Annotated in this window: 98 protein-coding genes and 2 pseudogenes (2 of these 100 only partly in view); 46 read left to right on the forward strand and 54 right to left on the reverse strand. The window is 74.6% G+C overall.

Going from position 1 to position 114,260, the window contains the following annotated elements:
• Positions 1 to 138 carry the beginning of a beta-glucosidase gene (locus tag ACWIX3_RS12285; RefSeq protein WP_448612347.1) on the reverse strand. 2,331 nt of this gene lie to the left of the window's left edge, so 138 of the gene's 2,469 nt are visible here — the first part of the coding sequence; its start codon is at positions 136 to 138; its stop codon lies beyond the left edge, outside the window.
• A 153-nt stretch (positions 139 to 291) separates the two neighbouring features.
• Here ACWIX3_RS12285 and ACWIX3_RS12290 point away from each other — a divergent pair, with 153 nt between their 5' ends.
• The 6 genes from ACWIX3_RS12290 (at position 292) to ACWIX3_RS12315 (ending at position 6,675) form a co-directional block, all read left to right on the forward strand.
• Positions 292 to 1,233 (forward strand): phosphoglycerate dehydrogenase, encoded by a 942-nt coding sequence (locus tag ACWIX3_RS12290; protein ID WP_448612348.1) that lies wholly within the window; start codon positions 292 to 294, stop codon positions 1,231 to 1,233.
• A gap of 85 nt (positions 1,234 to 1,318) precedes the next feature.
• Positions 1,319 to 1,978 (forward strand): GntR family transcriptional regulator, encoded by a 660-nt coding sequence (locus ACWIX3_RS12295; RefSeq protein ID WP_448612349.1) that lies wholly within the window; start codon positions 1,319 to 1,321, stop codon positions 1,976 to 1,978.
• Between the two features lie 481 nt (positions 1,979 to 2,459).
• On the forward strand, positions 2,460 to 3,926 hold the full coding sequence (locus ACWIX3_RS12300) for a GntP family permease (RefSeq protein WP_448612350.1): 1,467 nt from the start codon (positions 2,460 to 2,462) through the stop codon (positions 3,924 to 3,926).
• Positions 3,927 to 3,953: 27 nt separating this feature from the next.
• Positions 3,954 to 4,829: a transketolase gene (locus tag ACWIX3_RS12305; RefSeq protein WP_448612351.1), complete on the forward strand. Its 876-nt coding sequence runs from the start codon at positions 3,954 to 3,956 to the stop codon at positions 4,827 to 4,829.
• On the forward strand, positions 4,826 to 5,869 hold the full coding sequence (locus ACWIX3_RS12310; protein WP_448612352.1) for a transketolase family protein: 1,044 nt from the start codon (positions 4,826 to 4,828) through the stop codon (positions 5,867 to 5,869). The genes ACWIX3_RS12305 and ACWIX3_RS12310 overlap by 4 nt, the downstream gene beginning before the upstream one ends.
• 44 nt (positions 5,870 to 5,913) lie before the next feature.
• Positions 5,914 to 6,675, forward strand: coding sequence for an SDR family NAD(P)-dependent oxidoreductase (locus ACWIX3_RS12315; protein ID WP_448612353.1), 762 nt, complete (start codon positions 5,914 to 5,916; stop codon positions 6,673 to 6,675).
• A gap of 110 nt (positions 6,676 to 6,785) precedes the next feature.
• Here the strand turns inward: ACWIX3_RS12315 and ACWIX3_RS12320 are convergent, their stop codons facing one another.
• Positions 6,786 to 8,252 (reverse strand): sodium:solute symporter, encoded by a 1,467-nt coding sequence (locus ACWIX3_RS12320; RefSeq protein WP_448612354.1) that lies wholly within the window; start codon positions 8,250 to 8,252, stop codon positions 6,786 to 6,788.
• Positions 8,253 to 8,277: 25 nt separating this feature from the next.
• A complete protein-coding gene (locus tag ACWIX3_RS12325; protein WP_448612355.1) occupies positions 8,278 to 9,864 on the reverse strand; it encodes a thiamine pyrophosphate-binding protein in 1,587 nt (528 codons plus the stop codon).
• Between the two features lie 251 nt (positions 9,865 to 10,115).
• Between ACWIX3_RS12325 and ACWIX3_RS12330 the strand changes: the two genes are divergently transcribed.
• Positions 10,116 to 10,862 (forward strand): SDR family oxidoreductase, encoded by a 747-nt coding sequence (locus ACWIX3_RS12330; RefSeq protein ID WP_448612356.1) that lies wholly within the window; start codon positions 10,116 to 10,118, stop codon positions 10,860 to 10,862.
• Positions 10,863 to 11,000: 138 nt separating this feature from the next.
• Entirely contained in the window at positions 11,001 to 11,381 is a 381-nt protein-coding gene (locus ACWIX3_RS12335; protein ID WP_448612466.1) for a TIM barrel protein, read from the forward strand.
• Positions 11,382 to 11,412: 31 nt separating this feature from the next.
• Here ACWIX3_RS12335 and ACWIX3_RS12340 read toward each other — a convergent pair whose 3' ends face one another.
• Entirely contained in the window at positions 11,413 to 11,991 is a 579-nt protein-coding gene (locus ACWIX3_RS12340; protein ID WP_448612357.1) for an MBL fold metallo-hydrolase, read from the reverse strand.
• A gap of 247 nt (positions 11,992 to 12,238) precedes the next feature.
• Here ACWIX3_RS12340 and ACWIX3_RS12345 point away from each other — a divergent pair, with 247 nt between their 5' ends.
• Positions 12,239 to 13,672 carry an aldehyde dehydrogenase family protein gene (locus ACWIX3_RS12345; protein ID WP_448612358.1) on the forward strand — a complete coding sequence of 478 codons (1,434 nt, stop codon included), beginning with the start codon at positions 12,239 to 12,241 and terminating at the stop codon, positions 13,670 to 13,672.
• 199 nt (positions 13,673 to 13,871) lie between these two features.
• Here ACWIX3_RS12345 and ACWIX3_RS12350 read toward each other — a convergent pair whose 3' ends face one another.
• On the reverse strand, positions 13,872 to 15,317 hold the full coding sequence (locus ACWIX3_RS12350) for a gamma-aminobutyraldehyde dehydrogenase (protein ID WP_448612359.1): 1,446 nt from the start codon (positions 15,315 to 15,317) through the stop codon (positions 13,872 to 13,874).
• A 112-nt stretch (positions 15,318 to 15,429) separates the two neighbouring features.
• Positions 15,430 to 16,938, reverse strand: coding sequence for a PucR family transcriptional regulator ligand-binding domain-containing protein (locus tag ACWIX3_RS12355; protein ID WP_448612360.1), 1,509 nt, complete (start codon positions 16,936 to 16,938; stop codon positions 15,430 to 15,432).
• 139 nt (positions 16,939 to 17,077) lie between these two features.
• On the opposite strand from ACWIX3_RS12355, the gene gabT reads away from it, so the two are divergent.
• The 3 genes and pseudogenes from gabT (at position 17,078) to ACWIX3_RS12370 (ending at position 19,942) form a co-directional block, all read left to right on the forward strand.
• A complete protein-coding gene (gene gabT / locus ACWIX3_RS12360) occupies positions 17,078 to 18,433 on the forward strand; it encodes a 4-aminobutyrate--2-oxoglutarate transaminase (protein WP_448612361.1) in 1,356 nt (451 codons plus the stop codon).
• Between the two features lie 145 nt (positions 18,434 to 18,578).
• Positions 18,579 to 18,854: pseudogene (locus tag ACWIX3_RS12365) on the forward strand (hypothetical protein); the annotation flags it as partial.
• A 203-nt stretch (positions 18,855 to 19,057) separates the two neighbouring features.
• Positions 19,058 to 19,942, forward strand: coding sequence for a hypothetical protein (locus ACWIX3_RS12370; protein WP_448612362.1), 885 nt, complete (start codon positions 19,058 to 19,060; stop codon positions 19,940 to 19,942).
• A 124-nt stretch (positions 19,943 to 20,066) separates the two neighbouring features.
• On the opposite strand, the gene ACWIX3_RS12375 is transcribed toward ACWIX3_RS12370, so the two are convergent.
• Entirely contained in the window at positions 20,067 to 21,275 is a 1,209-nt protein-coding gene (locus tag ACWIX3_RS12375; RefSeq protein ID WP_448612363.1) for a saccharopine dehydrogenase family protein, read from the reverse strand.
• A 108-nt stretch (positions 21,276 to 21,383) separates the two neighbouring features.
• Between ACWIX3_RS12375 and ACWIX3_RS12380 the strand changes: the two genes are divergently transcribed.
• Both ACWIX3_RS12380 and ACWIX3_RS12385 read left to right on the forward strand, forming a co-directional pair.
• Complete coding sequence (locus tag ACWIX3_RS12380) at positions 21,384 to 22,892, forward strand: APC family permease (protein WP_448612364.1); 1,509 nt, start codon at positions 21,384 to 21,386, stop codon at positions 22,890 to 22,892.
• A complete protein-coding gene (locus ACWIX3_RS12385; protein ID WP_448612365.1) occupies positions 22,889 to 23,311 on the forward strand; it encodes a universal stress protein in 423 nt (140 codons plus the stop codon). Before ACWIX3_RS12380 ends, ACWIX3_RS12385 begins: the two co-directional genes overlap by 4 nt.
• A 405-nt stretch (positions 23,312 to 23,716) precedes the next feature.
• On the opposite strand, the gene ACWIX3_RS12390 is transcribed toward ACWIX3_RS12385, so the two are convergent.
• On the reverse strand, positions 23,717 to 24,430 hold the full coding sequence (locus ACWIX3_RS12390) for a dihydrofolate reductase family protein (protein ID WP_448612366.1): 714 nt from the start codon (positions 24,428 to 24,430) through the stop codon (positions 23,717 to 23,719).
• A 370-nt stretch (positions 24,431 to 24,800) separates the two neighbouring features.
• Between ACWIX3_RS12390 and ACWIX3_RS12395 the strand changes: the two genes are divergently transcribed.
• Positions 24,801 to 25,298, forward strand: a complete 498-nt coding sequence (locus tag ACWIX3_RS12395; RefSeq protein ID WP_448612367.1) for an Lrp/AsnC family transcriptional regulator — start codon at positions 24,801 to 24,803, stop codon at positions 25,296 to 25,298.
• Positions 25,299 to 25,301: 3 nt separating this feature from the next.
• Here ACWIX3_RS12395 and speB (ACWIX3_RS12400) read toward each other — a convergent pair whose 3' ends face one another.
• A complete protein-coding gene (gene speB / locus ACWIX3_RS12400; RefSeq protein ID WP_448612368.1) occupies positions 25,302 to 26,258 on the reverse strand; it encodes an agmatinase in 957 nt (318 codons plus the stop codon).
• Positions 26,259 to 26,386: 128 nt separating this feature from the next.
• Here speB (ACWIX3_RS12400) and ACWIX3_RS12405 point away from each other — a divergent pair, with 128 nt between their 5' ends.
• The 4 genes from ACWIX3_RS12405 to ACWIX3_RS12420 all read left to right on the forward strand — a co-directional run bounded on the left by ACWIX3_RS12405 (position 26,387) and on the right by ACWIX3_RS12420 (position 31,088).
• Positions 26,387 to 26,992: a helix-turn-helix domain-containing protein gene (locus tag ACWIX3_RS12405; RefSeq protein WP_448612369.1), complete on the forward strand. Its 606-nt coding sequence runs from the start codon at positions 26,387 to 26,389 to the stop codon at positions 26,990 to 26,992.
• A gap of 132 nt (positions 26,993 to 27,124) precedes the next feature.
• Complete coding sequence (locus ACWIX3_RS12410) at positions 27,125 to 28,591, forward strand: amino acid permease (RefSeq protein WP_448612370.1); 1,467 nt, start codon at positions 27,125 to 27,127, stop codon at positions 28,589 to 28,591.
• Between the two features lie 2 nt (positions 28,592 to 28,593).
• Complete coding sequence (locus tag ACWIX3_RS12415) at positions 28,594 to 29,391, forward strand: carbon-nitrogen hydrolase family protein (protein WP_448612371.1); 798 nt, start codon at positions 28,594 to 28,596, stop codon at positions 29,389 to 29,391.
• The gene (locus ACWIX3_RS12420; protein ID WP_448612372.1) at positions 29,388 to 31,088 is read left to right on the forward strand and encodes a flavin monoamine oxidase family protein; all 1,701 of its coding nucleotides are present in this window, start codon (positions 29,388 to 29,390) and stop codon (positions 31,086 to 31,088) included. The genes ACWIX3_RS12415 and ACWIX3_RS12420 overlap by 4 nt, the downstream gene beginning before the upstream one ends.
• Before the next feature lie 477 nt (positions 31,089 to 31,565).
• Here ACWIX3_RS12420 and ACWIX3_RS12425 read toward each other — a convergent pair whose 3' ends face one another.
• Entirely contained in the window at positions 31,566 to 32,561 is a 996-nt protein-coding gene (locus ACWIX3_RS12425) for an endonuclease/exonuclease/phosphatase family protein (RefSeq protein WP_448612373.1), read from the reverse strand.
• Positions 32,562 to 32,855: 294 nt separating this feature from the next.
• On the opposite strand from ACWIX3_RS12425, the gene ACWIX3_RS12430 reads away from it, so the two are divergent.
• Positions 32,856 to 33,755: a DMT family transporter gene (locus ACWIX3_RS12430; RefSeq protein ID WP_448612374.1), complete on the forward strand. Its 900-nt coding sequence runs from the start codon at positions 32,856 to 32,858 to the stop codon at positions 33,753 to 33,755.
• 41 nt (positions 33,756 to 33,796) lie between these two features.
• Here ACWIX3_RS12430 and ACWIX3_RS12435 read toward each other — a convergent pair whose 3' ends face one another.
• The 3 genes from ACWIX3_RS12435 to speB (ACWIX3_RS12445) form a co-directional block, all read right to left on the reverse strand.
• Positions 33,797 to 34,318 (reverse strand): hypothetical protein, encoded by a 522-nt coding sequence (locus tag ACWIX3_RS12435; RefSeq protein ID WP_448612375.1) that lies wholly within the window; start codon positions 34,316 to 34,318, stop codon positions 33,797 to 33,799.
• Positions 34,319 to 34,436: 118 nt separating this feature from the next.
• Positions 34,437 to 36,374, reverse strand: a complete 1,938-nt coding sequence (locus tag ACWIX3_RS12440) for a primary-amine oxidase (protein ID WP_448612376.1) — start codon at positions 36,372 to 36,374, stop codon at positions 34,437 to 34,439.
• Positions 36,371 to 37,411, reverse strand: a complete 1,041-nt coding sequence (gene speB / locus ACWIX3_RS12445; RefSeq protein WP_448612377.1) for an agmatinase — start codon at positions 37,409 to 37,411, stop codon at positions 36,371 to 36,373. Before speB (ACWIX3_RS12445) ends, ACWIX3_RS12440 begins: the two co-directional genes overlap by 4 nt.
• 438 nt (positions 37,412 to 37,849) lie before the next feature.
• Here speB (ACWIX3_RS12445) and ACWIX3_RS12450 point away from each other — a divergent pair, with 438 nt between their 5' ends.
• A complete protein-coding gene (locus tag ACWIX3_RS12450; RefSeq protein ID WP_448612378.1) occupies positions 37,850 to 39,382 on the forward strand; it encodes an APC family permease in 1,533 nt (510 codons plus the stop codon).
• A gap of 70 nt (positions 39,383 to 39,452) precedes the next feature.
• Here ACWIX3_RS12450 and ACWIX3_RS12455 read toward each other — a convergent pair whose 3' ends face one another.
• The 3 genes from ACWIX3_RS12455 to ACWIX3_RS12465 form a co-directional block, all read right to left on the reverse strand.
• Entirely contained in the window at positions 39,453 to 41,633 is a 2,181-nt protein-coding gene (locus tag ACWIX3_RS12455; protein ID WP_448612379.1) for an MMPL family transporter, read from the reverse strand.
• A 6-nt stretch (positions 41,634 to 41,639) separates the two neighbouring features.
• Positions 41,640 to 42,227 (reverse strand): TetR/AcrR family transcriptional regulator, encoded by a 588-nt coding sequence (locus ACWIX3_RS12460; RefSeq protein WP_448612380.1) that lies wholly within the window; start codon positions 42,225 to 42,227, stop codon positions 41,640 to 41,642.
• 89 nt (positions 42,228 to 42,316) lie between these two features.
• On the reverse strand, positions 42,317 to 43,648 hold the full coding sequence (locus tag ACWIX3_RS12465) for a cytochrome P450 (RefSeq protein WP_448612381.1): 1,332 nt from the start codon (positions 43,646 to 43,648) through the stop codon (positions 42,317 to 42,319).
• A gap of 199 nt (positions 43,649 to 43,847) precedes the next feature.
• Between ACWIX3_RS12465 and ACWIX3_RS12470 the strand changes: the two genes are divergently transcribed.
• Positions 43,848 to 47,222 carry a pyruvate carboxylase gene (locus ACWIX3_RS12470; protein WP_448612382.1) on the forward strand — a complete coding sequence of 1,125 codons (3,375 nt, stop codon included), beginning with the start codon at positions 43,848 to 43,850 and terminating at the stop codon, positions 47,220 to 47,222.
• Positions 47,223 to 47,341: 119 nt separating this feature from the next.
• On the opposite strand, the gene ACWIX3_RS12475 is transcribed toward ACWIX3_RS12470, so the two are convergent.
• The 5 genes from ACWIX3_RS12475 to ACWIX3_RS12495 form a co-directional block, all read right to left on the reverse strand.
• A complete protein-coding gene (locus ACWIX3_RS12475; protein ID WP_448612383.1) occupies positions 47,342 to 47,968 on the reverse strand; it encodes a LutC/YkgG family protein in 627 nt (208 codons plus the stop codon).
• Positions 47,965 to 49,509 (reverse strand): LutB/LldF family L-lactate oxidation iron-sulfur protein, encoded by a 1,545-nt coding sequence (locus ACWIX3_RS12480; RefSeq protein ID WP_448612384.1) that lies wholly within the window; start codon positions 49,507 to 49,509, stop codon positions 47,965 to 47,967. The genes ACWIX3_RS12475 and ACWIX3_RS12480 overlap by 4 nt, the downstream gene beginning before the upstream one ends.
• Positions 49,506 to 50,300 (reverse strand): (Fe-S)-binding protein, encoded by a 795-nt coding sequence (locus ACWIX3_RS12485; RefSeq protein ID WP_448612385.1) that lies wholly within the window; start codon positions 50,298 to 50,300, stop codon positions 49,506 to 49,508. Before ACWIX3_RS12485 ends, ACWIX3_RS12480 begins: the two co-directional genes overlap by 4 nt.
• Before the next feature lie 192 nt (positions 50,301 to 50,492).
• Complete coding sequence (locus tag ACWIX3_RS12490; RefSeq protein WP_448612386.1) at positions 50,493 to 51,062, reverse strand: hypothetical protein; 570 nt, start codon at positions 51,060 to 51,062, stop codon at positions 50,493 to 50,495.
• Positions 51,063 to 51,437: 375 nt separating this feature from the next.
• Complete coding sequence (locus ACWIX3_RS12495; protein ID WP_448612387.1) at positions 51,438 to 51,761, reverse strand: hypothetical protein; 324 nt, start codon at positions 51,759 to 51,761, stop codon at positions 51,438 to 51,440.
• Between the two features lie 89 nt (positions 51,762 to 51,850).
• Here ACWIX3_RS12495 and ilvA point away from each other — a divergent pair, with 89 nt between their 5' ends.
• Both ilvA and ACWIX3_RS12505 read left to right on the forward strand, forming a co-directional pair.
• Positions 51,851 to 53,134, forward strand: coding sequence for a threonine ammonia-lyase IlvA (ilvA, locus tag ACWIX3_RS12500; protein WP_448612388.1), 1,284 nt, complete (start codon positions 51,851 to 51,853; stop codon positions 53,132 to 53,134).
• Between the two features lie 220 nt (positions 53,135 to 53,354).
• Positions 53,355 to 53,675, forward strand: coding sequence for an EthD family reductase (locus ACWIX3_RS12505; RefSeq protein ID WP_448612389.1), 321 nt, complete (start codon positions 53,355 to 53,357; stop codon positions 53,673 to 53,675).
• A gap of 768 nt (positions 53,676 to 54,443) precedes the next feature.
• On the opposite strand, the gene ACWIX3_RS12510 is transcribed toward ACWIX3_RS12505, so the two are convergent.
• Positions 54,444 to 56,015, reverse strand: a complete 1,572-nt coding sequence (locus tag ACWIX3_RS12510; protein ID WP_448612390.1) for an alkaline phosphatase D family protein — start codon at positions 56,013 to 56,015, stop codon at positions 54,444 to 54,446.
• Positions 56,016 to 56,302: 287 nt separating this feature from the next.
• On the opposite strand from ACWIX3_RS12510, the gene ACWIX3_RS12515 reads away from it, so the two are divergent.
• Together ACWIX3_RS12515 and ACWIX3_RS12520 are read left to right on the forward strand one after the other, a co-directional pair.
• Positions 56,303 to 56,863, forward strand: a complete 561-nt coding sequence (locus ACWIX3_RS12515) for a hypothetical protein (protein WP_448612391.1) — start codon at positions 56,303 to 56,305, stop codon at positions 56,861 to 56,863.
• 142 nt (positions 56,864 to 57,005) lie between these two features.
• The gene (locus ACWIX3_RS12520) at positions 57,006 to 57,434 is read left to right on the forward strand and encodes a hypothetical protein (RefSeq protein WP_448612392.1); all 429 of its coding nucleotides are present in this window, start codon (positions 57,006 to 57,008) and stop codon (positions 57,432 to 57,434) included.
• On the opposite strand, the gene ACWIX3_RS12525 is transcribed toward ACWIX3_RS12520, so the two are convergent.
• Positions 57,419 to 57,709 (reverse strand): DUF1540 domain-containing protein, encoded by a 291-nt coding sequence (locus ACWIX3_RS12525; protein WP_448612393.1) that lies wholly within the window; start codon positions 57,707 to 57,709, stop codon positions 57,419 to 57,421. The two genes, ACWIX3_RS12520 and ACWIX3_RS12525, sit on opposite strands and share 16 nt — an antisense overlap.
• A gap of 182 nt (positions 57,710 to 57,891) precedes the next feature.
• Here ACWIX3_RS12525 and ACWIX3_RS12530 point away from each other — a divergent pair, with 182 nt between their 5' ends.
• Positions 57,892 to 58,494 carry an AAA family ATPase gene (locus ACWIX3_RS12530; RefSeq protein ID WP_448612394.1) on the forward strand — a complete coding sequence of 201 codons (603 nt, stop codon included), beginning with the start codon at positions 57,892 to 57,894 and terminating at the stop codon, positions 58,492 to 58,494.
• 105 nt (positions 58,495 to 58,599) lie between these two features.
• Here ACWIX3_RS12530 and ACWIX3_RS12535 read toward each other — a convergent pair.
• Positions 58,600 to 59,742 (reverse strand): annotated as a pseudogene (locus ACWIX3_RS12535) (Brp/Blh family beta-carotene 15,15'-dioxygenase); the annotation flags it as partial.
• On the opposite strand from ACWIX3_RS12535, the gene ACWIX3_RS12540 reads away from it, so the two are divergent.
• The gene (locus ACWIX3_RS12540; protein WP_448612395.1) at positions 59,623 to 60,444 is read left to right on the forward strand and encodes a sulfurtransferase; all 822 of its coding nucleotides are present in this window, start codon (positions 59,623 to 59,625) and stop codon (positions 60,442 to 60,444) included. The pseudogene ACWIX3_RS12535 and the gene ACWIX3_RS12540 overlap by 120 nt on opposite strands.
• 10 nt (positions 60,445 to 60,454) lie before the next feature.
• On the opposite strand, the gene ACWIX3_RS12545 is transcribed toward ACWIX3_RS12540, so the two are convergent.
• Positions 60,455 to 62,371 (reverse strand): putative bifunctional diguanylate cyclase/phosphodiesterase, encoded by a 1,917-nt coding sequence (locus ACWIX3_RS12545; protein ID WP_448612396.1) that lies wholly within the window; start codon positions 62,369 to 62,371, stop codon positions 60,455 to 60,457.
• Positions 62,372 to 62,508: 137 nt separating this feature from the next.
• On the opposite strand from ACWIX3_RS12545, the gene ACWIX3_RS12550 reads away from it, so the two are divergent.
• The 5 genes from ACWIX3_RS12550 to ACWIX3_RS12570 all read left to right on the forward strand — a co-directional run bounded on the left by ACWIX3_RS12550 (position 62,509) and on the right by ACWIX3_RS12570 (position 67,368).
• On the forward strand, positions 62,509 to 63,657 hold the full coding sequence (locus ACWIX3_RS12550) for a zinc-dependent alcohol dehydrogenase (RefSeq protein ID WP_448612397.1): 1,149 nt from the start codon (positions 62,509 to 62,511) through the stop codon (positions 63,655 to 63,657).
• Between the two features lie 13 nt (positions 63,658 to 63,670).
• Entirely contained in the window at positions 63,671 to 64,258 is a 588-nt protein-coding gene (locus ACWIX3_RS12555; RefSeq protein WP_448612398.1) for a hypothetical protein, read from the forward strand.
• A gap of 148 nt (positions 64,259 to 64,406) precedes the next feature.
• Positions 64,407 to 65,222: a glycerophosphodiester phosphodiesterase gene (locus ACWIX3_RS12560; RefSeq protein ID WP_448612399.1), complete on the forward strand. Its 816-nt coding sequence runs from the start codon at positions 64,407 to 64,409 to the stop codon at positions 65,220 to 65,222.
• A gap of 147 nt (positions 65,223 to 65,369) precedes the next feature.
• The gene (locus tag ACWIX3_RS12565; RefSeq protein ID WP_448612400.1) at positions 65,370 to 66,350 is read left to right on the forward strand and encodes an intradiol ring-cleavage dioxygenase; all 981 of its coding nucleotides are present in this window, start codon (positions 65,370 to 65,372) and stop codon (positions 66,348 to 66,350) included.
• Positions 66,351 to 66,432: 82 nt separating this feature from the next.
• Positions 66,433 to 67,368, forward strand: a complete 936-nt coding sequence (locus ACWIX3_RS12570; RefSeq protein ID WP_448612401.1) for a patatin-like phospholipase family protein — start codon at positions 66,433 to 66,435, stop codon at positions 67,366 to 67,368.
• A 229-nt stretch (positions 67,369 to 67,597) separates the two neighbouring features.
• On the opposite strand, the gene ACWIX3_RS12575 is transcribed toward ACWIX3_RS12570, so the two are convergent.
• Together ACWIX3_RS12575 and ACWIX3_RS12580 are read right to left on the reverse strand one after the other, a co-directional pair.
• The gene (locus ACWIX3_RS12575) at positions 67,598 to 68,752 is read right to left on the reverse strand and encodes a MalY/PatB family protein (RefSeq protein WP_448612402.1); all 1,155 of its coding nucleotides are present in this window, start codon (positions 68,750 to 68,752) and stop codon (positions 67,598 to 67,600) included.
• 1 nt (position 68,753) lies between these two features.
• Positions 68,754 to 71,612 (reverse strand): FAD-binding and (Fe-S)-binding domain-containing protein, encoded by a 2,859-nt coding sequence (locus ACWIX3_RS12580; protein ID WP_448612403.1) that lies wholly within the window; start codon positions 71,610 to 71,612, stop codon positions 68,754 to 68,756.
• A gap of 106 nt (positions 71,613 to 71,718) precedes the next feature.
• On the opposite strand from ACWIX3_RS12580, the gene ACWIX3_RS12585 reads away from it, so the two are divergent.
• Positions 71,719 to 72,168 (forward strand): nuclear transport factor 2 family protein, encoded by a 450-nt coding sequence (locus ACWIX3_RS12585; RefSeq protein WP_448612404.1) that lies wholly within the window; start codon positions 71,719 to 71,721, stop codon positions 72,166 to 72,168.
• A gap of 74 nt (positions 72,169 to 72,242) precedes the next feature.
• Here the strand turns inward: ACWIX3_RS12585 and ACWIX3_RS12590 are convergent, their stop codons facing one another.
• The gene (locus ACWIX3_RS12590) at positions 72,243 to 73,151 is read right to left on the reverse strand and encodes an SDR family oxidoreductase (RefSeq protein WP_448612405.1); all 909 of its coding nucleotides are present in this window, start codon (positions 73,149 to 73,151) and stop codon (positions 72,243 to 72,245) included.
• Between the two features lie 334 nt (positions 73,152 to 73,485).
• Here ACWIX3_RS12590 and ACWIX3_RS12595 point away from each other — a divergent pair, with 334 nt between their 5' ends.
• Complete coding sequence (locus tag ACWIX3_RS12595; RefSeq protein ID WP_448612406.1) at positions 73,486 to 73,965, forward strand: hypothetical protein; 480 nt, start codon at positions 73,486 to 73,488, stop codon at positions 73,963 to 73,965.
• A gap of 147 nt (positions 73,966 to 74,112) precedes the next feature.
• On the opposite strand, the gene ACWIX3_RS12600 is transcribed toward ACWIX3_RS12595, so the two are convergent.
• Entirely contained in the window at positions 74,113 to 75,744 is a 1,632-nt protein-coding gene (locus ACWIX3_RS12600; protein WP_448612407.1) for a glycoside hydrolase family 13 protein, read from the reverse strand.
• Between the two features lie 205 nt (positions 75,745 to 75,949).
• Between ACWIX3_RS12600 and ACWIX3_RS12605 the strand changes: the two genes are divergently transcribed.
• The gene (locus tag ACWIX3_RS12605) at positions 75,950 to 76,471 is read left to right on the forward strand and encodes an anthrone oxygenase family protein (protein WP_448612408.1); all 522 of its coding nucleotides are present in this window, start codon (positions 75,950 to 75,952) and stop codon (positions 76,469 to 76,471) included.
• Positions 76,472 to 76,532: 61 nt separating this feature from the next.
• On the forward strand, positions 76,533 to 76,751 hold the full coding sequence (locus tag ACWIX3_RS12610) for a hypothetical protein (protein WP_448612409.1): 219 nt from the start codon (positions 76,533 to 76,535) through the stop codon (positions 76,749 to 76,751).
• A 119-nt stretch (positions 76,752 to 76,870) separates the two neighbouring features.
• Here ACWIX3_RS12610 and ACWIX3_RS12615 read toward each other — a convergent pair whose 3' ends face one another.
• The 4 genes from ACWIX3_RS12615 to ACWIX3_RS12630 all read right to left on the reverse strand — a co-directional run bounded on the left by ACWIX3_RS12615 (position 76,871) and on the right by ACWIX3_RS12630 (position 80,657).
• On the reverse strand, positions 76,871 to 77,686 hold the full coding sequence (locus tag ACWIX3_RS12615) for a succinate dehydrogenase/fumarate reductase iron-sulfur subunit (RefSeq protein ID WP_448612410.1): 816 nt from the start codon (positions 77,684 to 77,686) through the stop codon (positions 76,871 to 76,873).
• A 73-nt stretch (positions 77,687 to 77,759) separates the two neighbouring features.
• Positions 77,760 to 79,556, reverse strand: a complete 1,797-nt coding sequence (locus ACWIX3_RS12620; protein ID WP_448612411.1) for a fumarate reductase/succinate dehydrogenase flavoprotein subunit — start codon at positions 79,554 to 79,556, stop codon at positions 77,760 to 77,762.
• Between the two features lie 16 nt (positions 79,557 to 79,572).
• Positions 79,573 to 80,286, reverse strand: coding sequence for a hypothetical protein (locus tag ACWIX3_RS12625; RefSeq protein WP_448612412.1), 714 nt, complete (start codon positions 80,284 to 80,286; stop codon positions 79,573 to 79,575).
• A gap of 113 nt (positions 80,287 to 80,399) precedes the next feature.
• A complete protein-coding gene (locus tag ACWIX3_RS12630; protein ID WP_448612413.1) occupies positions 80,400 to 80,657 on the reverse strand; it encodes a hypothetical protein in 258 nt (85 codons plus the stop codon).
• Between the two features lie 152 nt (positions 80,658 to 80,809).
• On the opposite strand from ACWIX3_RS12630, the gene ACWIX3_RS12635 reads away from it, so the two are divergent.
• The 4 genes from ACWIX3_RS12635 (at position 80,810) to ACWIX3_RS12650 (ending at position 86,605) form a co-directional block, all read left to right on the forward strand.
• The gene (locus ACWIX3_RS12635) at positions 80,810 to 81,538 is read left to right on the forward strand and encodes a glutamine amidotransferase (protein WP_448612414.1); all 729 of its coding nucleotides are present in this window, start codon (positions 80,810 to 80,812) and stop codon (positions 81,536 to 81,538) included.
• Between the two features lie 4 nt (positions 81,539 to 81,542).
• Positions 81,543 to 83,057: an MFS transporter gene (locus tag ACWIX3_RS12640; protein WP_448612415.1), complete on the forward strand. Its 1,515-nt coding sequence runs from the start codon at positions 81,543 to 81,545 to the stop codon at positions 83,055 to 83,057.
• Positions 83,054 to 85,684 (forward strand): Na+/H+ antiporter NhaA, encoded by a 2,631-nt coding sequence (gene nhaA, locus ACWIX3_RS12645; protein ID WP_448612416.1) that lies wholly within the window; start codon positions 83,054 to 83,056, stop codon positions 85,682 to 85,684. Before ACWIX3_RS12640 ends, nhaA begins: the two co-directional genes overlap by 4 nt.
• A 150-nt stretch (positions 85,685 to 85,834) precedes the next feature.
• Complete coding sequence (locus ACWIX3_RS12650) at positions 85,835 to 86,605, forward strand: glycerophosphodiester phosphodiesterase (protein ID WP_448612417.1); 771 nt, start codon at positions 85,835 to 85,837, stop codon at positions 86,603 to 86,605.
• Here the strand turns inward: ACWIX3_RS12650 and ACWIX3_RS12655 are convergent.
• The 3 genes from ACWIX3_RS12655 to ACWIX3_RS12665 all read right to left on the reverse strand — a co-directional run bounded on the left by ACWIX3_RS12655 (position 86,553) and on the right by ACWIX3_RS12665 (position 88,487).
• Entirely contained in the window at positions 86,553 to 87,338 is a 786-nt protein-coding gene (locus ACWIX3_RS12655; protein WP_448612418.1) for an esterase/lipase family protein, read from the reverse strand. The genes ACWIX3_RS12650 and ACWIX3_RS12655 overlap by 53 nt on opposite strands.
• A gap of 192 nt (positions 87,339 to 87,530) precedes the next feature.
• On the reverse strand, positions 87,531 to 87,839 hold the full coding sequence (locus tag ACWIX3_RS12660; protein WP_448612419.1) for a hypothetical protein: 309 nt from the start codon (positions 87,837 to 87,839) through the stop codon (positions 87,531 to 87,533).
• Positions 87,840 to 87,902: 63 nt separating this feature from the next.
• Positions 87,903 to 88,487, reverse strand: a complete 585-nt coding sequence (locus ACWIX3_RS12665) for a hemerythrin domain-containing protein (protein WP_448612420.1) — start codon at positions 88,485 to 88,487, stop codon at positions 87,903 to 87,905.
• Positions 88,488 to 88,616: 129 nt separating this feature from the next.
• Here ACWIX3_RS12665 and ACWIX3_RS12670 point away from each other — a divergent pair, with 129 nt between their 5' ends.
• Positions 88,617 to 88,877 carry a hypothetical protein gene (locus ACWIX3_RS12670; RefSeq protein WP_448612421.1) on the forward strand — a complete coding sequence of 87 codons (261 nt, stop codon included), beginning with the start codon at positions 88,617 to 88,619 and terminating at the stop codon, positions 88,875 to 88,877.
• Positions 88,878 to 88,903: 26 nt separating this feature from the next.
• Here ACWIX3_RS12670 and ACWIX3_RS12675 read toward each other — a convergent pair whose 3' ends face one another.
• From ACWIX3_RS12675 to ACWIX3_RS12685, 3 genes are all read right to left on the reverse strand, one after another.
• A complete protein-coding gene (locus ACWIX3_RS12675; protein ID WP_448612422.1) occupies positions 88,904 to 90,091 on the reverse strand; it encodes an acyl-CoA dehydrogenase family protein in 1,188 nt (395 codons plus the stop codon).
• Positions 90,092 to 90,363: 272 nt separating this feature from the next.
• Positions 90,364 to 92,490 (reverse strand): DUF6777 domain-containing protein, encoded by a 2,127-nt coding sequence (locus ACWIX3_RS12680; RefSeq protein WP_448612423.1) that lies wholly within the window; start codon positions 92,488 to 92,490, stop codon positions 90,364 to 90,366.
• A 136-nt stretch (positions 92,491 to 92,626) separates the two neighbouring features.
• A complete protein-coding gene (locus ACWIX3_RS12685) occupies positions 92,627 to 94,936 on the reverse strand; it encodes an FHA domain-containing protein (protein ID WP_448612424.1) in 2,310 nt (769 codons plus the stop codon).
• A gap of 241 nt (positions 94,937 to 95,177) precedes the next feature.
• Here ACWIX3_RS12685 and ACWIX3_RS12690 point away from each other — a divergent pair, with 241 nt between their 5' ends.
• Entirely contained in the window at positions 95,178 to 96,215 is a 1,038-nt protein-coding gene (locus tag ACWIX3_RS12690; protein WP_448612425.1) for an NAD-binding protein, read from the forward strand.
• 134 nt (positions 96,216 to 96,349) lie between these two features.
• Here the strand turns inward: ACWIX3_RS12690 and ACWIX3_RS12695 are convergent, their stop codons facing one another.
• From ACWIX3_RS12695 to ACWIX3_RS12705, 3 genes are read right to left on the reverse strand one after another with little or no spacing between them, the layout of a single operon-like run.
• The gene (locus ACWIX3_RS12695; protein ID WP_448612426.1) at positions 96,350 to 96,859 is read right to left on the reverse strand and encodes a mycothiol transferase; all 510 of its coding nucleotides are present in this window, start codon (positions 96,857 to 96,859) and stop codon (positions 96,350 to 96,352) included.
• 28 nt (positions 96,860 to 96,887) lie between these two features.
• Entirely contained in the window at positions 96,888 to 97,010 is a 123-nt protein-coding gene (locus ACWIX3_RS12700; protein ID WP_448612427.1) for a hypothetical protein, read from the reverse strand.
• A gap of 35 nt (positions 97,011 to 97,045) precedes the next feature.
• Positions 97,046 to 98,278, reverse strand: coding sequence for a serine/threonine-protein kinase (locus tag ACWIX3_RS12705; RefSeq protein WP_448612428.1), 1,233 nt, complete (start codon positions 98,276 to 98,278; stop codon positions 97,046 to 97,048).
• A 154-nt stretch (positions 98,279 to 98,432) separates the two neighbouring features.
• Between ACWIX3_RS12705 and ACWIX3_RS12710 the strand changes: the two genes are divergently transcribed.
• On the forward strand, positions 98,433 to 99,011 hold the full coding sequence (locus tag ACWIX3_RS12710; RefSeq protein ID WP_448612429.1) for a universal stress protein: 579 nt from the start codon (positions 98,433 to 98,435) through the stop codon (positions 99,009 to 99,011).
• A 9-nt stretch (positions 99,012 to 99,020) separates the two neighbouring features.
• On the opposite strand, the gene ACWIX3_RS12715 is transcribed toward ACWIX3_RS12710, so the two are convergent.
• The 6 genes from ACWIX3_RS12715 to ACWIX3_RS12740 all read right to left on the reverse strand — a co-directional run bounded on the left by ACWIX3_RS12715 (position 99,021) and on the right by ACWIX3_RS12740 (position 105,227).
• Complete coding sequence (locus ACWIX3_RS12715; RefSeq protein ID WP_448612430.1) at positions 99,021 to 99,521, reverse strand: DUF2505 domain-containing protein; 501 nt, start codon at positions 99,519 to 99,521, stop codon at positions 99,021 to 99,023.
• A gap of 153 nt (positions 99,522 to 99,674) precedes the next feature.
• Positions 99,675 to 100,091, reverse strand: coding sequence for a DUF6069 family protein (locus ACWIX3_RS12720; protein WP_448612431.1), 417 nt, complete (start codon positions 100,089 to 100,091; stop codon positions 99,675 to 99,677).
• A gap of 197 nt (positions 100,092 to 100,288) precedes the next feature.
• Positions 100,289 to 101,080: a phosphotransferase gene (locus ACWIX3_RS12725; RefSeq protein WP_448612432.1), complete on the reverse strand. Its 792-nt coding sequence runs from the start codon at positions 101,078 to 101,080 to the stop codon at positions 100,289 to 100,291.
• A gap of 25 nt (positions 101,081 to 101,105) precedes the next feature.
• Entirely contained in the window at positions 101,106 to 102,566 is a 1,461-nt protein-coding gene (locus tag ACWIX3_RS12730; RefSeq protein ID WP_448612433.1) for an amino acid permease, read from the reverse strand.
• A gap of 36 nt (positions 102,567 to 102,602) precedes the next feature.
• Positions 102,603 to 104,255: an AMP-binding protein gene (locus ACWIX3_RS12735; RefSeq protein ID WP_448607726.1), complete on the reverse strand. Its 1,653-nt coding sequence runs from the start codon at positions 104,253 to 104,255 to the stop codon at positions 102,603 to 102,605.
• Between the two features lie 6 nt (positions 104,256 to 104,261).
• Positions 104,262 to 105,227 (reverse strand): cyclase family protein, encoded by a 966-nt coding sequence (locus ACWIX3_RS12740; RefSeq protein ID WP_448607727.1) that lies wholly within the window; start codon positions 105,225 to 105,227, stop codon positions 104,262 to 104,264.
• Positions 105,228 to 105,376: 149 nt separating this feature from the next.
• Here ACWIX3_RS12740 and ACWIX3_RS12745 point away from each other — a divergent pair, with 149 nt between their 5' ends.
• Positions 105,377 to 106,666, forward strand: coding sequence for a hydroxyacid-oxoacid transhydrogenase (locus ACWIX3_RS12745; protein WP_448607728.1), 1,290 nt, complete (start codon positions 105,377 to 105,379; stop codon positions 106,664 to 106,666).
• Here the strand turns inward: ACWIX3_RS12745 and ACWIX3_RS12750 are convergent, their stop codons facing one another.
• From ACWIX3_RS12750 to ACWIX3_RS12775, 6 genes are all read right to left on the reverse strand, one after another.
• A complete protein-coding gene (locus ACWIX3_RS12750) occupies positions 106,667 to 107,083 on the reverse strand; it encodes a PaaI family thioesterase (protein WP_448607729.1) in 417 nt (138 codons plus the stop codon).
• A 112-nt stretch (positions 107,084 to 107,195) separates the two neighbouring features.
• Positions 107,196 to 107,372, reverse strand: coding sequence for a hypothetical protein (locus tag ACWIX3_RS12755; RefSeq protein ID WP_448607730.1), 177 nt, complete (start codon positions 107,370 to 107,372; stop codon positions 107,196 to 107,198).
• 97 nt (positions 107,373 to 107,469) lie between these two features.
• Positions 107,470 to 109,797, reverse strand: a complete 2,328-nt coding sequence (locus tag ACWIX3_RS12760) for a M28 family peptidase (RefSeq protein WP_448607731.1) — start codon at positions 109,795 to 109,797, stop codon at positions 107,470 to 107,472.
• Positions 109,798 to 109,858: 61 nt separating this feature from the next.
• Positions 109,859 to 112,000, reverse strand: a complete 2,142-nt coding sequence (gene helR / locus ACWIX3_RS12765) for an RNA polymerase recycling motor ATPase HelR (protein WP_448607732.1) — start codon at positions 111,998 to 112,000, stop codon at positions 109,859 to 109,861.
• A 276-nt stretch (positions 112,001 to 112,276) separates the two neighbouring features.
• Positions 112,277 to 113,071: a phosphotransferase gene (locus tag ACWIX3_RS12770; RefSeq protein ID WP_448607733.1), complete on the reverse strand. Its 795-nt coding sequence runs from the start codon at positions 113,069 to 113,071 to the stop codon at positions 112,277 to 112,279.
• A gap of 41 nt (positions 113,072 to 113,112) precedes the next feature.
• Entirely contained in the window at positions 113,113 to 114,060 is a 948-nt protein-coding gene (locus ACWIX3_RS12775) for a sugar-binding transcriptional regulator (RefSeq protein WP_448607734.1), read from the reverse strand.
• 163 nt (positions 114,061 to 114,223) lie between these two features.
• Here ACWIX3_RS12775 and ACWIX3_RS12780 point away from each other — a divergent pair, with 163 nt between their 5' ends.
• Positions 114,224 to 114,260, forward strand: partial view of an ABC transporter substrate-binding protein gene (locus ACWIX3_RS12780; RefSeq protein WP_448607735.1) — the 5' portion only. 1,319 nt of this gene lie beyond the right edge of the window; the window shows 37 of its 1,356 coding nt (coding positions 1-37); it begins with the start codon at positions 114,224 to 114,226; its stop codon lies beyond the right edge, outside the window.

The following is a 114,260-nucleotide window of genomic DNA, read 5'->3' on the forward strand; positions in this document are numbered from 1 at the left end:
ACCGTCGGAGACCACCAGGCGGCGCAGTCCGACGGCCGGCTCGGGGTGCAGCGACCAGACGTCCGCGCCGGTCAGCAGGCGCACCTTCTGCTCGAGGTCGAGCTGGTCGAGCCGCTTCCGGAGGTCGTCGTCGTGCACGGCGGTTCGTCACCTTCTCAGCGGGGGTGGTCAGCGCGCCGGCCGGTGGGCGTGCTGCGGCGCGAGGCCTCCGCAAGGTGTAGTTCGGGCGGGCGGGCGCGGTCAAACCGAGCGCCGTGCGCGGGACGTCGTCCCTCGGGCAGGCTGGTCGCCGTGAAGCTGCTGCTCCCGGACTCCGTCCCGCTCGACCCCGCGCTGCCCGAGGAGGTCGAGGCGGTGCGCTACGACGCCGGGGCGCCGGTGCCCGACGAGCACCTGGACGCCGAGGCGCTGGTGGTGTGGGGCAACCGCCCGGGCGACCTGCGCGCCGTCGCGGGCCGGATGCCGCGGCTGCGCTGGGTGCAGACGCTGGCGGCCGGGCCGGACGTCGTCCTCGGCGCGGGCTTCCCGGACGACGTCGTCGTCACCTCCGGCGTGGGCCTGCACGACCGGCCGGTCACCGAGCACGCCCTCGCCCTGGTGCTCGCGCTGCTGCGCCGGCTGCCGCAGGCGATCGCCGCGCAGGCCGAGCACCGCTGGGCCGGCGAGCTCGGCGGCCTGCAGCCGCTGCACCCCGAGGGGGCGGTCACCACGCTGCTCGGCGCCCGCGTGCTCGTCTGGGGCTTCGGCAACATCGGGCAGAACCTCGCCCCGCTGCTGCAGGGCCTCGGCGCGCAGGTGCGGGGCGTGGCGCGCAGTGCGGGGGAGCGGGCGGGGTTCCCCGTCGTCCCCGAGGACCAGCTGGAGGCCGAGCTGCAGCAGACCGACGTCCTGGTGATGATCCTGCCCGCCACCGAGGCCACGACCCACGCGCTGGACGCCGCCCGGCTGGCCGCGCTGCCGCGGCGCGCGTTCGTCGTCAACGTCGGCCGCGGGACGACGGTCGACGAGCCCGCCCTCGTCGCCGCGCTCACCGGGGGGCGGATCGCCGGCGCCGCCCTCGACGTCACGGAGGTCGAGCCGCTCCCGGCCGACTCCCCGCTGTGGGACGCGCCGAACCTGCTGCTCACCCCGCACGCCGCCGGCGGCCGGCCGGTCGGTTCCGACGAGCTCGTCGGCGCCAACCTCGAGGCCCTGCTCGCCGGCGGCGAGCTGCGCAACGTCGTGGCACGCTGACCCCCCTGCGGGTGCTGCTGTCGACAGTCGGCACGGACGGCGGGGAGCGCGTCGGTACGATGACGGTCGACGAGGAGGCTGCTGCGTGAGCGTTGAGTCACTGTCGGCACTGGACCGGAGCACCCTGCGTGAGCGGTCCCTCGAGGCGCTCCGGTCGGCCATCCTGTCCGGCCGGTACCGGCCCGGCGACCACCTCGGTGAGGTGGAGTTGGCCGGATCGCTCGGGGTGAGCCGCGGCACGGTGCGCGAGGCGCTGCGCCACCTCCAGCAGGAGGGCCTGGTCACCGCCGGCAACCGCGGGATGCTGCGGGTCAACAGCCTGACCTCCGCCGAGGTGTACGAGCTGTTCCGCGTCCGGGCCGCCCTCGAGGGGCTCGCCGTCCGCGAGGTCATCGCCTCGCGCCGGCGCGAGGCCGCCGCGGAGACGCTACGGGCCGCCGTGGAGCGGCTCTCCGACGAGGGTGAGCCCGCCGCGCGGATGGAGGCCGACCTGGCCTTCCACCTGCTGCTCTGCCGGCTGTCGGGCAACTCCATGCTCGTCGAGGCCTGGCAGCGGCTCGAGGGCCGGATGCGGGTCGCCATCCTCAACGGCGCGGCCTGGCAGGCGCCGATGATGGCCCGCGACCGGCACGTGCCGATCGTCGAGGCCATCGAGCGCGGGGACGTCGAGGCGGCCGTACGGGTCGTCGACGAGCACATGGCCGGCGCCGCGGAGCACTTCGCCCAGGCGACCGAGTCCGCATAGGGGAGCACTCCCGCTCGCCCCCTCACGGGTTCGGGGCGGCGGGACCCGGGACGGGGCCGCCCTGAGCCCACCGCTCGCAGGCTCTCGGCTGGACCCTGCAGGGGCTGCCCCTCCTCACCGCTCGCGAGCTCGGGGCGGGACTCGCAGGGCTGGGCCGCTCTGCCCCTCGCCGGGCTGCCTCCGCACCGACCTGCGGCGATGCAGGCGCCCGGAAGTGAGCCTTGACACCGTGACCCGCACCACCCACTCTAGTCGGCAGTTGACTGTCAACAGTCAACCAACGGGGATCCGACGCCCACCGCCCACCGGAGACCACCATGACCGAGCGGCACCCAGCACTCCACGACCCACACCTCGAGGACGTCGCCGTCCGGCACCTGTTCGAGGGCTCCCCGACCGCGGGGGTCACCACCGGGTGCCCCGTCGGTGCGACGATCGGGACCCCGCAGCTCCACCGGCTCTCGCAGGTCGGGGGACTGACATGACCGACACCACGCTGCTCCTGCTGCACACGGCGATCACCGTGGCGATCGTCGTCGGCCTCATCGTCCTCGCGAAGATCAACCCCGTCATCTCGCTGGTGATCGGGGCCCTCTATCTCGGCATCGCCGCAGGGCTCGGCTACGAGGGGACGACGGCCGCCGTCGTCGAGGGCTTCGGCAACCTGATGGCCGAGGTGGGCCTCATCATCGGGTTCGGCGTGATGCTCGGGACCCTGTTGTCGGCCATGGGGACGCTCCACCGCGTCGTGGACGGGATGCTGCGCCTCGTGGGGGCCAAGCGCTCCCCGTACGTCATCGGCCTGACCTCGGGGATCGTCTTCCCGGCGATCTACTTCGACGTCGCGCTCGTGATCCTGGGGCCCATGGCCCGGTCGATCGCCCTGCGGACCGGGCTCAGCATCGCGCCGCTGGCCGGCGCACTGGCCATCGGCCTCGAGGTGGCGCTCCTGATGGTCCCGCCCGGTGCAGCCGCGCTCGCCATCGCGGCCGCCCTCGACATCCCGCTCGGCACCATGCTCCTGTGGGGGATCCCCTTCGGCGTCGTGGTGATCATCGCCAGCGTCGCGCTGCACACCCTGCTGATGCGCTTCACCTGGAACGAGCAGCGCGACGACGACCCGCTGACCGATCCGGAGCACACCGGTGAGATCGCCGGCTACGGCGGTCCGTCCGCCGCTGAGTCCACCGGTGGACAGCCGGTCGCCCCGGGTGGCCAGCCGGCCGGAGAGCCAGGGCGTGGCGGCAGCGCGACGGCCGTCGCACGCGACCCGCATCCCGTCGGCACCGGGACGCCGGGCAGGCAGCTGCCCCTGTTCGTCGCCCTGCTGCCGCTGCTGGTGCCGCTGGTGCTCATCGTGCTCGACACCACCACGAGCGCGTTCGGCGCGGAGGTGGGCCTGCTCGGGTTCCTCGGCAACCCCGTGGTGGCGCTGCTCATCGGCCTGCTCATCGGGTTCTTCATCGCCATCCCGGCCCTGGGCCGGGAAGGTGTCGAAGAGGTGGTGGTGCGGGCCGCCGGGACCAGCGGCGTCATCCTGCTCTTCACCGGCGTCGCGGGATCGCTCGGGCAGGTCATCGCGGAGACCGACGTCGGGAACCTCGTGGCCGGCCTCTTCAGCGCCAACGCGGCCTACCCGCTCGTGCTGGCCTGGCTGGTCGCGGCGCTGCTGCGCCTCGCCCAGGGCTCCGGGTCCGTGGCTGCCATCACCGCGGCGTCGCTGCTGGCACCGGTCGTCGGGAGCCTGGGGCTCAACCCGGTGCTGATCTGGCTGGCCGCCGCGTCCGGGGCCGCCTTCGGCGGGCACGTCACCGACAACACCTTCTGGATCTTCAAGACGCTGCTGGGCCTGTCCGTGCGCGGCGCCTTCCAGGTCTACACGGTCGCCCAGGCGGTGCTGTCGTTCGTCGGCCTGGGCGCGGTCCTCGTGCTCGGCATCTTCGCCTGACTGAATCGAACAAGGGAGGAACACGTCATGACCTCGCTGACCACACCACAGGCGGCACCCGCCGCCGGCGACCGCGCGGAACGGATCGAGCGCATCCGCCGGGCCGCCTACCGGATCCGCCGCAACGCCCTCGACATGGGGGAGGTGCAGGGGCAGGGCTACATCGGGCAGGCGCTCGGCGTGGCCGACGTCCTGGCCGCCGTCTACACCGACCAGCTCCGGTACCGCCCGGAGGACCCGCACTGGCCCGACCGGGACCGCTTCCTGCTCTCGATCGGCCACTACGCCATCGCCCTCTACGCGGCGCTGGCCGAGGCCGGGACGATCCCGGCCGACGAGCTGGAGACCTACGGCTCCGACGACTCGCGGCTGCCGATGTCGGCCATGGCCTCCTACACGCCGGGCGTGGAGATCTCCGGCGGGTCGCTGGGCCACGGGCTGGCCGTGGCCGCCGGGATGGCCCTCGGATTGCGCCACCAGGGCAACGGGGCGCGGGTGTTCAACCTGCTCTCCGACGGGGAGCTGGACGAGGGCTCGACCTGGGAGGCGGCGCTGGGCTGCGCCCACCACGGCCTGGACAACGTCACCGCGATCGTCGACGTCAACGCGCTTCAGGCCGACGGCCCCACCGCCGGCGTGCTGCGCACCGAGCCGGTGACCGACAAGTGGCGGGCCTTCGGCTGGCACGCCCTGCGCGTCGACGGCAACGACGTCGCCGCGCTCGTCGACGCCTTCGACGAGCTCCGCGCGCACCGCGGGTCGCCCGGGGTGCTCGTCTGCGACACCCGCATCGGACGCGGGGTGCCACTGCTCGAGGGCCGCGAGAAGGCCCACTTCATGCGGGTCGAGGCCCACGAGTGGCAGCTCGCCCGCACCCAGCTCGAGGAAGGACTGGCCCGATGACCAGCACCGCGCCGAAGAAGCGGCTCACCACCTCGGCGATGATCGCGTCGTTCGCCGACCCCGGTCAGCGCACGACCAGCGCACCGTTCGGGCACGCGCTCAACCGGCTGGCCGAGCAGCGGCCCGAGGTCGTCGGGCTGTCGGCCGACCTGGCGAAGTACACCGACATGCACGTCTTCCGCGACGCCCACCTGGACCGCTTCTTCCAGATGGGCATGGCCGAGCAGGCGCTCCTCGGGGCGGCGGCCGGGATGGCGGAGGTCGGGCTGGTGCCCTTCGCCTCCACCTACTCGGTGTTCGCCACCCGGCGGGCCTACGACTTCCTCTGCCTGGACATCGCCGAGCCCGCGCTCAACGTCAACGTGGTCGGGGCGCTGCCCGGTCTGACCACCGGGTACGGGCCGAGCCACCAGGCCACCGAGGACCTGGCGATCCTCCGCGGCTGCCCGGGCCTGACCATCGTCGATCCCTGCGACTCGGTCGACATCGAGCAGGCCGTGCCGGCGCTGGCGGACGCACCGGGCCCCACCTACCTCCGGCTGCTGCGGGGCGCGGTGCCGACGGTGCTCGACGAGTACGACTACCGCTTCGAACTCGGCAAGGCCGCCGAGCTGCGCACCGGCCGGGACGTCGTCCTCATCTCCACCGGGCTGATGACCATGCGTGCGCTGCAGGCCGCGACCCGCCTGGAGGCCGACTCCGTCGACGTCGCCGTCCTGCACGTGCCGACCATCAAGCCGCTGGACACCGAGGCGATCCTGCGGGCGGCCCGGACCGACCGGCTCGTCGTCACGCTGGAGAACCACACCGTCGTCGGTGGGCTGGCCGAGTCGGTCGCCTCGACGCTGGCCTTCGCCGGGGTGGGCACCCGCGTGGTGCCCATCGCCCTGCCCGACGAGTTCCTCGCCGCCGGGGCTCTGCCCACGCTGCACGACCGCTACGGCCTGTCGACCGACGCCGTCGTCGCCCGCGTCAAGGCCGAGCTGGGCGGCGGCGCACACGCGCCCTGGGCCGCCGACCCCGAGCCGGCCACGGCCTGACGCCGACAACCCGAACCCGACCACCCGATCACTGGAGGAGAAACATGTCCGTCTCCGACAAGACCGTCGTCGTCACCGGCGCCGGCTCCAAGCGCGGCATCGGCCGCGCCACCGCCCACGCCCTCGCCGCCGCCGGCTGGAACGTCGCGATCCTCGACCTGGACGAGGCCAGCGCCAAGGACGCCGCCCACGAGGTCGCTGAGCGGAACGGCGTCCAGGCCGTGGGCGTCGGCTGCGACATCACCGACGAGGCGTCCGTGGAGAACGCGCTCGGCGCCCTCGACGGCGCGCTGCCACCGGTCGGGGCCCTGGTGAACAACGCCGGGATCACCTCGCCGACGCCGTTCCTCGAGGTCGGCGGCGAGGAGTGGGACCGCATCTTCGCCGTCAACGTGCGGGGCGCGTTCAACGTGACCCGCCGCCTCGCGCCCGGCATGGCCGAGCGCGGCTTCGGCCGGATCGTGTTCCTCTCCTCGGTGTCGGCCGAGCGGGGTGGCGGGGTCTTCGGCGGGGTGGCCTACTCCGCCGCCAAGGCCGCCGAACTCGGCTTCACCCGGGCGCTGGCCCGGGAGCTCGGGCCGCACGGCATCACCGTGAACGCCGTCGCGCCGGGGCTGATCGACACCGACATCACCGGCGGTGCCCTGGAGGGGGAGCGCAAGCAGCAGCTGGTCGCCGGCATCCCCGTGGGCCGCAACGGCCGGCCTGCCGACGTCGCCGACCTCATCACGTACCTGTGCCGCGAGGAGACCGGCTACGTGACCGGCGCGACCTACGACGTCAACGGCGGGTCGCACATCCATTGAGGACCCCGTCCCCCGCACCGCTCGCAAGCTCGTGGCGAGCCTCTGGACGGGGCCGTTCCAGCACCTCACCAGCGCGGCCCGTCCCCTCGGGGACGGGCCGCGCTGCCGGGTCAGGAGGTGACGCCCGCCGTCGGCGTCCGCGGCGCGTCCTCCCCGGTGACGCGGCGGTCCCAGTCGGCGAGCACCTGCGGGTCCGTCGGCCCGGAGGTGAGGCTGCCGGCCACGTAGCCCACCAGGGCCGCGGCGAGCCCGAAGTAGATCGGCTCGTTGGCGTAGATGTCGCCGACGACGACCATCGTGGCGAGCGTGGCCAGCGTGCCGGCGGCCATCGAGACCAGGGCGCCGACGTTGGTACCGCGCCGCCAGACCAGCCCGCCCAGGATGGCCACGAGCAGGCCGCCGACCAGGATGTCGTAGGCGATGGTGAGCGCGGCGACGACGTCCTGCAGCGCGCAGGCGACGGCGATCATCACGACCCCGAAGCCGGCCACGTAGAGCCGGTTGCTGCGGACGTGCTCGTGCTCGCTGCCGGCTTCGGGGTCACGGCCCCGCAGCCGCGCGACGATGTCCTGGCTGAAGACGGTGGCGGTGGCGATGAGCGCGCCGCTGGAGGTCGACATCACCGCGGCGAGGGCGGCGGCGAGCACGAGCCCGGCCAGGAGCGCCGGCATCGTGGCCTCCACGACGGCGGCGAACGCGTCGTCGCGGGCGTCGAGGGCGGGCAGAACGACCCGGGCGGCCATGCCGATCACGGCGCCGGCCACGCCGTAGAGCAGGCAGTAGACGCCGGAGGCAGCGCCGGCCCACTTGGCGACGCCGGGGCTGCGCGCGGTGAACACCCGCTGCCAGATGTCCTGCCCGATCAGCAGGCCGAAGGTGTAGATCACGAAGTAGGTGACGATCGTGCCGCCGCCGATCGTGGTGAGCGAGAGGGCGTCCGCGGGCAGGGCGTCGGCCAGGCCGCCGAAGCCGCCGGCCTCGACCACCACGACGGGCAGCAGGATCAGGAAGATCCCGACGGTCTTGATGACGAACTGGACGAAGTCGGTCAGGGTGATCGACCACATGCCGCCGAGCGTCGAGTAGAGGACGACGACGCTGCCGCCGATGACGATCGACGGCACCCGCCCCAGGTCGAGCAGGGCACCGAAGATCGTCGCGTAGGCGATCGTCGAGGTGACCGAGAGCATCAGCGTGTAGCCGAACATCACCACGCCGGAGAGCACGCTGGAGCCGGGGCCGTAGCGCAGCTCGAGCATCTGGCTGACGGTGTAGACGCCCAGGCGCTGGATGCGGCCGGCGAACAGCAGCGAGAGCGCGAGGATCCCGGTGCCGATCGCGACGACCAGCCACATCCCGGACAGGCCGTACTCGTAGCCGAGCCCGACGCCGCCGATCGTGGAGGCGCCGCCGAGCACGATGGCGGCCATGGTCCCGGAGTACAGGAGCGGACCGAGCCGCCGTCCGGCGACCAGGAAGTCGGACTGGGTGGTGGCGCGGCGCTTCCCCCAGAAGCCGAAGGCGATCATGGCGGCCAGGTAGAGGCCGACGACGGCTGTGTCGAGGTGGCTGTCCACGTTCCTGCTCCTCCGGGTGTGCGGGTCACTGGCGGACGTCCAGGTGGACGAGGGTCGGGCGGTCGGCCGACAGGGCGCCGGAGACCAGGTCGGTGAGTGCGCCCGGGTCGGCGGTGCGCGCACCGTGCGCGCCCATCGCCGTGGCGATCGCCGCGAGGTCGGGGGTCGGCAGGTCCACCGCGGTGGGCGGGATCCCGCGGGCGGCCTGCTCGTCGCGGATCTCGCGGTAGCCGCCGTTGTCGACGACGACCACCGGGACGGGCAGCCCCAGCTCGGTGAGGGTGGCGAGCTCCTGCAGCGAGAACATCAGCGCGCCGTCGCCGAGCAGCACGGCGACCGGGTGTCCGGGCCGGGCGAGCGAGGCGCCGACCGCCGCGGGCAGGCCGTAGCCGAGCGTGGCGTAGCCGGGGGTGTAGCAGAACCGGCGCGGCGCGGGCAGGTCGAAGAAGTGCACCGAGCCGAAGTAGGTGACCTGGGAGCTGTCCCCGGCCAGCACCGCGTCGGCGGGCAGCGCGGCCCGGACGGCGGCGTTGACCGCCTCGTTGATCCCGGCGTCGGCGCGGGCTTCCGCACGGCAGGCCGCGCGCAGGTCCCCGGCGCGGCGGGCGCCGTCGCGGGTGCGGGCGGGCAGCGCGGCGCCGAGGGCCCGCACCGCCTGCGCCGCATCGGCGTGCACGGCGACCGTGGCCGGGCAGTTCTTGTGCAGCTGGCCGGCCTCGACGTCCACCCGCACGACGGCCCGCGCGCTGATCCGCCCCTCCCACAGGTCGGAGTCGCCGAGCTCGCTGCCGACGACGAGCAGGACGTCGCAGGCCGCGGCCTCCTGCTGCAGGGCGCGCAGGCGCACCGACGCTCCCACCGACAGCGGGTGGTCCTCGGCGACGACGCCCTTGCCGTTCACGGTCGTGGCGACCGGCGCGCCCAGCGCCTCGGCCAGGGCGGTCAGCCCGGCGGCGGCGTCCACGGCCCCACCCCCGGCCACCACGAGCGGGCGCTGGGCGGCGGCGAGCAGCTCGGCGGCGCGGCGGACGGCGTCCGGGTCCGGCGTGGGCGCGGGCGCCGGCTCGGCGGTGCGCGCGGTCCCGGTCCAGGCCTGCTCCAGCACGTCGACCGGGACCTCGACGTGGACCGGCCGTGGCCGTCCTCCGGAGAAGGAGGCGAGGGCATCGGTGACCGCCTCGGCGGCCTCGTCGGCGCTGCGGACCCGCCGGCTCCACCGCACCAGCCGCTGCATCGCGCCGCTGGCGCCCTTGACCTCGTGCAGCAGGCCGAGGTCCGCGCCCTCGGTGCCGGTGGGCACGCCGGGGGAGAGGAGGAGCACGGGCTGCGACTCGGCGTGTGCGGTGGCCGCGGCGGTCATCGCGTTGGTGAGTCCCGGGCCGCTGGTGGTCACCACGACGCCCGGCCGGCCCGAGACCCGGGCGTACGCCTCGGCGGCGTAGCCGGCGCCCTGCTCGTGGCGGGGGGTGACCGGGCGGATCCCGGCCGCGCCGAAGTGCCGGTACAGCTCCAGGTTGTGGGTGCCGGGGATGCCGAACACCGTGTCGACCCCGTGGGCGGCGAGCGTCTCGACGACGGCCGCGCCGCCGTTGCGGTGGGCTGCAGGGGTCACGACGGCGGCTCCTCGCGGCGGCGTCCTCCGGGTGCGCAGAGGGTCCCGTGCCGGACAGGGGAGCAGAAGGGGACGTTCCGGCGACCCGCACGGAGCCGGGTCGCCGGAACGTCGAGGAGCCGCGGTCGGCTCGGGGGTGCCCGGTCCGCGCCGGCGCGGTTGGTGTCGGCACGCATCGCGGACCACGATGGGCCCGTGGACGCCCTCGCCAGCCCCCGCTCCGCAGCCCGGGCCGCTGTGCGGTGCCGGTCGTGACCGCCGACCGCCGCACCGCGGTGGTGACCGGCGCCGGCTCCGGACTCGGCCGCGCCGTCGCCCGGGCGCTGCGGGCCGACGGCTGGTCCGTGGCGCTGCTGGGGCGCACCCGGCCGTCGCTGGAGGAGACGGCCGGGGGCGGGGACGGCGTCCTCGTGCTGCCCACCGACGTCGCCGACGAGTCGCAGGTGGACGCGGCCTTCGACGCCGTCCGGGACACCTGGGGCCGGCTGGACCTGCTGGTCAACAACGCCGGCACCTTCGGTCCAGCGGGCGAGGTGGACGAGATCGCGGTCGCCGACTGGCGGGCGACGGTCGACGTCAACGTCACCGGCGTCTTCCTCTGCGCCCGCGCCGCCGTCCGGCTGATGAAGGCGCAGGACCCACCGGGCGGGCGGATCGTCAACAACGGCTCGATCTCCGCCCACGTGCCCCGGCCGGGCAGCGTCGCCTACACCGCCACCAAGCACGCCGTCACCGGCCTGACCAAGGCGATCGCGCTCGACGGCCGCGTGCACCGGATCGTCTGCGGGCAGATCGACATCGGCAACGCCGCCACCGAGATGACCGCCGGGATCGCGCACGGGGCTCGGCAGGCCGACGGCTCCGTCCGGCCGGAGCCCACGTTCGACCCGGCGCACGTCGCCGACGCGGTGGTGCAGATGGCCCGGCTGCCGCTCGAGGTCAGCGTCCCGTTCACCACGATGCTGGCCACCGGCATGCCCTTCCTCGGGCGGGGCTGAGGGGAGCCCGGCGCTGGGCCGGTTGCCGTACAGCGCGTTGTACAGCCGCACGCCCAGCCGCTCGCCGATGCCGACCGTGGCGGCGACCGCGTCGCGCCACTCGGCCTCCCGGGCGCTCGCGGGCGGGCGACGGCGCGGATCGGCGGCACCGTGCTCCTCGAGCCGCTCAGCGCCGCCCCCCGGTATCCGCTGCGGACGGCGGAGGACGCGCTCGCCGTCGTCGACCGGGTGGCGGCGGGGACCGGGGTGGACGCGCTCGGCCTGCTGCTCGACCTCCACCACCTCGCGGTCAACGGCGAGGACCTCGACCGGGTGGTCGCCGTCCACGGCCCCCGGGCCGCGCACGTGCAGGTCGCCGACGCACCCGGTCGCGGTGCGCCGGGAAGCGGGGAGCTCGACCTCGTGCGGCGCCTGCGCCGGCTCGAGGACGCCGGCTACGCCGGCTGGACCGCCCTCGAGCACCTGCCGGGGGACGGCGACCCGTTCGCCTGGCTGCCGCGGGAGCGGCGCGCGGCCTGACCGCGTGCCACGGTCTCCCGCGGCGGGCGGTTCAGCGCGGGGTGGCCTCTCCGGGACGGAAGGGCGCGCCGTGGCCGGGGACGACGAGCGTGGCGAGCTCGAGCACCCGCTCCCGCTGGCGCCGCAACTCGTCGCGGTCGGGGGAGTAGGGGTCGTCGGCCGGGCCCTCGCCGGTCCACCACAGGTGGGTGAGCGCGACGACGTCGTCGGCCGTGCCCACCAGCGTCGTGACGTCCTGCGGGGTGTGCCCGGGGGTGGCCAGCAGCCGGACCGACGGCGTGAGCTCGACCCCGTCGGCGGGCCGCCGGGTGAACACGTCTCCCTCGATGACCGACTGGAAGTCGTGCACCGGCACCACCGGGAACAGCGCCACGTTCAGCGTGTGGTCGAGGTGGTGGTGGCTGAGCACGACGTCGGTGACGTCCTCGGGCGCGACGCCGAGCTCCCGCAGCGGCCGCAGGATCAACTCCCGGTCGGCCACCATGCCGGGGTCGACGAGCACCACCCGCCCGGCATCGCGCACCAGGCTCACCGTCCCCGCCACGTGCGGGAGGCGGGCGTAGCCCTCGACCAGGACGTCGACGCGGGCGGTGCGGGAGAGGTCGGCCACCCGCGGACCGTAACCCGGGGTCAGCCCGCCAGCGACCGGCGCAGCGCCCGACCGCGCTCGTCCCGGCGTCGGCCGTGGCTGTTCCGGACGACGTCCCTGCGAGTCCCCGCGGCTCACGGCGGAGAGGCGGCCGGCGTGCCAGGTCGGTGCGCCCGAACCCCTCCGGGTGGACGGACCGGCACTGGCCCGGGAGCCGCAGGATCTCGCAGATTCGGCGTCGACACCGCCCACGTCCCGAGGAGGACGCATGACCACCCCCTACTGGGTCGCCGGGGAGCCCCGGACCGGCTCCGACGTCGTCGAGGTGCGCTCGCCGTTCGACGGTGCCGAGGCCGGCCGGACGACGAACGCCACCGCCGAGGACGTCGAGGCCGCGGTGTCGGCCGCTTCCCGCGCGCGCGCCGCCTGCGCCGCGCTGCCCGCCCACGCGCGGGCGGCCGCTCTCGACCACGTGTCCCGCCGGCTGGCCGAGCGCAGCGAGGAGGTCGCCGCGCTGATCACGGCGGAGTCCGGCAAGCCGCTCAAGTGGGCCCGCCTGGAGGTCGCCCGCGCCGTGTCGACCTTCCGCTGGGGCGCGGAGGAGGCGCGGCGCTGGTCGGGCAGCCTGCAGCGGCTGGACACCGACCCGGCCGCCACCGGGCGGATGGCGCTGGTGCGGCGCGTGCCGCGCGGCCCGGTGCTGGGCATCGCGCCGTTCAACTTCCCGCTCAACCTGGTCGCCCACAAGGTGGCGCCCGCGATCGCGGCCGGGGCGCCGATCGTCGTCAAGCCCGCGCCCGCGACGCCGCTGACCGCGCTGCTGCTCGGTGAGGTCCTCGCCGGGACCGACCTGCCGGCCGGCGCCTGGTCGGTGCTGCCGGTGCCCAACGAGGTCGCAGCAGATCTGGTGCAGGACCCCCGGCTGCCGGTCGTCTCCTTCACCGGGTCGGTGCCGGTCGGCTGGTCGATCCGCGAGTCGGCGCCGCGCAAGCACGTCACCCTCGAGCTCGGCGGCAACGCGGCGGCCGTCGTCGCGCCCGACCAGGACGACGCGGCGCTGGACTGGGCGGCCTCCCGGATCGCGACCTTCGCGATGTACCAGGCCGGGCAGTCCTGCATCTCGGTGCAGCGGGTGTTCGCCCACCGCGCGGTCGCCGACGCGCTGACCGCCCGCGTGGTGGAGGCGGTGGAGAAGCTGGTGACCGGGGTCCCGACCGACCCGGCGACCGACGTCGGGCCGCTCATCGACGAGCAGGCCGCCCGGCGGGTGGAGAGCTGGGTCGCCGACGCGGTGGCCGCGGGCGCCCGCGTGCTCACCGGCGGCACCCGCGACGGGGCCACCTACGCGCCCACCGTCCTCGCCGACGTCCCGGCCGACGCGAAGGTGTCCCGCGAGGAGGTGTTCGGGCCGGTCGTCGTCCTGGACACCGTGGACTCCGTCGACGAGGCCTTCGCGCGGGTCAACGAGAGCCGCTTCGGCCTGCAGGCCGGCGTCTTCACCCGCGACCTGCAGGTGGCCTTCCGCGCGGCCTCCGTGCTCGACGTCGGGGGAGTGGTGGTCGGCGACGTCCCGAGCTTCCGCGCCGACCAGATGCCCTACGGCGGCGTGAAGGACTCCGGCACTGGTCGCGAGGGCGTGCACGCGGCGATGGAGGACCTCACCGAGGAACGCGTCCTCGTGCTCACCGGCATCGACGTCTGAGCACGCCGTCGTCCTACCGGGCGACACCGCGGCCAGGGGCAGTTGATCATGGGGTCGTCGCAGGATCGGGCGGTGTGCCAGCGCGTGTCGCCGGCAACGACCCCATGATCAACTCGCCGGGGTGCTGGGGGCGTCGAGGTGGACGCCGGGAGCGGCGCAGCCCCGGTGGGGACTCCCACCGGGGCCGCGCCGTGCCGGCTCAGCTGTCGAGGTTGGCCATGACGTGCTTGACGCGGGTGTAGTCCTCGAACCCGTACATCGACAGGTCCTTGCCGTAGCCGGAGTGCTTGAACCCGCCGTGCGGCATCTCGGCGACCAGCGGGATGTGCGTGTTGATCCAGACGCAGCCGAAGTCCAGTGCCCGGCTCATCCGCATGGCCCGGCCGAAGTCCCGCGTCCAGACGCTGGAGGCCAGCCCGTACTCCACCCCGTTCGCCCAGGCGAGGGCCTGCTCCTCGTCGGAGAACCGCTGCACGGTGATGACCGGGCCGAAGACCTCCCTCTGCACCAGTTCGTCGTCCTGCCGCAGCCCCGCCACGACGGTCGGCTCGACGAAGAAGCCGCGGTCGCCCAGCCGGCGGCCACCGGCGGTGATCTCGGCGTGGTCGGGCGCGCGGTCGAGGAAGCCGGTGACGTGCGCGAGCTGGTTGGCGTTGTTCACCGGCGGCACGAGCGCGTCCTCGTCCCCGGCGCCGCCCTGGTACGTCGTCCGGGTGTTCCTCGCCTGCTCGGTCAGCGCCGCGACGAAGTCGTCGTGGATGCCCGGACCGGCCAGCACGCGGGTGGCGGCGGTGCAGTCCTGCCCGGCGTTGAAGTAGCCGGCCACCGCGATCGCCTCGGCGGCGGCCTCGAGGTCGGCGTCGTCGAAGACGACGACCGGCGCCTTGCCGCCCAGCTCCAGGTGGACCCGCTTGACGTCGCGCGCGGCCGACTCGGCCACCGCCATGCCCGCGCGCACCGACCCGGTGATCGAGACCATCTGCGGCGTCCTGTGCTCCACCAGCGCCCGGCCGGTGTCCCGGTCGCCGCAGACGACGTTGAGGACACCCGGCGGGAGGAACTCCGCGGCGAGCTCGGCCATCCGCAGCGTCGTCGCCGGGGTGGTGTCGCTGGGCTTGAGGACGACGGTGTTGCCGGCCGCGATCGCGGGCGCGAACTTCCAGACCGCCATCATCATCGGGTAGTTCCACGGCGTGACCTGCCCGATCACCCCGATGGGCTCGCGCCGGATCCAGGACGTGTGCCCGGCCAGGTACTCCGCGGCCGCCCTGCCCTCGAGGTTGCGGGCGGCTCCGGCGAAGAACCGGATCTGGTCGACCATCGGCGGGATCTCCTCGCTCGCGGTCAGCCCGAGCGGCTTGCCGGTGTTGCGGCTCTCCAGCGCCACCAGCTCCTCGGCGTGCGCCTCGATGGCGTCGGCGATGCGCAACAGCGCCAGGGAGCGCTCCGCGGGGGTGGCGTCCCGCCAGCCCGGGAAGGCGCCGGCCGCCGCGGTGTAGGCGCGGTCGACGTCCTCGGCCGCCGACACCGGGGCCGAGGCGAACACCTGGCCGCTGGCCGGGTCCACCAGGTCCATCCGGCGGCCGTCGGTGGCGTCGACGTGCTCCCCGCCGACGAAGTTGCGCAGCTCGAGCTTCTCGCTCACCGGGGGTCCTCTCATCGGGTGTCTCGGCGTTCCCGAGACCGCTGATCCGGCGGCAATGGTCACCGGGGACGGTCGATCTGTCCAGCCTCGGAGCCGGACGACGACGGATTCCTCAGGACGAGGGCGGGTGCAGTGCCAACCAGAGCTCGGCCCGGGCACCGGGGGAGTCCAGGTCGCGGCCCAGCAGCTCGCCGGCCCGCCGGATCCGCTTGCGCAGCGTGTGACGGTGGACCCCCAGGCGCGCCGCGGCCGGCTCCCACTGCCCGTGGGCGGCCAGCCAGATCCGCAGCGACTCGACCAGGTCGCCGGGGCCGGCCCGGTCGGCGGCGACGAGCGGCGCGAGCGCGGCCTCGGCGAAGGCGGCGGTGGCCTCGCGGTCGAGCAGGGCGGACAGGCCCCGGCCGCCGAGGTCGGCGAAGGCGGTGACCGGCGCTCCGGCGACCCGGCCGTGCCCGGCCGCCTGCCGGGCCTGGCGCACTCCGTCGGCGAGCCGGTCCCACGTCACCGGTGGCGCGGTCCCGAGGACGGCGCCGGGCACCCGCTCGGGCAGGACGGCCAGCCGCCCGGCCAGCGGACCGTCGGCCGACACCAGGACGACGAGGGCGTCGTCGAGCTCGGCCGACAGCAGCGGCTCGCCGACGTGGGCGGCCTCGTCGGCGGCCACGTCCACGGCGGCGGCCCGCTGCTCGGCCGTTCCCAGCACGGCCAGCGCCAGCACCGGTTCGGCCGGCAGCCGCTCGCCCAGCGCGGCCACGACCGGCCCGGCCGCGGCGACCTGCCCGGCGAGCAGCAGCTGCAGGATCGCCGCCCGCAGCGCCGCGGTGCCGCTGTCGAGCGCGCGGGACTGCTCCAGCCGCAGGGTGAGCAGCAGCGCGGCGGCGTTGACCACGTGCCGGTCGCCCGCGGGGAACGGCCCCGGCCGCCCGACGGCGAGGAAGCCGCGGACCCGCGCGCCGGTGCCCAGCGACTGCAGCAGCACCGTCTCGCCGGGCTGGGTGAGCGCCGCGCCGGCCGGGGGCCGCGCCGTCCGCAGCCGGTCGACCGCCGCCGCCAGGCTGCCGGCACGTCCCCGTGCGGAGGGCGGCGCGGCCTCCAGTGGCGTCCCGGCGGCGTCGACGAGCAGCGCCCAGCCACCGAGGTGCCGGGCCAGCCGGTCGACGACCGCGCCCGGGGCGCCGGGGGCGACCGCGGCGCGGGTCAGCTCCCGCTGCACCGTCGACGTCCGGGTGACCGCCGCGTACTCCTCGGCGGCCAGCGCGCTGGAGACCGCCCGCGAGAGGGCGATGAACGGCGTCTGCCGGGGCACCTCCAGCACGGCGACCCCGTGCTCGTCGGCCGCGGCCACCAGCTCGGCGGGCACCTCCGCGTGGCTGAGGCCGGTGCCCAGGCCGAGGCCGACCACGCCGGCCGCGGCCAGCCGGCGGACGTACTCGCCGGTCGTCTCCGGGGCCAGTGCCAGGCCGGTGGTCAGCAGCAGCTCGCCGCCCTCGAGGAACGGCGTGGGGTCGGCGAGCTCGCTGACGTGCACCCAGGAGACGGCACGGTCGACCGGCGCGCTGCGGGTGTGCACCTCGAGCCCGAGCGACGCGGTGCCGAGCAGGGTCGCGACGGTGACCGGCACGGGCTGACCTCTCGACGAACTGGACACCCGGACGCCCCGGGAGTGCCGGTCCGGAAGGTACCGGCGGAGACGGGCGCCACGGACCCTGGGCACGAGGACCTCCCCCGTCGGGGGAGGCCGGCCCCACGAGGAGACAGTGATGACCGACGTGCTCACCGGCCCCCACTCCGTCGCCCAGGAGCGGCGCCTGGTCACCGAGCTGCCCGGCCCCCGCTCGCGCGAGCTGGCCGCCCGCCGGGCCGCCGCGGTCACCTCCGCCGTGGGCAGCGTGCTGCCGGTCTACGTCGAGCGCGCCGCGGGCGGTGTGGTGGTCGACGTCGACGGCAACTCCTTCATCGACCTGGGCTCGGGCATCGCCGTCACCAACATCGGCCACGCGGCGCCCGAGGTCGTGGCCGCCGTCCAGGCGCAGGTCGCCGCCTTCACCCACACCTGCTTCATGATCGGGCCCTACGAGGGCTACGTCGCCGTCGCCGAGGAGCTCGACCGGCTCACCCCCGGCGACCACGAGAAGCGCACGGCGCTGTTCAACTCCGGCGCCGAGGCCGTGGAGAACGCGGTCAAGGTGGCCCGGGTGGCCACCGGCCGCTCGGCCGTCGTCGTCTTCGACCACGCCTACCACGGCCGCACCAATCTCACGATGGCCCTGACGGCGAAGAACATGCCGTACAAGCACGGTTTCGGGCCGTTCGCCGGCGAGGTCTACCGGGTGCCGATGTCCTACCCCTACCGCGACGAGCCGGGGATGACCGGCGAGCAGGCCGCCGCGCGGGCGTTCGACCTGATCGAGACGCAGATCGGCGCCGCCAACGTGGCCGCGGTGCTCATCGAGCCGATCCAGGGCGAGGGCGGCTTCGTCGTCCCGGCGCCGGGCTTCCTGCCGGCCCTGGCCGACTGGTGCCGCCGCTCGGGCGCGGTATTCATCGCCGACGAGGTGCAGACCGGCTTCTGCCGCACCGGCGCGTGGTTCGCCTCGGAGCACGAGGGCGTCGTCCCCGACCTGGTCACCACCGCCAAGGGCATCGCCGGCGGCATGCCGCTGGCCGGGGTCACCGGCCGCGCCGAGCTGATGGACGCCGTCCACACCGGCGGCCTGGGCGGCACCTACGGCGGCAACCCGGTGTCGTGTGCCGCCGCGCTGGCCAGCATCCGCACGATGCGGGAGCTGGACCTCAACGCCGCCGCGCGCGGTATCGAGGCCACCATGCTGCCGCGGCTGCGCGCGCTGCAGCAGCGCACCGACGTGGTCGGCGACGTCCGCGGCCGCGGCGCCATGCTCGCCGTCGAGCTCGTCGAGCCGGGCACGGACGTCCCCGACCCGGCGCTGACCAACGCCATCTCCAAGGCCTGCCACGCCGAGGGCGTCATCACCCTGACCGCGGGCACGCACAGCAACGTGCTGCGCTTCCTGCCCCCGCTGGTCATCGGGCAGGACCTGCTCACCGAGGCGCTCGACGTCCTCGACGCCGTCTTCGACGCGCACGCCGGGAAGTGAGCGCCCCGGCAGCCGGTGCCCGTCGGCTGACCCTGCGTCCCGAGGGCCCCGCCCGGAGCGACCGGGTGGGCGGCCTGGTCACCTGGCCGGCCGCCCGGCCGCTGCTGGCCGACGTGGTGCCGGTCTTCGACCGGCTGGGGTACGGGTGGCCGACGCCGCTGCCGTCCCCGGGGACGACGGCGCGCCGGCCACCCGGCTGGAGCTGCTCCTGCCGCCGGGCACGGCGCCGGCGACGGCCCTGCCCCGCCTGGAGCAGGCCCTGGCCGCGGCCTGGGCCGGGGAGACCGAGCTCGACGGGCTCTCCCGCCTGACCGTCGGCGCCAGCCTGCCGGTCCGCGACGTCGCCGTCCTCCGCGCTGCCTGCCGCTACCTCGCCCAGGTCGGGCTGGGGCTCTCCCGCGGCTACGTGGAGGAGACGGTGCTCGCGGCGCCGGAGTTCGCCCGCGCGCTGCTGGAGCACTTCGCCGCCCGGCACGACCCGGACGCCGCCGACCCCACGGCCGCCGCCTCGGCGGCCGACCACCTCGCCGAGCTGCTCACCCGGACGACGAGCCTGGACCAGGACCGCAGCACAGCTCGCCGGCGGGGACCCGGACGCGGGGGCGCCCCGGCCGGCGCTGGGCGGTGCGCGAGCGCTGGCCCGACCGGGTGGCCGGTCACCCGCTGGCCCGGGAGATCACGGCCACCCAGCTGGCCAACGACCTGGTCAACCGGGTGGGCCCGGGCTTCCTGCTGCGCCTGGAGGAGCGCCACGGCGTCCCCACGCCGGTGGCGGTCCGTGCCTACACGGTGGCCACCCGGGTGCTCGACCTCGACCCGCTGTGGGCGCTGGTGGACGGCCTCGTCGGTGAGGGGGTGCCGCTGGCGGTGGAGCGGCTGGCGCTGCCCGAGCTGCAGGCGGCCACCGAGCGCGCGGCCGACCGGCTGCTGGCGGTGCACCGCGACCCCGCGGCGCTCACCGCGGCGGCGCCCGCCCTCGCCGCCGTCCTGACCGAGCTCGACCCGGCCACGTGGCTGGCCGGGCCCGGTGCTGCGGGTGACCGTGCCCGCGCGCTGCAGGTCGAGCTGACCGCCGCGGGCGCGGGTCCGGAGCCGGCCGCACGGGTGGCCGTCCTCGCGTGCCAGGCCGACCTCGTCGACCTGGCCGGCGTCGCCCGGACCGCGGGGGTCGCCGTCGGCCGGGTGGTCGAGGCCGACGCCGCCGTCGAGGGGCTGCTGGCGCTGCCGCGGGTGCACGCCTGGACCGCCGAGCAGGCCGGCACCTCGCACTGGGTCGTCGCCGCCCGCGCGGCCCTGCGGGACGAGGTCGACCAGCTGCGGTGGGCCCTCGTGGCGGCGCTGCTGCGCGACGCCGACGGTGACGCGGAGGTCTTCGCGGGCCGGCACGCGGCCGCGCTGGCCCGCTTCACCGCGGTTCGGGAGCAGGCGGCGTCCGCCCGCGACGACGTCCTGGGCCGGGCGTGCGTGGTGGTGGCGGAGCTGCGCCGGCTGGTCCGCACGGTCGGCTGAGCAGGATGGCCGGCCGGAAGTGGCCCCCGTGCCGGGCGGCCCGTCCAGGCACCGCCCCGGGCCTGCGAGGGGTGGGGGGACGGGATCCTCCTACTGCGAGCGGCGGGGGCGAGGGGGTCCTTCCTCAGCCGCCCTCGCGCATCCCCCAGGGGGAGCCGTAGGCGGTCAGCAGGTCGAGGAACGGCACGGCGTCGAAGGCCTCCGGACCCAGAACCCCGCTGCCCCGCCACTGTCCGGTCGCCAGGAGCTCCAGGGCCACCACGGGGTTGACCGCGGTCTGCCAGACCACCGCCTGGGACCCGTACTCGGCCATCGACCAGGCGTTGTCGACGACGTGGTAGAGGTACACCTGGCGCGGCCGGCCGTCGGTCCCCGTGCCGCTCACCCGGAGACCCGCGCACGTCCTCCCGGTCATCAGCTCGCCGAGCGAGGCCGGGTCGGGCAGTGCCGCGGCGACCAGGTCCCGCGGCGCGACCTCGACGTCGCCCACACGGACCGGCGTGGTGGAGTCCAGCCCCGTCTCGTGCAGCACCCGGAGCACCTGGACGACGTGCGAGCCGAGGCCGTACTTGAAGGTCACCCGCCGGGCGTCGACCCAGCGCGGCATGAGGAGCACCTCCTCGTGCTCCACGTTGACGCACTCGACCGGGCCGATGCCCTCGGGGAAGTCGAAGACCTCCGGCTCGCTGAACGGCTCGGTGGTGTACCAGCCCCGGTCCCGCTCCCACACGACCGGCGGGTTGAGGCACTCCTCGATCGTCGTCCAGACGTTGAAGGACGGCGCGAAGTCGTGGCCCCGCACGGTCAGGTCGGACCCGTCCCGGACACCGAGCTCGTCGATCGCGGAGAACAGGTGGTCGGCGGCGTAGCGGGCGAACACGTCGGAGAGGCCCGGTTCCACGCCGATGCCGACCAGGGCCAGCCGGCCGGCCGCCTCCCACTCGGGGGCCAGCGCGAACTGCTCGTCGCCGAGCTTGACCCCGGTCTCCTCGTACGGGCGCTCCGGGTGCGGACGCGACAGGGACATCGCCATGTCCAGGTAGTCGACGCCGGCTGCCAGCGACGCCCGGAACAGCGGCATCACGAACCGCGGATCGGTCGCGTTGAGCAGCACGTCGCAGCCGTGCTCGGCGAGCAGCGCCCGGACGCCGGCCTCGTCGGAGGCGTCGACGCGAGCGGCGACGAACCGGGGGTCGCCCGTCGCGGCGACGGCCTTCTCCGCGCGGGCGGGGTCGAAGTCGGCGACGACGAGTCGCTCCAGGAAGCCCCGGCGCGTCGCGATCGCCGTCACCGCGCTGCCGACACCGCCGGCGCCGACCAGCAGGATGCGCATGTCCACCTCCAGAGGTGCCGGACACCCTAGCGACGAGTTCCGCAGTTGAGGCCGGTCCGCGAACGCCGAACCCTTGTCGGACGGTGGTTCTGCTGCGATAACCGTCGGATGCAGACGGACCCTCCGGACTCCGCCGTCCGCCCGGGCGAGGAGACCACGCTCCGCCCGGGCGCCATCGGGTTCCTCGACGCCCTCGTGATCGGTCTGGCCTCGACCTCGCCGGCCTACTCACTGGCGGCGATCATCGGCGCACTGGTGGCGCTCACCGGGGTCAACGCCCCCGGCGTGCTGCTGGCCTCGTTCGTGCCGATGCTGCTCATCGCGTCGGCCTTCGCCGCGCTCAACCGGGTCGACCCCGACTGCGGGACGACGTTCTCCTGGGTCACCCGGGCGATGGGGCCGTGGGCCGGCTGGATCGGCGGCTGGGCCATCACGATGACCGGCGTCCTCATCATCGGGTCGCTGGCCAACGTCGGCGTCGTCTTCACGCTGCGCACGCTCGACCTCGACTCGCTGGCCGAGAACACCGCCGTCGTGCTCGTGCTGACCGTCGGGCTCGTCCTGCTCATGACGTGGATCTGCGTGCTCGGCACCGAGCTGTCGGCCCGGCTGCAGAACGCGCTGATCCTCGCCCAGACCGTGGCCCTGCTGGTGTTCGCCGCGGTCGCCATCTACCGGGGAGTGACCGGCGACAGCCCACTCGGCGGGCTGGATCCCGCCTGGAGCTGGCTCGACCCCTTCGGCGCCGGCGGCGCGGCGCTCACCGGCGGCCTGCTGCTCGGCGTCTTCGCGTACTGGGGGTGGGAGTCGGCGGTGAACCTCACCGAGGAGACCCGCGACTCCACCTCGACGTCCGGCCGCGCCGCGATCGCCTCGACCGTCGTCCTGCTGGTCACCTACGTCGCCGTCGCGATCGCCGTCCTGGCCTTCGCCGGCACCGACTACCTGGCCGACAACGCCGACGAGGAGGAGGCGATCTTCGCCCTGCTGTCCACCGAGGTGATGGGCGGCTGGGACTGGGTGGTCCTCCTGTCCGTGGCCACGGCGGCGATCGCGTCGACCCAGACGACGATCCTCCCGGCGTCGCGGACGGGCTTGTCGATGGCCCGGCGGCACGCGCTGCCACGCCGGTTCGGGCACATCTCGCCGCGCCACCGCACCCCCGACGTCTCCACCTGGTGGGTCGGCGTCATCGCCAGCGTCTGGTTCGTCGCGGTGAGCCTGCTCAGCGAGAACGCGCTGTTCGACTCGATCACCGCGCTGTCGCTGCTCATCGCCTTCTACTACGCGTTGACCGGCATCGCCTGCGCCGTGTACCACCGGCGGCAGCTGACCCGCAGCGTGTCGGCGTTCCTGCTCATCGGGGTCGGGCCGCTGATCGGGGCCGGGTTGCTCACCTGGCTGCTGGCGTTGTCGATCCGCGACCTCGCCGACCCGGAGAACTCCTACACCGGGCAGGCGTGGCTGGGCGTGGGCCCGCCGCTGGTGATCGGCGTCGGGATCTTCGTCGTCGGACTGGTGCTGATGGTCGTCTGGCGGGCGAAGGACAGCCGGTTCTGGCAGGAGCGACCCGGGGTCGCCGGCGACCGCGTCCACGTCGACGAGGACCTGCGGTGAGCATCGTCCTGGGCTACGACGAGTCGCCGGGGTCCCGGCCGGCCCTGGCCATGGCGATCTCGCTGGCCACCCGGTTCGACGAGCCCCTCGTCCTCGTGTACGGCGTCGAACCGCCCGGTGGGCTGGGTGAGGAGTTCCAGGCGCACCAGCGGGCGCTCACCGAGATGGGCCGCACGGCGGTGTCGCACGCGGTCGCGGAGGCGGAGGGGGCCGGCGTCCGCACGGTCGTCGAGGTGCTGCCCCAGAAGCCGGCCCAGGCGCTGATCGACGCGGCGCACCGGCACGACGGCCGGGTCATCGTCGTCGGCACCCGGGGTGAGAGCCCACTGCGCGGTGCCGTCCTCGGCTCGGTGTCGCACAAGCTGCTGCACCTGTCCGACCGCCCGGTGCTCTGCGTGCCGGCGGGGGAGGACACCTAGGGACACGCCTCCCTGGTCGACCGTCGACGGCGGGCTGCCGGACACACCAGCGGGGGTGACACGCCTCCCTGATCAGGGGACGGCGGTCCTGAGCGGCCCGCTGCGTGCGGCCTTCGCCGCCTGCGCTCGGCATCGGAGGTCGCGGTGTCCCGACGGGACCGGGGACGGCATCCCGCGGACCACCGTTGCTCCTCGCTGCGCACCCGCGTCGCCGCGCTCGCACGAGCGGCGTGGGCACCCGACGCTGGGGCAGGAGCCGGCCGACCACGGGACCACGCCAGCCGAGGCGGATCTGCCGGCTCGACCGCCGGGCGCGGCTGCACCGATCGCGATGCGGTCGGCATCGTGGCCTCGTGGATCCACGTGGACGGGCGCCGTGGCACCGAGCCGCTGCCGTTTCCCTCGTCACGGACTCCACGAGATCCCTCCACCGCCGACTGGTGGAGGATCGGCTGACCGCCGTGTCCCGCACGACGGACGAGTCCTGGGAGGACCTGTCGGTCGGTCGGCCCGGCCTCGACCGGCGGCACCGATCGAGGGCTGTGGGATGGGGTCGGCTGCAGGGACCGCGTAGCGCGCTCGGAGCGAGCCGCCGGGCCAGGTCTCGCTGTCCCGCAGCGTCAGGCGCACGGTGGGCCCGGCCGGATCGAGCAACGGCGTGCCTGCGCCGAGCAGCACCGGTGCGACGAACAGTTCGAGGTCGTCCACCAGCTCGGCGCGCAGCAGAGCGCGCATCACGGTGATGCTGCCCCAGACGATCGTGGTCCCGGTCGCGCCGGCCGTCCGGCGCGACCGGATGTGCCCGACGGCGTCGGGAACGATCCGTGCCGGTGGGTGCTCACCCCACGGCGCGGCGCCGAGCGTGGTCGACGCGACGGTCTTGGGCAGCGCGTTGACGAGTGGGGCGAGCGCTTCGCCCTCGGCCGTGGGCCAGTACTGGACGAACTCCTCGTAGGTGCGTCTGCCGAGCAGCACCTCGTCGACGGAGTCGAGCAGCGCCGTGTTGTGCCGGTCGGAAGCGGAGAAGTCGGTGACGGCGTCGAAGATGTCGGTCTCGCCGTTCCGGCCGGCGACCATACCGTCGACGGAGACCCACTGCTGGACCAGAACGCGGTGCATGCGACCTCGCTCAGCACGTTCCGCGGCCGGTCCGCGGACCCACTGCGGAGACCGTCCGAGGCCCGGGCACTCATCGCTCCCGTGGCGACGCATCGTCCTGCGTGCAGTCGGTGGCGCAGCGGGGTCCTCCCCTCGTCGTCGAACACCCGCTGGGCGGAGCGCAGGCAGAGGTCGGCGCCGACGGGCTGACCGGGCGCTGCGACATCCCGCTCGGTGGCGGTCGTGGCTGCGGATCCCGTCGTCGAGAGCGGCCCGGGATGCCAGAATCGAAGGGTTGGGCCAGCCCGACGGGCCACGTCGTCAGCGGCGGCGCCTGGCTACGATCCGGGGACCCGGGTCCGCCGGGACCACGTGCGGGGGAGGGGCTGGCATGAGCATCCGTCGGCGGTTCGTGCTGGACGACGTCTCACGGGCGATCATCGAGCAGCTGCAAGAGGACGGCCGCCGTCCCTATGCGCGCATCGCCGCGGCGGTGGGGCTGTCGGAGGCCGCCGTCCGGCAGCGGGTGCAGCGGCTGCTCGACGCCGGGGTCATGCAGATCGTCGGGGTCACCGACCCGCTGCAGGTCGGCTTCTCGAGGCAGGCGATGGTCGGCGTGCGCACCAGCGGCGACGCCCGCGCGGCCGCCGACCGCATCGCCGCCTTCGGCGAGGTGGACTACGTCGTCATCACCGCCGGGTCGGTCGACCTGCTGGTCGAGGTCGTCTGCGAGGACGACGACCAGCTGCTCGACGTGGTCGCCCGCATCCGCGCGGTGGAGGGTGTGGAGTCCACCGAGACGCACCTCTACCTGGGGCTGGCGAAGCAGACCTACGCCTGGGGCACCCGCGGGCCGCAGAGCCACGCATCGCCCGACGCCGGGCTCTGAACCTCAGGCGCCGGCGCGGTCGAGCGACAGGACCGACAGCAGCTCGTAGCCCACGTGGGCCGCGGCGATGCCGGTGAGCTCGGCGTGGTCGTAGGGCGGGGACACCTCGACGATGTCGGCGCCGACGACGTCCAGCCCGACCAGTCCGCGCAGCGTGTTGAGCAGCTCGCGACTGGTGAGCCCGCCGGCCTCCGGCGTGCCGGTGCCCGGTGCGTGCGCGGGGTCGAGAACGTCGATGTCGACCGACACGTAGACCGGGCCGCCGGCGAGCCGGCCGCGCATCCGCTCCACGATGCTGCGCACGCCGTCGACCTCGTAGTCGTCGGAGCGGATCACCTGGAAGCCGAGCACGGCGTCGTCCTCGAGGTCCTGCTTGCTGTACAGCGGGCCGCGGATGCCCATGTGCAGCGAGCGCTCCAGGTCGACCAGCCCCTCCTCGCTGGCGCGGCGGAACGGCGTGCCGTGCGTGTACGGGGCGCCGAAGTAGGTGTCCCACGTGTCGAGGTGGGCGTCGAAGTGCAGGACGGCGACCGGTCCGTGGTCGCGGGCCAGCGAGCGCAGGATCGGCAGCGCGATGGTGTGGTCGCCGCCGATGGTGAGCAGCTGGGCGCCGTCGGCCCTCAGCGCGGTCACCTCCCGGTCGATCGTCTCGATCGCCTCGCCCAGGTCGAACGGGTTGACGCCGATGTCGCCGGCGTCGGCCACCTGCTGCGTGCCGAACGGGGTGGCGTCGAGCGCCGGGTTGTAGGGCCGCAGCAGCTTCGAGGCCGCCCGCACGTGCCCGGGGCCGAACCGGGCGCCGGGCCGGTAGCTGACGCCGGAGTCGAAGGGCACCCCGAGGACGGCGACGTCGGCGCGGGAGACCTCGTCGATCCGCGGCAGGCGGGCGAAGGTGGCCGGGCCGCCGTAGCGGGGCACCCGGGTGGCGTCGACGGGGCCGATCGGGGTCTGCTCCTGCACGGGCTCTCCAAGGGCTCGGGGCGGGGTCGCGTCCCCCGTCCGGGTCGGCCGCCACTGTCAACTCGTGTTTCCCACTTGTCAACTCCCGGCGTCGGCTGACTAGTGTCCCTGGGGACCGGGGAGGTGGCATGACGGCGGTTCCGGACGGCACGGCGCGTGCGGACGGTGTGCCGCGCATCGGCGGACGGCTCAAGGCCGTCCGGCTGGCCCGCCGGCTCACGCTCACCGACGTGGCCGAGGCCAGCGGGCTGACCAAGGGCTTCCTCAGCAAGCTCGAGCGCGACCAGGCGACCGCCTCGGTGGCCGCCCTGGTCCGGGTGTGCGCCGCGCTGGGCATCTCGCCGGGGAGCCTGTTCGAGGCCGCGCCGGGCGGGGAGGCCGTCCGCGCCGGCAGCTACCCGCCGATCGCGTTCGGCGGCCGGGGGCTGACCGAGTACCTGCTCACCCCCTCCGGCGAGCGGCGGCTGCAGGCGATCCTCTCCGAGGTCGCACCCGGTGGCGGGAGCGGTGCGGGGACGTACGCCCTGCCCGCCGAGGTGGAGTTCGTCTTCGTCCTGGAGGGCGAGCTCGAGGTGACCGTGGCCGGCGAGGTGACCGTGCTGGGGCCCGGCGACGCGTTCACCTTCTCGCCGGGCACCGAGCACGGCTTCCGCTCGCTGCGCGCCGACGGGACCACCCGCGTGCTGTGGGTGTTCGCCCCGGCACTCCCCGACGGGCGGATGGCGCCGGCGTAGTCCGGCCAGGAAACTGTGGTTGACATATGGGCAACCACTGATGATGCTCCCTGCGACCCACGCCACAGGTGTCCGTCGGAGGACCCTGGTGGCAGGACGCCGATGCCGGGACACGGCCGCAGAGGAGCGCACGTGGAGACAGTCGAGGGCGGAACGGGCGGCGCGGCTCCGGCCCGCAGCCAGCTGTTCCGGCTCAAGCCGGTCGACGTCATCGTCGCCCAGCACCAGGAGGCGGGCGGGCACGGGCTGCGCCGGTCCATGGGCCTGCTGCAGCTCACCGCGCTGAGCATCGGTGCCACCCTCGGCACCGGCATCTTCGTCATCCTCGGCGAGGCCGTGCCGCTGGCCGGTCCCGCCGTCGTCCTCGGCTTCGTGCTGGCCGCGGTGACCGCGCTGTTCTCGGCGCTGTCCTACGCCGAGCTGGCCGGCAGCATCCCCGTCTCCGGGTCCTCGTACTCCTACACCTACGCCACGATGGGCGAGCTCGTCGCCTGGGTGTGCGGCTGGTGCCTGATGCTCGAGTACGGGGTCTCGGTGGCCGCCGTCGCGGTCGGCTGGGGGGCCTACATCGACGACCTCGCCTCGGGCACGGTCGGGGCCGTGCTGCCCGAGGCGCTGTCCGCGCCGCCCGGTGACGGCGGGGTGTTCAACGTCCCCGCCCTGGTCGTCGTCCTGCTCGCCATGGTGCTGCTGCTGCGCGGCACGACCGAGAGCGCGCGGGTCAACACCGCGATGGTCGTGCTCAAGGTCGGCGTCCTGCTGTTCTTCTGCGTGGTCGCCTTCACCGCCTTCCGCGCCGGCAACCTCGCCCCGTTCCTGCCCATGGGCATCGCCGGGGTGACCGCCGCGGCCTCCCAGGCCTTCTTCTCCTACATCGGCTTCGACGCCGCCTCGACCGCCGGCGACGAGGCGCGCGACGCCCGCCGCGACCTCCCGCGCGCGATCATGCTGTCGCTGCTCGTGGTCACCGTCGTCTACGTCCTGGTGGCGCTGGCCGCCGTCGGCGCGGTGCCGTGGCCGCAGATCAGCGGCTCGGAGGCCGCGCTCGCCGACGTGCTGAGCATCGCGACCGGGCAGACGTGGACCGCCGTGCTGCTCTCCCTGGGTGCGGTCATCGCGATCGCCAGCGTGGTGCTCACCGTCCTCTACGGGCAGACCCGCATCCTCTACGCGATGTCCCGCGACGGCCTGGTGCCGCCGGTGTTCGGCCGGGTCAGCGCCCGCCGGCGGATCCCGGTGGCCAACACGGTCATCGTCAGCGTCGTGATCGCGCTGTTGGCCGGCCTGGTCCCGCTCGGTGAGCTGGCCAACGCCACGAGCATCGGCACGCTGTTCGCCTTCGCGCTGGTCAACGTCGGCGTCGTGCTGCTGCGTCGCACCCGGCCCGACCTGCCGCGCAGCTTCCGCACGCCGCTCTACCCGCTGACCCCGGTGCTGGGCGTGCTGTTCTGCGTCCTGCTCATGTTCGGCCTGGGTTCGGCGACCTGGCTGGTGTTCCTCGCCTGGATGCTGGTCGGGCTGGCCGTCTACTTCGGCTACGGGTACCGCCACTCGGCCCTGCGGACGGGTGCGGACGCCCCGACCGCGCCGGGGGCCTGACCGTGCGGATCGCACTGCTGCAGGGGCCGGCCAGCACGCCGGACCCGGAGGCCGGCCTGGCTGCCGTGGCCTCCGCCGCCCGCCGCGCGGCGGAGGCCGGCGCCCGGCTGCTGGTGACGCCGGAGATGTCGCTGACCGGCTACGCCATCGGCGCCGAGCGGGTCGCCGAGCTGGCCGAACCGGTCCCCGGGCCGCTGACCGACCGGGTGGCGGCCATCGCCGCCGAGTCCGGGCTCGCCATCGCGGTCGGGCTGCCGGTGCGCACCCCGGCCGGGGTGGCCAACTCCGTCGTCGTCGTGGACGCCGACGGTGCCCTGCTCGCCCGCTACGCCAAGACGCACCTCTACGGCGACGTCGACCGCGACGCCTTCGTGCCCGGCGACGTCGGGGTCGTCCAGTTCCGGCTCGACGACCTCACCGTCGGGTTGCTGGTCTGCTACGACGTCGAGTTCCCCGAGGCGGTGCGCGCGCACGCCCTCGCCGGGACCGAGCTGCTCGTGGTCCCCACCGGGCTGATGGACCCCTACGGCCACGTCGGCACGGTGCTCGTGCCGGCCCGCGCCTACGAGAGCCAGGTGTTCGTCGCCTACACCAACCGCACCGGTGCCGAGGGGGAGTTCGTCTACTGCGGCGCCAGCTGCGTCATCGCCCCCGACGGCACCGAGCTGGTGCGGGCCGGCCGGGGCGAGGAACTGCTCGTGACCGACGTCGACCCCGCCGTCCTCACCGCCTCCCGCCGGGTGAACACCCACCTGGCCGACCGCCGTCCCGAGCTCTATCCCACGGAGAAGCCCGCATGACCTCTGCCATCCCCGTCGCCGCGCACGAGCCGGGCGAGGAGAGGCCGATCCGGCCGCTGACCATGTTCGGCCCGGACTTCCCCTTCGCCTACGACGACTGGCTGGCCCACCCGGCCGGGCTCGGCGAGGTGCCCGAGGCCGAGCACGGCACCGAGGTCGCCGTCATCGGCGGCGGTCTGTCGGGCATCGTCACCGCCCACGAGCTGATGAAGCTCGGCCTCAGGCCGGTCGTCTACGAGGCCCACGAGATCGGCGGGCGGCTGCGCTCGCTCGGCTTCGAGGGCCACCCCGGCGTGGTCGCCGAGATGGGCGCGATGCGCTTCCCGCCCTCGTCGACCGCCTTGTTCTCCTACGTGCACCGCCTGGGCCTGTCGACGACGCGCTTCCCGAACCCGCTCGACGTCGCCACGCCCAGCACCGTGGTCGACCTCAAGGGGGAGACGCACTACGCCCGCACCCTCGACGACCTGCCGCCGCTCTACCGCGAGGTCGCCGACGCCTGGCACGAGACGCTGGTCCGCAGTGCCCGCCTGGGGGAGATGCAGCAGGCGATCCGCGACCGCGACGTCAAGACCATCAAGGCCATCTGGGACGAGCTGGTCGAGCAGCTCGACGACACGACCTTCTACGGGTTCCTCGCCGCCTCGCCGGCGTTCCGCTCCTTCCGGCACCGCGAGGTCTTCGGGCAGGTCGGCTTCGGCACCGGCGGCTGGGACACCGACTACCCCAACTCGATGCTCGAGATCCTGCGGGTGGTCTTCACCGCCGCAGACGACGACCACCTGTCCATCGTCGGCGGCTGCCAGCAGCTGCCGGTCGGGCTGTGGCGCGAGGAGGTCGAGGCGCCGGTGCACTGGCCGGCCGGCACCAGCCTGGCCTCGCTGCACCCCGGCGGGCGGCCGCTGCCCGGGGTCACCCGGCTGCACCGGACCGCGCCCAACTGCCTGACGGTCACCGACCAGGCCGGCGGGATCCGCACCTACAAGGCGGCGGTGTTCACCGCGCAGAGCTGGAACCTGCTCTCCCGCATCGTCTGCGACGAGGAGCTGTTCCCGATCGACCACTGGACGGCGATCGAGCGCACCCACTACATGGGCTCGACCAAGCTGTTCTGCCTGGTGGACCGGCCGTTCTGGAAGGACGTCGACCCGCAGACCGGCCGGCACCGGATGAGCATGACCCTGACCGACCGGATGACCCGCGGCACCTACCTGCTCGACCAGGGGGAGGGGAAGCCGGGCTTGATCTGCCTGAGCTACACGTGGGCCGACGACTCGCTGAAGTGGCTGCCGCTGTCGGCGACCGAGCGCATGGAGGTCATGCTCGCCTCGCTGCGCGAGATCTACCCCGACGTGGACCTGCGCCGGCACGTCATCGCCTCGCCGGTGACGGTGTCGTGGGAGTCCGAGCGCGACTACATGGGCGCGTTCAAGGCCAACCTGCCCGGCCACTACCGCTACCAGCGGCGGCTGTTCACCCACTTCGTGCAGGACGAGCTGCCCGAGCGGTACCGGGGCCTGTTCCTCGCCGGCGACGACATCTCCTGGACCGCCGGCTGGGCCGAGGGCGCGGTGCAGACGGCGCTCAACGCGGTGTGGGGCGTCGTCCACCACCTCGGCGGGCGCACCCACCCGGACAACCCCGGCCCCGGCGACCTGTTCGACGAGCTGGCACCGGTGCGGCTGCCCGAGGACTGAGGGGTCCTCAGGCCCACGGTCGCGCTCCCCGTGCTGGTCGGCTCGTGGGCGTGGCGACGAGCCGACCAGCGGCCCGGCTCCGGTCAGAAAGGTGGCCGGGCGGTGTCGCCGGGCTGGTCGGTCCGGCCCGCGAGCGCGTCCAGCGCAGCGTGATGGTCAGGTGGGTGGTGACCGCGGGCCGGCCGGTGTCCCAGGGCCGGCGGATGAGGTCGGCGAGCACCGCAGCGCGCCGATGGGGCGGGGGTCGCCGTCGGTCTCGAGCATCGCCGCCAGCCGGTCGACGTGTTCCAGCACTCGGCCGCCACCGGCGTGGGCAGCTCGGTGGCCAGGGTGGAGACATTCCCGCCAGAGGGGAGGGGTAGGTGCGCACGTCGGCCTGCCGAGGCGCGTCCTGACGGCGGGCGTCGACGGCGTCGGCGTCGGCGCCTCGTGACTCGTCGCCGGGAGCGGGGACGGGTGCCATGGTGGCGGCTGAGGTCACCGTAGGCGGATCTCGGCGACCAGCTGTGCGTGATCCGAGACGATCCGGTCGCGGCGGTCGTCGCTGAGCTGGCTGTCGAACAGGTGGTCGTTGAAGTACCGAAGGTCCACCACTTCCGCGATCCGTTGCGGATTGCGCTCGTAGAACTCCTGGCTCACGAGGATGTGGTCGAGGTTCTCGTAGCGCCCGTTGAAGATGTGCGTGTAGCTCACGTCACGTCCGGTCCGGCGAACGGTGAGTTCATAGGCCGAGTACAGGAGTCGGTCCCAGTAGGCCTGCCTGTCCTCGGGGTCCCTCGGCCAGAACCTCGAGGGTGAGTCACCCATGATGATGTCCGTGGTGACCGCGCGGGCGGCGTCGTTGAGATCCCCGAGCACGATCACGGGTTGCGCGTTGCCGATGGTCTCCTGCAGCACGAGGAAGCGCAGGGCCGCCGCTTCGGCGGCGCGGCGGATGAGCGCCCGCGCCTTGCCGAGTGCCTCCTCGCGCGGATCGTGCTCCGGTGCCTGCGGGTCACGGATCGGCCGCTTGGACTTCAGGTGGGCGACGAAGACCGTCGAGGTCGCGCCCTGTTCCGGGTCGAGGACCACGCGGGTGCGCAGGATCGGGCGACTGAACGTCCCGACCGGCAGGGCGAGACCTCCCGCTTCCGCCCCCATCCCGGCCGGGAAGTCGGTGATGGTCGTGACCGGCTCGTCGATGGGCAGCCCACTGGCCAGGCCCAGCCGTGGACCACTGGCCCCGTCGGCGCCCGGTGCCACGACGGTGCCGTCGGGGAACTGACCCGACCGGTCGCAGACATCACGCAGGGCTTCCTCGTGGAAGACCTCCTGGAAGCCGACCAGGTGCGCCTTCATGCGGGTCAACTGCCCGGCGATCCACGTCGCCTTCTGGTCGTACTCGGCGGCCGAGTACGGCTCCTCGTCGGGGTAGTAGCGCTCGCCTCGCCGGGCCAGGTTGAGGACGTTGAACGTGCCGACCTTGACGGCCATGTCCCGGCCACCCCCATCCTGTCTCGCCGACATCCTGGGCCGGAGCGTGTCACCGCCACGTCACCGAGCGGACCGCCACGGACACGGCCGTCCACGTACCGCTTCGCCGAGGCGCCTCGTGCGAGTGCACGACGGTCCGTCTCCGCGGCTGGACGCAGACTGCGGCGAGGGCGCGTCGCGATCGTCGACGAGCCGCCGATGGGCACCGGAGACCTGTCCGAGGCGTCCCTGGGGCCCGGCTGGCAGGCTGCGTTCCTCGTGACTCCGGGCAACCGGCGTCGTCAGACTGAGCCGATGACGGGGACGACCTCGCGGGTCCAGACGCTGGGTGGGCCGGCGCTGTTCGTCCTGCTGTGGAGCACAGGTTTCGTCGGCGCCAAGTACGGGCTGCCCTACGCCGAGCCCTTCACCTTCCTGAGCCTGCGCCTGGGCGTCGCCGCGGTCCTGCTCGGCGTCCTGGCCGTCGCACTGCGCTCGGCCGGCATGGCTGCCCGCCCGCAGTACGGCCACGCCTCGATCGCCGGGCTGCTGCTGCACGGCGGGTACCTGGGCGGCGTCTTCTACGGCATCTCGCTGGGCGTGCCCGCGGGGGTGTCGGCGGTGGTCGTCAGCCTGCAACCGGTGCTCACCGCCGTCCTCGCCGCCCGGGTGCTCGGCGAGCGGCCCACGGCACTCCAGTGGCTCGGACTGGCGCTCGGCGTCGCGGGCGTCGTACTGGTCGTCGGCCCGGGCATCGCCGACGCCGGCACGGCCGAACCCCTCCCGGTGGCCGGTGTCGTCGCGTGCCTGGTGGCACTGGGCTCGGGGACGCTCGGCACCGTCTACCAGAAGCGGCACGGCGACCGGATCCCGCTGGTCTGGGGGACGGCGGTGCAGTACGCGTCGGCCGCGACCGTGCTGCTGGCGGTCGCGGTGGCGACCGAGGACATGTCGATCCGGTGGACCGACGAGTTCGTCGCCGCCTTCGTCTGGCTGGTGCTCGTCCTGTCGATCGGCGCCGTCCTGCTGCTGCTCCTGCTGCTGCGCCGAGGGACGGCCGCAGGCGTCTCCAGCCTCTACTACCTCGTACCGGTGGCCACCGCCGTCGAGGCGTACCTGCTCTTCGGCGAGCGGGTCAGCGGGCTGTCGTTCGTGGGGATCGGGGTCACCGCTCTGGGCGTCGCGCTGGTGGTGGCTCCACCGGGCAAGCGGTGACACGCGACCACCGGATCAGCGGGTCCACTCCTGGCGGCGTGTCACCCGGGATGCCGCCGGGATGTCCCTGAGGCCGCCTCCGGTGCGAACGCCGCCTGCCGAGGTACCGATCGGGCGGGGCCCCCATCGAGGACGGCGGCAACGGAGGACTGCTGACCAGCACACCGCTGCCGACGCTCAGCCGATCCGGCGCACCGCGCCGTACCCCGCACCGCGCCGTACCCCCGCACCGCCGCGAGCAGCAGCGCGACGACCGCCAGCAGACCCGCGACCGGCCCGGCCCAGGCGGCCAGGCCGGTCGCGGCGTGGTGGGTGGGCACCACGGGCGGGTGGACGGCGAGCATCGCCGTCGTCAGGACGACGTGCGCGCCCCACGCCGCCCGGCCCGGCCGGCGCCACAGGTGCACCGCGCACAGCAGGCAGGCCGCCGACAGGAGAGCGGTGCCGGAGTGCGGCGCAGCGACCAGTCCGAGCGCGTGCACGGCGGCGCAACCTCCCGCGGCCCCCGCCGCGCCGTGCGCGAGGAACCGCGGCAGGGCCGCCACGCCGAGCGGCTGCGTCATGCCGGACCCCCCTGCAGGAGCCCCGGCCCCGTCCCGGTTCCCGCCCCGAGCCTGCGAGGGGTGGCGAGGACGGGGCCCTTCTCCGAGCGGCGGGGGGCAGGGGGGTCCTCACCCATCGCTAGTGGCAGGCGCCCGGGGCGGGCGGCACGTCGAGGGCCGGGTTGCGGTCGAAGAAGCCCACCGGCTTGAGCTCGAAGGACACGACGTCGACCGGCATGACCGGCCAGTCCTCGGGCCGGGGGACGTGGTGGATGCCGAAGACGTGCCAGAGCACGAGGTCGGTGTCGGCGACCGGCCGGTCGGCCTTCGTCCACTCCGGGAGCCCGGCGTCCCGGCGGCTCTGGTTGCAGAACTCGCCGGAGGGCCAGCGCTCCTCCTCGTCGTACCGGCTCACCCACACCGGGTGGTCGATGACCTGCGCCCGCTGCCGGAACGGCGCGCTCGGGTCGGCCAGCGCGGGCAGCGCCGAGTTGACGTACAGCTTGTAGCCGGGCGCCGTCCCGAGGCGGTTGGGCTTGGTCCGGTTGACGACCTTGAAGCTGCGCTGGGTGGCGAAGTCGACGTCCAGGCGCCCCTCGGACTCCGTCTCCACCGCCCGGCTGCGGGTGACGACGGCGAGCCCGTGGGGGTTGTCCTCGGACACCGGCAGCGCCTCGCTCTCGGTGACCACGACGGTGTTCTCCGGGCCGTCGACCTCCATGTCGAGCCGGGCGACGACGAAGTGCTGGTGGATCGGCGCGTAGGTGCGCTCGTCGACCACGGTCCCGTAGGCCGGCGGGGTGTCCTCGTAGGCGCTGGTCACCATGATCCCGGTGGCGCGGACCTCGCACTGGATCGTGCCGTCCTGGTAGAAGCGCCAGTAGGTCAGGTACTCGTAGTTGGCGACGGTCGCGTGGAACGACACGACCATCCGCCGTGACCGCCGGACCTCGGCGCCGGCCTGCTCGTCGACGTGCTTCCACAGCACGCCGTCGTCCTCCTCGTGCAGGCAGATCGCGTTCTCGATCGTGTAGGGCTCGCCGCGGGTGTCGTGCAGCACGGCGTCGACGTAGGTGATGTCGCCGAGGCAGTCGCAGCCGAGCTTGAGCGACGTGGTCATGAAGCCCAGGCCCCACTCGCCGATGTCGAACGCGGTGCGGCGGTGGTGGTCGGGGCTGGGGTCGCGGTAGGGCACGACCATCTCCGCGAACGACATCCGGTGCGCGATCGGCCGGCCGTCGTAGGCGACCCGGTGGATCACCAGGCCCTCGCGGTGGTTGAAGCCCAGCCGCATCGACCAGTTCTGCCAGCGCAGCTCGGCGCCGTCGAGGGTGAACGAGACGCCCTCGGGCTGGGTGATCTCCAGCGGCTTCACGTCGGTGCGCTGCTCGAGCCCGGGGACGAGGGAGGGCACGTACTCGCCCATGACGGCGGGCTGCGCCGGCGGCGGGTTGTCCTCGACGTGCAGCAGCTCCATCGTGTTGAGGTCGACGACGAAGTGCAGGCCCATGACCGGGTTGGCATAGGGGTTGCCGCCGCGCACCGAGCGGCGCCACACGTCGGTCCAGCCGACCCGGCGGTCCTGCAGGCCCTGGGGGATCAGCGAGTGGCCGTAGGCCCAGGTGTCGATGAGCACCAGGTCGAGGTCGGTGATGCCCCGCTCCGCCAGCGCCTCGACCACTGCCGGGTGCTCGATCAGCACCTCGTGCGCTTCGTGCCACTCGTCGAGGGTCATGTTGGCCTGCTCGCCGGGCATCGCCTCCCAGGAGACGACGGCGTCGTCGGTGAGGGAGACGACCGCCTTGCACGGCGTCCCCTCGTCACGGCTCCAGCAGGTCACCCGGGCCTCGCGGCGGATCGGGTCGCCCGGGGAGAACGCGCGGACGACGTCCTTCGCCGGCTCGCGCAGCTCGATGGAGGCGAACCGCCAGCGCTCGTCGACCCCCTTGTCGCGGCGCAGGATGCCGGCGGCGGCGCGGAACTCGTCGGCGGTCAGGGGGTCGAGGGGGTGCGGGGTGCCGGCGGCGCGCGCGCCGGCCGTGCCGGAGCCGTGGCAGGACGTCGCGAGCTCGGTCATGACGGGTTCTCCTGGGTGGTGTCGGGGCGGTTCGCGAGCAGGGGGACCGACGGGTCCCAGCGGGTGCCGTCGCGGGCGTCGCGACGGCGGCGGGCGATGGCCGAGAGCGCCTCGAGGACGACCCGGTTGGCCAGGGCCGCGGTGATGTCGGCGTGGTCGTAGGGCGGGCTGACCTCGACGACGTCGATGCCCACCACGGGCAGCTCGAGGCACAGCCGGCGGACGGCGTCCAGCAGCTGGCGGGCGGTGAGCCCGCCCGGCTCCGGTGTCCCGGTGCCGGGTGCGTGCCCGGGGTCGCAGACGTCGATGTCGACCGAGAGGAAGACGCCGTCGCACTCGTCGGTGGCGATCGCCGAGGCCTCGGTGAGGCAGGCGTCGAGCCCGCGGTGGCCGATCTCGGTCATCTCGTAGGAGCGCATCCGCTGCGCCGCCATCCAGTCCAGCGTCTCGGGGGGCGGCCAGTAGCCGCGCAGGCCGACCTGCAGGAAGCGGTCGCCGCGCAGTGCCCCCGACTCGATGAGCCGCCGCATCGGCTGGCCGTGGCCCCACAGCGAGCCGAACTCGATGTCGCCGGTGTCGGCGTGCGCGTCGAAGTGGATCATCGACACCCGCCCGTGGCCGAGCACGTCGGCCACGCCCTTGGCGTCGGCGAAGGCGATCGAGTGGTCCCCGCCGAGCACGACCGGGATGGCGCCGGAGCGGGTCACCGTCTCGACGGCGGCCTCCAGCGAGCGCAGCGCCGTCTCGATGTCGCCGGAGTACATCTCCACGTCCCCGGCGTCGAGCACGCGCAGGTCGCGCAGGCCGTCGGTGCGCAGCGCCAGGCTCGGCCGCGACCCGTCGTGGGCGAGGTAGTCGGTCATCCGGATCGCCTGCGGGCCGAAGCGGGTGCCCGGACGGTGCGACGTGCCGCCGTCGAACGGCGCACCGAGGACGACGACGTCCGCGTCCGCGAAGGACGCCGGGTCGCCCAGGTCGCAGCGGTCGACGCCGAGGTAGGTGATGTCAGGCCCGAACTGGGCGCCGTAGCGCGTCATCGCGTGGAGGTCCGATCGGTCGTGCGGTTAAGGCTGGACGCGTCAGGCGAGCCACCATGACGACGGAATCCGTACGTGCCGAGAGGTTAGGCGACGGTTTCCGTGTTGCCAAGCCCGTGAGAATGTCCTCGGCGCGGCGATCGACGTCCTCCCGGAGGAACGGCGGGACGGGCGGCCCTCGGCCTCCTCCTGGGGCGGGGTCACCCGACGGAATGGACGGGTGCGCGTCCGACACGCACGCGAAACAGTCGTGGTGCATGCTCCTCGCGCTCGGATCCGTGGACGACGGCCATGCCGGAGTGTCGACGGGGCCCGAGTCGGGTGTACACCGTGGCGTCTTCCGCGATCCGTGCCGACCTGGCTGGCTGTCGCGTGTGAGGCGGAGCACACCCGCCTGCTGACGACATGCCGCGGGAGCGGCGCGGAGAGGAGGACCGCATGGCGGTGGAACAGAGGCCGGCGACCGCCCGGCAGGCCGACCTGCGGGCCAAGGGGTTGTCGAGCAACTCGGTCGGCCTGCTGGCCAGCGTGGTGCTCGGCGTCTCGAGCATCGCGCCGGTGTACGCGCTGACGGCCACCCTCGGTCCCACGGTGACCGAGGTCGGCCTGCAGATGCCGGCGGTCTTCCTGGCCGGCTTCCTGCCGATGCTGCTGGTCGCCTACGCCTACCGGGAGCTCAACCGGGTGGCGCCGGACTGCGGGACGTCGTTCACCTGGACGACCAAGGCGTTCAACCCCTACGTCGGCTGGCTCTGCGGCTGGGGCGCGCTGCTGGCCACGGTCATCGTGCTGTCCAACCTCGCGGGCGTGGCGGTGTCCTTCTTCTACCTGCTGCTCGGTGAGCTCACCGGCTCGGAGTCGGTGGCGGCGCTCGGCGACGACACGCTCGTCAACGTCCTCACCTGCGTGGCGTTCGTCGCCGTCGCCACCTGGATCACCTACCGGGGCGTGGAGGCCACCAAGCGCGTGCAGTACCTGCTGGTCGGCTTCCAGATGGCCGTGCTCGCGGTGTTCGCCGTCCTGGCGCTGGCCAAGGCCGGCTCCGCACCGGGTGCGATCCCGTTCGAGGCGTCCTGGCTGGACCCGACCGCCATCACCTCGTTCAGCGCGTTCACCGCCGGCCTGTCGCTCTCCCTGTTCATCTACTGGGGCTGGGACACCTGCCTGACGGTGAACGAGGAGACCGCCGGCACCGCCCGCACCCCGGGCCGCGCGGCCCTGCTGACCATGGTCGTCATCATCGTGACCTACCTCGGCGTGGCGATCGTCGTGCAGATGTACGCCGGCGTCGGCACCGAGGGCACCGGCCTGGGCAACCCCGACACCAGCGACAACGTGTTCGCCGCGCTGGCCGGCCCGGTCATGGGTCCGGGGCTGGCGTTCCTGCTCTTCCTCGCCGTCGTCGCGAGCTCGGCGTCGTCCCTGCAGACCACGTTCCTGCCGACGACCCGGACGATGCTCGCCATGGGCACCTACGGGGCCCTGCCCCAGCGGCTGGCAGAGGTGCACCCGCGCTTCCGGGTGCCCTCCACCGCCACGCTGGTGGCCGGGGCCGCCACGGCGGCGTTCTACGTGGGCATGACGCTCATCAGCGAGAACGTGCTCATCGACACGATCTACGCGCTGGGCCTGATGATCTGCTTCTACTACGGCCTGACCGCCTACGCCTGCGTGTGGTATTTCCGGCACGAGCTGCGCCGCAGTGCCAGGGACCTGGTGTTCAAGGGCGTCTTCCCGCTGCTGGGCGCGCTCATGCTCACCGCGGTGTTCGTGCAGACGGCGGTCGACACCCTCGACCCCGCCTACGGCAGCGGCTCCTCGGTGTTCGGCGTCGGCAGCGTCTTCGTCATCGGGATCGGCCTGCTGCTGCTCGGCGCGGTGCTCATGCTCGTCTGGCGGGCGCGGCACCCGGAGTTCTTCCGCGGCCAGACCCTGCGGGTCGACACCCCGTCGCTGGTCTTCGACGAGTGACGCCGGACCGGTCCGGGTAGCAACGCGGCCCGCCTCCCCGAGGGAGGCGGGCCGCGCTGTCGGGGGGAGGTCAGCGCTCGCCGGCGCCGACCACCTCGCGCTGCTCGACCTGCGGCCGGGCGGTGCGCCGCTCCAGCGCGGCGCCCTCGACGTCGAGGGTGGGCAGCCAGCGCAGCCAGCGCGGCAGCCACCACGCCTTGTCCGCGAGCAGGGCCAGCGCGGCGGGGACGAGCACCATGCGGACGACGAAGGCGTCGAAGGCGATGCCCGCGGCCAGGGCGAAGGCGATCGACTTGATCGTCGCGTCCCCGGAGGGCACGAAGCCGGCGAAGACCGAGAACATGATCAGCGCGGCCGCGACGACGACGGGGGCGGCCTGGCGGAACCCGGTGCGGATGGCCTCCATCGGCGCGGCGCCGTGGCTGTGCGCCTCGTGCATCCGGGACACCAGGAAGATCTGGTAGTCCATCGCCAGCCCGAACAGGATGCCGATGACCAGGATCGGCGTCAGGCTGATCAGCGGACCGGTGCCGTCGAGGTTGACCAGGTCGGCCAGCCAGCCCCACTGGAACACCGCGACGGTGGCGCCGAGCGCGGCCCCGACGGTGAGCACGAAACCGAGGACGCCCACCAGCGGCACCAGCAGCGAGCGGAAGACCAGCACGAGCAGCACCAGGGCCAGGCCCACGACCAGCGCGAGGTAGACCGGCAGTGCGGCGTCCAGGCTGGAGGCGACGTCCACGCTCACCGCGGTGGCGCCGGTGACCGAGGCCTGCGCGCCGTCGACGTCGGCCAGCAGGTCGCGCAGGTCGGCGACGAGCTGCTCGGTGGCCGGGTCGGTCGGCCCGGACTGCGGGATGACGCTCAGCAGGGCGGCGGTGCCGTCGGCGTCGGGCACCGGTGGGGCCACGAGCGCGACGTCGTCCAGACCGGGGATCTCACCGGCGGCCGCCGCCGCGGCCTGCACCGCGCCGTCGCCCTCGAACAGCACGGTGAGGGGCCCGTTGAAGCCCTCGCCGAATCCGTCGGCGAGCAACTGCTCGGCCCGGGCCTGGCTGCTGTCCTCCGGCGGGTTCTGCACCAGCGTGGTCTGCATGGAGAAGAACGGGACGGCGATGGTGCCCAGGGCCAGGACCGTCAGCAGCAGGGCGACCAGGCGGTGACGGGTGACCGTGGTGACCCAGCCGGCCAGGAAGCCCCCGTCGGCCGCGTGGTGGGTGTGCGCCTCGCCCCGCTGCCTCCTCGGCAGCGCCCGCAGGCCGAGGAAGCCCAGCGCGGCGGGGACGAGGGTCAGCGCGACGAGGACGGCGACGACGATGGTCGCGGCCGCGGCGAGGCCCATCTGGGTGAGAAACGGGATGCCGGCGACGAACAGCCCGGTCAGGGCGATGACGACGGTGAGCCCGGCGGTGACGACCGCGGAGCCGGCGGTGCCGACGGCCGTGGCGACCGCGGTGCCCACGTCGGCGCCCGAGCGCAGCTCCTGGCGGAACCGGCTGACGATGAACAGCGCGTAGTCGATGCCGACGGCCAGGCCGAGCATCGCGGCCAGGATCGGGGTGGTCGACGACAGGTCGGTGAAGCCGGTCGCGATCGTGATGCCGAGGACGCCGATGCCGACGCCGACGACCGCGGTCAGCAGGTTCATGCCGGCCACGACCAGCGAGCCGTAGGTGACGGCGAGGACGACGAGCGCGACGACGACGCCGATCACCTCGGCGGGGCCGCCGATGTGCGGGGGCGCCTGGATCGCCTGGCCGGTGACCTCGACGGTGAGCGGGCCGGCGCCGGCGTCCTCGACGGCCGCGGTCAGCGCGTCCTGCTGCTGGGGCGTGACCTCACCGACCGGCGCCTCGTAGGTGACGGTGCTGTAGCCGGTGGTCAGCTCGGGGTTGACCGAGGGGGCGGCCGGGTCCAGCGGGTTGCTGGCCGACGCCACGCCGGGCAGCTCGCCCAGCTCGGCGACCAGCGCACCCACGGTCGCGGCGTTCTCCGGCGTGGCCAGCGACGCGCCGCCCGGGGCGACGACCACCACCTGCGCCGTCGCACCGCCCGCGGCACCGAACTCCTCGCTGATCCGCTCCAGCGCGGTCGTCGACTCCTGGCCGGGGATCGAGAAGCTGTCCGACGTCTCGCCGGCCAGGGTCCCCGCTCCCACGCCGCCGCCGACGAGCAGCACGAGCCACACGAAGACGACGGCGACGCGGTGCCGGTGCGAGAAGGCACCGAGTCGGGACAACAGAAGTGCCATGGGGGATCAGGCCTCCACCTGGTCGGGATCGGGAAGAGCGGCGTCCGGACGGCGGTGGCCGAGCGCGTCGAAGCAGGTGGCGACGATGTGCTGCCGCCACGCGGTGGTCCGGTCCTCGGCGTGCGCGGCGAGGGTCAGCACCGCCAGCGCGGCGAGCGCGCCGATGACCCGGACGAGCCGGGGTGGCTCCGTGGTCTCGGGGTCGACGCCGAAGGCGTGCAGCACCGGGCCGGTCACGGCCGGGTGCGGCTCGGCGTCGAGATCGGTCACCGGCGCGAGCACCAGCGCGACCAGCCCGGGGTGGGCCAGGGCCACGTCGACCAGCACCTCCAGCGCGTGCCGGTCCCGCGCCGGGCCGGGGGGCAGGTCACCCACCTGGTCGAGCACCCGCTGGCCCAGCGAGCCGGCCTGGGCGAGCACCGCCGCGTGCAGCGCGTCCTTGCTGGGGTAGTGGTGCAGCAGCCCGGTCTTGGACAGGCCCACGGCGTCCGCGACATCCTGCACCGAGGTCTTGGCGAACCCGCGCCGGGCGAAGAGGGCGGCGGCCCGGTCGAGGATGCCCTCGTCGACCTGCTGCCGGAACGGTCGTGTCACCCGACGGACGGTACGGGATCACCGACCAGTTCGGTCGGTGTACCGACCGGATTGGTCGGTATCCTTCGTCACACCCGGGCGCGCGCCGCTCAGCCGGTGCGGGTCAGCGACGGGACGAGGGCCGGCAGCGACTCGTAGCCGCGCAGGACGATCGTGCCGCGGCGGCGACCGGGGCCTGCGGCGGCGAGGTCGGGGAAACGCTCGAACAGCGCGCGCAGCGCCACCTCGCCCTCCATGCGGGCCAGCGCGGCGCCCAGGCAGAAGTGGGTGCCGCTGGAGAAGGCGACGTGGTCGCGGGCGTTGGGCCGCGTGACGTCGAAGGCGTGCGGATCGGGGAACACCCGCGGGTCGCGGTTGGCCGCGGCCAGCAGGCACAGCACCAGCTCGCCCTCTGCGATGGGCACCCCGTGGACCGTCGTGTCGCGCTTGGCCCGCCGCCCGGTCCGCTGCACCGGGGACTCGACGCGGAGGACCTCGTCCACGGCGTTGGGCCACAGCGACGGGTCCTCGGCCAGCAGCTGCCGCTGGTCGGGGTGGGCGAACAGCAGCGCGGCGCCGTTGGCGACGAGGTTGACCGTCGTCTCGAAGCCGGCGCCGAAGACGAGGGTGGCCGTGGCGAGCAGCTCGTGCTCGGTGAGCCCGCTGCCGTCGTCGTCGGCCGTGGTCACGAGCGTGGAGAGCAGGTCGTCGCCGGGGGAGCGGCGCAGCTGCCGCAGGTGGCCGCGGAACCAGGCGTCGAGCTCGCCGAGGTGGCGCTCGACGCTGCGGTGGGTGCGCAGGTCCAGCCCCATGTCCAGGCTCGGCGTGGCGCCGTCGCCCCAGGCCAGGAACTGCTCGCGCATCGACACCGGGACCCCGAGCACCTCGGAGATAACCGTGACCGGCAGCAGGCTCGCGTACCGGGCCACCAGGTCGAACCGGCCGCCGTGCGCGGCGGCCTCCCGCTCGAGGTCGTCGAGCAGCTCGTCGGCGATCGCCCCGGTGCGGTCGCGCAGCCGCGCGACGGCTCGGGCGCTGAAGGCCCGGCTGACCAGCCGGCGGTAGCGGGTGTGCTCCGGCGGGTCGACGGCGAGCATGGACGGGGCGTCGATGGGGCCGACGCTCGGCCGCGGGCCGGCCAGCCGCAGCGCCCCGGCGAGCAGGACCGGCAGGCCGTCGGTGCGCGACCCGCCGATCTGGCCGAAGTCGTCACTGCGCAGGACGTCGGTGCAGACCCCGTGGTGGACGCTCACCCGTGCGAACGCGCCGCCCGCGAACGGTGCCACGGTCCGCAGCCGCTCGTAGTGGGCGTAGGGGTCCTCGCGGACCCTCGGGTCGACGAGCACCTCGGCGTCCGGGTTCCCCGCCCGGGCGCGGGCCCGGATCGCCAGCCGCATCGCCCCCTGGGTCGCGGCCCAGCGGACCGTACTGCGCACCACCACGTGTCGCCTCCCGTCACCAGGACCCCATCCTGCGTGACGCGGCTCACGACTCGCAGGTCGCCGCACCGACCTCCGCAGCGCGAGCTGCAGGATGCACCGGCGGGCGCGTCGGGCGGGTCCGCGCGCGGCTCACGGGGGTGCCGCACGACGGGCGGTGTTCTGGGAGGCTCGTCGCGCCGTCCCGACCCGGAGGAGAGCTGTGTTCACCAAGGTGCTGGTCGCGAACCGAGGCGAGATCGCGGTGCGGGCGTTCCGCGCGGCCTACGAGCTCGGCGCCGAGACGGTGGCCGTCTTCCCGTGGGAGGACCGCAACTCGGTGCACCGGCTCAAGGCCGACGAGAGCTACCAGATCGGCGAGGAGGGGCACCCGGTCCGGGCGTACCTCTCGGTCGACGAGATCGTGCGGGCCGCGCAGCGGGCCGGTGCCGACGCGGTCTACCCCGGCTACGGCTTCCTGTCCGAGAACCCCGAGCTCGCCGAGGCCTGCGCGCAGGCCGGGATCACCTTCGTCGGCCCGCCGGCGTCGGTACTGGAGCTGACCGGCAACAAGGCGCGCGCGATCGCCGCCGCGCGCGACGCCGGCCTGCCGGTGCTCGCCTCCACCGAGCCCAGCGCCGACCTCGACACCCTCCTGGCCGCATCCGAGCAGCTGCCGTTCCCGGTGTTCGTCAAGGCGGTCGCCGGCGGCGGCGGGCGCGGCATGCGGCGCGTGGAGGACCCGGCGGAGCTGACCGGCGCGGTGCAGGCGGCGATGCGCGAGGCCGAGTCGGCGTTCGGCGACCCGACGGTCTTCCTCGAGCAGGCGGTGGTCGAGCCGCGGCACATCGAGGTGCAGGTGCTGGCCGACGGGGCGGGGGACGTCGTCCACCTCTTCGAGCGCGACTGCTCGGTGCAGCGCCGGCACCAGAAGGTCGTCGAGCTCGCCCCGGCGCCGAACCTGGACCCCGCGCTGCGCGAGCGGATCTGCGCCGACGCGGTCGCCTTCGCCCGGGCCATCGGCTACGTCAACGCCGGCACGGTGGAGTTCCTGCTCGACGCCGAGGGCCGGCACGTGTTCATCGAGATGAACCCGCGGATCCAGGTCGAGCACACGGTCACCGAGGAGGTCACCGACGTCGACCTGGTGCAGAGCCAGCTGCGGATCGCCTCGGGGGAGACCCTCGCCGACCTGGGCCTGTCGCAGGACACGATCCAGCTGCGCGGCGCGGCGCTGCAGTGCCGGATCACCACGGAGGACCCGGCCAACGGGTTCCGCCCGGACACCGGCCGGATCACCGCCTACCGCTCGCCCGGCGGGGCCGGGATCCGGCTGGACGGCGGCTCGTCGCTGGGCGCGGAGGTCGGTGCGCACTTCGACTCGATGCTGGTGAAGCTGACCTGCCGCGGGCGGGACTTCCCCACCGCGGTCGCCCGTGCCCGCCGGGCGGTGGCCGAGTTCCGCATCCGCGGCGTGGCCACCAACATCCCGTTCCTGCAGGCGCTGCTCGACGACCCGGACTTCGCCGCCGGGCGGGTCACGACGTCGTTCATCGAGCAGCGGCCGCACCTGCTCACCGCGCGCAGCTCGGCCGACCGGGGGACCAGGCTGCTCACCTACCTGGCCGACATCACGGTCAACCAGCCGCACGGGGAGCGCCCGCACCTGGTCGACCCGGTGCAGAAGCTGCCCCGCGTGGACCTGGGCACCCCGCCGCCGGACGGCTCCCGCCAGCGGCTGCTGGCCGGGGGCCCCGAGGCGTTCGCGGCGGAGCTCCGCGCGCAGACCGCGCTGGCGGTCACCGACACCACCTTCCGCGACGCCCACCAGTCGCTGCTGGCCACCCGGGTGCGCACCAAGGACCTGCTCGCCGTCGCCGGGCACGTCGCCCGCACGGCCCCGCAGCTGTTCAGCCTGGAGGCGTGGGGCGGGGCGACCTACGACGTCGCGCTGCGCTTCCTGCACGAGGACCCGTGGGACCGGCTGGCGTCGCTGCGCGAGGCGGTCCCCAACCTCTGCCTGCAGATGCTGCTGCGCGGCCGCAACACCGTGGGCTACACCCCCTACCCCGAGGCGGTCACCGACGCCTTCGTCCGGGAGGCGGCGACCACCGGCATCGACGTCTTCCGGGTCTTCGACGCGCTGAACGACGTCGCGCAGATGCGCCCGGCCATCGACGCCGTCCGGGCGACGGGGACCGCGGTCGCCGAGGTGGCGCTGTGCTACACCGGCGACCTCTCCGACCCGGGTGAGGACCTCTACACGCTGGACTACTACCTCCGGCTGGCCGAGCAGATCGTCGAGGCGGGCGCGCACGTGCTCGCGATCAAGGACATGGCCGGTCTGCTCCGCCCGCCGGCGGCCGCCCGGCTGGTGACCGCGCTGCGCGAGCGTTTCGACCTGCCGGTGCACCTGCACACCCACGACACCGCCGGCGGGCAGCTGGCCACCCTGCTGGCCGCGTGGTCGGCCGGGGTGGACGCCGTGGACGGCGCGGTCGCCTCCATGGCCGGGACGACGAGCCAGCCGCCGCTGTCGGCCATCGTCGCGGCGACCGACGCCACCGAGCGCGCCACCGGTCTGGACCTCGCCGCGGTCAACGACCTGGAGCCGTACTGGGAGGCGGTGCGCCGGGTCTACGCGCCGTTCGAGTCCGGCCTGGCCGCGCCCACCGGGCGGGTCTACCGGCACGAGATCCCCGGCGGGCAGCTGTCCAACCTGCGCCAGCAGGCGATCGCCCTGGGCCTCGGGCAGCGCTTCGAGGAGGTCGAGGACGCCTACGCCGCCGCCGACCGCCTGCTGGGCCGGCTGGTCAAGGTCACGCCGTCGTCCAAGGTGGTCGGCGACCTGGCGCTGCAGCTGGTCGGCTCCGGGGTCAGCGTCGAGGACTTCGCCGCCGAGCCCGGCAAGTACGACCTGCCCGACTCGGTGATCGGCTTCCTGCGCGGCGAGCTCGGCGACCCGCCCGGCGGCTGGCCCGAGCCGTTCCGCACCCGGGCGCTGGAGGGCCGCCGTCCCGCCGAGCCGCCGGCCGAGCTGTCGGCCGACGACGAGCGCGGCCTGGCCGAGGCGCCGCGGGAGACGCTCAACCGGCTCCTCTTCCCCGGACCCACCCGCGAGTTCGAGGCCCACGCGGAGCAGTACGGCGACGTCTCCGTGCTGCCCACGAAGGAGTTCCTCTACGGCCTGCGGCCCGGCGACGAGCACGCCGTCGACCTCGAGCCCGGCGTCACCCTGCTCGTGGGCATCGAGGCGATCAGCGACCCCGACGAGCGCGGCATGCGCACCGTCATGTGCACGCTCAACGGGCAGCTGCGGCCGGTGTCGGTGCGCGACCGCTCGGTCGACGCCGCGGTGAAGGCCGCCGAGAAGGCCGACCGCAGCGACCCCGGCCAGGTCGCGGCGCCCTTCGCCGGCGTGGTCACCCTGCAGGTCAAGGAAGGGGACACCGTCGAGTCCGGGCAGCCGATCGCCACCATCGAGGCGATGAAGATGGAGGCCTCGATCACCGCGCCGGTCGGCGGCACGGTGGAGCGGCTGGCGATCAGCGAAGTCCAGCAGGTGGAGGGCGGGGACCTGCTCGTCGTCCTCCGCTGAGGAGGAGGGGCCGGCCCCCGCGCCGGCCGGCCCCTCCCCGGGCGACGGTGCCACCGCGCGCCTTCCGCAGCCGGTCCGCTCCTCGCTCGCCGGCGCTCGCTGCGAGGCTCCCGGCGGCGTCAGACGACGAGCACCACGACCAGCGTGCGCGGGCCGTGCACGCCCTCGACCCGGTCGAGCTCGATGTCACTGGTCGCTGACGGACCGCTGACCATCGTCAGCGGCGCGTTCGGGTCGAGCCGGCCCAGCGCCTCGGGCACCCCGCCGACGACCTGCTCGGCCTCGACCACGCAGACCAGGCAGTCGGGCAGCAGCGAGACCGCCCGCCGTCCCGACAGCGGACCGCCGTCGAGGACCAGCGTGCCGGTCTCGGCGATCGCCACCGCCACCCCGGTCAGCGTCGCGGCGAACGCGGTGAGCTCCACGGCCGGCCGGCCGTCGTCCTCGGTTCCCCCGTCGGGCCGCCAGCCGGCCGGGACCCCCGGCGCCACGACCACCGACGCCGGATCCCAGCCGGGACCCAGCCCGGTGTCGAGGGCTGCGGCGACGGTGGCCCCCACCTCGTCCGGGCCGCACCGCAGCACCGAGGCCTTGTAGTCCTCCAGCCGGTCGACGAGGACCTCGCGCAGCTGCTCGGCCGGGCGCTCGTCGGCGGTGCGGTAGTCGCGGGGGACCACCACGTCGGGACGGCGCTCGCCCAGGGCGGTGCGGACCCGGCCGAGCACCTCCTCGCGCGCGCTCGTCACTGCCGCCCCCCGTGCTCCCGGGCCCACGCCTGCGTGAACGTCTCCTTCGGCGGGGTCGGCAGGTCGCGGCTGCGGGTCCAGGCCGACGCGGGAGGTGGCAGCGCGGCCGGCAGCGTCGGCCTCCCGCGGGCGAGGAGGCGGCCCAGGCCGGCGGCCCGCTGGGTCAGCCGCCACAGCCGCGGGTTCGACATCGCCTTCGACAGCGCCCGGAAGGCGACCGCCTCGGCGGTGACCTTCTCCTGCGCCTCGACGTGCTCGCCCCGCAGGTGCACCAGGATCGAGGGGATGTCGATGGCCACCGGGCAGGCGTCGTAGCAGGCGCCGCACAGCGACGAGGCGTACGGCAGCGAGGCGTTGTCCTCGACCCCGGTCAGCTGCGGGGAGAGCACCGCGCCGATCGGGCCCGGGTAGACCGAGCCGTAGGCGTGCCCGCCGGTGCGCTCGTACACCGGGCAGACGTTGAGGCAGGCCGAGCAGCGGATGCAGTGCAGCGCCTCGCGGCCCACCTCGTCGGCGAGCACCGCCGTCCGCCCGTTGTCGAGCAGCACGAGGTGGAACTCCTGCGGGCCGTCGCCGGGACTCACGCCGGTCCACATCGAGGTGTAGGGGTTCATCCGCTCGCCGGTGGAGGAGCGGGGGAGCAGCTGGAGGAAGACCTCGAGGTCGCGCCAGGTCGGCACCAGCTTCTCGATGCCCATGACCGTGATCAGCGTCTGCGGGAGGGTCAGGCACATCCGGCCGTTGCCCTCGCTCTCGACGACGGCGAGGGTCCCGGTCTCGGCGACGGCGAAGTTGGCGCCGCTGATCGCCACCTTCGCGCGCAGGAACCGCTCCCGCAGGTGCGTGCGGGCGGCCATGGCCAGCCGGCGCGGCTCGTCGGGGAGGTCGCGGTCGGCGCCCGGTCCCTGGAACTGCGGCATGGTGCGCAGGAAGATCTCGCGGATCTCGGCACGGTTCTTGTGGATCGCCGGCACCAGGATGTGGCTGGGCGCGTCGTCCCCGAGCTGCACGATCAGCTCGGCGAGGTCGGTCTCGTGCGCGGTGATGCCGGCGGCCTCGAGCGCCTCGTTGAGGCCGATCTCCTGGGTGGCCATCGACTTGACCTTGACGACCTCGTCGGTGCCGGTGGCCTGCACCAGCCGCGTGACGATCGCGTTGGCCTCCTCGGCGTCGCGGGCCCAGTGCACCGTGCCGCCGCGGGCGGTGACCTGTTCCTCGAGCTGCACCAGCAGCTCGTCGAGCCGCGCCATCGTCGACTGCTTGAGCGCCTTGCCGGCCTGGCGCAGCTGCTCCCAGTCGGGCACCTCGCCGACGACCCGGGCCCGCTTGGCGCGGATGGTGCTGGTCGCGTGGCCGAGGTTGGCCCGCAGCTGGCCGTCGCGCAGCGCGTCGCGGGCGGCCTCCGGGAAGGGCCGGTCGCCGCGCAGGTGGCCGACCCCGCGGGGCGCCGTCGGCAGGCCGAGGAACGTCGTCCCGGACCGGGGGGCGCCGGGGGCCAGCGGCGTCTGATCGGTGCGCAGGTCCTCGGGGGTGGTGGTCATGCCGGCACCTCGGCGGTCTCTGCGGAAACGGCCGGCTTCGTGGTCTGGTGCGGGCTCACGGCGTCCTCCGTCGAGGCCAGGATCTCGGCCAGGTGCACGGTGCGCGTCCCCGACCGCAGTCGGGACAGCCCACCGCCGATGTGCATGAGGCAGGAGGCGTCACCGGCGGTGCACACCTCCGCGTGGGTGGACAGCACGTTGGCCATCTTGTCGGTCAGCATCGCCGTCGAGGTGTCGGAGTTCTTCACCGAGAACGTGCCGCCGAAGCCGCAGCACTGCTCGGCGGCCGGCAGCTCGACGAGCGTCAGCCCGCGGACCGCGCGGAGCAGCTGCAGCGGCCGGTCGCCCACCCTCAGCAGCCGCAGCGAGTGGCAGGTCGGGTGGTAGGTCACCCGGTGCGGGTAGTAGGCGCCGACGTCGGTCACGCCGAGGACGTCGACGAGGAACTGGCTCAGCTCGTAGGTGCGCCCGGCCAGGGTCTCGGCCTCGGCGGCCAGCTCGTCCTCGCCGGCCCGGCGCAGCACCATGGCCTGCTGGTGGTGGATCGAGGCCACGCACGACCCGGACGGCGACACGATCGCCTCGGCGCCCGCGAAGGCACGCACGTGGTTGGCCACGATCGGCACCGCCTCGCGCCGGTAACCGGTGTTGACGTGCATCTGCCCGCAGCAGGCCTGCCCGGCCGGGACGACGACCTCGTGACCCAGCCGCTCCAGCAGCCTCGCCGTGGCCATCGCGACCTGCGGCGCCACCGTGTCCACCAGACACGTGGCGAACAGCGCCACCCTCATGCCGCTCCCTCCCGGTGGGCCGCGACGTCGCGGCGCACCATGCTCGACTCCCGGACGACCGGGCCGATCCGGCGATCGGCCCGGTCGCCCCGGGCCCCTCGTGGGACTCTGCCAGGAACGGCCCTCCGGCGCGGCCGCGCGGTCGATGCCGTTCCGGGTACGCACGCGGGACGGAGGCCCGGCCGCGGCAGGTCAGGTGCGGTCGCGCCGGCGCTCGATCGCATCGAGCACCGTCTTGCGGCCCTTCCCCAGCTCCCGCTCGGCCCGCTCGGCGCGGTCGAGCTGGGAGTCGCCGCTCATCGCCGACACCCGCCTGCGCGCCTCCGCCGCGTCGGCGTCGACGAGCTCGGCGGCCCTGCGGGCCTCCTTGGCCGCGTCGGTGTTGGCGACGTGCTGCTCGTCGCCCTCCCGCTTCCGGCGGTCGGTGGCCGCCTTCTCGTCGTCGCTGAGCAGCTGCCAGGCGACGTCGGGCAGGTAGCGCCGGGTCCCGTCGGCGTCGCGGGCGCGGTTGCCGCCGTCCGCGGTGTGCCACTCCTGCTCGGTCCACTCCTGGAGGTGCTGCTGGGCCTCGGTGCGCTTGCCCTCGTGCCGGTAGCCGCCGCCGTGCGCCTCGTACTCGTGCGTGAGCAACTGGCTCTTCCGGGCGCTCCACTGCCCCGGTCGGCCGCCGCGGTCACCCGCCTTGATCTCCTCCTTGAGCCGCGCGCGCAGCTCCGGGTCCGTGTAGTCCTCCGCGTAGTCCTCCGCAGACTTCCCGCTCATGGGTGCCGGGATACCCCGGTGTAGCCACTCCACTCAGGTCGTCCGGAGCTCCCGCCCCGGCTCCCCGTGCCGGTCAGGTGCGGGCGGGGCCGGGCGGCCCAGGGGGCCGTCCGGGCGAAGGACACGACGGACTGGTCCTACGGCCACCACGCCGGGGTCCGGGAGGACGCCGGCTGTCCCCGCTGCACGCCGACCTGACCGGCCTGCCGCCGGCGGTCGTCACCGCGGGGGACGACCCGCTCCGGGACGAGGGCGAGGCCCACGGCGAGCCGCTGCAGGCCGCCATCGACGGGAGCTGCGCGCGCTTCGGGGAGCTCATCCGGGGCTGAACCGTCCGGCGTCGTCCGGCGGGCACCGCGGCACCCGGCTGGGCGGTCAGTGCGTGCCGGCGCCGGCCTCCCGGCCGGTCAGCACGCGCGTGACCGCGGGGGAGGGGCGCAGCTCCACCGGGCGGCCGGCCAGCTCGGCGGCCTCGACGTGGTCGAGCAGCAGTTCGCGCCCGGACTCGGACAGCGCGGTGACCGAGCGGGCGTCGATGCGGTCGATGCGCGCGGGTTCGCGGCCGTAACGCCGCCAGAACGCGTCGACGGCCGCGGCGTCGACCGCGCCGGCGAGGCAGAGCAACCGCCCGCCGGTGGTGTTCAGCAGGCGGACGACTCCGCGCCTGCTCCCGGGGCTGTCGGGGATCTCCGGACTCACGACCCCAGTGTGCGGCGACGGACGGCGACCGGCCGCCGGCGTCGCGGGGGTCCCGGCGCGCTCCGCCGTCCGTCGCGGAGGATGGACGTGTGGACACCACCGTCGACGTCGTGGACCCCGGGACGGCGGAGCGCCTCCTCGCCGAGGTGGAGGCGGCCGCCCGCCGGCTGGCCGGTGTGGTGGAGCGGACGCCGCTGCAGCGCAACGCGCGGCTGTCCGCGGCGACCAGGGCCGACGTCCGGGTCAAGCGGGAGGACCTGCAGGTCGGCCGGTCCTACAAGATCCGCGGCGCGTACAACACGATCAGCCAGCTCGACGCCGCCCGGCAGGCCGCCGGCGTCGTGTGCGCCAGCGCCGGCAACCACGGGCAGGGCGTCGCCTACGCCTGCCGGGCCCTGGGGGTGCACGGCTCGGTCGTCGTCCCGGGGACGACGCCGCGGCAGAAGCGCGACCGCATCGCCGCGCTGGGCGGGGAGAGGGTCGACCTGGTGGTCACCGGGGACACCTACGACGAGGCGGCGGCCGCGGCGCTCGCCCACGCGCGGGACACCGGCGCGACGCTGGTGCCGGCCTTCGACGCCGTCCCCACCGTGGTCGGGCAGGCCACCGTGGCGCTGGAGGTCCTCGAGCAGCTGCCCGCCCCGCCCGACGTCGTGGTGCTCCCGGTCGGCGGCGGTGGCCTGCTGGCCGGCTGCGCGACGTGGCTGCGGCGGCACAGCCCCGGCACCCGGGTCATCGGCGTCGAGCCGGCCGGGGCGGCGAGCATGGCCGCGGCGCTCGTCGCCGGGGAGCCGGTGGAGCTGCCGCAGCTCGACACGTTCGTCGACGGTGCCGCCGTCCGCCGGGTGGGGGACGTGACCTTTCCGCTGGTGCGCGACTCCGGGGCCGAGCTGGTCGCGGTCCCCGAGGGCCAGATCTGCACCGAGATGCTCGACCTCTACCAGGTGGACGGCGTCATCGCCGAGCCCGCCGGGGCCCTGGCGACCGCCGCACTGACCGGCGGGTTGGTCCCGGTCGAGCCGGGGCAGACGGTGGTCTGCCTGCTGTCGGGCGGCAACAACGACGTCAGCCGGTACGGCGAGGTGGTCGAGCGCTCGCTGGTGCACCGCGGTCTCAAGCATTACTTCCTCATCGAGTTCCCGCAGGAGCCCGGAGCACTGCGGCGCTTCCTGGACGAGGTGCTCGGCCCCGACGACGACATCGTGCTGTTCGAGTACGTCAAGCGTGACAACCGGGAGACCGGCGCCGCACTCACCGGTATCGAGCTCGGCAGCGCGGACGACTTCCCCGGGCTGCTGGCGCGCATCGAGGCCAGCCCGCTGCGCATCCAGCACCTCGCGCCGGGGACGACGGCCTACCGGTTCCTCGTCTGAGGTCGGCGGGGGCGGCCCCGCCACCGGCCCCGGCACCGGGCCCCGGATCGCCGACGGTCGACGGGGCGCTGTGGTTGACACCGCTTTCGGGGGCGCAGCATGCTGCACGAGCCGGTCGCCGCGACGAGGCACTGCACGCACGTGACGAGGGCCGCATGACCGGTCGCGGCATCCGCGTGCCGAGCGAGTCCTGACCACCCGGCCGAGCCCTGGAGCAGCCGTGTTCACCGTGTCGTTCGTGCTGTACGAGAAGGCCGGCACACCCCGCGAGGAGGCCCTGCGCTACTGGCGCGAGCAACACGGGCCGATCGTGGCGCAGGTCCCGGGCCTGCGCCGCTACGTGCAGCAGCACGCCGTCGCCGCGCCGGAGGGGGAGCCCCCGTTCCTCGGCCTGGCCTGGATCTCCTTCGACGACCAGGAGTCCTTCACCTCGGCGGCCGCCGGCCCGGAGTTCGCCGCCGCGGTCGCCGACGTGTCGAACTTCGCCGACGAGACGAGGCTGCCCACGGCCTTCGTCGAGGAGGTCACGATCCTGGGCTGACCCCGACCCGGTCGATCTGCGCGGCCAGCGCGTGCAGTCGCGCGCCGAACACCGGGTCGAGCGAGTCGGCCCAGGCCACCCGCCCCAGGACGTGCTCGCGGAAGGTCGCCGGGTCGTGCCCCCGGGTCTGGGTGACCCAGCCGTGCCGGGCGCAGTTGTGCAGCAGGGCGCGTCGCGCTCGGGCCGGGGCAGTGTGGGCCGGGTGTTGACGACGGCGCCCAGCACCCGCTGCCGGGAACCGGCGCCGGCGACCCGGGTCTCGGCCGGGTTCACCCGGAACCCCTCCTCGGTGGCGACCGCGGTGACCGCCGAGGCGGACCGGTCGCCCCTGATCCGCCGGTCCCCGGAGAAGGTCAGGTCGTCGACGTAGCGGGTGTAGCGGGCGCCGAACCCGGCGGCCAGTCCGGCCAGCCGGCGGTCGAGGCGGAGGCGGACGAGGTTCCCCAGCGCCGGCGAGATCGGGGCGCCCTGCGCAGGTGCGCGACCGGCTCGGTCAGCAGCCGCACCCCGCCGCGCCGCTCGACGGCGTGCCAGCGGTAGCGGCGCAGCGGCTCCTCGACCGTGCACTCGAGTCCGCGGACGTCGGTGAACCAGGCGAGCTGGCCCTGGTCGAGGTCGAGCAGCCGGGCCAGCGCGGCGGCGTCCGGCAGCGCGGGGACGCCGAAGCGGTCGCCACCACCGCGGTGGCCCTCGGACGCCGACGGACGACGCGCGGCGGAGCGACCGCCCCGACCTCGAGCGGGCCGGGACGAGCCGCTCCGGAGCGGGTCAGGACGGCGTCAGGTCGGTGCGGTGCAGCACCCGGCCCCCGACGTCCCGCAGCTCCACGGTCATCACACCGCTGTCGCCGTCGATGCGGACGTGCCCGAGGAACTGGGAGAAGTCGTTCGGCTCCTCGCCCGCCCGCCGACCGGTGCGGGAGAAGACCGCCTCCGGGCCGAACGTCCCGTCGAGCTCGCTCGGGCCGAAGGTGCCCGCGTGCAGCGGTCCGGAGACGAACTCCCAGAACGGGTCGAAGTCGTCGAAGGCGGCGCGCTCGGGGGAGTAGCGGTGCGCTGCCGTGTAGTGGACGTCGGCGGTCAGCCAGACGACGTTGCGGACGCCGTGCCGCCTGAGGTCCGACAGCAGCCGGGCGATCTCCAGTTCCCTGCCCAGGGGCCGACCGGGGTCGCGGTTGGCGATGCCCTCCTGGGTGACCTCGCCGTCGGGGACGACCAGTCCGATCGGCATGTCCGAGGCGACCACCTTCCACAGCGCCCGCGACCTCGTGAGCTGCCGGGTGACCCGGGCCAGCTGCTCATCCCCGAGGATCCGGGTACCCGGCCCGTCCGCGGCCAGGTTGTCGGTGTTGGGGCCGCGTTGGGTGCGCAGGTCCAGGGCGACGACGTCCACCAGGGGCCCGTACGGCAGCACGCGCTCCACCCGGTCGCCGCCGATGGGCGTGTACTCGCGGAAGGCCCGGCGGGCACGGGCGGCCAGCGTATCGACGTCGCGGACCGTGTACCGCTCGTCGGTGAGGACCTCGCCGGGATACCAGTTGTTGGTGACCTCGTGGTCGTCCCACTGCACCACCAGCGGTACCTCGGCCGCCATGCCGCGCACGTTGGCATCGAGCAGGTTGTAGCGGTACTGGCCGCGGTACTCGTCGAGCGTCTCGGCCACCTTGCTCTTCTCCGGCGTGACGACGTTGCGCCACACCGTGCCGTCGGGCAGGACAACGCTCTCCTGCAGCGGCCCGTCGGCGTAGACGTTGTCGCCGGAGTGCAGGAAGAAGTCCGGCTGCAGGCGGCGGATCGCCTCGAACCCGGTCATGCCGCCGGTGTCGGGGCTGATGCCCCATCCCTGGCCGGCGACGTCCCCGGACCAGGCGAAGGTGACGTCCCGCCGGTCGTGCGGCGCGGTGCGCAGCCGGCCGACCACCGGCTCGCTGTCCTGCCCGTCGGCGTCGAAGTGCACCCGGTAGAACAGCTCGGTCCCGGCGGGCAGCCCGTCCGCGTGCACCCGGCCGGTGTGGTCGGTGTCCGGCCCGACGTCGAGTCGCCACCGTCCGCGGGGACGGCGGAAGTCGGCCGTGGCCGCGACCTCCACCAGCATCCGGGCCGGGCGGTCGGTCTTGGACCAGATCACCGCCGAGTGCGGCGTGACGTCGCCGCTCTGCACGCCCCACCGTGCCTCGGGCCGCGACCGCACCAGGCCGGGTGTGCCGGACGCCGTGGGCGCAGGACCGCCGAGGGCGCCCAGGCCCACCCCGGCGCCGAGGACCGCGGCGCCCTGCAGCAGGCGCCGGCGGGACAGGCCGGGCTCGGCCGGGTCGCGACGGGCGTCGGGGGAGTGGGACACGGGGGACTCCGCTCTCAAGGTGCTCGGGCCGGGCCCACGCTGCTGACCCGATCGGACGCCGGGACGACGCAGCGGTGCACGGACCCGGAGCAGCGGGTGAACACGGAGAGCCCCATCGTGGACCGGTTCCCGGCGCACGGGTGCACCCACGCGCCCGGCCGGAGGACCGGGTCGCGGAGACCCCGATCCCCAGCGAGGCCACGGGGCGCTGCCAGCTCCGTCACAGGTTCCGGTCCGACCATCTCCTCGAGGGCTGGACACGCCGGCCGCAGACCGAGGAGACCACCGTGCGCAAGAAGTTGGTCGTCGCCGCCGCCGCGGGCGCCCTGACGCTGACCGGGCTGGCCGTGGCCGTCCCCGCCGTCGCCGCCACCGAGGACACCGACGGCACGTCGACGTCCGTCGTGGACCGCATCAAGGACGCACTCTCCGGCCTCGTCGACGACGGGTCGATCTCCCAGGAGCAGGCCGACGAGGTGGCCACCACGCTCGGCGATACCGGCTTCGGCAGGCACGGCGGTCACGGCGGCTGGTTCGGCCTCGAGACCGCCGCCGAGACGCTGGGCATGACCGAGGACGAGCTGCGCACCGCGCTCGAGGCCGAGGGGGCCACGCTCGCCAAGGTCGCCGACGAGAAGGGCGTCGCGGTCGACTCGCTCGTCGATGCCCTGGTCAAGGCCAAGCAGGAGGGCATCGCCAAGGCGGTCGAGGAGGGCATGCCCCAGGAGGTGGCCGACCAGCGACTGGCCGACCTGGAGAAGCGGGTCACCGAGTGGGTCAACTCCACCCGCGAGGACATGCCGTGGGGCGGCGGTCACCGCTGGTGGGGCGGTCCCGACAACGACTGACGTCCCGACGCGACAGCGGCGCCGTCCCCGGTGGGGTGGCGCCGCTCTGCTGCCCGGCGGGGGGTGGACGGCGGCGTGGGACGGAGGTTAGCCTCGCCTTACCGCGTCCGAACGGGCGGGAGCGTGAGGCGAGGAGATCCGCGTGGGGCTGCGACTGCCGGTCGGCGACGTCACCGTGCTGCTGGGCCCGGCTGCTGCCCGCCGCCGGGTGATGGCCGCGCTCGACGACGACAGCGGCCGCTGCGCCTCCGGGCACTCCGCCGTCCGCGTGCACCGCCTCGCCGCCTCCGCGGGCGACGGCGTGCACCGGCGCGTGGCGGCGATCGAGGCCGTGCGTGAGGCCGAGGCCACGATCGTGCTCATCGACCGCCTCACCGACGGGCTGAGTGCGCCGGACCGTCGCACCGTCCTCGCGGCTCTGCGCCCGGTGGCGACCAGCGGCCGCGCGGTCCTCGTGGACGACGACGACCCGGTCGCCGCACTGGCCGTGGCCGACGGCGCGCTCCGTGCCGACCCGGCCGGCGGGCTGTCGGCCGAGTCCCTGGGGGACCTGGACTACCTGGCCTCGTAGGTCAGGCAGTCGGCCGCGTCGGTGCCCGGCCCGACGCGGACGCTGGGTGCGTGGCACTCGAGCTTGTCGTTGTGGACGCAGTCGGAGCGGTGGCAGGCCCCGACCAGCCCGTTGCGGTCCAGCCCGGCGCGGAAGCTGATCTCCACGAAGGTGCCGCAGTGGGCGTGATCGCCGCCCACGGTGATCGCGCCGGCGTGACAGCTGTGCTCGGCGTTGTACGAGCAGCTGTCGACCGAGCAGTCCTGGACCTGGGGCATGTCCTGCAGAGAGGTCATGCCCCAGGTTGGCACGCCCCGGGGGACCCCGCCAGCAAGCTGAGGCTTGCCTCAGCCGCAGGTCAGCGGCCTGTTCGCGGAACGTGAACGGCCGCATCCCACAGCGACCTCACAGCCGTTGCACCGCGGTCTCCGAGCCGTGGCGGGGACCATGGGGCAGGGACGGGAGGAGGTGACCGCACGTGGTCGTGCAGACCGGATCGGCCCCGACCGCGGCGCGCCGGGCCCGCGGGCAGGAGGTGCCGCAGGGTGCCCTGGTGGTCGTCGGCGGGCTCCCCGGCAGCGGCAAGACGACGCTGCTGCGCAGGCTCCTGGCCGGGCGCGTCCCGGGGGTCGTGGGCCTGGACTCCGAGGACGTCGCAGCCCGGCTGCAGGCCGTGGCCCCGCGCCTCCCCTACCGGGTGGTGCGGCCGCTGGTCCACGCCTGGCACCGGGTGCGGGTGCTGCGCGTCGTCGCCGGGCCCGCACCGGTCGTCGTCCTCACCGATCCCTGGACCCGACCGTGGTGGCGGGCCGTCGTCCTGTCCGCCGCGCGGCGGGCCGGACGCTCGGTGCGGCTGGTGCTGCTCGACGCGTCACGGGAGCTGGCCGAGAGCGGGCAGACCGCCCGCGGACGGCAGATCCCGGCGCGGTCGATGCGCCGGCACGCCATCCGGTGGGGCACCCTGCTGCGGGCGGTCGCGGGACCCGACGGCGGCAACGGGCTCGACGCGGTGACCGTCGTCGACCGGATGCAGGCCGACCGGCTCGCGCTGGCCGACGTGCTCGGCCGTCCGGCGGCCTGAGGCCCGGGCCGCCCAGCGGCACCGGCGCGCCCGGGAGCGGGCGAGGGCCGCCGTCCCCGCCGGGGAGCCGGCTCGTCCGCGCGGCGGCGCGGCGTCCAGCCAACCGACGACGAGGACGTGCGGGAGGGTCAGCGCGGCCAGCAGCGGCAGGTCGGTGGCCACGAACGCGCGCCACCCCCCGGCCGCCGACCACAGCAGGACCAGCACGACGAGGACGGCGGCCGTCGGGAGCGCGGCCCGGACGGCGAAGCGGCGCAGCGGCCGGCCCAGCCGCCCGGCGGACAGGTCACCGGCCGCGGCCGGGTCCTCGGCCACGACGCGCGCCACGTGCCGCACCGCGTGCCAGCAGCCGAAGTACACGCCGAACGCCGCCAGCGGCGGGACGACGAGCACCAGGGCGGTCAGCCCGGCCAGTTCGGCGGCCTCCAGCCGCTGCCCGTGCCGCAGTCGCTGCCCGGCCAGCAGCACTGCGGCCGGCAGGACGACGGCGAGGACCGCCGTCCGCACGCCCGCGGGCAGCGTCCCGTCGGAGCCGGGGACGAGGGCGGCGACCACCGCGGCGGTCTCGGCCGTGCCGCGCACCAGCGGCACGAGGAGCACGACGGCCCCGACGACGAGGGCCGCGGCCGGCCGCCGCCGCACCGGGTGGCCGGCCCGCAGGTCGGCGAAGGCGGTCTCCCCGGTGCCGAAGTGCCACGCCGAGACGGCGACGAACAGCAGCAGCGCGGGGCCGGGCCAGGCGCGGAAGGCGAGCCACGCCGCGGCGGCCAGCGCGGCGTAGGCGGCGGCGAAGAGGGCCACCCGGGACGGTGACCAGCGCAGCCGCGCGGCCGGGACCAGGTGGTCGACCGCGCCGTGCGGCAGGCCGAGCAGCAGCCCGGTGACCAGCAGCGCGGGAGCGGCGTCCCCCCATCCGCCGGGGACGGCCACCTCGACCAGCAGGACGACGGCCACCGCCGCGCCCGAGACCGCCGTCGCCACGCGTGCCGGGGCGGCGAACGGGGTCGCCGGTCGCGCCGAGGCGACCCGGGAGGACACGGCCACGCGGCGGCCGGTACCCGCTCCGGAGGGCGCAGTCACCCCGTGCGCCCCAGCGGAGACCGAGGACCCGGTCGTAGGGTCGCCGCCATGCTGCCTCCCGTCGTCGGCGCGTCCTGGCTGCGCGAGCACCGCGAGGACGTCGTCGTCGCCGACGTCCGCTGGTACCTCGACGGCCGGTCCGGCCGCGCCGCCTACGACGCCGGTCACCTTCCGGGCGCGGTCTTCGTCGACCTGGACCGCTGGCTGGCCGCGCGCGCCGAACCCGGCGCTGGGCGGCACCCGCTGCCGGAGCCGGAGGTCTTCGCCGAGGGGATGGCCGCGCTCGGCATCGGCGACGACGATCCCGTGGTGGCCTACGACGACGCGGGCGGGGTGGTCGCCGCCCGGCTGGTCTGGATGCTGCGGGGAACCGGGCACGACGCGGCGCTGCTCGACGGTGGTGTCGCGGCCTGGGACGGCCCGCTGGAGCAGGCGGTGCCCGAGCCGGCCCCGGCGGTGTTCACCGCGCGCCCGTGGCCGGCGCAGCGGCTGGCCGGGCCCGAGGACGCCGTCGACCCGGCCGCGGTGGTGCTGGACGCGCGCGACCCCGAGCGCTACCGCGGGGACCACGAGCCGGTGGACCCGCGGGCGGGTCACGTGCCCGGGGCGGTCAACGTGCCAGCCCGGGCCAACCTCGGGGCCGACGGCCGCTTCCTGCCCGTCGAACAGCTGCGCGCGACCTTCGCCGCGGCCGGGGTCACCGCCGGCAGCGACGTGGTGTCCTACTGCGGCTCCGGGGTGACGGCCTGCCACAACCTGCTCGCGCTGGAGCTGGCGGGCCTGCCGCAGGGCCGGCTGTACCCGGGCTCGTGGTCGCAGTACAGCGCCGATCCGGACCGGCCGATCGCCGTGGGCGACCGGCCGTGCTGACCAGGGCCGGTCAGGCTCGTCCGGCGAGCAGCGTCCCCGGGCGGGGCCGCGGGATCCCCGCGGGGACGGCCGGCGCCTGGGCGGAGGCGGGCAGGGGGCGGCCGAAGAGGTAGCCCTGTGCGTGCGAGCAGGCCAGCCGGCCGAGGACGGCGTGCTGCTCCTCGGTCTCGACGCCCTCGGCGACCACCTCGAGGTCCAGGCTGCGGGCCAGCTCGATGATCGAGGCCACCAGGGTGGTCGACCGGCCGCCCGAACCCAGGTCCTGCACGAAGCTGCGGTCGATCTTCACGACGTCCGCGGGCAGCCGGCGCAGGTAGGACAGGCTCGAGTAGCCGGTGCCGAAGTCGTCGATGGCGATGCGGACGCCGAGGCCGCGCAGCGCGCGGAGGCTGCCGACCACGGCCTCCACGTCGTCGATCAACACGCTCTCGGTCAACTCGAGGGTGAGCTGCCCGGCGGGCAGCCCGCTGTCGGCCAGCGCCGCGCGGACGGTGGCCACCACGTCGTCGTCGAGCAGCTGCCGCGGCGAGAGGTTGACCGCGATGTCGATCGGCCGGCCGGCCTCCTTCGACCAGCGCGCGGCCTGGCCGGTGGCCTCGGTGAGCACCCAGCGGCCGATCTCGACGATGGCGCCGCTCTCCTCGGCCAGCGGGATGAACTCCGTGGGCGGGACCAGCCCGCGGGTGGGGTGCTGCCAGCGCAGCAGCGCCTCGTAGCCGGTGGTCGCGCCCGCGGTGAGCTCGACCGTCGGCTGGTAGTGGACGGCGAGCTGCCCCTCGGCGACGGCGGAGTCGAGGTCGGTGACCAGCTCCGCCTTCGACTGGGCGGCCCGCTCCATCCCCTCGGCGTAGACGACCACGCGGTTCTTGCCCGAGGACTTGGCCAGGTACATCGCCAGGTCGGCGTTGCGCAGCAGCGTGTCGGCGGAGCGGTCCCCGGCCGAGACGGAGTCGGCGACGCCGATGCTCACCCGCACGTGCACCGGCCGGCCGTCGACGACGACCGGCTCGGCCAGGGCGCTGAGCACGCGCCCGCCGATCTCCGCAGCCGTGCAGGCGGAGCCGGCGACCACGACGGCGAACTCGTCGCCGCCCAACCGGGCCACCTGGTCGACCGAGCGCACGCAGCTCTCGAGCCGCTGGCTCACCGTCGTCAGCAGCTCGTCGCCCGCGGCGTGGCCTCGGGAGTCGTTGATGTCCTTGAAGTCGTCGAGGTCGAGGAACAGCACGCTGGTCGGCCCGGACCGCCGGGCCAGCATCCGGTCGGTGGTCTCCAGCAGCAGCGTGCGGTTGGCCAGGCCGGTGAGCGGGTCGCGCAGCCCCTGCTGCTCGTTGAGCCGCCAGGCGGCGAGGTGGGCCAGGCTCGCAGCGAGCACGAAGGCCCCGTGGACGAGGGCCCAGGTCCACGGCGAGTGCTGCGCGCTGCCGTGGCCGAAGACCGACTGCGGGAACAGCGTCCCGAGGACGCCGTGGTGGGCGAGGACGACGGCCAGCGCCATCCCGAAGGGCACCCAGTTCTGGTACAGCGCCGAGAGCCCGACCATGACGAAGAAGTGGAAGTGCGCCTCGGTGAGGCCCTCCATGAGGTAGACCAGGACGACCGAGGCGGCGAGCAGGCTGGCCGTGGCGGCTGCCGAGCGCAGACCGCGGCCGGCCCCGGGCAGCACGGTGAACACCAGGGGATAGGCGACCGCCAGCGTGAGGAGCAGAGCGAGCAGCGGCGACCGGCCGAGCAGCAGCGCCAGGACGCCCAGCCCGCCCGCCTGCGCGGCGGCGACCCGGACGACGGCCCGGTGACGCCGGTGCCAGACCTCCTGGGGCAGGTGCCGGCCCTGGGGCAGGGCCGTCGTGAGCGGCCGGTGCAGTGCCTCGAGCATGCAGGTGTCCTCGGCGTCGGGACCGGGGGTCTCCAGCTCACTCCCGCCCACCTCACCCGTCCGGGGGACCGGTGCCCCGACTGGCCGCCGGCCGGCGGGTCGGTCAAGGTGCGGGAGGGCGCCGGGCAGCCGACCCCGGCCAACGGGTGGGTGTCGTCCCGGCACCCGGAGTCCGAGGAGGGCGTGCGATGCGGGCCATGGTCTACCGGGGTCCCTACAAGGTGCGGGTCGAGGAGAAGGACGTGCCCGCCATCGAGCACCCCAACGACGCGATCGTGCGGGTCACGCTGGCCGCGATCTGCGGCTCGGACCTGCACCTCTACCACGGCCTCATGCCGGACACGCGGATCGGGCACACGTTCGGCCACGAGTTCATCGGGATCGTGGAGCAGGTCGGGTCGTCGGTCCGGAACCTGCAGGTCGGCGACCGGGTGATGGTGCCGTTCAACATCTTCTGCGGGTCGTGCTGGTTCTGCGCCCGCGGCCTGTACTCCAACTGCCACAACGTCAACCCGAACGCCACGGCGGTCGGCGGCATCTACGGCTACTCGCACACCACCGGCGGCTACGACGGCGGCCAGTCGCAGTACGTCCGCGTCCCGTTCGCCGACGTCGGTCCGGTCCGGATCCCCGACTGGATGCACGACGAGGACGCCGTCCTGCTGACCGACGCGGCCGCGACCGGCTACTTCGGCGCGCAGCTGGGCGACATCGCCGAGGGCGACACGGTCGTCGTCCTCGGCGCCGGGCCGGTCGGCCTGATCGCCGCCCAGTCGTCGTGGTTGATGGGCGCGGGCCGGGTCATCGTCGTCGACCACCTGCAGGAGCGGCTGGAGAAGGCGCGGAGCATGGCCCACGCCGAGACGCTGGACTACGACGAGTACGACGACGTCGTGGTCGAGCTGAAGAAGCAGACCGACTTCCTCGGCGCCGACGTCGTCATCGAGGCGGCGGGCGCGGAGGCCGACGGCAACCTCCTGCAGCAGGTGACCGGGACCAAGCTCAAGCTGCAGGGCGGTTCCCCGGTCGCGCTGAACTGGGCGATCGACGGGGTGCGCAAGGGTGGCACCGTCTCCGTCGTCGGCGCCTACGGGCCGATCCCCAACGCGGTGAAGTTCGGGGACGCGCTCAACAAGGGGCTCACCCTGCGGATGAACCAGACGCCGGTGAAGCGGCAGTGGCCGCGGATGTTCGAGCACGTGCGCAACGGCCACCTGACGCCGCGGGCGATGGTCACCCACCGGTTCCCGCTGGAGCACATCGCCGAGGCCTACCACGTGTTCTCCGCGAAGCTCGACGGCTGCATCAAGCCGCTGGTCCTGCCCGACGCGGCCTGAGCGAGGAGGAACGATGACCGACCCCGAGATCCCGAGCGCCTACGTCCGGGACAAGCGCCCACCCCGCGAGACGCCGGAGCAGCTGCGGGCCCGGATCCCCGGCTGGGGGGCCGACCTCGACCCCGCCGACCGACCCTCGTACCCGAAGCTGCAGTACCCGGCCGACACCGGCGCGCACTGGGACTTCCCCGAGCGGCAGCCGGAGAAGTGGCCCCGGGAGCGGTCGATCGAGCACGCCTTCGTCACCCCGGTCTTCGGCACCGCGCAGCCGCCCAGGGGGCTGTCCGGGGCCATCCGGAAGCTGGCCTACCGGCGCTTCAGCGAGGGCCGCCTGGCGCACTGGCTGCTGCTGATCGTCGGCGACCGGGTCGACGCCTGGGGCAGCCACCTGCGCTCGTTCGCCACGCTGCACCCGGACAACCCCCTGACCCAGACCGGCGTGAAGGCCGAGTGGACCCACGGCGGGCTGCGCTCGCGCCGCGGGCGCTCCGACGCCCGCCACCACGTCATCGACCCGGTGATCGTGGCCGGGCCGTGGGTGGCCGGCGCGGTCGTGGCCTGGACCGGCGTCCGCCGCCTGGTGCGGGCCCTGCGCCGCTGACGCACCGAACGGCGCCGTTCCCCATCGACGTGCCTCGGTCGCAGCGGTGGAATGGACGGGCACGGCCTGCTCGACCCCCGTCCTGGAACAGAGGGACGCCATGCCGCCCATCGGGGTGCCCCGCCCCCGCAGTGCGCCTGTCGGGACCGTGCCCCTCCGCCCGACCGCGCGCGTGTTCGGTGCCGGGCCGGCCCTGATCGGGCACCGCGGTCTGGGCTGCGGGGTCGTCCGCGGCCACCGGGAGAACACCCTGGCGTCGTTCACGGCGGCGGCCGACCTGGGGATGACCTGGGTGGAGGCCGACGTTCGGCGGACGGCGGACGACGTCCTGGTGGTGGCGCACGACGAGGCGTACCCGGACGGCACCCGCGTGGCCGACGTCGACGCGGCCGAGGCCGATCGGCGCGGCACGCTCCAGCTGCGCACGCTGGTGGAGCGGCTGGTCCCGGGGGTGGGACTGGACCTGGACCTCAAGTCCGCCATCGACGACAGCCTGCGACCGCCGGCGCGGACCACCGCGGCCCTGCTCGTCCCCGTCGTCGCGGCCGAGGTGCGCCGCCGGCCGCTGATGGTCACGTCCTTCGACCCCGCGGCGCTGGGTCTGCTGCGCGCCCGGGTGCCCGCGCTGCCGCTGGGTTGGCTCACCTGGCGCCACTTCCCCCTCGACGTCGCGGTGGCCGCCTGCGCGCACATGGACGTCGACGTGCTCGGGCTGCACGTCGGATCACTCGCCGACCGCGGTCCCGGGACGGTCGACCCGGCCACCGTGGCCGGCACGCTGCCGTTCGTCCACGGCGCCGGGCGCCGGCTCATGGTCTGGTGCCCGGACGCCCACCTGGCCGGCGCGCTGCTCGAGGCGGGCGCCGACGCCGTGGTCCTGGACGACGTCCCGAGGGTCCTCGAGCTCCTCGGACCCAGGGCGCCCGGGACCCTCGAGGGGTCGGCGGCAGGCGGTCGTCGGTGACGCGTGGAGCCGCACACGAGCCGTGAGGCGCGGGTGCCTCGCAGGCTGCGGCTGTCCTGACCTCCAGCCGACTCCCAGGCGTCGTCCAGCTGAGGTACGGAGATGGCCTCTACCGTCGCCGTCAGTGACGAGGACCCAGGAGAACCCGTGCAGCACCCGCGACAGGACCTGACCCCCACCTACCAGGGCCGCCCGCTGCCCCGGCCCGACGAGGAGCTCGTCGACCAGGGCCTCGGCTTCGACGTCGGCACCCTGCTCAGCCGCCGCCGGTTGCTGACCGTCCTCGGCCTCGGTGCGGCGTCGGCGGGCCTGGCGGCCTGCGGCCCGGGCGGGTCGACGAGCTCGTCCTCGGCGTCGGCGTCCGCCGCCACGACGGCCTCCGGCGAGATCCCGGAGGAGACCGCAGGCCCCTACCCGGGCGACGGCTCCAACGGCCCCGACGTGCTGGAGCAGAGCGGCATCGTGCGCAGCGACATCCGGTCCAGCTTCGGGGAGTACAGCGGGACCGCCGAGGGGGTGCCGATGACCCTGGAGCTGACCATCGCCGACCTGGCGAGCGGCGGGGTGCCGTTCGAGGGCGTCGCCGTCTACGTGTGGCACTGCAGCCGCGAGGGCGGCTACTCGCTCTACTCCGCGGGCATCGAGGACCAGAACTACCTGCGCGGCGTCCAGGTCGCCGACGCCGACGGCCTGGTCCGCTTCACCAGCGTCTTCCCGGCCTGCTACGACGGGCGCTGGCCGCACGTCCACTTCGAGGTCTACCCGGACCAGGCCGCCATCACCGACTCCGCGAACGCCATCGCCACCTCGCAGGTCGCGCTGCCGCAGGACGTCTGCGAGGCGGTCTACGCGACTGCCGGCTACGAGGCGTCGGTGGGCAACCTGTCGCGGGTCAGCCTGGCCGGCGACAACGTCTTCGGGGACGACGGCGGCGCCGGCCAGCTGGCCACCGTGACCGGCGACGTCGCCGGCGGCTGCACCGTCCGCCTCGCGGTCGGCGTGGACACCTCCACGACCCCGACCGGCGGTGGGCTGGGCGGCGACGGCGCACCCTCCGGCGTCCCCGGTGGCGCGCCGCCCCGCGGTGGACCCGGCGGCACCGCGCCGCCCGCCCCGCCGGGCAACTGACATCCCGGCGGCCGTCGACGCCGCAGCAACCGCCCGGTTGGAAGATGGTGGGCACCGTGGTCCGAGTGGGGAGGCGTTCCGGATGAGGACGGTCGCGATCGCGTGCCAGGGCGGCGGCAGCCACACGGCGTTCACCGGCGGCGTGCTGCAGCGTCTGCTGGCCAGCAGGGACCACCGGGTCGTCGGGCTGTCCGGCACCTCGGGCGGCGCGGTCTGCGCTCTGCTGGCCTGGTACGGCCTGCTGACCGGCGGCGCGGCCGAGGCCGGCCGGCTGCTGGAGCGCTTCTGGGAGGCCAACTCGGCCACCACGCTGAGCGGGAAGGCGGCGAACGCCTGGCTGGTCGGTCTGGCCCGGCTGGAGGGACGGGTATCGCTCCCGGCGGTGAGCCCCTACGTCTATCCGGCCTTCGCCGGTGCGGCCTTCACCGACCTGCTCACCCGTTCCGTGGACGTCGACCGGCTGGCCCGGCTGCAGGAGTCCCCACCGGAGGACCAGCCGCTGCTGCTCCTCGGCGCCGTCGACGTCCTCAGCGGCGACTTCAAGGCCTTCTCCAGCCGGCGCGGGGAGATCACCGTGAACGCCGTGCTGGCCTCGGCCGCCGTCCCGTTGCTCTTCCGCGCCGTCGAGGAGAGGGGCCGGTTCTACTGGGACGGGCTGTTCAGCCAGAACCCGCCGGTGCGCCAGCTACCCTACGCCGGCCCGGAGGAGATCTGGGTGATCCGGATCAACCCGCGCGCCCGGGCCACCGAGCCGAAGACGGTGGGCGACATCGCGGACAGGCGGAACGAGCTGGCCGGCAACCTGTCGCTGGAGCAGGAGCTGCATCTCATCCGCAAGGTCAACGAGTGGGCGGACCGTCTCGGCGATCCGTACCGGCGCATCGAGATCCGCGAGATCGGTCTCGACCTCGACCTCGACGTCGCCAGCAAGCTGGACCGCCGGCCGGCGTTCATCCGCCGGCTGTTCGACGCGGGACGGGAGCAGGCGGACGCATTCCTGGCCGGGCTGCCCGGCTGACGCAGGCCGCCGTCGCGGCCGCACGGGACTGCCGACGATCACCCGTTCGCGAACCTGGAACCGGAGCAGGCGGCCGCGCTCGGTCCAGCGGCAGCCACGAGCGGCACCTGACACCGCGGCCGGGTCGGCCCTCCCGGGCGTGGACCGATGCACCCTCGGTCGGTGCCCGTAGCCGCCCGCGGGGCGACGCGCGATCCAGGTGGTCGGAGCCGGGTGGCGACACCGCCCGTCAGCGGGCGGCGAGCGCCGCGCCCATCCGCTCGACGGCCTGCACCAGCACCGGCCGCGGGGTCGCGACGTTCAGCCGGACGAACCGTTCACCGGCGGCGCCGCACAGCAACCCCTCGGTCAGGGCCACCCCGGCGCGCTCGAGGAAGAAGGCGCCGGGCTCGGGCAGACCCAGCTCCCGGCAGTCGAGCCAGGCCAGGTAGGTGCCCTCGGGCGGGGCGTACCGGACGCCGGGCAGGTGCTCGGCGACCAGGTCGGCCAGCAGCCGGCGGTTGCCCTCCAGGTGGGCCAGGACCTCGTCCAGCCACTCGGCACCGGCGGTGTAGGCGGCGGTGTTCGCCACGACGCCGAGGGTGGAGGCGCCGTGCTCGGCGTGCAGGCCCACCCGGGCCCACCTGGCGGCGTCGGCGTCGTTCGACAGCACCAGCTGCGCGCACTTCAGGCCGGGCAGGTTCCACGCCTTGGACGCCGAGGTCGCGGTGACCGTGTGCCCGGCCGGCACCTCCCCGAGCGAGGCGTAGGGGACGTGCCGGTGACCGTGGTACACCAGCGGCGCGTGGATCTCGTCGGAGAACACCCGCCCGCCGTGCCGCTCGACCACCTCGGCGACCGCGGTCATCTCCGCGGGCTCCAGCACCCGGCCGATCGGGTTGTGCGGGTTGCACAGCACGAGCAGGTGCGCGCCGGCCCGGAACGCCGCGTCGAGGGCGTCGAGGTCGTAGACGTACCGGTCGCCGTCCCGGGCCATCGGCACCTGGACGACCTCGCGGCCCAGCGCGGGCGGCAGGGTGAGGAAGGGCATGTAGGCCGGCGTCGGCAGGATCACCGGGCTGCCCGGCCGGGAGAAGTGCTCGGTCGCGGCGACCAGCCCGGCCAGGACGTCGGCCACCGGGCGCACCCGCTCGGGCGGCACCGCCCAGCCGTACCGGTCGGCCGACCACGCCGCGTACGCCTCGGACATCCCCTGCAGCAGCGCCGGTGGCAGGTAGCCGAAGGCCGCGGAGTCCACCGCCGCGTGCAGCGCCTCGGTGACCGCCGGCGCGGTGCCGAAGTCCATCTCGGCGACGAACGCCCCGATCGCCTCCGGGTACAGCGACCACTTGAGGCCGCCGCGGCGCCGCAGCTCCTCGACGGTGAGGTCGTCGAAACCGGCCACCTCAGACGCCGGTGGCCCGGGCCAGCAGCTGGGCCAGGTGCACGCCGTCGCGACCGGCGAGCTGGTCGAGCTGGGTGCGGCAGGAGAAGCCGTCGGCGAGGACGACGGCGTCCGGTCCCGCGGCCCGGACGGCGGGCAGCAGCTGCTGCTCGGCGATCGTCACCGACACCTCGTGGTGGCCGCGCTCGACCCCCCAGTTGCCGGCCAGCCCGCAGCAGCCGCCGACCCGGGTGACCGTGGCGCCGGCCTCCCGCAGCAGCCACTCGTCGGTGGCCCACCCCAGGACGGCGTGGTGGTGGCAGTGCGGCTGGGCGACGACCGCCACCCCGGCCAGGGACGGTGGCCTCCAACCCGGGGTCTCCCGGAGCAGCTCGGCCAGCGTGCGGGTGCCCGCGGCGACCCGCTCCGCGGCCACCCCGCCCACCAGCTCCAGCGCCTCGTGCCGCAGCACCGCGGTGCAGGAGGGCTCCACGCCCACCACCGGGATCCCGTCGTCCACCAGCGGGGCGAGCAGCTCGACGGTGCGGCCCAGGGTCCGGCGGGCGGCGTCCAGCTGGCCGGTGGTGATCCAGGTCAGCCCGCAGCACGCCTCGGCCGGGGGCACCTGCACCCGGTAGCCGGCGTCCTCCAGCACCGCGGCGGTGGCGAGCGCCACCTCGGGCGCGAAGTGGTCGGTGAAGGAGTCCACCCACAGCGCGACTGCTCGCCCGCCCGCCCCACGGCCGTCCCTGGCCGGGGCCGGCCGTGGGGAGGGGCGGGAACGCCATTGCTCCCGGAAGGTGCGCGAGGCGAACGCCGGCAGCGAGCGGCGCTGGTCGACGCCGGCCCCCCACTTCGCCAGCCGCCCGCCGAGGCGCGACCTCGTGACCGCGTTGGCCAGCCGGGGCGCGCGTGCTGCGACGTCCGCCCAGCGCGGCAACCAGCCCAGCGTGTAGTGCGCGCGTGGGCGCAGCCGGCGGCGGTAGCTCTGGTGCAGCACCTCGGCCTTGTAGGAGGCCATGTCCACGCCGGTGGGGCAGTCCCGCGAGCAGCCCTTGCAGGACAGGCAGAGGTCGAGGGCCTGGTGCACCTCCGGCGAGCGCCAGTCCCGCACCGGCCCGCCCGGGGCGAGCATCTCCTGCAGCACGCGGGCCCGGCCGCGGGTGGTGTCCTTCTCCTCCCGCGTCGCCGGCCACGACGGGCACATCACCCCACCGCTGGCCTGCAGGTCGGCCCGGCACTTGCCGACGCCGGTGCAGCGGTGCACCGCCGCGGAGAAGTCGCCCCCGTCGTGCCGGTAGGCCAGCGCGAGGTCCGTCGTCCGCCGGGGTGCGGCGGCGACGCGGATGTCGTCCTCGACCCGGGCCGGGCGGACCAGGACGCCGGGGTTGAGCACGTCGGCCGGGTCGAACAACCCCTTGACCCGCTCAAAGAGGCCGAGGACGTGCGGGGAGTACATGTGCGACAGCAGCTCGCTGCGTGCCCGGCCGTCGCCGTGCTCGCCGGAGACCGACCCGCCGTAGCGGGCTACCAGCGCCGCGGCGTCCTGCACGAAGCCGCGGTAGGCCGCGCGGCCGCCGTCCTCGCCCCGGCCCAGGGGGAAGTCGATGCGCACGTGCACGCAGCCGTCGCCGAAGTGGCCGTACGGGACCCCCTGCAGGCCGTGCCTGGTGAGCAGGGCCTCGAACTCGCGCAGGTAGGCGCCGAGCTGCTCGACCGGCACCGCCGCGTCCTCCCAGCCGGCGTGCGCGGGGCGGCCCTCGGAGGTGCGTCCGGCCAGCCCCGCGCCGTCCTCGCGGATCCGCCAGATCGCCGCGGCCTCAGCCACGTCGGTGACCACCATCGAGTCCAGCGCGCCGGCGTCGGCGAGCACGCCCCTCGCCTTGGTCTCGACCTCGGCGACCGTGTCGCCGGTGAGCTCGACGATCAGCCACCCGTCGCCGCGGGGGAGGTCGGGCACGACCGCTGCGGGGACGTCGCGGAGCCGTTGCACGATCCGCTGGTCGAGGCCCTCGACGGCGGTGGGCTCGTGCGGCAGCAGCCCCGGGGTGGCGTCGGCGGCGTCGGCCATCGACGGGTAGCCGAGCACCACCAGACCGCGGAAGGGAGCGTCGGCGACCAGCCGCACGGTCGCGCCGAGCACCACCGCGAGCGTGCCCTCGCTGCCGACGAGCGCGCGGGCGACGTCGAAGCCCCGCTCGGGCAGCAGGTGCTCCAGCGAGTAGCCCGACACCTGCCGGCCGAAGCGGCCCAGCTCGGTGCGGATCGCCGCGAGCTCGCCGTCCACCAGCCGCCGCAGCTCGTCGAGCACCCCGCCGCTCGTCGGGCCGTCCGCCCCGAGCCGGAGCCGCTCGCCGGTGCCGGTGACGACGTCGAGGCCGACCACGTTGTCCGACGTCCGGCCGTAGCCCAGGGCGCGCGAGCCGCAGGCGTTGTTGCCGATCATCCCGCCGATCGTGCAGCGGTTGTGCGTGCTCGGGTCGGGTCCGAAGCGCAGCCCGTGCGGCCGGGCCGCGGTCTGCAGCGCCGCCTGCACCAGGCCCGGGTCGACGGTCGCCGTCCGTGCCTCGGGGTCGATCGCGTGCACCCGGGACAGGTACCGGCTGGTGTCGAGGACGACGCCGGGGCCGACCGCGTTCCCGGCGATCGAGGTGCCCGCGCCGCGGGCCGTGAGCGGGACGCCGAGCTCCCGGCAGACGGCGAGGGTGGCCTCGATCTCATCGGGGTGCCGGGGGCGCACCACCGCGCGGGGCAGCACCCGGTACAGCGAGCCGTCGGAGGAGTACAGCGACCGGGCCAGGCCGGAGTCGTCGACGTCGCCGATCCCCGCGCGGCGCAGCGCCGCTGTCAGGTCGGTCGCCACCTCCGGTGCCTGTGTCATCAGCGCTCCCTCGTCGCGTCGGTGCCTCCTCCTTGTACACCGCACCGGCCCGTCGACGGGACGTCGGCCCCTGGGCGGGTCGGCCGAACCGAACCAGCATGGGGCGATGGCCTTCGACGTCGAGCGGCTGCTGCGGCTGTGGTCGGACCCCCTGCCGGTGGACGACGCCGCCGCGGCTGACGCCTTCCGCGAGCTGTACGCCGACCCGGTGACGGTCAACGGCACGGCAATCCGCCCGGCCGACCTGGTCGTCCGGGCGCGGGCCGTGCAGCACACGTTCGACCCGGTGCGGCGGGAGGTCCTGTCGGTCGTCGAGGAGGGGGACCGGGTCGCGGTCGCCTTCCGGATGGGCGGCCGTCAGGTCGGCACCTGGACGACGTCCGCCGGTCCGGTACCGGCCACCGGGCGGGAGCTCTGGCTGCGGGTGATCGACGTCCTCACCGTCGCCGACGGCCGGATCACCGACATCGTCATGGTCGCCGACGAGCTGGGGGTCCTGGTCGGTCTGGACGCCGTCCGGCTGCGCACGCCCGCCGACGCGGTCACCGGGGACTGACGGTTCCGGTACCGAGGGCTGACCGGACGCCGGGGCGCTGGAGAGCCGCTGGTGCCCACGGGCGCCCGCCGGGGTCAGGCGTGGGCGACCTCTCGTGCCAGGCCGGCGATGTGTGCCGAGGCGGCCCGCGGCTCGATGCCCAGGGCCCGCAGGCCCTCGACGCCTCCCTCCGCACACACGTCCCTGTACAGGGCGATGCCGAGGGCCGAGGCGAGCTCCGGCCGACGCCGGCGCAGGGCCCGGGCGCCGAACGCGAGCACCGGGCGGGGGACGACGACCCGGCGCATGCGCACGCCGAGCGCGCGCTCGAAGGCGTCGACGACCTCGTGCCGGGTCAGCGCCTCCGGTCCACCGAGGTCCAGCGCCTCGGGCGGGTCGGCCATCGTGGCCAGGCGCACGCAGGCCTCGGCGACGTCGTCCTCGGCGACGTACGGCACGGGTGTGCGGCCGCGACCGTGGATCACGGCCAGTCGCTTGTCCGGCCGGATGCCGGACTCCGGTCCGAGCCACGTCTCCTGGAACGCGGCCGGCCGGACGAGCACCGACCGAACGGGCGAGGCCTGCAGCAGCCGCTCGGTGGCCCGCTTCGCGGCGAAGAGGGGCACCAGGTCCACCATCGCGTCGGTCATGCCCTGCGAGGAGACGAACACGAACCGCTCGACGCCGGCCGCCTCGGCCGCCCGCACCAGGGCGGCGTTCCCGGCGAGGTCGACCCGCTCGATGGACACGTCCCTCGCCCCGGCCAGGTTTCGTCCCATGCCGTTGGCGGTGGTGACGACCGTGCGCACCCCGTCCAGCGCCCGATCGAGACCGGCCGGGTCGGTGAGGTCGCCGACGCTGAGCTCGACACCGGACGACCGCAGGGCGGCGGTGTCGCCGTGCGGCCGGACCAGCGCCCGGAACGGGATCCGGCGCTCGGTCAGCCGGACGGCGATCCGGCCGCCCAGGTCGCCGGTCGCGCCACAGAGCAGGAGCTCGGCCATGATTCCTCCCGGGGTGATGACCCAGGCAGGCACGGTGCCAGACCGCCGTCAACGCCCCGTCACGTCCGCCGGCGGCCGGACCCGGAACTCGCTCCGCCGTTCCGGAACTCGGTCCTCGCGCACCCGGACGGCGCTGTCCGGCTGTCACGGCGAGGCCGTGCGCCCGTTCGCGGACACGAGGTGCCCGGACCCCAGGCGGCGTCCACCGCCGTTCCCTCTGTTGGGTGACCGTCCCGGTGGGGAGGGTGATGCCGGGCCGCGTGTCCGCACCGCCGCCGGCGACACGCGGGATCGCAGGAGGTCCCTGAGCGGAGGTCGTCGATCCTCGGTCGCCATGACGGGCTGGCATGCACTCCTCGGGGCCGAGATCCCGATCGTCACGGCGGTGACCCGGCTGGACTACCTGAGCCGGCGGGACAGCGCGGCGACGGTGGAGCGTCCCGATGTCAGGCCCTCGTACTCCTGGACCGACCACCTGCGCGGGCAGGTCGAACCGCTGGACCTCGAGGAGTCCCTGGAGCTGCTGGACCTCGGCATCGGCGTCGCCCGGCGCGCCTACGACGCGCAGCACCGGGGCATCCACGCCGCGCGGCGGGCCGGCGCCTCGTGGGAGCAGATCGGGGCCGTGCTCGGCACCACTGCGCTGACCGCCTGGAACGGCCACCAGCGGTGGATCGAGGAGCAGGTCGAGCTCTTCGAGCTGACCGGACGGGGCGGGCTGGACGACGTCGGTGCGGTCGAGGCGCTGCACCTGGCCGGCGAGCGCCCGGTGGGCCTGGGCTACGTCGCGCGGACCGCTCACCCGGAGGACTGACGGTCCCCTCCCTGGCACCGCCCGGGCCTGGTGACGTCCTGGAACGGCCCCCCGCAGGGTCCCGCCGCGAGCCTGGTGACGTGCTGGAACGGCCCCCTGCAGGGTCCCGCCGCGAGCTTGCGAGCGGCGGGGGCAGGGGGTCCTCCTTCAGTCTTCGAGCACCCAGACGGCGCTGTTCGGCGGGAGCGCCACCGTGCCGCCGGAGCGCCGGACCGCCGCGGTGGAGGCCAGCAGCACCTGGCCGGGGCAGCCGGCGAGCACCGTCTCGCCGCCCATGTTGACCACGCAGCGCACCGCCTCGCCGCCGCCGACCGAGCGGATGGTCAGCACGTCCCCGCGGGTGGTCACCGTCGCCGCGCCCGAGGCGAACGCCGGGTGCGCCTTGCGCAGCGCCAGCGCCCGCCGGTGCAGGGTCAGCGTCGAGCCGCCCTGCCCGGTCTGTACCGAGACCGCGTGGCGGCCCCAGTCGGCGGGGATCGGCAGCCACGGCTCGGCTGCACCGTCGGGGGAGAAGCCGACGCCGTCGGTCGGGTTCCACGGCATCGGCACGCGGCAGCCGTCACGCCCGGCGCGGGCGCCGCCGCTGCGGTGGAAGATCGGGTCCTGCTTGGCCTCGTCGGGAACGTGCGCCTGCGGCAGGCCCAGCTCGTCGCCGGCGTAGAGGTAGGCCGAGCCCGGCAGCGCGAGGGTGAGCAGCGCCGCGGCGCGGGCCCGGGCGGTACCGACTTCGCCGCCGCCGAAGCGGGTGACCTGCCGCTCCTTGTCGTGGTTGCCCAGCACCCACGACACCGGCGCGCCCACCCGCCCGTAGGCGTCCAGGGCACTGGTGATCGCCTCGGCGAACGGCGCGACGGCCCAGGGTGACTTCAGCAGCCGGAACGACAGCGACTGGTGCAGCTCGTCGGGCCGGGAGTACAGGGCGACCTGCTCGAGGTCGGCCAGGCAGACCTCGCCGACCAGCATGGTGTCGGGGTACTCGTCGCAGATGGACCGCCAGCGGCGCCACACGTCGTGCACCTCGGGCTGGTTCCAGGTCATCGCCTGCTCGGGGCCGTGGCCGAACAGCGTGGGGGAGTAGCTGCCCGGGTTGTCCCGCAGACCGGCGTCCTTGTACAGGCCGTAGGCCACGTCGACGCGGAAGCCGCTCACGCCGCGGTCGAGCCAGAAGCGCAGCGTCCGCTCGAAGTCCTCGGCCACGACCGGGTCGCGCCAGTTGAGGTCGGGCTGCTCCGGGGCGAACAGGTGCAGGTACCAGCGCCCGTCCGGGGTGCGCGACCAGGCCGGCCCGCCGAACAGCGACTGCCAGTTGTTCGGCGGCTCCTCCGACGGCGGGGCGAAGTGGTAGCGCGCGGCCTCGGGGGAGTCCGGGTCGGCCAGCGCCGCCCGGAACCACGGGTGCTTGTCCGAGGTGTGGTTGGGGACGACGTCCAGCACGACCTTCAGACCCAGCCCGCGGGCGTCGTCCACCAGCGCCTCGAGGTCGGACACGTCGCCGTAGTCGGGGTCCACGGCCCGGTAGTCGACGACGTCGTAGCCGCCGTCCGCGCCGCCCGAGGGGTAGTGCGGGTTGATCCACACCGCGTCCACGCCGAGCCAGGACAGGTAGGGCAGCCGCTGCCGCAGCCCGCGCAGGTCGCCGATGCCGTCGCCGTCGCTGTCGGCGAACGAGCGCAGGTACACCTGGTAGACGACCGCGTCCCGCCACCAGGGGGCGGGCGCGGCCGCGGGGGCAACCCGGCGCCGGGTCTGGGTCCTCGCGAGGGAGAGGCGGCGTGCCATGCCGCCACCATCGGCACATCCGGCGCGGAGCCTGTGCGGCAGATCCCACGAATTGGTGAGGGGCCGCTGGCAGATCCCGCCAACCACCCAGCTCGCCTGTGACGCCCGCGCCTGGTGTGCCGTACGAGGTGCCGGCCGACGCGCCGGGAGGTGTCCCGTGCGCGATCGTCTGGTCCCGCGGCCCGGGGTCCACGACAGTCGGTCCGTGCTCTCGCGACCGCTCGCGCTCGTGTCCGCAGTGCTCGCCGGTGTGCTGACGGGCGGGATGGTCCTCATCGAGGTGGTGCTGGTCCCGTTCTGGCGGGCCTCGCCCCCCGCGGAGTTCCGCGCCTGGTTCACGGCCCACTCCGGTCGTCTCCGGGCGCTGCTGGTGCCCCTGGGAGCCGCCACCGGACTCGCCTGCACGGCGTCGGCGGCGGCGCGGGTGGCCGGCGGACGGCGGGGCGCTCCAGCCGCAGTGGCAGCAGCGGGAGCTGCCGCCGGCGTCATCGCCGTGACCGTCACGGTGAACGAGCCGGCCAACCACCGGTTCACCGCGGGCACGTTGACCGACCCCGAGACGACGGAGCTGCTCCGCCGATGGGCGCGCTGGCACCACGTCCGGGTCGTCCTGGGGCTCGCGGCCACCGTGGCCGCCGCGAGGGCGCTCGTCGACGCCGGGGACCGGGTCGGCCGCCGTAGCCCGGCGCGTTTGCGAGGCGCCCGGGGCGGGGACCACGTGGAGTGAGGCCGCTCGCCCGGCCCCGAGCAGTCCGTCAGCCCAGGACCCGCGACGACCGAGGGTGGCCATGGACCCCGATCCCCGGCCCGGTGAGGACGACGTCGACCGCGACGACGCGCAGGCGCTGACCCGGGCCACCGGCGGCGAGAGCGAGGAGCCCGACGCGTCGGGCACCACGGGCACCGGTGGGTCCGCCGACTTCGTCGGGCGGGTGGCCGGTCAGGACGTCGGCTACGCGGGGGAGACCGGGGCGGAGCGCCGGGCCGCCGCCCAGCAGGACGACTGAGCGAGGACCTCCCTGCTCCCCACCGCTCGTGGGAGGGCCCGTCCGCCCCGCCCCTCGCCAGCTCGGGGCGGTGCCCCGGACGGGGCCGGTACGCGACGGGGAGGCCGGGGGACGCTTCCCTAGTCCGGGCGGCGCCGACGGATCTTCGACCCGAGCCAGGTGAGCGGGTCGTACTTCCGGTCCACGACCCGCTCCTTGAGCGGGATGATCCCGTTGTCGGTGAGGTGGATGCCCTCGGGGCAGACCTCGGAGCAGCACTTGGTGATGTTGCAGTAGCCGAGGCCGAACTCCGCCTGCGCCGCGTCCCGCCGGTCCACGACGTCGAGCGGGTGCATGTCGAGCTCGGCGAGCCGGATGAGGAAGCGCGGCCCGGCGAAGGCGGCCTTGTTCTCCTCGTGGTCCCGGATGACGTGGCAGGTGTTCTGGCAGAGCCAGCACTCGATGCACTTCCGGAACTCCTGCGGCCGGTCGACGTCGACCTGCTGCATCCGGTGGTTGCCGTCGGGGTCCCGGGGGCGGGGGGTGAACGCCGGGATCTGCGCGGCCTTCTCGTAGTTGTAGGAGACGTCGGTGACGAGGTCGCGGATGACCGGGAAGGTCCGCAGCGGGGTGACCGTCACCGTCTCGTCCTCGGCGAAGGTGCTCATCCGGGTCAGGCACATCAGCCGGGGCCGCCCGTTGACCTCGGCGCTGCAGGACCCGCACTTCCCGGCCTTGCAGTTCCACCGGACGGCGAGGTCACCGGCCTGCGTGGCCTGCAGGCGGTGGATGACGTCGAGCACGACCTCGCCCTCGTTCACCGGGACGGTGAAGGTCTGCAGCTCCCCGCCGGAGGCGTCGCCCCGCCAGACGCGGAAGGTGGCGTCGTAGCCGCCGCGGCTCCCTCGCCGGCCCTCGTCGACCGCGCCGAGGCTCGGTTCTCCCGGTTCGGTCACGTGCCCTCCCCGCTGCCGCTCGTCGCGCTCGTGCCCGGCGGTGCTGTGTCCCTGCGTGCCCTCGCGAGCTCGGTCACGGCTGCTCCTCGAAGACCTCGGCCAGCTCCGGTGGCATCTCCGGCAGCGGCTGGCGGGCCACGGCCACCCCGCCGTCCGGGGTCCGGGTGCAGACGAGGTTGAGGCGCGCCCACCCGGGGTCGGCGGCGGGGAAGTCGTCGCGGGTGTGCCCGCCGCGGCTCTCCTCGCGGGCGAGCGCGGCCCGCGCGACGCACTCGCTGACCGCCAGGAGGTGCGGCAGGTCCAGCGCCAGGTGCCAGCCGGGGTTGTACTGCCGGTGCCCCTCCACCGACAGCGCTGCGACCCGCTGGCGCAGGACGGCGATCCGCTCCAGCGCGCGCTCCATCTCCGGGGCGGTGCGGATGATGCCGACCAGGTCGTGCATCGTCTGCTGCAGCTCGGACTGCACCGCGTAGGGGTTCTCGCCACCCTCCCGCTCGAACGGTTCGAGGGCCGCACGCGCCGCCTCGGCCAGCGCCTCCTCGCGGAGCGCGACCAGGCCGGCCCGCTTCCCCGCGTGCTCGGCGGCGGCGGCACCGGCGCGCCGGCCGAAGACCAGCAGGTCCGACAGCGAGTTGCCGCCCAGCCGGTTGGACCCGTGCATGCCCCCGGCGACCTCGCCCGCCGCGAACAGCCCCGGGACGGACGCCGCGGCGGTGTCCGGGTCGACCTCGACGCCGCCCATCACGTAGTGGCAGGTCGGGCCGACCTCCATCGCCTCCGCGGTGATGTCGACGTCGGCCAGCTCCTTGAACTGGTGGTACATCGACGGCAGCCGCCGGCGGACGTACTCGGCCGGGCGCCGACTGGCGATGTCGAGGAACACCCCGCCGTGCGGCGAGCCGCGCCCGGCCTTGACCTCGCTGTTGATCGCCCGGGCGACCTCGTCACGGGGCAGCAGCTCGGGCGGGCGGCGGTTGTTCTTCTTGTCGTCGTACCAGCGGTCGGCCTCGTCCTCGGTCTCCGCGGTCTCCTTGCGGAAGAAGTCGGGGATGTAGTCGAACATGAACCGGTTGCCGGCCGAGTTCCGCAGGATGCCGCCGTCGCCCCGGACGCTCTCGGTCACGAGGATCCCGCGCACCGACGGGGGCCACACCATCCCGGTGGGGTGGAACTGGACGAACTCCATGTTCACCAGGCCGGCGCCGGCCTGGAGCGCCAGGGAGTGCCCGTCACCGGTGTACTCCCACGAGTTCGAGGTGACCTTGTAGGCCTTGCCGATCCCGCCGGTGGCCAGCACGACCGACGGCGCCTCCCAGGCGAGGAACCGCCCCGACTCGCGCCAGTAGCCGAACGCGCCGGTGATGCCCTCGGCGTCGGTCAGCAGCCGGGTGACCGTGCACTCCATGTAGACGTCCACCCCGAGGGCCACGGTGCGCTGCTGCAGGGTGCGGATCAGCTCCAGCCCGGTGCGGTCGCCGACGTGCGCGAGGCGGGCGTAGCGGTGGCCGCCGAAGTCGCGCTGGCTGATCAGCCCGTCGGGCGTGCGGTCGAACAGCGCGCCCCAGTCCTCTAGCTCGCGCACGCGGTCGGGCGCCTCCTGCGCGTGCAGCTGGGCCATCCGCCAGTGGTTGAGCATCTTCCCGCCGCGCATGGTGTCCCGGAAGTGCACCCGCCAGTCGTCCTCGGGATAGGCGTTGCCCATCGCCGCGGCGATGCCGCCCTCGGCCATGACGGTGTGCGCCTTGCCGAGCAGGGACTTGCAGACGACGGCCGTACGCGCACCGGCCTCGTGCGCGGCGATCGCGGCCCGCAGGCCCGCGCCGCCGGCTCCGACGACAACGACGTCGTAGCTGTGCCTCTCGAGCTCCATCAGGAGATCTCCGTCATCAGAAGAACCGGGGGTCGCTGATCGTGCCGGTGGCCAGCAGGAAGACGTAGAAGTCGGCGAACGCGACGGTGAACAGCGAGATCCAGGCGTACTGCATGTGCCGGGCGTTCAGCTTCGACACCGCCGTCCACGCCCTGTAGCGCAGGGGGTGCTTCGAGAAGGTGTTCAACCGGCCCCCGACGATGTGCCGGCAGGAGTGGCAGGAGACCGAGTACAGGAACAGCATCACCGCGTTGACCAGCAGGATCACCGTGCCCAGGCCCATGTGGCCCCACTCGCCGGTCTCGTCGCGGAATCCCCGGAAGGCCTCGTAGAAGAGGATCACGTTGAAGAGCAGCGCGGCGTAGAGGAAGTACCGGTGGACGTTCTGCCCGACCAAGGGGAAGCGGGTCTCACCTGTGTAGCGGCGGTGCGGCTCGGCGACCGCGCACGCGGGCGGGGACAGCCAGAACGACCGGTAATAGGCCTTGCGGTAGTAGTAGCAGGTCAGCCGGATGCCCAGTGGCAGCACGAGGATGTAGATCGCCGGGGAGATCCAGGCCGGGCCGGTGAAGAACTCGGGGAAGCTGTCGCCCTCGCACCGCGTCGTGATGCACGGCGAGTAGAACGGCGAGATGTAGGGCGAGGCGTAGTAGTGCGCGTTCTGGAACGCCCGGAACGTCGAGTACGCGATGAAGAGCACCAGGACGACGACGGTGATCAGCGGCTGCACCCACCACCGGTCCGTCCGGAGCGTCCGCGCCGCGATGGCCGCACGGCCCGGCGCCGGCCCTCCGCCGCCGCGTCCTGGAGAGGCCGCCCCGGTCCCGCGCGGCGCGGTCGTCGTCACCGGACGCTGCGGCCGGACCCGCCGGGTCCCGGGTCGTAGCCGTCGTCCCACACGACGGCCGGTGAGCCCGGGGCGCCGGGGGCCGTGCGCGCCGCGCCGCACAGGAGGGCGAGGTCGTCGCGCAGCCGGGCGACGTCGACCCTCAGCCGGCGCGCGTCCACGGTGTCCCCGAAGTACCGGGAGAGCGGGGTGCACGCGTCTTCCAGCGCGTCGACGGCCCGGCGGGCCGCCGCCACGTCCTGCTCCAGGGACATCGCTGCCTCCAGGTGCCGGTTCCACCGCCGCCGAGGACGGTCCGCGCAGTCGACCACGGAAGCCCGGCCCGCGGAAGGTGTTCGGCAGCGGGCGGGCGCGCCCGCCCGCCGGCACCGACCCCCACGTGCCCGGCGGCCTAGCATCAACGCCCGTGCGGCCCTTCCTCCTGCTGGCCTCGCGGCCCGAGGACGAGGCCGCGGACGACGAGTACGCCGCCTTCCTCCGCGCCACCGGCCTGGAGGAGCACCAGCTGCGCCGGATCCGGCTGGAGGCCGGGCCGCTGCCGGAGCTGGACCTCGACGACTACGCCGGGGTCCTCCTCGGCGGCGGGCCGTTCAACTCCAGCGACCCGGCCGAGGACAAGTCCGCCGTCCAGCACCGGATCGAGGCGGAGCTGTCGGGGTTGCTCGACGAGGTCGTCGCCCGCGACCTGCCCTTCCTCGGCGCCTGCTACGGCATCGGCACCCTCGGCGTCCACCAGGGCGGGGTGGTCGACCGCACCCACGGCGAGCCGGTCTCCTGCGTGCCCGTGACGCTGACCGACGCCGGCCGCGCCGACCCGCTGCTGGCCGGGATGCCGGAGGTGTTCGACGCGCTGGTCGGGCACAAGGAGGCCTGCCGGGTGCTGCCGCCGTCGGCGGAGCTGCTGGCGACGTCGGCCGGCTGCCCGGTGCAGATGTTCCGGGTCGGCCGCAACGTCTACGCCACCCAGTTCCACCCCGAGCTCGACGTCGCCGGCGTGGTCACCCGGGTGCGGGTCTACCAGCACGCCGGCTACTTCCCGCCCGCGGAGATGGAGGAGCTCATCGCCCGGGTCAGCCAGGTGGTGGTCACCGAGCCCAGCCGGGTGCTGGCCAACTTCGTCGCCCGGTACGGCTGAGCCGGTGACCCGGGGACCGGTCGTGCCGGACGGCGGCCTGCGGATGGGCACCCCGCAGGGCCGGTGGGTGCTGCTGGCGACCGTGCTCGGGTCGAGCCTGGCGATGCTGGACGCCACCGTCGTCAACGTCGCGCTGGAGCGAATCGGCACCGAGCTCGACGCCGGCTTCACCGGCCTGCAGTGGACGGTCAACGCCTACACCCTCACCCTCGCCTCGCTGATCCTCATGGGCGGCTCGCTGGGCGACCGGTTCGGCCGGCGGCGGGTGTTCGTCGCCGGCACCGTGTGGTTCGCCGCGGCGTCCCTGGTGTGCGGTCTGGCTCCGGACGTCAACACGCTGGTCGCCGCCCGGGCGCTGCAGGGCGTCGGCGGCGCGCTGCTGACCCCGGGCAGCCTGGCGCTGATCTCGGCGTCCTTCACCGGCGCCGACCGGGCCGCGGCCGTCGGCGCGTGGTCGGGGCTGGGCGGGGTGGCCGGCGCGGTCGGGCCGTTCCTCGGCGGCTGGCTGGTGGGCATCGAGTGGCGGTTGGTCTTCCTGCTCAACCTGCCGCTCGCGGCGGTCGTCGTCGCCGTGGCGGTGCGGCACGTGCCGGAGTCGCGCGACCCCCAGGCAGCGCAGCACCTGGACTGGTCCGGGACGGCGCTGGTCGCCGCCGGCCTGGGTGCCCTCACGTACGGCCTGACCGCTGCCGGCGAGCCCGGGCGCGGCCCAAGGGTCTGGGGCTGGGTGGCGGCGGGGCTGGTCGCGCTGGCCGCCTTCGCCGCAGTCCAGCGCCGCTCGCCGGCGCCCCTGGTGCCCCCGGCGCTGTTCGCCTCCCGGCAGTTCACCGCCGCCAACGCCGTCACCCTGCTCGTCTACGCCGCGCTCGGCGTGGTCTTCGTGCTGCTGGTGCTGCACCTGCAGGTGGTCGCCGGGTACGACCCGCTGCCGGCCGGCACCGCCGTGCTTCCGGTGACCGCGCTGATGCTGGCCTTCTCCGCGCGGGTCGGCGCGCTGGCCCAACGAGTCGGCCCGCGGCCGCTGCTCACCGCCGGGCCGCTCGTGGCCGCCGCGGGGGTGCTGCTCATGGCGCGGATCGGCCCGGACGCCGGCTACCTGACCGACGTGCTGCCCGCGACGGCGGTGTTCGGCGCCGGCCTCACGCTGCTCGTCGCGCCGCTGACCGCGACGGTGCTGGACTCCGCGCCGGACCGGCTGGCCGGCGTCGCCTCGGGGGTGAACAACGCCGTGGCGCGTGCCGCCGGACTGCTCGCCGTCGCCGTCGTCCCCGCCCTGGCGGGGCTCGGCGGCACCGGGGTCGGCGACCCGGCGGCCTTCGCCACGGGGTTCCGCACCGCCATGCTGGCCTGCGCCGGGCTGCTCGTCTCCGGCGCGCTCACGGCCGCGGTGCTGGTCCGCCGACCACTGGGGACGGCGGAGCCCGGGCCGCGGCAGCGGCTGCCGCTCGAGGAGTGTCCGCACTGCGGCGTCACCGGGCCGCAGGTCCACCCGGCCACGAGCGGAGAGGGGATGCGGTGAGCACGAGCGCCACCCGCCAGTCGACGTCCGGCGGAGCGGGCCTGCTCGCGCGGGTGGCCCCGCTGCGGCAGCGGCTGCGCACCGAGGCCGGCAGCGCCGGGCTGCTGCTCGTCGCCACCGTGGCCGCGCTGCTGTGGGCCAACTCGCCGTGGGGCGAGAGCTACGACGGCTTCTGGCACACCGAGTTCGCCGTCCGCTTCGCCGGCGCCGAGCTGGCCCTGGACCTGCAGCACTGGGTCAACGACGGCCTGATGGTGTTCTTCTTCTTCGTCGTCGGGCTGGAGATCAAGCGCGAGCTGGTGATGGGCGAGCTCACCGACCGGCGGCGGGCCGCGGTGCCCGCGCTGGCCGCGATCACCGGCCTGGCGGTGCCGGCGCTGGTCTACGTCGCGTTCACCCTCGGCGACGAGGCGGCCTCGGCGTGGGGTGTGGTGATCTCCACCGACACCGCGTTCCTGCTCGGCGTGCTCGCCCTGGTGGGGCCGGCCTGCCCGGCGCAGCTGCGGCTGTTCCTGCTCACCCTGGCCATCGCCGACGACGTCGGTGCGTTGACCGTGATCGCGCTCTTCTACACCGAGGACCTGGCGGTCGGCCCGCTCGTCCTGGCGGTGCTCGGCCTGGCCCTCATGATCGGCCTGCGCTACCTCAACGTCTGGCGCGGCCCGGCGTACCTGGTGCTCGGCATCGCGGTGTGGGTGGCGATGTACCTCTCCGGCGTCCACCCCACCCTCGCCGGCGTGGTCATCGCGCTGTTCACGCCCGCCTACCCGGCCCGCCGGGAGGAGGTCGAGGACGCCGCCCGGCGGACGCGGGCCTACCAGCAGTCGCCCAACCCGGAGTTCGCCCGCGCCGCCCGGCTGTCGATCGACCGGTCGGTGTCGGCCAGCGAGCGGCTGCAGCAGCTGTGGCAGCCGTGGACCAGCTTCGTCATCGTCCCGGTGTTCGCCCTCGCCAACGCCGGCGTGCCGCTCACGGGCGAGACGCTGCGCACCGCGGCCACCTCGCAGGTCACCCTCGGCGTCGTCGCCGGGCTGGTGCTGGGCAAGCTCGTCGGCATCCTGCTGGGCACCGGCCTGGCGGTCCGGCTGCACCTGGGCGAGCTGGCACCCGGGCTGACCTGGCTGCAGCTGGCCGGCGGGTCCGCGCTGTCGGGCATCGGCTTCACCATCTCGCTGTTCATCGTCGACCTGGCCTTCGACGACGAGGCGCGGGCCGACCAGGCGCGGGTCGGCGTCCTGGTCGCCTCGGTGCTGGCGGGGCTGCTGGGCTGGGCGCTGTTCCGGCTGGCCGACCGCCGCCGTCCGCCCGGGGCCGGGGCGCGACCGGTGCTGCTCGACCCGCCGGTCGACGTCGAGCGCGACCACGTCCGGGGGCCGGCCGACGCGCCGCTCACCCTGGTCGAGTACGGCGACTTCGAGTGCCCGTTCTGCGGTCGCGCCACCGGGAGCGTCGAGGAGCTGCGGGAACGGTTCGGCGACCGGCTGCGCTACGTCTTCCGGCACGTGCCGCTGGTCGACGTCCACCCGCACGCCCGGCTGGCCGCGGAGGCCGCCGAGGCGGCGGGGGCCCAGGGCCGGTTCTGGGAGATGCACGACCGGCTGTTCGCCGGCCAGGACCGCCTGATGCCGAACGACCTGCTGGAGCACGCTGCGGCGGCCGGGCTCGACGTGCCCCGCTTCGCCCGGGACCTGGGGTCGAGCCGGTTCGCCCGCCGGGTCGAGGAGGACGTCGAGTCGGCCGAGGTCAGCGGCGTCACCGGCACCCCGACCTTCTTCGTCAACGGCCGCCGGCACACCGGCCCCTTCGACACCGACTCCCTGGCCGCCGCGCTGCTGGCCGCCGCGGGGGAGCAGGGCCTGCCGCCGTCGAGCGACGACGGACTGACCGGGCTGGTGCTGCCGGCGCTCGGTCAACGGCGCGGTGAGCTGCGCCCGGAGACGGTCGACGTGCCTGCATACGTGCCGGCCGACCTGCCCGAGACGCCCGACCGGGACGGCGCCTTCCCCCGGCTGACCGACGAGCAGATCGCGCTGGTCGAGCGCTCCGCCACCCGGCTGCACTGCGCGCCGGGGGACACGCTCTTCCGCGAGGGCGACACCGGGTACGCCTTCCACGTCGTCATCTCCGGGACCGTCGCCATCGTGGAGGACCACGGCCGGCCCGATCAGCGGGTCATCTCGGTGCACGGGCCGCACCGCTTCCTCGGCGAGCTGGACCTCTTCAGCGGCCAGCCGGTGTCGCTGACCGCGCTGGTGCTGCAGCCGGCCGAGGTGCTGCGCGTCGAGCGCGCGCAGCTGCGGCAGGTCTTCACCGCCGACCCGGCGCTCAAGGAGCAGGTGCTGCGGGCCTTCCTGCTGCGCCGCTCGATGCTCCTGGAGCTCGCTGCCGACCTGCGCATCGTCGGACGGGGCGGGTCACCGGACAGCCGGCGGTTGCAGGACTTCGCCCGCGAGCACCGGCTGGCGGCCACCTTCGTCGACCTGGAGAGCACCGGCGACGGCGCGGTCCTGCTGGCCGAGCTGGGGATCTCGGAGGAGGACCTGCCCGTCGTCGTCTGGCGGAAGGGCCGGGTGCTGCGCAACCCGACCGACGACGAGGTCCTCGCCGCGGTCGCGGCCGGCGCCTGAGCGGCGCCGGGCCCGGGTTCCCCGGGCGCCGGCCCTGCCGTACCGGCGACGTCCGCCCGGACCGACCGATCCGGGATCTTCACTGCCGGGTCACCGACACGGCAGGTGCCGGTCGATCCGCCGACCCGCTGGACGGCGAGCGTCCACGCCATGCGCGTCATCGGCCACCGCGGCACGCCCACCGGTCCCCAGCACGTCGAGAACACCCTCCCGGCGATCCGCGCCGCGCTCGAGGCGGGCGCCGACGGGGTCGAGGTCGACGTGCGTGCCACCCGCGACGGCGTCCTCGTCCTCGCCCACGACCCCGACCTCGGCCGGGTCCTGGGCTCCGGCACCGGGACCGGCCCGCTCGTCGCGGACACCCCGTACCCCGAGCTGCGGGCGCTGCGGCTGCCCGGCGGCGCGCACGTCCCCCGGCTCGGGGAGGCGCTGGCCCTGGCTGCCGCGCACCGCGCGCACGTCGTGACCGAGGTCAAGGCCGGTGTCGGCAGCGACCGTCTGCGCACCGCCGCCCTGCTCGCCACCCTGCTCGCCGATCGGCGACGCCGGCAGCCGGGTGCCGACCGGGTGACCACCTCCTCCTTCGACACCGACAGCGCCCGGCTGCTCGCCGGGCGCGGCACCGTGGGCGGCGCGGTCATCCTCGAGCCGTGGCAGGACCCGCGTGCGGCTGCCTCCTGGGCCCGGCGCCGGGGGCTGACCGAGCTGCACCTCTCCGTCCGGCACGTGCGCCGGGACCCCGCTGTCGTCGGGGAGCTGCACGGGATGGGCCTCGGGGTCGCCGCAGGGATCGTCGACGACCCGGAGGAGGCTGCCGGCCTGGACCGGCGGGGCCTGGACCTGCTGTGCACCGACGCGCCCGGGCTCGTCACCCACCGGAGGGGAACAGTCGGCCGAGCCCCCCGCGCGTCGGCGGGGTGAACGGCCGCCACCCCTCGCGCGTCTGCGCCAGCCGGTCGGCCACCACCCAGAGGACGGCGGGGTCGTGCCCCATGCCCAGGTGGCTGGCGTGGACAGCGACGTTCTCGCTGCGCGGGCCCTCGTCCTGCAGGCAGGCCCGCCAGTCGACGATGCCGTCCCACCGGGAGTAGACCGACGTGCTCGGCACCGGCAGCGACCCGGCCACCCCGCCGCGCGCCGAGGAGATCCGCCTGCTGCCCTGCAGGTGGCGGTAGCGCTGGGGGACGCGGGCGCCCGGGCTGTCGTCATCCGGGCGCTCGACGAGCCGGAACGGTGAGCCCAGGGTCACGACCTGGCGCACCTGCCGGGGCACCCGCAGCGCCAGCCGGCGGGCGAAGATGCCGCCGAGGCTCTGGCCGACGATGCTCACCGGCGTCCCGTGCCGGTCCGCCAGCCGCTCCACCAGGCCCGGCAGTGCCTCGACCACCTGAGGGGTCGGGCCGCGGTTGCGGCCCAGCTCCCAGCCGACGACCGGGTAGCCCAGCCCACGCAGCCAGCGTCGCAGCGGCACGGTCGACACGTCGGAGGCCATCAGGCCGGGAAGCACCAGCACCGGGTGCGGCTCGCCGCGCGGGGCCAGGCGCAGCAGCGGCAGACCGGCCGCCAGCGCGCCAGCGCTGACCACCGCGCGGGCGGGCTCGGTCGCCGCGAGCAGCCGGCGACGCCGGGCGGAGGGCTGGTCGGGAGGCGCCATGCGTCGAGGCTCACCCGGACGCCGGTCGGGCGCCACCTGCGGGCCGGAGTGGACGGGTTCACCCGGTTCGTCGGCCCCGGGCCGTGCGGGCGACCACGCCGGTCCGCGTCGCCGGGCCGTGGACGGCCCGGGGCTGTCGCGGGGTCGGCGAGCTGACGCGTGCGCCGGCCGCCCGGGAGGGCGACGGCCGGGTCAGTCCGTGGACGGCGGCAGCAGCCGCGGCATGAACACCTCGTCGATCGGGCGCGGGCCGACGTACTGGCGGCAGGTGCACGGCACCCACTGGTGACCCGACCAGCGGCCCCGCTTGTCGTAGGTGTCGCGCCGCAGCTCGGCGTAGCAGGTGTTGGTCTCGGTGTCGTGCTGGCTGAGCGTGTGGCCGCACCCGCACAGCGGCGCGGGCGGCGCCGACGGGGGAGTGGGCCGACGGCGGCTGAGCCGGCCGCCGAGGAACCCGGCCGCGAGCAGCGCCGCACCGACCAGCAGGGTGACAGGTTCCACCGACGTGCTCCTCCCGATCGCGGCACCTCGACGGTAGCGCGCGGGAGAAGCCGACGGTGGCCGTCAGCCGGTGTGCTTCCCGCGGCCGCTGACGGCGTCGCGCAGGTGGTCGATGAGGCTGGCGAGCGGCCCGGCCACCGCGCGGACGGCGCCCTCGTTCGGTGTCATCGGGTGCGGCCGGGTGGGCGCCATGGCCTTGACCCGCTCCACGTCCTGCGCCATCTCCACCAGCTGCTCGCGGGTGAACGCCGCCCGCAGCTCGGTGAACATCCGGCCCTCCTCGTGCTCGACGTGGTGCCGGATCTCGCGGATCAGCGTGGCCACCTCGGTGTCGAACTGCGGGTCGCCGGGGTCCATCCGCTCGAGCCGCTTCATGGTCTCCTCGGCCTCGGCGTGCTCGTGCTTGGAGTTCTCGGCCTCCTCGCGGTCGACCTGCTGCTCGACCTTCGGGTAGACGCGGGTCTCCTCGGCGACGGAGTGCTTGACGAGGCCGATGGTCACCTCGTCGACCAGTTCGCGCTTGCGGCGCAGGACGTCGGGGTCGCTCTGCCCGAACAGGCCCTCGAGCTCGGTGAAGATGCGGTCGAACTCGCGGTGGTCGGCGCTGAGCAGGTCCACCACGTCGCGCTGGCTGTCGGTCTGGGTCACGGCTGGCTCCTGGGGTGCGGGGGACTCTTGCAGAGTGCCCTGCGGCGGACGCGTGCGCACCCTCGTGCGTCGCCCGTCGGGTACGGGGGACGTGGGTTTCCACAGTGTGAGGCGGGGCACAACAGGGTTGTGGAGTCCTACGCCGTCGGGTTCGCCCGCCCGGACCGCTGGTCCCGGGAGCGGCCCACCGAAGAGAGCAGACCCTGGCACGCCGTCGAGGCCCACCGGCCGCCGACCGAGCTGGACGGCGAGGTGGAGCTGGCCGCCTGCGGGGCGATCGTGCAGGTGTGGGGTTCGCAGGACTGGAACCGCGTCGGTACCGGCCGGACGGCGTGCCCGGCGTGCCGTGAACTGACGTCGGTGGCGCGGCCGCTCAGCCGGGTCGGCTGAGCGGGCCGGCACCACCCCCGTCCCGGTCACCGGGGCTCGGATCGCCGTCCGCTGATCGCCGAGAGGCCGGTGATCTCCCGGCCCACGATGAGCGCCTGCACCGAGTCGGTGCCCTCGAACGTGAAGACGGCCTCCATGTCGGCGTGGTGGCGGGCCACGTGGTGGTCGATGAGGATCCCGTCGCCGCCGAGGATGTCTCGGGCGTCGGCGACGATGGCCCGGGCCTTGGCGGCGTGGTTCATCTTGGCCAGTGAGGCCATCGCCGCGGTCATCCGGCCGGCGTCGGCGAGCTTCGACAGCCGCCAGCACATCAGCTGCATCGCGGTGATCTCGGCGAGCATCCGCGCCAGCTTGTCCTGCACCAGCTGGTAGCCGGCGATCGGCTGGCCGAACTGCTTCCGCCGCAGCGCGTGCGCCAGCGCCAGCTCGTAGGAGGCGGTGGCCAGCCCGAGTGCCCGCCAGGCGACGGTGTAGCGGGTGCGGTCGAGGACCTGTGAGACGTCCTTGAAGCTGTGGCAGTTGGCCAGCTTGTTCTCCGCGGGCACCCGGACGTCGTGCAGCGTGATCTCGGCCTGCCAGACCGCGCGCAGCGCGGTCTTGCCGGTCATCACGCGTGCCTCGTAGCCCGGCGTCCCCTTGTCGACGACGTAGCCGCCGACCGCGCCGTCCTCGCCGCGCGCCCAGATGATCACGTGGTCGGCGATGGTGCCGTTACCGATCCACTTCTTCTGCCCGTTGAGCACGTAGGCGTCGCCGTCGCGGCGGGCGGAGGTCTCCAGGCCGACGGCGTCCGAGCCGTGCGCGGGCTCGGTGAGGCCGAAGGCGCCGACCTCCTCCAGGCGCGCCATCGCGGGCAGCCAGCGCTCGCGCTGCTCCTCGTCGCCGAGCATCGCGATCGACTGCATCGCCAGGAAGCTGTGCACGCCGTTGAACGTGCCGATGCTGCCGTCGGCACGGGCCAGCTCGGCGGCGACCAGACCGGCGGCGACGTTGCTCATCCCGGGGCAGCCGTAGCCCTCGATGGTGCCGCCGGCGATGCCGATCTCGGCGAGCTTGGGCACCAACTCGAAGGGGAACTCGGCGCGCTCCCAGTAGTCGTTGATCCGGGGGATGACCTCCTTCTCGCAGAAGGCGCGCACGCGGTCGCGGATTTCGATCTCCTCCGGCTCGAGGAGTTCCTCCAGGTCGTAGAAGTCCGGGGTCAGCTCGCTCATGCGACCGACGCTACGACCCGATCCGGTCCGCCGCCCGGCGCTCGCTCCCCGTTCCCGCGCGCGATGACTCCCGGCGGTGACGGGCGGCTTCTCCTGCAGTCGGTGGAACCCTCGCGTCCGCAGCCGCAGGGGCACGGTCCGTGGGGGACCACCAGGGCTCCAGCGGGGCCAGGGCGGTGTCGTGCAGCTGCACCGGGCGCAGCGCCCGACCACTCCCACGCCCGCTCCTCCGCGGCGCACCGGCCGACCCGCACGACGCCCGGAGCTCGGGGCTACCCCGGCGGCGCCGACTCCTCGGGGACCGTGACGGCGGAGGCCGTGCCGGCCGGGGTGGTGCCGGCGGCGGGGGTGGTGCCGGCCGGGGTGGTGCCGGCGGCGGGGGTGGTGCCGGCCGGGGTGGTGCCGGCGGCGGGGGTGGTGCCGGCGGCGGGCGTGCTGCCGGCAGCGGGAGTCGTACCCGGGTCGGGGGTGGTGCTGGCGGAGGGCGTCCCCTCGGGGCTGGAGCCGGCGGAGGTCGTGCGCTGATCGATCGGGGGCCCGTCGTCCGGGCCGGTGGTCGTGGGCGTGGCCGACGCGGGGGAGCCGGTCCCCGTCGCGCTTCCCGACGTCGGTGCGCGGGAGTCCTGTTCGGCCGCGGCCTCGCGGGAGAAGTCGAGGGCCACCCGGGCCGTCTCCGGATCGGTCGGGCCGTCCTCGTCGCCGCGACTGCCCTGCGGCCGCTGGACGGCCACGGTGGCGTCCTGCGTCTCTCGGACGATGACGAAGTCCTCCACGACGGCGGGAGCCGGCCGGACCACGGTCACGGGCCAGCTCTCGAGCTCCGGCCACGTCTGTCCCTCGTAGCGCGCCCGGTTCCGCGGCGCGGGATCGTCGAGCGGGTTACCGCAGGAACACCGCACCCGAGGAACGCCGCGATCGTCGACCAGCACCGCGGTTCCGGCTTGCAGGACGGATTGGAATGCACTCGCCCGGCCGTCGCGGTGCCCGTGGTTGGTGACGGCCGTGTCGGCGCGGAGCACGACCGGGGTGAGTGACACCAGGAACGATCGGATGTCCTCGCGCTGGATGCCCTGTGCGCCGGCCCAGGTCATCGCCTTGGCCGGGTGCGCCTCGAGGTGGGTCGCCAGCTCGTCGGAGTCGCAGGCTTCGGCGCCCGTGCCGCCGTACAGGCCCACCGTGTCCCCGGGCACGGGCACGCTGGCCGGCGGCCGAGCCGTTCCGCCTCCGGGGCTGCTGCCGGCCGCCACGGAGGTGGGGGCCCCCGGGGACCCGGGTGCCGCGTCCGCGTCCGGTGCCACGAACGGGTCCTCGCCGGTGGAGGTCGCGGGCTCGGCCTCGACCCGCACCGCCTCGACCCGCACCGCCTCGACGGACTGCAACAGGTTGACGCCCACCGCGACAGCTCCTGCCGCGAGGACCATGAGGGCGACGACGAGCACCCGCGACACCAGGCGTCGCGACCGACGACCCGACTCGGGCCTCCTGACCGACGCGCCGGTGATCGCCATGGCGGGCGCCGGCTGGGGCAGGTCCACCGACACCGTCACCGCGGCGGCCGAGGAGGTGGTCCCGGGACCACGCAGGGCTGCGGCAGCGGCGGCGGCCAGTTCACCGGCGCTCTGGTACCGCCGGTTCGGGTCCTTGGCCATGCCGCGTGCCACGACCTCGTCGAGGTCCGCCGGGACGGTCGGCTCCCGCTCCGACGCCCTCGGTGGCTCCCGGCTCAGATGGGCATACATCAACGCGGCGATCTCGCCGGTCTGGAACGGCGGGAGCCCCGTGAGGGTCTCGTGCACCAGGCACGCCAGCGAGTAGACGTCGACCCGGTGGTCGGTGGGGCCGCCGAGGAGCCGCTCGGGCGCGATGTAGTCGATGGTCCCGACCGTCGTCCCGGTCGTGGTGTGCGGTCCGCTGCCGCCCATGGCGGCGGCCACCCCGAAGTCCGCCAGGTAGCAGTGCAGTCCGTGGCCGTCGTCGCCGAGCAGGACGTTGGACGGCTTCACGTCCCGGTGCACGAGGCCGGCCGCGTGAGCGGCATCGAGCGCGGCCGCCACCTGGCCGATGACGGCGACGGCGCGGACGGGTGTCATCGGCCCTCGAGCGGCGAGCACCTCCCCGAGGTCCCTGCCGTTGACCAGCCGCATGTCGAGGTAGAGCCGGCCCTCGATCTCGCCGAAGTCGTGGATCGGGATCACGTGCGCCTCGGTGAGCTGCGCGGCTCGTCGGCACTCCGCCAGGAACCGCGCGCGCAACCGCTCGTCAGCGACGAACTCCGGGCGCAGCCGCTTGAGAGCGACCATCCGTTCGCGCACCGTGTCGTATGCGCGGTGGACCTCACCCATGCCCCCGCGGCCGAGGAGTTCCTGGAGTTCGTAGGGGCCGAAGGGCTCCACGACCATGATCGCCGTCCAGGGGTCGGAGGCGCTGGCTGACCCGCTGGTCCGCGGGGGCGGCCAGTCTGGCTCGGCCGTCTGGACCGTGTCCAGGGTCGGCCGACCCGGCCGTCCCTCCGGGACGGAACCGCGCTCCGGCTGCTCAGTGCCTGTGCCGGCGCCGACGTGGCTCGTGGCGCCGCAGCACCGTGCCCACCAGGACGACCAGCAGGAGGACCATGCCGCCCAGGACGAGAGCGTCCGCGAGCCAGGTCGTGGCGGTGTGCCGCCACAGCGGATCGTCCGTCGACGGCTGGGTCACACGCAGGTCCATCGTGACCGCGCCCATGGCGTAGGCCCACCGCGAGGGGACGGCCCAGGAGAGCTGCTCGAGCCCCGTCCGTCCTGCGAGGCCGAACAGCCCGCCGGACAGGATGAACTGGACCATGACCACGACCACGAGCAGGGGCATGCCGCGGTCCGCGTTGCTGATCAGCGCGGAGATGACCAGTCCGACCACCATGGAGGCGACGGTGACCGCCACGACCGCGAGCGCGACCTCCAGCCGGCCCCAGGGGAGCAGCACCGCGCCGTCCGGACCGGGCCTGCCCACCATCGCGAGCGCCGCGAACGCCGCAGCCTGGACGGTCGTCACCGCTGCGAGCACGGTCACCTTGGCCGCCACGTACGCCGCACGCGACAGCCCGATCGCTCGCTCGCGGTGGTAGATGGCGCGCTCCTTGACCAGCTCCCGGACCGAGCTGGCCGTGCCCATCAGGGCGCCCCCCAGGATCAGCACGAGCAGGAGTTGACGGGCCTGCACCGGATTGGCCCCCGCGACGGAGAGCCCTCGGGGGGCGGTCATGGTGTGGGCCAGGCCGCTCAGCAACACCGGCAGGAGGCCGAGGAACGCCAGGTACGTACGGTCGGCCAGCAGGACGTCGAGCGTGCGTCGGGACAGCACGCGGTACTGGAGGAGCGCCGAGCCCCTCGGCGGGGGGACGGTCCCGGTGGGGAGCCGATCCGGTAGCCGGCCGGAGAGCCGGTGGTCGGGGCCCGAGCGCCGCAGCCGGTCGTGCCAGTCGACCGATGTCTCGCGCTCCAGCAGCAGGAACACCTCGGCGAAGTCCGTCACCCCGAAGTACTCCAACACCCCGTCCGGTGGACCGTCGTAGGCCATCCGACCGCCGGGCGCGAGGACGACGAGGTGGTCGCAGATCTCCAGGTTGAGGACGCTGTGGGTGACGACGACGACGGTCCGCCCCGTGTCCGCCAGCCCTCGCAACGTCTGCATCACCTGCTTGTCCAGCCCCGGGTCGAGTCCCGACGTGGGCTCGTCGAGGAACAGCAGGGAGGGCCGGGTGAGGAGCTCCAGCGCCACACTCGTCCGCTTGCGCTGACCACCGGAGAGCTTCTCGATCCGCTGGTGCGCCTTCTCGGTGAGCCCGAGCTCCTCCAGCACCTCCCCGATGCGCCTGGTGCGGTCCTCCCGCGTCACGTCCGGGGGGAACCGCAGGCGGGCAGCGTGGGACAGGGCGCGCAGCACGCTCAGCTGCGGGTGGAGGATGTCGTCCTGAGGGACGAGTCCGATGCGGTGCCGCACCTCGTCGTAGTCCGCGTACAGGTCCCGTCCGCTGTACCGCACCACGCCCGCGTCGGCCGGTCGGGTCCCGGTGAGGGCGCCGAGCAGGGTCGACTTGCCCGAGCCGCTGGGTCCGAGGATCGCCAGGAGGCTGCGCCCGGCGACCCGCAGGGCGAGGCCGTCGAGCAGGCGGCGTCCGTCGCGGGTCACGACCAGGTCCGCCGCCTCGATGTCGACGTCCCCCTCGTCCTGGTACGCCACCAACCGCTCTCCGGACAGCTGGAGGAGTGCGTGCCCGATGCCGATCAGGTCGCCCTCGACCACCTCGACCGCCTCGGCCCCGGCGACCCGCTGCCCGTTCAGGTACGTGCCGTTGGCGCTGCCTGCGTCGCGGATGCGCCACCTCCCGCCGGCGCACTCGAGGACGGCGTGGTGCCGGGAGACGAGGAGGTCGTCGATGACGACGTCGTTCTCGGGGAGCCGCCCGACGGTGATCCGGGAGCCGGCGATGTCGTGCACCCCGGTCCTCGGGGCGTGGGTGGGTGCTGCGGACCCCGGCCCCGCGCCGCCCCGGACCGGGGCCAGGGTGAGCACGATCCCGTCGACCGGGTGGCCCAGCGCCACGGCGGTCGGGGTGGTGATCAACACCTGTGGCGTCCGACGACCGTCCAGGAAGGTCCCGTTGCGGCTGTGGTCGACGAGGAGCCATCCCTCGGCCGTGGCGCCGACCGTGGCGTGGTGCCGGGACACCTGGGCGTCGTCCACGGGGATCGAGGACGAGTCGTCGCGACCGATCGTGAGCGACTCCTCCACCGGGACGACCCAGCGCTGTTCCCCCAGGCGGACCTCCAGGGACACCGGCCAGTCGCGGACGACCGTCTCCCGGTCCATCTCGACTCCCGTGCTGGGGCCACGCGGTGGCTGTGCGGTCGCACTGCCCGAGCAGACCGATGAGACTCCCCGGCCGACCGGGAGCGCAAGGTCGTCGGCCTCGCCACGGACCGGACGGGCCATCGACATCCCGCCCGCGGCGCGGGGAGCGACCCGCCGACCGGCGGCCCTCCTCCGCTCCGCCACCGATTCGTGATCGACATCCGCTACGTTCCCCCGCGTCGTCGACGGGAGGTCCCAGGTGCCGTTCCTGCTCGCGCGCCTGGCGCGCCTGCTGCGCGTGAAGCTGCCCGGGTGGCGGCTGCCGCTGACCGTCGCGGTCGGGGTCTTCCTGACCAGCTGGGCGGCCATGGCCCTGGTCGAGCCGGCCGGGACCGGCATCGCCTCGCCGGGCACCTACTGGTGGTACTTCGTCGTCACCTCGGCCACCGTGGGCTACGGCGACGTCTACCCGGCCTCGATCGGCGGCCGCGTCGTCGGCGCGTACGTCATCGTCGGCGGCATCGTCACGCTCACCCTGCTCTTCACGCAGCTGTCGGCCGCGCTGCAGTCGGTGAGGGGCAAGAGACTGAGGGGGCTGGTCGAGCTGGACCTCGCCGACCACGTCGTCCTCCTCGGCTACACGCCGGGGCGGACGTCACGCATCGTCGCCGAGCTGAGCGCCGAGGACCGCGGGCCCGTGGTGCTGTGCACGTGGGACGACGACGTAGCCGAGGACCCGCTGCCCGAGCGGCTGGACGTGCACTTCGTCCGCGGCGACCTGACCTCCGAGGACGTCATGGCGCGCGCCTGCGTGGCCCGCGCCCGGACGGCGGTCGTCGACGTCCGCGACGACAACGAGGCCCTGGCCGTCGCACTGGCCGTCGCCCACGCCAACCCGCGGGTCCACCTGGTGGTCGCAGTGCGCGACCTCGGCCGGCTGAGCACCCTGCGCTACGTGCACCCCGACGTCCAGGCGGTGCAGTGGCACATGCCCTTCCTCCTGACCGAGGAGGCCAACGACCCCGGCATCGCGCAGGTCTACAGCGACCTGATGACCAGCGGCGGGCACGGCAACACGTACTCGACCCCCGTCCCGGCCGGCTTCCCGCACCGCACGTTCGGCGAGTGCCAGACCTGGTTCGGCCGCACCTTCGGCGCCACGGTGCTGGCGCTGCGCACCGACGGCGGGCCGCTCGTGGTCAGCCCCGGCTGGGACACGCCGGTGTCCGAGGGCGCGACCCTCTACTACGTCGCCGGGCAGCGCATCGAGACCGCCCGCCTGCACGGTGGCCGCTGAAGGAGGACCCCGTCCCCCACCGTGGGAGGACCCCGTCCTCCCCACCCCTCGCGAGCTCGGGACGGGGCCCGGGACGGGGTCGCGGCGAGCCTCTGGACGGGCCCTGCCCGGGACGGGGCCGGCGGGGAACGGCGTCAGGTGCCCAGCAGACCGCGCACGTAGGCCGCCTGCCCCAGGTGCTGCAGGTCGTCGGAGAGCACGCTGACCAGCCGGACGCCGAGGGTGACCGGCGGGTCCCAGTTCGTGTCGACGACCCGGTCGAGGTCCTCGTCGGACAGGCCCCGCAGGAACTCCGCCGTCCGCGCGTGCACGGCGCGGGCATAGCCGATCAGGAGGTCGGCCGACGGCACGCGGACGGCGTCGACCTCCTCCTCGCCCATCCCGTAGCCGGTCGCCGCGTCGTCCACGGGCAGGCCGAAGCGCCCGGCCCAGCCGTCGGCCGTCCACACCTGCTCGGTGCCGGCGACGTCGGCGATGTGGTCGTCCTGCACCCGCAGCAGGTGCCAGGCGAGCCAGCCGATCGGGTTGGCGCCCGGCTGCACCCGGCGGGCGAGGTCGTCGGGGCCCAGCCCCTCGACGACGGTGCTGGTGAACGTCTCCTCGACCTGCTCGTAGGCGTAGGTCAGGACGTCGCGGCTGCGCATGGTCGACCGCTACCCGCGGGCTCCCCGGTCACTCGCCGTCCGGGCCCTCCTCCGGCTCGCTCTGTGCCTCGAGGTCAGCGGCCTGCTCGGGCGTCTCGAGCTCCAGGGCGATGTCGCGGGGCTGGGGTGTGTCGGCGGGTGGCGTCGTCATGGCCCCGAGCCTGCCCCAGGACGCCTCGGTCCGCGTCACCAGCCGAGGAGGCTCCTGGCGAGGACGACGACCCCGGCCACCACGGCGAGCAGCACGAGCACCACGAGGACCAGCGGGACGACGACCCAGCGACGCCGGAACCGGCGCCGCCGCGGGCGCTGCTCCCCCCGCCGGGTCGCGACGGGCGGCGGGGGCGGCGGAGCAGGCGACGGGGGAGCGGTCGCCTCCGCCGTCTCCGCCCGGCGCCTCCGTTCCCTCCGGCGCTCGGCCAGGTGGCGCGCCTGCTCGCGGGCGTCGCGGGCCACCGCCCCGAGCGCGGTCGCCGACGCGGCTGCCAGCGCCCTGAGGTCCGCGGCGTCGATGCGCTCCACCCGGTCGCCCTCCGGTGCGGGGGCCGGCCGGTGGTCGGCCGGCCCGGGCGACCAGGAGTCGGTCCCGGAGGCGCCGTCGAGGGCTGCGTGCAGCGCCCGGCGCGCCTGCTCGGCCGTCATCCGGTCGGCCGGGTCCTTGGCGAGCAGCCCGCGCAGCACGGGCTCGAGCGGGCCGGCGCGGGACGGCGGTGGGGGCTCCTCGGTGACGACGGCCATGAGGGTGGACATCGGCTCGGCGCGGGCGAACGCCGGGCGCCCCTCCAGCGCGGTCCAGAGCGTCGCGCCGAGCGACCACAGGTCCGCGGCCGGGCCCGGCCGCTCGCCGTGGGCGCGCTCGGGGGCCATGTAGGAGGGCGAGCCGATGATCGCGCCGGTGGTGGTGAGCGTCGGGTCGCCGGTGGCGGTCGCGATGCCGAAGTCGGTGAGGCAGGCCCGCCCGTCGGGGGCGATCAGCACGTTGGCCGGCTTCACGTCGCGGTGCACGACCCCGGCCTCGTGCGCGGCGGTCAGCCCGGCCAGCACGTCCAGTCCGATGCGGGCGACCGCCGGCCACGGCAGCGGGCCCTCACCGTCGACGACCTGCTGGAGGCTGCAGGACTCGACGAGCTCCATCACCAGCCAGGGCCGCCCGTCCTCCTCGACCACGTCGTAGACCGAGGTGACGGACGGGTGGTCCAGGCGGGCGGCGATGCGGGCCTCACGCAGGGTGCGCTCGCGCAGCACCCGGCGCTCCTCCTCGGACAGGTGCAGCGCGAAGGTGACCTCCTTGACCGCCACGGACCGCTCCAGCCGCAGGTCGGTGGCCAGCCAGACGACGCCCATGCCTCCGCGACCCAGGACATCGGTCAGCGCGTAACGCCCGGCCAGCAGGCGGTCGGCGGACGGCTCCGCGGTCATGGCCGGACGGTACGCCGGGGCGGCCGTCGCCGGGCCCTTGAACGCGCGCGGTGACCGAGGGCCCTGTCGGCGGGCCGGCCGGCCGCGCATGCTCGGCGGTGCCGGTCGCCCGTGGGCACCCGGGCTCTCGGCCGCCCGGCTCGAGGAGGCCGGCATGACCGAGCAGGCCGCACGCGTCGAGGAACCCCAGGCGCGCGGGTCACGGGTGGTGGTGGGCGTGGACGGTTCGGCCGGGGCGCGGGCCGCGTTGCGGTTCGCCATCGAGGACGCCGTCCGCCGGGGCGTGCCCGTCGAGGCGGTCACCTCCCACCTGCCGCCCGAGGCGTGGATGGACTTCGACGTCATCGGCGAACGCCACTACGAGCAGGCCGAGGCCGCGGCGGTGGAGCGGGCCGAGAGGTTCATCGCCGAGGTGCTCCGCGAGATCCCGGAGCCGCACCCGGTGATCCACGTGACGGCCGTCCTGGGCTCGGCGGCCGACGCGCTGATCCGGGAGTCGGCCGGGGCGGACCTCCTGGTCGTGGGCAGCCGCGGTCACGGCGGCTTCTCGAGCATGCTGCTGGGCTCGACGAGCATGCAGTGCGCCCTGCACGCGTCGTGTCCGGTCACCGTCGTCCACTCGCCCGAGTCGCACCGCGAGCGGCTGCACCTGCGCCGCCGCAGCGGCGGCGAGCGGGTGCGTGCCCGGCGGCGGCGCTTCCGGGGGGCGACGGCAGACTTCAGCGGCCCGTGACGGGACCGGTCAGTCGGGGGAGCCCAGCCAGCGGCGCAGCACGTCGTCCTCGCGGCGCAGCACGACCATCGCCAGCTCGCGGACGGCGGCCTCGGCCTGGCGGCCGACCACCGGCGCGGCGACCTCCGCCTCCCCGGTGACCGTCGAGCGGGTGCCCTCGGCGGTCGGCCGGAGCCGGCGCTCGCCGCGCACCACCGCCGTCCGGCCGAAGATGCGGGACTCGACCTGCAGGACACCGCGGTGCCCACCGTCGCGGTCGGGCATCCAGCTGCGCCGGTCGGCGACGGCGACCTCGCGGCCGACGAAGCGGGTGAACACCGCCGGGACGCCCAGCGTGGGGACGACGAGCCGCAGCGCGGTGCGCGGGCTGCCGCCGTCCGGGGTGCTCTCCACCGACTCGAGTCGCGCGCCGAGGGCCTGCGCGTAGTCGCGGAGGAAGGCCTCGTCGGTGAGGACGGCGAGGACGTCGTCCGGACCGGCCGGGAACGTGGCGGTGTGGTCGATGGGCACGCGCCATCCTGCGACGGCTCGCGCGTCCGCGCCCGTCGAGCGGCGACGCGCCCGGACCCCGCCCGACCCGGAGGTCGGCCGTCCTGCCGGGTGCGACCCGTCCGGGCGGTCAGCCGGGTGTGCCCGCAGGCGAGGTACCGCAGGGCGGGTCGGTCAGTCCCGGCGGGCGGTGGGCAGGCGACGCGCGACGGCCGGGACGACGATCGCCGCGGCGACGAGGTGGGTGACCATCAGCAGCACCCGGGTGTCGGTGGTGGCGTCGGCGACCAGGTCGGGGACCAGCGACAGCGCGGTGAGCACCACGGTCGTGCGCACGAAGGTGCTGCGCGGCTGCCGGGCGCGGCGGGCCAGCACGGCGGCCAGCGCCACGCCCACCAGGGAGAACACGACGGTCAGCACGGCGAAGCCGGACACCGGGATCGGCGCCCCGCTCACGTCGAGGCTGATCCCGGCGGTGGAGCCCCCGGCGGCGACCGCGCTGGTCGCGAGGGCGGCGACCGCCGTGGCGGCCAGGCCGGCGCCGACGATCGAGCCGGTGCCGCGGCGGGTGGTGGTGAGCGTGGCGGTCATGACGTCCTCCGGGGGAACGACCGGCTCCGTACCGGTCTCTCACCAGGACGTCGAACGGCCGCGGCCCGGATCGACACGGTCGCCAGGAATTTCCCGGCGGCGTCTCCGGTGCCACCGCTCGGCGAGCCGGAGCAGGCCGGACGCCGCGACGTGCGTGCCAGCCGGCCTCCTCCTGCGGGGTCCGCGGACCGGGCGGCTCACCCGGGGAAGAGCCACGCGAAACTGCGCCGGGCGGCTCCGGCGTACTCCGCCCGGCCGGTCCGCAGGCCGTACTCCAGGTCCTCGAGGGCGGCGCAGCGCGCGAAGAACTCGATGCGCGGGCCGGCGCCGGGCAGGGCGCCGTAGGCGTCCAGCGCCTCGGCGAGGAAGGCGGGGCCGAAGTCGCGGTACGGCCGCGCGAAGTCCAGGGCCGGGTCGGTCACCGCGCAGTCCGACCAGTCGATCACGCCCGTGACACCCGTCCCGTCGGCTAGGAGGTGCTCGGCGCCCAGGTCGGCGTGCGCCAGGACCCGCAGCGCGGAGGGGCGGGGCACGGTCGACCGGACCACGCCCAGCAGCTCGGCGGGTCCGTCGAGGTCCTCGAGCCACTCGGCGGGGTCGGCGTCGTCGACGTCGACGAGCGCGCCCACCTCGTCCGGAGCGGTGGCGTGCAGGTCCCGCAGGAAGCGGCCGAGGGCCGCCGCGGTGCCCGGTGGCGGCGTCCGCCCGAGCAGCGGCCGTCCCGGCAGCAGCCGGTAGCCGAGGACCCCGGCGTCCCCGTCGGCGAACACGGGGACGGGGACGGGGAGCGGTAACCGCGGACCGAGGAACTCCAGCAGGCACGCCTCGCGCTGCACGTCGGAGCCGGCGGCGACCCGGAGGACCAGGTCGCCGGCGGTGAAGGCGGTGTTGTCCAGCCCGCGGCCCAGGTCTCGGAGCGGGAGGTCGGCGAGCTCGGGGACGTGCGTCCGGAGCGCCCGGGCGGCCCGGACCGCAGCAGCCCCGGTCACGGGCCCGGTGTCCCCACCGCTCCGCTCACTCCCGGGGCCGGGGGGCCACCCCGCCCGCGTGGAGGGGGCTGTCCGGGTTCAGCAGCGAGTGCCGGCGGCCGTAGGTGGCGTAGAGGACCAACCCGATGGCGAGCCAGACCCCGAAGCGCGCCCAGGTCTCCCAGGGCAGCTGATAGATCAGGAACGCCGAGGCGAAGACCCCGAACGCGGGGACGACGGGCATCAGCGGCAGGCGGAACGAGCGGGGTGCGTCGGGCCGGGTGTAGCGGAACAGGATGACGGCGACGCACACGACGACGAACGCCGACAGGATGCCGATGTTCGTCAGGTCGGCGACGGCGCGGATCGGGAAGACGCCGGCGAGCACGGCCGACCCGATGCCGGCGATCCACGTCACCCGCTGCGGGGTGCCCTTCCCGTCCACCTTGGCGAACCAGGGGGGCAGCAGCCCGTCGCGGCTCATGGAGAACCAGACGCGGGTGACGCCGAGCAGGAACGTCAGCATCACGGTCAGGATGGACAGCACGGCGAAGACCGAGATGATGCTGGCGATCACCGGCAGGCCGACGCTGGTGAACGCCGAGGCGAACCCCGCGGTCGGGTCGATCTCCCGGTAGTCCTGCATCCCGGTCAGCACCAGCGTGGCCGCGACGTAGAGCAGCATCGCGATGACCAGGGACAGGATGATCGCCTTGGGCATGTGCCGCTTGCCGTCCTCGGCCTCCTCGGCGGCGGTGCTCATCGCGTCGTAGCCGAAGACCGCGAAGAAGACGGTGGCCGCGCCGGTGAGCACCGGGCCGAAGCCGGCCGGCAGGAACGGGTCGTAGTTCGCGGTGTCGACGTAGAAGACGCCGAGCCCGATGATGAAGAGGATCAGAAGGATCTTGATCCCCACCGCCACGAGCTCGAACCGGCCGAACGTCCTGGTCCCCCGGCTGAGGATGAACGTGACGAGCAGGCAGATCAGGACGGCCGGGACGTTGACGACACCGCCCTCCTCAGCGGACGCGGTGACCGACACCGGCAGGGCGAGCCCGAAGCCGTCGAGGAACGCCTCCAGGTAGCCGGAGATGCCGATGGCCACCACCGCGACGATGGCGATGTACTCCAGCAGCAGGTCCCAGCCGATGAACCAGCCGATGACCTCGCCGAGGGCCACGTACCCGTAGGTGTAGGCGGAACCGGCCCGCGGGATCATGCCGGCGAACTCGGCGTAGGACAGGGCCGCGGCCGCGGAGGCCAGGCCGGCGATGAGGAACGCGATGACCACGGCCGGCCCGACGCCCGGGTTGTCCTCGTCGCCGTGCGCCACCAGCCCGGCCAGGGAGAAGATCCCGACGCCGATGATGCCGCCGACGCCGATCGCGGTCAGCTGCCAGAGCCCCAGGCTCTTGGCCAGCGCGCCGGCCCCGCTCTCCGCCTCCAGTTCCTCCATCTGGTCGATCGGCATGCGCCGCCAGATGGAGTGCCTCGCCTGCGTGCTCACGCGTTCCCCCTCGCGGTCGGGCCCAGGGACGGTCGGTCAGGCGCCTCCGCGCAGCTCGCGGCGGAGGATCTTGCCGGTGACGGTCTTCGGCAGCTCGTCGACGATCTCGACGCTGCGCGGGTACTTGTAGGCCGCCATGCGCTCCTTGCAGTGCGCGATGAGCTCGTCGGGTGTGGCGCTCCCGCCGGGCACGAGGCTGACGAAGGCCTTCACCGTCTCCCCGCGCTTCTCGTCGGGGACGCCCACGACCGCCGACTCGCGGACCCCCGGGTGCTCTGCGAGGACGTCCTCCACCTCGCGCGGCCACACCTTGTAGCCCGACGCGTTGATCATGTCCTTCTTGCGGTCGACGATGAAGACCCAGCCCTCGGGGGTCATGAAGCCGACGTCGCCGCTCTTGAGCGCGCCGCCGGGCAGGTTGGCGGCGGTTTCCTCCGGCTTGCCCCAGTAGCCGGCGACGACCTGCGGCCCGTCGGCCACGATCTCGCCGACCTCGCCGAGCGGGAGGTCCTTGCCGTCGTCGTCCTGGATGCGCACGACGGTGTTCGGCGCCGGGACGCCGACCGACAGCGCGCCCGAGGTGGGGTCGACCGGGGACGGTGAGCCGAACGGCGTGACGGTCATGGGCGAGGTCGTCTCGGTCAGCCCGTAGGCGTTGTGCACCTGCTTGCCGGTGGCTTCGAGGAACCGCCGCTCCGCGGCCGGAGAGATGGGCGCGCCGCCGGAGTAGATCGACGTGAACGACGCGAAGTGGTCCCGGGTCACCCCGGGTGCGTTGAGCAGGGCGCTGAACGCGGTGATCGCGCCGATGGTGAACGCCGGCCGGTGCTCGAGGAAGGCGTCCAGGACGACCTGGGGCTCGAACCGGTAGGCCAGCACCAGCGGCGCCGGGACCAGCATGCTGACGGCGATGTGCCCGATGAGCCCGGTGATGTGGAACAGCGGGGCGATGCCGAAGATGGCGCCGTCCCGCCCGGCGTGCACCCAGTCGCGGTAGACCTGCGCGGTGAAGACGACGTTCCGGTGGGTGTTCATGGCGCCCTTGGGCACGCCCGTCGTCCCCGAGGTGTAGGTCAGGAACGCGACGTCGTCCGGGCCCAGCTGCACCGGTGGCGGCGCCTGCCCGCGGTGCTCGGCCAGGAACTCGCCGAGGTCCGTCGTCCCCTCGTGCCGCTGACGACCCAGCCCGGCGAACAACCGCTCGTCGTCGCGCGTCTGGAATTCCAGCTCACTCGTGGTGAGCACCAGCCGGACGGCGGTGTCCGGCACGACGTCCCGGGCGACCTGGTCGTACAGCGACTCCAGGGAGACCAGGACGGTGGCTCCGGAGTCCTTCAGCAGGTAGGCCAGCTCCCGCTGCCGGCTCATGGGGTTGATCGACACCATGATCCCGCCGGCCTTCCAGGCCGCCACCATCGCGACGACGAACTGCGGGACGTTCTGCAGGTAGACCGCGAGCCGGTCGCCCGGGGCGAACCCGTTGGCCAGCAGGCCGCTGGCCAGGGCGTCGCTGAGCTCGTCGAGCTCCCGGCGGCTGACCACGCCGTCGAAGTACCGCAGCGCGTCGCCCGAGGGGTCGCGGGCGAGCCCCGCGCGGAACATGCTCAGGGCGTCGTCGAACTCGATCTCGTAGTCGGCGGGCTGGTCGCCGTAGAGCGCCAGCCAGGGGCGCTCGTCGTAGTCGCTCACGGCCGCCTACTTGATGACGACGGGGTTGACCGGGGAGCCGCTGCCCTTCGCCACCTTGAGCGGCGCGGCCACGTAGAGGAAGGCGTACTGCCCGTCCTCGGCGCAGTCGGCGGCGAGCTGCTCGAGGTCGGCGATCTCGGTCAGGGTGACCCCGAGGTTGCGCATCAGCGCGTTGTGCAGGACCAGGGCGACCCCGGTGTCGGGGTCGAAGGTCACCTCGTTGGCGATGGTGTCGGTGACCAGGTTGGGGATCTCCATGTCCTGGAACCACTGCACCAGCTCGGGGCTGTAGACCAGGCCCGGCTCGTTGAAGCCCTCGTAGAACGCCTCGCCCTGCTCGAAGAACAGCTGCAGGAAGTTGGTCCGGATGACCAGGATGTCCCGCTTCTGGATCTCCACGCCCTGGGCCTGCGCGCAGGCCACCAGGTCCTCGTGCGTGAAGGTCTCGCCCTTGTCGAGGGTCTCCTTGCCGCGGAATCGCGCCATGTCGAGCAGGACGGCCCGGCCGACGACACCGCGCTGGGCGATCGGCTCGACGCTGGCCTTCTCCAGGCCGCCGATGGTGGTGCGGGCGTCGTAGCCGTTCCAGATCTTCCCGCCGTACCAGACGTGGCCCAGCCCGTCGTACTGCGTCGAGCCCTGGAGGAAGGCGTTGATCTTGTCGTCGGCGTAGTGCAGGCCGCCCGGGTACTGCGGCGCGTCGGGGGAGTCCCAGGTCGACTCGTCGAGGATCTGGGTCCGCTCCGCCGGGGTGCGGCCGGGCCACACCGGGTCGCCCTTCGGGTCGCCGATCAGCCGCTGCAGGGTGAAGACCTTGCCCGAGCTGACCAGCCGGGCGGCCGCGAGCACCTGCTCCGGGCCGAGGTAGTTCAGCGAGCCGACCTCGTCGTCCGGACCCCACTTGCCCCAGTTCGTCGGCGCGTCGGCGAGCAGGTCGTCGAGGGCGGGGGCGGCGGGGGGCGCGTCGGTCACGGGTACCTCCTGGGCTGGGAGCGGCTGGCGGCGGGACGGGCGGAACGGTGTCGTGGACTATTCCGTCGGTGTGGTGCCGACCACAAGCACGTGCAACATTCGGCGCAACGCCGCCCAGCCACACCCGTCCGACCGCAGAGAGGGACGTCATGAGCACCGTCTCGCCCGCCAACCCCGAGTCCGTGTTCACCTACGGAGCGCCGCAGCTGAAGTTCGGCAGCGGGTCCTCCGACGAGATCGGCTACGACCTGAGCCGGTACGGCGTCCGGCGGGTGCTGGTGGTGACCGACGCCGGCCTCGCGGCCACCGGCATCCCGCAGCGCGTGGCCGACCAGATGGCGCAGTTCGACATCGAGGCGCGCGTGTACGACGGCGTGCACGTCGAGCCGACCGACGTCAGCCTCGTGGCCGCGATCGAGGAGGCCCGCTCCACCGGGCCCTGGGACGCGTTCGTCGCCGTCGGCGGCGGCTCGAGCATCGACACGGCCAAGGCGATCGACCTGCTGACCACCAACCCCGGTGAGCTCATGGACTACGTCAACGTGCCGGTCGGCAAGGGGCAGGCCCCCTCCCAGCCGCTCAAGCCGCTGATCGCCGTCCCGACGACGACGGGCACCGGCTCGGAGAGCACCACGATCTGCGTCATGGACGTGATCTCGGCGCGGGTCAAGACCGGGATCAGCCACGCGATGCTGCGCCCGACCCTGGCCGTGATCGACCCGGACCTCACGCTGACCCAGCCGCCCGGGGTGACGGCGGCGTCGGGCATGGACATCCTGTGCCACGCCCTGGAGAGCTACACCGCGCGCTGGTACACGACCTACGAGCACAAGACGCCCGAGAAGCGCGTGCCCTACTGCGGCTCGAACCCGATCTCGGACATGTGGGCGGAGAAGTCGCTCACCCTGCTGGCCGGCTCCTTCCGGCGGGCGGTGCGGCACGGGGACGACGAACAGGCCCGCGCCGACATGTCGATGGCGGCCACGTTCGCCGGCATGGGCTTCGGCAACGCCGGCGTGCACATCCCGCACGCCAACGCCTACCCGATCGCCGGGCAGGTGAAGGACTTCCACCCCAAGGACTACCCGGCTGCCGAGCCGATGGTCCCGCACGGGATGTCGGTGGCCCTGACCGCGCCGGAGGCCTTCCGGTTCACCTTCGAGGCCTCCCCGGAGCGGCACGTGCGGGCGGCCCAGCTGCTGGCGCCCAACGCCGGCCTCCCGACCGACGCGGTCGACTTCCTGCCGATGGTCCTGACCGACCTGATGCGCGACATCGACATCCCCAACGGCGTGGGGGCGGTCGGCTTCGAGGAGGGCGACATCCCCGACCTGGTCGAGGGCACGATGAAGCAGCAGCGGCTGCTGGCGACCTGTCCCCGCGAGGTCACCGAGGACGACATCGCCGGCATCTTCCGCCGGTCCATGTCGCTGTGGTGATCACCCGAGGCGGACGACGCTCTTGGTGACCTGGCCGGCGGCGACGAGCTCGCCGTCCACCACGGCCTCGGCGCGCATGAACGCGACGGCGCGGCCGCGGCGCAGCACGGTCGCGGTGACGTCGACGCGCCGGTCGGCGGCCACCGGCCGCAACAGCGAGACGGTGAGGTCGTGCGTCACCGCGTGCTCGGCGTCGGACAGCCGGGGGAGCAGCGCCAGGTAGCTCGCGGTGTCGAGCAGCGTCGTCACCACGCCGCCGTGCAGCACCGCCGCCTGGTTCTGCGCCGAGGGGCCCACCGGGAACCAGAGGCCGGCGGAGGGGTCGGCCGGGTCGCGCAGCTGCATGCCCAGGAAGCGGTTGAGCGGGATGTCGAGGACGGCCTGCACCCGGGCGGCGGTCTCGGTCTCGGACGGCACGCGGGCCACCTCTCGTCGGGGACCCGCCGAGCCTCGCACGCGCCGGTCGTCGGCCGCCCGGCCCACCCGGTGTCCGCGCCAGGGCGCGGAGGCGGCGGCCTGACGAGTTCGGTCACTCCGCGGGCGGGGGGACCGGCTCCTCCAGCCAGTTCCAGCTGTGGTGGCTGAACAGGGTCTTGTTGCCCTCGGCGTCGTACACGACGAGGTGACCGGTGGCGGTGAAGCTGAAGCGGGCGTCGTTCCCGAAGCGCATCACTTCACCATCGGCCCGGTAGAGGTCGAAGGCCATACCCGGAGCCTGGCACGAGTGGAGCCGGCCCGTACCGATCCACCGTGGTGCGTCGACGGCGGCCGGCACGGCGACGTCGTCGGGCTGCGGGTCGTCCTCAGAGCCGGGCCGTCCGCGTCACCCACAGCGCCGGGGTGACGAGCACGCGCCCGGACGGCGGCGTGGAACCGGGCACGACGCCGAGGTCGGTGCTGCGGTCGCCGAGCCGGAGGGTGAGCGGGTCGGCTCGCTGGTCGAGCGTCAGGCGCACCTCCACGCCGTCCGCCGGCACCGCCTCCAGGACGAACCCGAGGTCCCAGGACCCGCGCGGCCCGTGCACCGCGAGATCGCGCCCGGCGACGCGGGCCGAGCGCACGGAGGCGCCGGCGGTGTCCACCCACAGGCCCACCGCGGGCGCGCCGCGGGCCGAACGCAACCGCAGGACGAGCTCGCGCTCCGGACCGCGCCGCGTGTCGGAGAGGACGGCCACCTCGGGGGCCGGCAGGTCCACGGCCGGCGCCGGCCCGTGCGCGAGCAGACGCCCGTCCGTGTGGGGGAGGACGGCGTCGAGCGCCGCGGGCGGCTCGGTCAGCAGCGAGGCGCTCCACGCGCTGGGTGGCTCACGCCAGGAGGCCCACAGCGCCCGGCCGGTGTCGGCGTCCAGGCCGTAGACGAGCTGCTCCTGGCGCGGCGGCGTCGCGCCCTCGCGGTTGACGGCCAGCCCGGCTCCGGTGAGCACCACCGCGAGGACGAGCGCTGCCACCGGCGTCCCCACCGTCCGCCAGCCCGGCCGCCTCCCGGCCCGTGGCGGCGGCCAGGCGAGGCCCACCACCGGCAGCACCAGGAGCGCCAGCAGTCCGGCCAGCACCGCACTGAACGGCCCGCCCAGCCCCAGGCCGACGTCGAAGCCCAGCCAGGCGCCCGGACCGAGCAGCACGGCGACGCCCGCGGACGCCAGGACCAGGACCGCGGCGCGCAGACCGGTCCACCGCCGCGGCAGCAGGTCGTGCACGGCGGCCCCGGCGGCAGCGCACAGGGTCGGCAGCACCAGCACCCCGGAGACGCCCGGGACGGTGAGGGCGACCAGGGCCCCGGTGACCGCGAGGACCGCCAGCGCTCCGACGGCCGTGGCGTCGGGGCCCGTCCAGCGGCGCAGCAGCCCCACCACCGCCAGCACCGCTCCGACCGCGGCGAGCAGCACCGCCGCCTGGTAGAGCACGGGGCGGTACGGCTCCCCGACCACCGCGGAGGCCTGCCCGGGGTCGACCGCGAGCGCTGCCCGCCAGACACCCCACCCGGCCAGGCCTGCGGCAGCGAGCGCCGCGACCGCTCCGAGGCCGCCCAGGGCCGTGCGGGGCAGGGTCAGCGCGCCCTGACGCCGCCGCAGCACCAGCACGACGAGGGCGAGGGCGAGTGCGGCCAGCGCGAGGGGGACCTCGAGCCCCTGGGGGTAGCGCAGCAGCCCCCACGGCAGGGTGGTCACCACCTGCTCGGCGCCGCGGGGGACCGCGGTGAGGTCGGTGGCGGCGAGCTGACGGGTCACCGCGAGGCTGACCTCGCCCATCTGCTGCACCGATGCGGGGCTGAGGTGCTCCAGGTCGTCGACCGGGGAGTGGTAGTGCGCTCCGCCGGCGGAGATGGCCGTGTCGAGCCCGTGCAGCCCGGCCGCGGCGAACGGGGTGAGGTCGCTGTCGTTCGGCAGGGCCTCGAACGCCGCCTCGGAGGCGGATTCCGCCATGGCCCCCGGGGAGCGGGCGAGGGCGTCGAGCAGGGCGCCGTTGGGCGACGTCGTCCGGAAGGTCGCCGGCGTCCCCCAGGCGCCGCGGGCCTCGTGGTTGAGCACCACGGTGGTCCCGAGGGAGGCGGCGCGCTCGCGGGTGAAGGCCTCGGCGCCCAGCAGTCCCGGCTCCTCGGCGTCGGTGAGCAGGACCACGACGTCGTTGCGTGGTCGCGGGACGCCGTCGGCGGTCAGCGCCCGTGCGATCTCGAGCAGCACCCCCATCCCCAGGCCGTCGTCGCCGGCCCCGGGTGAGCCGGCGACCGTGTCGTAGTGGGCGGCGAGCAGCACCGTGCCCGTGGGGTCCGTGCCGGGCAGGGTCGCCACGACGTTGCGCACCAGCGCCACCGGTTGCGTGCCGGGCTCGCCGACGTCGGTGGCCCCGACTGCCTGGTGCACCTCGGTGCGCCACCCGAGCGCGTCGAGGGCGGCCAGCAGGTGGTCGCGCACCCGGGCGTGCTCGGCCGATCCCACCGGGCGCGGCGCGACGGCGACCTGCTCGAGCCCGTCCATCGCCCGGGCGGCACTGAACTCCTCGGCCGGAGTCCCGGTGCCCCGTGGTGCGGCAGGGGCGAGGACCAGCACCGACACGACCGCCACGACCAGGAGCCCCACCAGCGCGAGGACGCCGGCCGGCCGGGGGATCCGCTGTTCCTGAGGAGTCGTCATGCCGGACAGGCTCTCGCCGGGCCGGCGAGCGGCACACCGGTTCGCGAGCCGGGGGGCGACGTCAGGAGCTCGTGAGGACGACGAGTTGCCGGGTCGCCCTGGTCATCGCGACGTACCGGTCGACCGCGCCCTCGATGCCCGTGCCGAACCGCTCGGGGTCGACGAGGACGACCAGGTCGAACTCGAGCCCCTTGGACAGCACCGGGGGCAGCGACCGGACGCGGGACGTGGCCCGGAACGCGGGGTCGCCGATGACGCAGGCGGTCCCCTCGGCGTGTGCGGCGAGCCAGGTGTCGAGGACCGAGCCCAGGTCCGACGCAGATCCGTGCACGACGGGGACGCCGCTGCTGCGGACGGAGATCGGCACGTTGGCGTCCGGGAGCGCGGTCCGGATGACCGGCTCGGCCTCCGCCATGACCTCCTCCGGCGTCCGGTAGTTGATGGCCAGGGGGGCGACGGTGATCCGGTCGAGCCCGATCCGCGCGAGTCGTTCCTGCCACGACTCGGCGAACCCGTGCCTGGCCTGGGCGCGGTCCCCGACGATGGTGAAGCTCCGGGACGGGCAGCGGAGCAGCAGCATCTGCCACTCGGCGTCGGTCAGCTCCTGGGCCTCGTCCACGACGACGTGCGCGAACCGGCCGGCGAGCAGGTCCGGGTCGGCGCCGGTCAGCACGTCCTCGTCGACCAGGGCGTCCCGGAGGTCCTGTTGGCGCAGGCTGGTCACCAGGCCCTCACCGTCGTCATCGGCCTCGATCAGGCGGTCGATGACGGTGGCCATGCGCTCGCGTTCCGCGGCGACCGCGGCGTCGTGCCGCTGCTTGCGCCGGGACGCCCCCGGGTCGCCGAGCCGCTGCCGTGCCGCGTCCAGGAGCGGCAGGTCGGACACCGTCCAGGCACGGGTGTCCTCGCGCTGCAGCGCCCGGACGTCCTCGGGGCCGAGCCAGGGAGCGCACTTGCGCAGGTAGGCCGGCACCGACCACAGGTCCCCGACGACGTCGGCCGCCTCGAGCAGTGGCCACGCGCGGGTGAAGGCCGTGCGCAGCTCCCTGTTCTGCAGCAGCGAGGTGCGGAGCTCGCCGGCCGGGACGTCGTCGTCGTGCTCGTCCGCCAGGATCGCGAGCAGCTCCTCCCACACCCGGTCCCGCGCCTCGTTGTGCGGAGTACCGGGATCCGGTGCCTCGAACGCCTCGGCCCAGTCGTCGGCGTCCAGCCAGACGTCGGACCAGTGGGTCTCGACCGACATCCCCGTGCGGGGCGGCTCCTCGTGGAACCGGACGGCCGTCTCGATGACCGATCCCACGTCCATGGACGACTTCAGGCGGGCCACGTGCGGATCGGTCTCGGTCGTTGCTGCGGCTCCCTCGGGGACGAGGTCCCGCAGGGTGCAGGTCTGCACGCCCTCCTCGCCGAGGCTGGGGAGGACATCGGCCACGTAGGCGAGGTAGGGCTGGTGCGGGCCGACGAACAGCACGCCGCCCCGGCGGGAACCCAGACGGGGGTCGGAGTGGAGGAGGTAGGCGGTCCGGTGCAGGGCGACGACGGTCTTCCCGGTACCCGGGCCGCCGTCGACGACGAGGGCGCCCTGGGATCCCGCGCGGATGATCGCGTCCTGGTCGGCCTGGATGGTGCCCAGCACGTCCCGCATCCGGGGCGACCGGCTGCCGCCCAGGCCGGCGATGAAGGCGGACTGGTCGTCGAGCGCCGCGGCGTGCCCGTCGAACCCGTCCGGGGTGAACACCTCGTCCCAGTAGTCGGTGATCCGCCCGCGGGTCCAGCGGTACCTGCGGCGGCTCGCCAGACCCATCGGGTCGGCGTGGGTCGCTCCGAAGAACGGCTCGGCCGCGGGGGAGCGCCAGTCCACCAGCAGCCGACGACCTGCGCCGTCGGTGAGGCCGAGTCGGCCGACGTACACCGGCTCGGGGTCGTCCGCGCGCACGAAGTGTCCGAGGCACAGGTCCAGGCCGAAGCGGCGCAGCGCGCGCAGCCGAGCGGTCAGCCGGTGGACCGCCAGGTCCCGGTCCAGCGCCTCCTGGCCGGTGCCGCCGGGCGCCCTCCGCTCGGCATCGAGTCGGTCGGACAGGTCGGCGATCGACTGCTCGAGGCTCTCCGCGATGACGGCGAGGCGCTGCTCGTCGTCGGCGATCAGCGTCGGGTCGGCCTTCGCGACGAGGTGCTCGGGGAGGTCGAACGCTCTGGTGGTCACGGGGTTCACGTCATCGGCTCCGATCCGAGGTGGCTGGCGACCGTCGCGAGCAGCGAGGCGCCGGGACCGGCGGAACCACACGCACTCGGCGGCTGCCGTCTCCGCAGGTCCCGGCCTCGGCCGGCGATTCTGCGGCAAGGCCAGGGTCTTGCCGCAAGCCCCCTGGTGCGCTATACGTTGGAGTGGGAGGAGTGGGATCCGTTTATCTGCGGGCTCGATCCCGCCTCCACCGCGACGACTCCCGACCTGCACTCCGGACTCCCGAGCTCCCGGCTGTCAGCTGAGTGCCTGCTGCAGCACGTCGGCGTTGTCGAGGTACCAGCGGCGCGTCCGTTCGGCCCGCTTCATCGCCCCACCGGTCCAGTAGGCGGAGAAGGCTGCGTGTCCGTTCGCGGCCGCGGTGCCGATGATGTCGTAGGACCACTCGTGGTTGTGCCGGACCGCCGACACGAGCCTCGCGCGGTCGGTGTCGGACAACCCGTAGCTGTCGGCGAAGAGCCGGAAGCGGGCCAGCGCCCGGCCTCGCCGGGCGTCGTCGATGTAGCGCTCCGGCCGCAGCGGAGCCCACAGCCGGGCGGCGCAGGCGACGTCCCAGACGCGGGAGCCGGGACTGGCCAGGTCGAAGTCGATCAGTGCGACGGCGCGTCCGTCCCGGAAGACGATGTTGTCCAGGTTGGGGTCGTTGTGGCTGACCAGCTCCCCCGCGAAGGGGGCGGGTGGGGACGACGGCCAGGCGTACGGACGGGGGTCGAACGAGCTGACCGCCTCGTGGAAGTCGCGCAGCAGGTGGGCCACGCTGGCGAGCGCCTCGTCGGTCAGCGCCCAGGCCGGGTACGGCGGCGTGATGGCGGTCCCGGGGACGTAGGAGAGGACCTCTCGGCCGAGGTGGTCCACGCCGAGGAAGCGGGGCGCCCCCGGGAAGCCGGCGTCGGCGAGGTGGCGGAGCAGGGCGTGCGTGGCCGCGCCCGCGGTGCGCTGGGGCCGTCGGACGGTGTCACCGACCCGTACGACCTGTCCGCGGTTGGCGGTGCCGCCCACGAGGAGGACCTCGGGTTCGCTCTCGCCCGGCATCGGCCTCCTCCCGGTCGTCCGCGGCCGGTCGTCGCAGCCGCTCACTCCCCGAGGACGGCGTGGGCCAGGGCTGTGTGCGTCACGATGCCACCGACGAGACCGCTGCGGAGCGCGGCGCGGACGGCGGGGCCCTTCGACTCGCCGTAGGGGATGACGATCACCTCCGGGATGGCCCGCATCTGCTCCGCGTCGATACCGATCATGCGCTCGGACAGCTCCGTCCTGATGGCCTCGCCGTCGGCCGTGAGGAAGACGCCGGACACGTCGGCGCAGACCCCGAGCCGGTGGAGCGCCGTGCGGTCGTCCTCGGACAGGGCGTCGTACAGGGTCGACTGGCCGGGCTTCCAGAGACCGACGCCGGCCACGGCCTTGGTCACGAGCGGGAGTTGGGCGAAGGCGCGCGCCACCTGGGGGTGCCCGCGGAGGGCCTGCGCGGTGGCCGCGTCGGGGACCGTGAACGGTGCGTAGAAGACGTGCGCCGCGCCGCCCGAGGAGCTGGCCACCTCCCTGACGACGTCGACCGAGGTGTCGGGTCCGTCCGGTAGGGAGAGCGCTCCGGTGAGCTGGACGACCGGCGTCCCGGGCAGCGGCGGCAGCGCTCGGGCCATCGCGCTCACCGCCCGGGCCCAGGCGAGACCGAGCACGTCCTGCGGCGTGATGATCTCCGCGAGCAGCCGGGCTGCCGCCCGCCCGAGGTGCCCGCGGAGCGAGTCGGCGTCGTCGTCGGGTGTGTCGACGACGACCGAGTGCTGCAGTCCGAACCGGTCCTGCAGCCGCGCCGACAGGTCGACGTCGATCTCGCCCTGGTGGCGGATCTCGATGCGCACCAGCCCGCTCGTGCGCGCCGCGTCGAGCAGCCGCGCGACCTTGAAGCGGCTCAGGCCGAACTCCTCGGCGATCTCGACCTTCGACCGGCCGTCGAGGTAGTACCGCCGTGCGACCGATGCCGTGAGGACGACCTTGGCCGGGCCGTCGGACACCTCTGCCATGTGCCACTCCTGCTCATCTGAGCGTTCAGCTGCTCACTATGGCACACGTCTTGACGTCACCCGCCGACCGGATGAGACTCACGCCACACACATCTGAGACCTCCTCCGCTCATTTGAGCGGGCGCGTGGTCGTCCTGGGGAGGACTGCATCGTGCACAGACACGTGCGACCTGCACTCGCCGCCGCGACGGCGACCGCAC

It is taken from the genome of Geodermatophilus sp. URMC 60 (assembly GCF_053502585.1).

Excerpts from the sequence above, each read along its gene's own strand:
- ACWIX3_RS12455 (WP_448612379.1), bottom strand. The coding sequence starts at position 41,633 with ATGGCACTTCTGTTGTCCCGACTCGGTGCCTTCTCGCACCGGCACCGC.
- ACWIX3_RS12555 (WP_448612398.1), top strand. The coding sequence starts at position 63,671 with ATGACCGACCCCGAGATCCCGAGCGCCTACGTCCGGGACAAGCGCCCA.
- gabT (WP_448612361.1), top strand. The coding sequence starts at position 17,078 with ATGACCGACGTGCTCACCGGCCCCCACTCCGTCGCCCAGGAGCGGCGC.
- speB (WP_448612377.1), bottom strand. The coding sequence starts at position 37,411 with ATGACGCGCTACGGCGCCCAGTTCGGGCCTGACATCACCTACCTCGGC.
- ACWIX3_RS12745 (WP_448607728.1), top strand. The coding sequence starts at position 105,377 with ATGAGCACCGTCTCGCCCGCCAACCCCGAGTCCGTGTTCACCTACGGA.
- ACWIX3_RS12595 (WP_448612406.1), top strand. The coding sequence starts at position 73,486 with ATGACGGGCTGGCATGCACTCCTCGGGGCCGAGATCCCGATCGTCACG.
- ACWIX3_RS12720 (WP_448612431.1), bottom strand. The coding sequence starts at position 100,091 with ATGACCGCCACGCTCACCACCACCCGCCGCGGCACCGGCTCGATCGTC.
- ACWIX3_RS12440 (WP_448612376.1), bottom strand. The coding sequence starts at position 36,374 with ATGACCGAGCTCGCGACGTCCTGCCACGGCTCCGGCACGGCCGGCGCG.
- ACWIX3_RS12525 (WP_448612393.1), bottom strand. The coding sequence starts at position 57,709 with ATGACCTCTCTGCAGGACATGCCCCAGGTCCAGGACTGCTCGGTCGAC.
- ACWIX3_RS12405 (WP_448612369.1), top strand. The coding sequence starts at position 26,387 with ATGACGGCGGTTCCGGACGGCACGGCGCGTGCGGACGGTGTGCCGCGC.
- ACWIX3_RS12310 (WP_448612352.1), top strand. The coding sequence starts at position 4,826 with ATGACCAGCACCGCGCCGAAGAAGCGGCTCACCACCTCGGCGATGATC.
- ACWIX3_RS12705 (WP_448612428.1), bottom strand. The coding sequence starts at position 98,278 with ATGACCGCGGAGCCGTCCGCCGACCGCCTGCTGGCCGGGCGTTACGCG.
- ACWIX3_RS12685 (WP_448612424.1), bottom strand. The coding sequence starts at position 94,936 with ATGGACCGGGAGACGGTCGTCCGCGACTGGCCGGTGTCCCTGGAGGTC.
- ACWIX3_RS12620 (WP_448612411.1), bottom strand. The coding sequence starts at position 79,556 with ATGGAGCTCGAGAGGCACAGCTACGACGTCGTTGTCGTCGGAGCCGGC.
- ACWIX3_RS12630 (WP_448612413.1), bottom strand. The coding sequence starts at position 80,657 with ATGTCCCTGGAGCAGGACGTGGCGGCGGCCCGCCGGGCCGTCGACGCG.
- ACWIX3_RS12375 (WP_448612363.1), bottom strand. The coding sequence starts at position 21,275 with ATGCGCATCCTGCTGGTCGGCGCCGGCGGTGTCGGCAGCGCGGTGACG.
- ACWIX3_RS12420 (WP_448612372.1), top strand. The coding sequence starts at position 29,388 with ATGACCTCTGCCATCCCCGTCGCCGCGCACGAGCCGGGCGAGGAGAGG.
- ACWIX3_RS12485 (WP_448612385.1), bottom strand. The coding sequence starts at position 50,300 with ATGAGGGTGGCGCTGTTCGCCACGTGTCTGGTGGACACGGTGGCGCCG.
- ACWIX3_RS12580 (WP_448612403.1), bottom strand. The coding sequence starts at position 71,612 with ATGACACAGGCACCGGAGGTGGCGACCGACCTGACAGCGGCGCTGCGC.
- ACWIX3_RS12760 (WP_448607731.1), bottom strand. The coding sequence starts at position 109,797 with ATGACGACTCCTCAGGAACAGCGGATCCCCCGGCCGGCCGGCGTCCTC.
- ACWIX3_RS12380 (WP_448612364.1), top strand. The coding sequence starts at position 21,384 with ATGCAGACGGACCCTCCGGACTCCGCCGTCCGCCCGGGCGAGGAGACC.
- ACWIX3_RS12590 (WP_448612405.1), bottom strand. The coding sequence starts at position 73,151 with ATGGCCGAGCTCCTGCTCTGTGGCGCGACCGGCGACCTGGGCGGCCGG.
- ACWIX3_RS12450 (WP_448612378.1), top strand. The coding sequence starts at position 37,850 with ATGGCGGTGGAACAGAGGCCGGCGACCGCCCGGCAGGCCGACCTGCGG.
- ACWIX3_RS12540 (WP_448612395.1), top strand. The coding sequence starts at position 59,623 with ATGCTGCCTCCCGTCGTCGGCGCGTCCTGGCTGCGCGAGCACCGCGAG.
- ACWIX3_RS12650 (WP_448612417.1), top strand. The coding sequence starts at position 85,835 with ATGCGCGTCATCGGCCACCGCGGCACGCCCACCGGTCCCCAGCACGTC.
- ACWIX3_RS12570 (WP_448612401.1), top strand. The coding sequence starts at position 66,433 with ATGAGGACGGTCGCGATCGCGTGCCAGGGCGGCGGCAGCCACACGGCG.
- ACWIX3_RS12770 (WP_448607733.1), bottom strand. The coding sequence starts at position 113,071 with ATGCCGGGCGAGAGCGAACCCGAGGTCCTCCTCGTGGGCGGCACCGCC.
- ACWIX3_RS12585 (WP_448612404.1), top strand. The coding sequence starts at position 71,719 with ATGGCCTTCGACGTCGAGCGGCTGCTGCGGCTGTGGTCGGACCCCCTG.
- ACWIX3_RS12395 (WP_448612367.1), top strand. The coding sequence starts at position 24,801 with ATGAGCATCCGTCGGCGGTTCGTGCTGGACGACGTCTCACGGGCGATC.
- ACWIX3_RS12490 (WP_448612386.1), bottom strand. The coding sequence starts at position 51,062 with ATGAGCGGGAAGTCTGCGGAGGACTACGCGGAGGACTACACGGACCCG.
- ACWIX3_RS12655 (WP_448612418.1), bottom strand. The coding sequence starts at position 87,338 with ATGGCGCCTCCCGACCAGCCCTCCGCCCGGCGTCGCCGGCTGCTCGCG.
- ACWIX3_RS12305 (WP_448612351.1), top strand. The coding sequence starts at position 3,954 with ATGACCTCGCTGACCACACCACAGGCGGCACCCGCCGCCGGCGACCGC.
- ACWIX3_RS12550 (WP_448612397.1), top strand. The coding sequence starts at position 62,509 with ATGCGGGCCATGGTCTACCGGGGTCCCTACAAGGTGCGGGTCGAGGAG.
- ACWIX3_RS12695 (WP_448612426.1), bottom strand. The coding sequence starts at position 96,859 with ATGCGCAGCCGCGACGTCCTGACCTACGCCTACGAGCAGGTCGAGGAG.
- ACWIX3_RS12430 (WP_448612374.1), top strand. The coding sequence starts at position 32,856 with ATGACGGGGACGACCTCGCGGGTCCAGACGCTGGGTGGGCCGGCGCTG.
- ACWIX3_RS12675 (WP_448612422.1), bottom strand. The coding sequence starts at position 90,091 with ATGAGCGAGCTGACCCCGGACTTCTACGACCTGGAGGAACTCCTCGAG.
- ACWIX3_RS12435 (WP_448612375.1), bottom strand. The coding sequence starts at position 34,318 with ATGACGCAGCCGCTCGGCGTGGCGGCCCTGCCGCGGTTCCTCGCGCAC.
- ACWIX3_RS12345 (WP_448612358.1), top strand. The coding sequence starts at position 12,239 with ATGACCACCCCCTACTGGGTCGCCGGGGAGCCCCGGACCGGCTCCGAC.
- ACWIX3_RS12300 (WP_448612350.1), top strand. The coding sequence starts at position 2,460 with ATGACCGACACCACGCTGCTCCTGCTGCACACGGCGATCACCGTGGCG.
- ACWIX3_RS12700 (WP_448612427.1), bottom strand. The coding sequence starts at position 97,010 with ATGACGACGCCACCCGCCGACACACCCCAGCCCCGCGACATCGCCCTG.
- ACWIX3_RS12775 (WP_448607734.1), bottom strand. The coding sequence starts at position 114,060 with ATGGCAGAGGTGTCCGACGGCCCGGCCAAGGTCGTCCTCACGGCATCG.
- ACWIX3_RS12425 (WP_448612373.1), bottom strand. The coding sequence starts at position 32,561 with ATGGCCGTCAAGGTCGGCACGTTCAACGTCCTCAACCTGGCCCGGCGA.
- ACWIX3_RS12600 (WP_448612407.1), bottom strand. The coding sequence starts at position 75,744 with ATGGCACGCCGCCTCTCCCTCGCGAGGACCCAGACCCGGCGCCGGGTT.
- ACWIX3_RS12680 (WP_448612423.1), bottom strand. The coding sequence starts at position 92,490 with ATGGTCGTGGAGCCCTTCGGCCCCTACGAACTCCAGGAACTCCTCGGC.
- ACWIX3_RS12390 (WP_448612366.1), bottom strand. The coding sequence starts at position 24,430 with ATGCACCGCGTTCTGGTCCAGCAGTGGGTCTCCGTCGACGGTATGGTC.
- ACWIX3_RS12610 (WP_448612409.1), top strand. The coding sequence starts at position 76,533 with ATGGACCCCGATCCCCGGCCCGGTGAGGACGACGTCGACCGCGACGAC.
- ACWIX3_RS12755 (WP_448607730.1), bottom strand. The coding sequence starts at position 107,372 with ATGGCCTTCGACCTCTACCGGGCCGATGGTGAAGTGATGCGCTTCGGG.
- ACWIX3_RS12315 (WP_448612353.1), top strand. The coding sequence starts at position 5,914 with ATGTCCGTCTCCGACAAGACCGTCGTCGTCACCGGCGCCGGCTCCAAG.
- ACWIX3_RS12710 (WP_448612429.1), top strand. The coding sequence starts at position 98,433 with ATGACCGAGCAGGCCGCACGCGTCGAGGAACCCCAGGCGCGCGGGTCA.
- ACWIX3_RS12480 (WP_448612384.1), bottom strand. The coding sequence starts at position 49,509 with ATGACCACCACCCCCGAGGACCTGCGCACCGATCAGACGCCGCTGGCC.